This is a genomic window from Mucilaginibacter sp. BGA-UO-ETr-C110 (genome assembly GCF_059567985.1).
On sequence record NZ_JCAQPB010000002.1, the window covers coordinates 1,555,963 to 1,671,305 of the forward strand.

90 protein-coding genes (1 of these 90 running past the window's edge) are annotated in these 115,343 nt (G+C 41.4%); 33 read left to right on the forward strand and 57 right to left on the reverse strand.

Annotated features, from left to right (window positions below; all coding sequences use genetic code 11):
* Window positions 1-166: 166 nt before the first annotated feature.
* The 4 genes from AC57BQ_RS07615 to AC57BQ_RS07630 are packed head-to-tail and all read right to left on the reverse strand — an operon-like array spanning window position 167 to window position 4,492.
* Window positions 167-1,492: a DUF5690 family protein gene (locus tag AC57BQ_RS07615; protein ID WP_496405704.1), complete on the reverse strand. Its 1,326-nt coding sequence runs from the start codon at window positions 1,490-1,492 to the stop codon at window positions 167-169.
* 8 nt (window positions 1,493-1,500) lie between these two features.
* Window positions 1,501-2,097, reverse strand: coding sequence for an HD domain-containing protein (locus AC57BQ_RS07620; RefSeq protein ID WP_496405705.1), 597 nt, complete (start codon window positions 2,095-2,097; stop codon window positions 1,501-1,503).
* A 22-nt stretch (window positions 2,098-2,119) separates the two neighbouring features.
* The gene (tmpA, locus tag AC57BQ_RS07625; protein WP_496405706.1) at window positions 2,120-3,283 is read right to left on the reverse strand and encodes a 2-trimethylaminoethylphosphonate dioxygenase; all 1,164 of its coding nucleotides are present in this window, start codon (window positions 3,281-3,283) and stop codon (window positions 2,120-2,122) included.
* A 54-nt stretch (window positions 3,284-3,337) separates the two neighbouring features.
* Window positions 3,338-4,492, reverse strand: coding sequence for a TauD/TfdA family dioxygenase (locus AC57BQ_RS07630; RefSeq protein WP_496405707.1), 1,155 nt, complete (start codon window positions 4,490-4,492; stop codon window positions 3,338-3,340).
* Between the two features lie 405 nt (window positions 4,493-4,897).
* Between AC57BQ_RS07630 and AC57BQ_RS07635 the strand changes: the two genes are divergently transcribed.
* Both AC57BQ_RS07635 and AC57BQ_RS07640 read left to right on the forward strand, forming a co-directional pair.
* A complete protein-coding gene (locus tag AC57BQ_RS07635) occupies window positions 4,898-7,651 on the forward strand; it encodes an ABC transporter permease (RefSeq protein WP_496405708.1) in 2,754 nt (917 codons plus the stop codon).
* Between the two features lie 34 nt (window positions 7,652-7,685).
* Window positions 7,686-10,049: an ABC transporter permease gene (locus AC57BQ_RS07640; RefSeq protein ID WP_496405709.1), complete on the forward strand. Its 2,364-nt coding sequence runs from the start codon at window positions 7,686-7,688 to the stop codon at window positions 10,047-10,049.
* A gap of 6 nt (window positions 10,050-10,055) precedes the next feature.
* On the opposite strand, the gene AC57BQ_RS07645 is transcribed toward AC57BQ_RS07640, so the two are convergent.
* A complete protein-coding gene (locus AC57BQ_RS07645) occupies window positions 10,056-10,490 on the reverse strand; it encodes a DinB family protein (RefSeq protein ID WP_496405710.1) in 435 nt (144 codons plus the stop codon).
* 84 nt (window positions 10,491-10,574) lie between these two features.
* Between AC57BQ_RS07645 and AC57BQ_RS07650 the strand changes: the two genes are divergently transcribed.
* From AC57BQ_RS07650 to AC57BQ_RS07670, 5 genes are all read left to right on the forward strand, one after another.
* Window positions 10,575-11,813, forward strand: a complete 1,239-nt coding sequence (locus AC57BQ_RS07650; RefSeq protein ID WP_496405711.1) for a nucleoside recognition domain-containing protein — start codon at window positions 10,575-10,577, stop codon at window positions 11,811-11,813.
* A gap of 228 nt (window positions 11,814-12,041) precedes the next feature.
* A complete protein-coding gene (locus AC57BQ_RS07655; protein ID WP_496405712.1) occupies window positions 12,042-16,190 on the forward strand; it encodes a PKD domain-containing protein in 4,149 nt (1,382 codons plus the stop codon).
* A 3-nt stretch (window positions 16,191-16,193) separates the two neighbouring features.
* Window positions 16,194-17,231, forward strand: coding sequence for a PorP/SprF family type IX secretion system membrane protein (locus AC57BQ_RS07660; protein WP_496405713.1), 1,038 nt, complete (start codon window positions 16,194-16,196; stop codon window positions 17,229-17,231).
* 228 nt (window positions 17,232-17,459) lie between these two features.
* Window positions 17,460-18,092 (forward strand): RNA polymerase sigma factor, encoded by a 633-nt coding sequence (locus AC57BQ_RS07665; RefSeq protein WP_090470797.1) that lies wholly within the window; start codon window positions 17,460-17,462, stop codon window positions 18,090-18,092.
* Entirely contained in the window at window positions 18,089-19,438 is a 1,350-nt protein-coding gene (locus AC57BQ_RS07670; RefSeq protein ID WP_496405714.1) for a hypothetical protein, read from the forward strand. Before AC57BQ_RS07665 ends, AC57BQ_RS07670 begins: the two co-directional genes overlap by 4 nt.
* 85 nt (window positions 19,439-19,523) lie before the next feature.
* On the opposite strand, the gene AC57BQ_RS07675 is transcribed toward AC57BQ_RS07670, so the two are convergent.
* The gene (locus AC57BQ_RS07675) at window positions 19,524-20,192 is read right to left on the reverse strand and encodes an NAD-dependent epimerase/dehydratase family protein (RefSeq protein WP_496405715.1); all 669 of its coding nucleotides are present in this window, start codon (window positions 20,190-20,192) and stop codon (window positions 19,524-19,526) included.
* A 1-nt stretch (window position 20,193) separates the two neighbouring features.
* The gene (locus tag AC57BQ_RS07680) at window positions 20,194-20,763 is read right to left on the reverse strand and encodes a TetR/AcrR family transcriptional regulator (RefSeq protein WP_496405716.1); all 570 of its coding nucleotides are present in this window, start codon (window positions 20,761-20,763) and stop codon (window positions 20,194-20,196) included.
* Between the two features lie 238 nt (window positions 20,764-21,001).
* On the opposite strand from AC57BQ_RS07680, the gene AC57BQ_RS07685 reads away from it, so the two are divergent.
* From AC57BQ_RS07685 to AC57BQ_RS07720, 8 genes are all read left to right on the forward strand, one after another.
* A complete protein-coding gene (locus AC57BQ_RS07685) occupies window positions 21,002-21,826 on the forward strand; it encodes a glycosyltransferase family 2 protein (protein WP_496405717.1) in 825 nt (274 codons plus the stop codon).
* 15 nt (window positions 21,827-21,841) lie between these two features.
* Window positions 21,842-23,287, forward strand: coding sequence for an oligosaccharide flippase family protein (locus tag AC57BQ_RS07690; protein WP_496405718.1), 1,446 nt, complete (start codon window positions 21,842-21,844; stop codon window positions 23,285-23,287).
* A 147-nt stretch (window positions 23,288-23,434) separates the two neighbouring features.
* Complete coding sequence (locus AC57BQ_RS07695; protein WP_496405719.1) at window positions 23,435-25,108, forward strand: hypothetical protein; 1,674 nt, start codon at window positions 23,435-23,437, stop codon at window positions 25,106-25,108.
* Entirely contained in the window at window positions 25,098-26,066 is a 969-nt protein-coding gene (locus tag AC57BQ_RS07700) for a glycosyltransferase family 2 protein (protein ID WP_496405720.1), read from the forward strand. Before AC57BQ_RS07695 ends, AC57BQ_RS07700 begins: the two co-directional genes overlap by 11 nt.
* Window positions 26,063-27,136 carry a glycosyltransferase family 4 protein gene (locus AC57BQ_RS07705; RefSeq protein ID WP_496405721.1) on the forward strand — a complete coding sequence of 358 codons (1,074 nt, stop codon included), beginning with the start codon at window positions 26,063-26,065 and terminating at the stop codon, window positions 27,134-27,136. The genes AC57BQ_RS07700 and AC57BQ_RS07705 overlap by 4 nt, the downstream gene beginning before the upstream one ends.
* Window positions 27,137-27,138: 2 nt before the next feature.
* Entirely contained in the window at window positions 27,139-28,269 is a 1,131-nt protein-coding gene (locus AC57BQ_RS07710) for a DUF1972 domain-containing protein (protein WP_496405722.1), read from the forward strand.
* Window positions 28,244-29,563 (forward strand): O-antigen ligase family protein, encoded by a 1,320-nt coding sequence (locus AC57BQ_RS07715; protein WP_496405723.1) that lies wholly within the window; start codon window positions 28,244-28,246, stop codon window positions 29,561-29,563. Before AC57BQ_RS07710 ends, AC57BQ_RS07715 begins: the two co-directional genes overlap by 26 nt.
* Window positions 29,564-29,589: 26 nt before the next feature.
* Window positions 29,590-30,510 carry a nucleotidyltransferase domain-containing protein gene (locus tag AC57BQ_RS07720; protein ID WP_496405724.1) on the forward strand — a complete coding sequence of 307 codons (921 nt, stop codon included), beginning with the start codon at window positions 29,590-29,592 and terminating at the stop codon, window positions 30,508-30,510.
* 58 nt (window positions 30,511-30,568) lie between these two features.
* On the opposite strand, the gene AC57BQ_RS07725 is transcribed toward AC57BQ_RS07720, so the two are convergent.
* From AC57BQ_RS07725 to AC57BQ_RS07755, 7 genes are all read right to left on the reverse strand, one after another.
* Entirely contained in the window at window positions 30,569-31,546 is a 978-nt protein-coding gene (locus AC57BQ_RS07725) for a hypothetical protein (protein ID WP_496405725.1), read from the reverse strand.
* Window positions 31,547-31,675: 129 nt separating this feature from the next.
* Window positions 31,676-32,257, reverse strand: coding sequence for an REP-associated tyrosine transposase (locus AC57BQ_RS07730; RefSeq protein ID WP_496405726.1), 582 nt, complete (start codon window positions 32,255-32,257; stop codon window positions 31,676-31,678).
* A 117-nt stretch (window positions 32,258-32,374) separates the two neighbouring features.
* Window positions 32,375-33,196, reverse strand: coding sequence for a class I SAM-dependent methyltransferase (locus AC57BQ_RS07735; RefSeq protein WP_496405727.1), 822 nt, complete (start codon window positions 33,194-33,196; stop codon window positions 32,375-32,377).
* Entirely contained in the window at window positions 33,193-34,662 is a 1,470-nt protein-coding gene (locus AC57BQ_RS07740; protein ID WP_496405728.1) for a B12-binding domain-containing radical SAM protein, read from the reverse strand. The genes AC57BQ_RS07735 and AC57BQ_RS07740 overlap by 4 nt, the downstream gene beginning before the upstream one ends.
* 3 nt (window positions 34,663-34,665) lie before the next feature.
* The gene (locus AC57BQ_RS07745; RefSeq protein ID WP_496405729.1) at window positions 34,666-35,715 is read right to left on the reverse strand and encodes a radical SAM protein; all 1,050 of its coding nucleotides are present in this window, start codon (window positions 35,713-35,715) and stop codon (window positions 34,666-34,668) included.
* A 2-nt stretch (window positions 35,716-35,717) separates the two neighbouring features.
* Window positions 35,718-36,467 carry a class I SAM-dependent methyltransferase gene (locus AC57BQ_RS07750; protein WP_496405730.1) on the reverse strand — a complete coding sequence of 250 codons (750 nt, stop codon included), beginning with the start codon at window positions 36,465-36,467 and terminating at the stop codon, window positions 35,718-35,720.
* A gap of 12 nt (window positions 36,468-36,479) precedes the next feature.
* Entirely contained in the window at window positions 36,480-37,982 is a 1,503-nt protein-coding gene (locus AC57BQ_RS07755) for a B12-binding domain-containing radical SAM protein (protein WP_496405731.1), read from the reverse strand.
* A 240-nt stretch (window positions 37,983-38,222) separates the two neighbouring features.
* Between AC57BQ_RS07755 and AC57BQ_RS07760 the strand changes: the two genes are divergently transcribed.
* The 3 genes from AC57BQ_RS07760 to AC57BQ_RS07770 are packed head-to-tail and all read left to right on the forward strand — an operon-like array spanning window position 38,223 to window position 41,257.
* The gene (locus AC57BQ_RS07760; protein WP_496405732.1) at window positions 38,223-38,963 is read left to right on the forward strand and encodes a class I SAM-dependent methyltransferase; all 741 of its coding nucleotides are present in this window, start codon (window positions 38,223-38,225) and stop codon (window positions 38,961-38,963) included.
* Window positions 38,963-40,135, forward strand: a complete 1,173-nt coding sequence (locus tag AC57BQ_RS07765) for an amidohydrolase family protein (RefSeq protein WP_496405733.1) — start codon at window positions 38,963-38,965, stop codon at window positions 40,133-40,135. Before AC57BQ_RS07760 ends, AC57BQ_RS07765 begins: the two co-directional genes overlap by 1 nt.
* Before the next feature lie 3 nt (window positions 40,136-40,138).
* Window positions 40,139-41,257, forward strand: coding sequence for a glycosyltransferase family 4 protein (locus AC57BQ_RS07770; RefSeq protein WP_496405734.1), 1,119 nt, complete (start codon window positions 40,139-40,141; stop codon window positions 41,255-41,257).
* 180 nt (window positions 41,258-41,437) lie between these two features.
* Here the strand turns inward: AC57BQ_RS07770 and AC57BQ_RS07775 are convergent, their stop codons facing one another.
* From AC57BQ_RS07775 to AC57BQ_RS07785, 3 genes are all read right to left on the reverse strand, one after another.
* The gene (locus AC57BQ_RS07775) at window positions 41,438-42,493 is read right to left on the reverse strand and encodes a glycosyltransferase family 1 protein (protein ID WP_496405735.1); all 1,056 of its coding nucleotides are present in this window, start codon (window positions 42,491-42,493) and stop codon (window positions 41,438-41,440) included.
* Window positions 42,490-44,199 carry an ATP-binding cassette domain-containing protein gene (locus AC57BQ_RS07780; RefSeq protein ID WP_496405736.1) on the reverse strand — a complete coding sequence of 570 codons (1,710 nt, stop codon included), beginning with the start codon at window positions 44,197-44,199 and terminating at the stop codon, window positions 42,490-42,492. The genes AC57BQ_RS07775 and AC57BQ_RS07780 overlap by 4 nt, the downstream gene beginning before the upstream one ends.
* A gap of 214 nt (window positions 44,200-44,413) precedes the next feature.
* Complete coding sequence (locus AC57BQ_RS07785) at window positions 44,414-44,947, reverse strand: OmpA family protein (protein ID WP_496405737.1); 534 nt, start codon at window positions 44,945-44,947, stop codon at window positions 44,414-44,416.
* A gap of 320 nt (window positions 44,948-45,267) precedes the next feature.
* On the opposite strand from AC57BQ_RS07785, the gene AC57BQ_RS07790 reads away from it, so the two are divergent.
* The 3 genes from AC57BQ_RS07790 (at window position 45,268) to AC57BQ_RS07800 (ending at window position 49,299) form a co-directional block, all read left to right on the forward strand.
* Window positions 45,268-46,281 (forward strand): fatty acid desaturase, encoded by a 1,014-nt coding sequence (locus AC57BQ_RS07790; protein ID WP_496405738.1) that lies wholly within the window; start codon window positions 45,268-45,270, stop codon window positions 46,279-46,281.
* A 384-nt stretch (window positions 46,282-46,665) separates the two neighbouring features.
* Window positions 46,666-48,066 carry a pyridoxal phosphate-dependent decarboxylase family protein gene (locus tag AC57BQ_RS07795; protein ID WP_496405739.1) on the forward strand — a complete coding sequence of 467 codons (1,401 nt, stop codon included), beginning with the start codon at window positions 46,666-46,668 and terminating at the stop codon, window positions 48,064-48,066.
* 255 nt (window positions 48,067-48,321) lie between these two features.
* On the forward strand, window positions 48,322-49,299 hold the full coding sequence (locus AC57BQ_RS07800; RefSeq protein WP_496405740.1) for a GlxA family transcriptional regulator: 978 nt from the start codon (window positions 48,322-48,324) through the stop codon (window positions 49,297-49,299).
* Between the two features lie 21 nt (window positions 49,300-49,320).
* Here AC57BQ_RS07800 and AC57BQ_RS07805 read toward each other — a convergent pair whose 3' ends face one another.
* The 29 genes from AC57BQ_RS07805 to AC57BQ_RS07945 all read right to left on the reverse strand — a co-directional run bounded on the left by AC57BQ_RS07805 (window position 49,321) and on the right by AC57BQ_RS07945 (window position 95,638).
* Window positions 49,321-49,803, reverse strand: a complete 483-nt coding sequence (locus tag AC57BQ_RS07805; protein WP_496405741.1) for a hypothetical protein — start codon at window positions 49,801-49,803, stop codon at window positions 49,321-49,323.
* Window positions 49,804-49,820: 17 nt separating this feature from the next.
* Window positions 49,821-50,783, reverse strand: a complete 963-nt coding sequence (locus tag AC57BQ_RS07810) for a heme-binding domain-containing protein (RefSeq protein ID WP_496405742.1) — start codon at window positions 50,781-50,783, stop codon at window positions 49,821-49,823.
* A 156-nt stretch (window positions 50,784-50,939) separates the two neighbouring features.
* Window positions 50,940-52,082: a hypothetical protein gene (locus tag AC57BQ_RS07815; protein ID WP_496405743.1), complete on the reverse strand. Its 1,143-nt coding sequence runs from the start codon at window positions 52,080-52,082 to the stop codon at window positions 50,940-50,942.
* Window positions 52,083-52,112: 30 nt separating this feature from the next.
* On the reverse strand, window positions 52,113-52,925 hold the full coding sequence (locus tag AC57BQ_RS07820; RefSeq protein ID WP_496405744.1) for an SH3 domain-containing protein: 813 nt from the start codon (window positions 52,923-52,925) through the stop codon (window positions 52,113-52,115).
* Window positions 52,926-52,951: 26 nt separating this feature from the next.
* The gene (locus AC57BQ_RS07825) at window positions 52,952-54,346 is read right to left on the reverse strand and encodes an ATP-binding protein (RefSeq protein WP_496405745.1); all 1,395 of its coding nucleotides are present in this window, start codon (window positions 54,344-54,346) and stop codon (window positions 52,952-52,954) included.
* Window positions 54,336-59,330: an eCIS core domain-containing protein gene (locus AC57BQ_RS07830; protein ID WP_496405746.1), complete on the reverse strand. Its 4,995-nt coding sequence runs from the start codon at window positions 59,328-59,330 to the stop codon at window positions 54,336-54,338. The genes AC57BQ_RS07825 and AC57BQ_RS07830 overlap by 11 nt, the downstream gene beginning before the upstream one ends.
* A 15-nt stretch (window positions 59,331-59,345) precedes the next feature.
* Window positions 59,346-61,205, reverse strand: coding sequence for an eCIS core domain-containing protein (locus tag AC57BQ_RS07835; RefSeq protein WP_496405747.1), 1,860 nt, complete (start codon window positions 61,203-61,205; stop codon window positions 59,346-59,348).
* 25 nt (window positions 61,206-61,230) lie between these two features.
* Window positions 61,231-62,391, reverse strand: coding sequence for an eCIS core domain-containing protein (locus AC57BQ_RS07840; RefSeq protein WP_496405748.1), 1,161 nt, complete (start codon window positions 62,389-62,391; stop codon window positions 61,231-61,233).
* On the reverse strand, window positions 62,366-63,808 hold the full coding sequence (locus AC57BQ_RS07845) for an eCIS core domain-containing protein (protein ID WP_496405749.1): 1,443 nt from the start codon (window positions 63,806-63,808) through the stop codon (window positions 62,366-62,368). Before AC57BQ_RS07845 ends, AC57BQ_RS07840 begins: the two co-directional genes overlap by 26 nt.
* 9 nt (window positions 63,809-63,817) lie before the next feature.
* Window positions 63,818-65,758, reverse strand: coding sequence for a contractile injection system tape measure protein (locus AC57BQ_RS07850; protein WP_496405750.1), 1,941 nt, complete (start codon window positions 65,756-65,758; stop codon window positions 63,818-63,820).
* A gap of 26 nt (window positions 65,759-65,784) precedes the next feature.
* A complete protein-coding gene (locus AC57BQ_RS07855) occupies window positions 65,785-69,180 on the reverse strand; it encodes a hypothetical protein (RefSeq protein WP_496405751.1) in 3,396 nt (1,131 codons plus the stop codon).
* Window positions 69,181-69,183: 3 nt separating this feature from the next.
* The gene (locus tag AC57BQ_RS07860) at window positions 69,184-72,246 is read right to left on the reverse strand and encodes a baseplate wedge protein (RefSeq protein ID WP_496405752.1); all 3,063 of its coding nucleotides are present in this window, start codon (window positions 72,244-72,246) and stop codon (window positions 69,184-69,186) included.
* Entirely contained in the window at window positions 72,239-76,105 is a 3,867-nt protein-coding gene (locus tag AC57BQ_RS07865; RefSeq protein WP_496405753.1) for a baseplate J/gp47 family protein, read from the reverse strand. Before AC57BQ_RS07865 ends, AC57BQ_RS07860 begins: the two co-directional genes overlap by 8 nt.
* Window positions 76,105-76,512, reverse strand: coding sequence for a GPW/gp25 family protein (locus AC57BQ_RS07870; protein ID WP_496405754.1), 408 nt, complete (start codon window positions 76,510-76,512; stop codon window positions 76,105-76,107). The genes AC57BQ_RS07865 and AC57BQ_RS07870 overlap by 1 nt, the downstream gene beginning before the upstream one ends.
* A gap of 1 nt (window position 76,513) precedes the next feature.
* A complete protein-coding gene (locus AC57BQ_RS07875) occupies window positions 76,514-76,804 on the reverse strand; it encodes a PAAR domain-containing protein (protein WP_496405755.1) in 291 nt (96 codons plus the stop codon).
* Window positions 76,805-76,818: 14 nt separating this feature from the next.
* Window positions 76,819-78,615: a type VI secretion system tip protein VgrG gene (gene vgrG / locus AC57BQ_RS07880; protein ID WP_496405756.1), complete on the reverse strand. Its 1,797-nt coding sequence runs from the start codon at window positions 78,613-78,615 to the stop codon at window positions 76,819-76,821.
* Window positions 78,616-78,618: 3 nt separating this feature from the next.
* Entirely contained in the window at window positions 78,619-79,314 is a 696-nt protein-coding gene (locus AC57BQ_RS07885; RefSeq protein WP_419698349.1) for a CIS tube protein, read from the reverse strand.
* A gap of 23 nt (window positions 79,315-79,337) precedes the next feature.
* The gene (locus AC57BQ_RS07890) at window positions 79,338-79,508 is read right to left on the reverse strand and encodes a DUF5908 family protein (RefSeq protein WP_496405757.1); all 171 of its coding nucleotides are present in this window, start codon (window positions 79,506-79,508) and stop codon (window positions 79,338-79,340) included.
* Window positions 79,509-79,544: 36 nt separating this feature from the next.
* The gene (locus tag AC57BQ_RS07895) at window positions 79,545-80,069 is read right to left on the reverse strand and encodes a phage tail protein (RefSeq protein WP_090470883.1); all 525 of its coding nucleotides are present in this window, start codon (window positions 80,067-80,069) and stop codon (window positions 79,545-79,547) included.
* A gap of 2 nt (window positions 80,070-80,071) precedes the next feature.
* Complete coding sequence (locus AC57BQ_RS07900; RefSeq protein ID WP_076373029.1) at window positions 80,072-80,503, reverse strand: phage tail protein; 432 nt, start codon at window positions 80,501-80,503, stop codon at window positions 80,072-80,074.
* A gap of 55 nt (window positions 80,504-80,558) precedes the next feature.
* On the reverse strand, window positions 80,559-82,577 hold the full coding sequence (locus AC57BQ_RS07905; protein WP_496405758.1) for a phage tail sheath family protein: 2,019 nt from the start codon (window positions 82,575-82,577) through the stop codon (window positions 80,559-80,561).
* A gap of 15 nt (window positions 82,578-82,592) precedes the next feature.
* Complete coding sequence (locus AC57BQ_RS07910; protein WP_496405759.1) at window positions 82,593-83,765, reverse strand: hypothetical protein; 1,173 nt, start codon at window positions 83,763-83,765, stop codon at window positions 82,593-82,595.
* Complete coding sequence (locus tag AC57BQ_RS07915) at window positions 83,762-84,358, reverse strand: Pvc16 family protein (RefSeq protein WP_496405760.1); 597 nt, start codon at window positions 84,356-84,358, stop codon at window positions 83,762-83,764. Before AC57BQ_RS07915 ends, AC57BQ_RS07910 begins: the two co-directional genes overlap by 4 nt.
* 441 nt (window positions 84,359-84,799) lie before the next feature.
* Complete coding sequence (locus AC57BQ_RS07920) at window positions 84,800-86,326, reverse strand: RagB/SusD family nutrient uptake outer membrane protein (RefSeq protein ID WP_496405761.1); 1,527 nt, start codon at window positions 86,324-86,326, stop codon at window positions 84,800-84,802.
* A 23-nt stretch (window positions 86,327-86,349) separates the two neighbouring features.
* On the reverse strand, window positions 86,350-89,742 hold the full coding sequence (locus AC57BQ_RS07925) for a SusC/RagA family TonB-linked outer membrane protein (protein ID WP_496405762.1): 3,393 nt from the start codon (window positions 89,740-89,742) through the stop codon (window positions 86,350-86,352).
* 364 nt (window positions 89,743-90,106) lie between these two features.
* Window positions 90,107-90,985 (reverse strand): hypothetical protein, encoded by an 879-nt coding sequence (locus tag AC57BQ_RS07930; protein WP_496405763.1) that lies wholly within the window; start codon window positions 90,983-90,985, stop codon window positions 90,107-90,109.
* Window positions 90,986-91,035: 50 nt separating this feature from the next.
* A complete protein-coding gene (locus AC57BQ_RS07935) occupies window positions 91,036-92,280 on the reverse strand; it encodes a YdcF family protein (RefSeq protein WP_496405764.1) in 1,245 nt (414 codons plus the stop codon).
* A gap of 53 nt (window positions 92,281-92,333) precedes the next feature.
* Entirely contained in the window at window positions 92,334-94,784 is a 2,451-nt protein-coding gene (locus AC57BQ_RS07940) for an alkaline phosphatase family protein (RefSeq protein ID WP_496405765.1), read from the reverse strand.
* 17 nt (window positions 94,785-94,801) lie between these two features.
* Window positions 94,802-95,638 carry a hypothetical protein gene (locus AC57BQ_RS07945; RefSeq protein ID WP_496405766.1) on the reverse strand — a complete coding sequence of 279 codons (837 nt, stop codon included), beginning with the start codon at window positions 95,636-95,638 and terminating at the stop codon, window positions 94,802-94,804.
* Between the two features lie 461 nt (window positions 95,639-96,099).
* On the opposite strand from AC57BQ_RS07945, the gene AC57BQ_RS07950 reads away from it, so the two are divergent.
* From AC57BQ_RS07950 to AC57BQ_RS07970, 5 genes are all read left to right on the forward strand, one after another.
* Window positions 96,100-97,152 carry a winged helix DNA-binding domain-containing protein gene (locus AC57BQ_RS07950; RefSeq protein ID WP_496405767.1) on the forward strand — a complete coding sequence of 351 codons (1,053 nt, stop codon included), beginning with the start codon at window positions 96,100-96,102 and terminating at the stop codon, window positions 97,150-97,152.
* Window positions 97,153-97,269: 117 nt separating this feature from the next.
* Window positions 97,270-97,824, forward strand: coding sequence for a carboxymuconolactone decarboxylase family protein (locus AC57BQ_RS07955; RefSeq protein ID WP_496405768.1), 555 nt, complete (start codon window positions 97,270-97,272; stop codon window positions 97,822-97,824).
* Window positions 97,825-97,907: 83 nt separating this feature from the next.
* A complete protein-coding gene (locus AC57BQ_RS07960; RefSeq protein ID WP_496405769.1) occupies window positions 97,908-98,531 on the forward strand; it encodes a pyridoxamine 5'-phosphate oxidase family protein in 624 nt (207 codons plus the stop codon).
* Complete coding sequence (locus AC57BQ_RS07965; RefSeq protein ID WP_496405770.1) at window positions 98,528-99,412, forward strand: helix-turn-helix domain-containing protein; 885 nt, start codon at window positions 98,528-98,530, stop codon at window positions 99,410-99,412. Before AC57BQ_RS07960 ends, AC57BQ_RS07965 begins: the two co-directional genes overlap by 4 nt.
* A gap of 50 nt (window positions 99,413-99,462) precedes the next feature.
* Entirely contained in the window at window positions 99,463-100,239 is a 777-nt protein-coding gene (locus tag AC57BQ_RS07970) for a DNA-formamidopyrimidine glycosylase family protein (RefSeq protein ID WP_496405771.1), read from the forward strand.
* A gap of 119 nt (window positions 100,240-100,358) precedes the next feature.
* Here AC57BQ_RS07970 and AC57BQ_RS07975 read toward each other — a convergent pair whose 3' ends face one another.
* The 4 genes from AC57BQ_RS07975 to fbaA form a co-directional block, all read right to left on the reverse strand.
* Window positions 100,359-100,955, reverse strand: a complete 597-nt coding sequence (locus AC57BQ_RS07975) for a hypothetical protein (RefSeq protein WP_496405772.1) — start codon at window positions 100,953-100,955, stop codon at window positions 100,359-100,361.
* Between the two features lie 72 nt (window positions 100,956-101,027).
* A complete protein-coding gene (locus AC57BQ_RS07980; protein WP_496405773.1) occupies window positions 101,028-101,459 on the reverse strand; it encodes a GNAT family N-acetyltransferase in 432 nt (143 codons plus the stop codon).
* Complete coding sequence (locus tag AC57BQ_RS07985) at window positions 101,419-101,931, reverse strand: low affinity iron permease family protein (RefSeq protein WP_090470919.1); 513 nt, start codon at window positions 101,929-101,931, stop codon at window positions 101,419-101,421. Before AC57BQ_RS07985 ends, AC57BQ_RS07980 begins: the two co-directional genes overlap by 41 nt.
* Window positions 101,932-102,022: 91 nt before the next feature.
* On the reverse strand, window positions 102,023-103,102 hold the full coding sequence (gene fbaA, locus AC57BQ_RS07990) for a class II fructose-bisphosphate aldolase (protein ID WP_090470921.1): 1,080 nt from the start codon (window positions 103,100-103,102) through the stop codon (window positions 102,023-102,025).
* Between the two features lie 220 nt (window positions 103,103-103,322).
* Here fbaA and accD point away from each other — a divergent pair, with 220 nt between their 5' ends.
* Window positions 103,323-104,168, forward strand: a complete 846-nt coding sequence (gene accD / locus AC57BQ_RS07995) for an acetyl-CoA carboxylase, carboxyltransferase subunit beta (RefSeq protein WP_090470923.1) — start codon at window positions 103,323-103,325, stop codon at window positions 104,166-104,168.
* Window positions 104,169-104,243: 75 nt separating this feature from the next.
* Here accD and AC57BQ_RS08000 read toward each other — a convergent pair whose 3' ends face one another.
* From AC57BQ_RS08000 to glmM, 4 genes are all read right to left on the reverse strand, one after another.
* On the reverse strand, window positions 104,244-104,468 hold the full coding sequence (locus AC57BQ_RS08000) for a hypothetical protein (RefSeq protein WP_496405774.1): 225 nt from the start codon (window positions 104,466-104,468) through the stop codon (window positions 104,244-104,246).
* A gap of 39 nt (window positions 104,469-104,507) precedes the next feature.
* A complete protein-coding gene (locus tag AC57BQ_RS08005; protein WP_496405775.1) occupies window positions 104,508-104,996 on the reverse strand; it encodes a hypothetical protein in 489 nt (162 codons plus the stop codon).
* A gap of 432 nt (window positions 104,997-105,428) precedes the next feature.
* The gene (locus AC57BQ_RS08010; RefSeq protein WP_090470930.1) at window positions 105,429-106,565 is read right to left on the reverse strand and encodes a cysteine desulfurase family protein; all 1,137 of its coding nucleotides are present in this window, start codon (window positions 106,563-106,565) and stop codon (window positions 105,429-105,431) included.
* A gap of 99 nt (window positions 106,566-106,664) precedes the next feature.
* Complete coding sequence (gene glmM / locus AC57BQ_RS08015) at window positions 106,665-108,047, reverse strand: phosphoglucosamine mutase (RefSeq protein WP_496405776.1); 1,383 nt, start codon at window positions 108,045-108,047, stop codon at window positions 106,665-106,667.
* A gap of 306 nt (window positions 108,048-108,353) precedes the next feature.
* On the opposite strand from glmM, the gene AC57BQ_RS08020 reads away from it, so the two are divergent.
* Window positions 108,354-108,917: a phosphatase PAP2 family protein gene (locus AC57BQ_RS08020; protein WP_496405777.1), complete on the forward strand. Its 564-nt coding sequence runs from the start codon at window positions 108,354-108,356 to the stop codon at window positions 108,915-108,917.
* The gene (locus AC57BQ_RS08025) at window positions 108,917-109,633 is read left to right on the forward strand and encodes a ZIP family metal transporter (RefSeq protein WP_496405778.1); all 717 of its coding nucleotides are present in this window, start codon (window positions 108,917-108,919) and stop codon (window positions 109,631-109,633) included. Before AC57BQ_RS08020 ends, AC57BQ_RS08025 begins: the two co-directional genes overlap by 1 nt.
* Window positions 109,634-109,778: 145 nt before the next feature.
* Here the strand turns inward: AC57BQ_RS08025 and AC57BQ_RS08030 are convergent, their stop codons facing one another.
* Both AC57BQ_RS08030 and AC57BQ_RS08035 read right to left on the reverse strand, forming a co-directional pair.
* Complete coding sequence (locus tag AC57BQ_RS08030) at window positions 109,779-110,855, reverse strand: M20 family metallo-hydrolase (RefSeq protein WP_496405779.1); 1,077 nt, start codon at window positions 110,853-110,855, stop codon at window positions 109,779-109,781.
* Window positions 110,856-110,992: 137 nt separating this feature from the next.
* Window positions 110,993-112,324 (reverse strand): MFS transporter, encoded by a 1,332-nt coding sequence (locus AC57BQ_RS08035; protein WP_496405780.1) that lies wholly within the window; start codon window positions 112,322-112,324, stop codon window positions 110,993-110,995.
* Window positions 112,325-112,461: 137 nt separating this feature from the next.
* Between AC57BQ_RS08035 and AC57BQ_RS08040 the strand changes: the two genes are divergently transcribed.
* Window positions 112,462-113,748, forward strand: coding sequence for a DUF2851 family protein (locus tag AC57BQ_RS08040; protein ID WP_496405781.1), 1,287 nt, complete (start codon window positions 112,462-112,464; stop codon window positions 113,746-113,748).
* Between the two features lies 1 nt (window position 113,749).
* Window positions 113,750-113,971 carry a PspC domain-containing protein gene (locus tag AC57BQ_RS08045; RefSeq protein ID WP_076373079.1) on the forward strand — a complete coding sequence of 74 codons (222 nt, stop codon included), beginning with the start codon at window positions 113,750-113,752 and terminating at the stop codon, window positions 113,969-113,971.
* A 134-nt stretch (window positions 113,972-114,105) separates the two neighbouring features.
* On the opposite strand, the gene AC57BQ_RS08050 is transcribed toward AC57BQ_RS08045, so the two are convergent.
* A complete protein-coding gene (locus AC57BQ_RS08050; RefSeq protein ID WP_496405782.1) occupies window positions 114,106-114,465 on the reverse strand; it encodes a DUF1493 family protein in 360 nt (119 codons plus the stop codon).
* Between the two features lie 156 nt (window positions 114,466-114,621).
* Here AC57BQ_RS08050 and AC57BQ_RS08055 point away from each other — a divergent pair, with 156 nt between their 5' ends.
* Together AC57BQ_RS08055 and AC57BQ_RS08060 are read left to right on the forward strand one after the other, a co-directional pair.
* The gene (locus tag AC57BQ_RS08055) at window positions 114,622-115,311 is read left to right on the forward strand and encodes an HAD family hydrolase (protein WP_496405783.1); all 690 of its coding nucleotides are present in this window, start codon (window positions 114,622-114,624) and stop codon (window positions 115,309-115,311) included.
* Window positions 115,308-115,343, forward strand: the 5' portion of a protein-coding gene (locus AC57BQ_RS08060) for a CatA-like O-acetyltransferase (protein WP_496405784.1). It continues 594 nt past the right edge of the window; 36 of the gene's 630 nt are visible here — the first part of the coding sequence; it begins with the start codon at window positions 115,308-115,310; the stop codon falls past the right edge of the window. Before AC57BQ_RS08055 ends, AC57BQ_RS08060 begins: the two co-directional genes overlap by 4 nt.

Sequence of the window (115,343 nt, forward strand, 5' to 3'; positions counted from 1 at the left end):
TTTGAGCCTTATTTTCTCTTAACTAAACAGCCCGATTTTCCTTTTGATCAGAAAAACCGGGCTGCTTTATGAATATTAAAGATACGAAAAATTTGTCTGAATAGGAATTTACATGGTGGTTTTTATCAGCAATTTCCACATCAATAAAACCGCACACCTATGATGATCAAATAGCAGGTTGGTTTAGCGTAACCGGGACATTCGACTCCTCTAATTCATTCGCCATTTTTTTTCGATAGAAATAAAGATAGGATAAAATCGCCCCGGCTATGCCAATGATACCTACTACACCTGCCCCTTGCACAAAGAAATTGCCCCATGATAATTGAGTATGCCCAAATTGTTTGAATAGCAAAATACAAACGCTGCCCAGGTATCCTGTAGAATCGGCCAGATAGATCATAAAACCTACATTACTTTTGTATTTAAACGTGGCGATCAACCGCTCAAAGAAAATAATCGAATAAGGTACATAGGCCAGATAAAGTCCCAATGTTACCATATACATAAAGAACATGCCATGAATGGCCCCTCCGATAAATGCCCATGAACCTATACCTATAAGCATAAACCCAAAGCCTATACTCAAGTGCGCGAGCTTAAATGCTTTAAAATTTTGTTTAACCAGCATAATGAGCGACATCAGTATTAATACAATAATAGAAACCGGGATATCGATCTGACTGTAGATGCCCGGGTTATTTTTGAAGCCAAAGTCTGACCAGATCTCCACTTCAAAATTATCCCTGAAATCACGCATTACAGTGAGCAAAACATAAATAGAGATATTAAAGACAAGACCAGGCAAAAAATACTGTACAAAAGCTTTCCGTTCTTTGGCTGTCATGGGCAGGCGCTTGGTTCTTTGTTTAATATCTTCTGCCGTAGGCGGAGGCACCTGCTCCAACAGGTAAACAAAAAATAAAAGAGGTAATACAAATAAAGCTCCTACCAAAAAAGGCATCCATTTTTCGGATACATGCCCATGTGCCATCATAAAACGGCCAATGGTTTTAATAACCCCTGATGAGAAAATGAAACTGGTGCATAAAACAGCGCCAATAAACTCCGCGCTTTTTCTTCCTTCTATATAGGTAAAAATCAGCCCCCAGATAAGCCCTAAAGGTATTCCGTTAATAAACAGGCAAATGATATTATAAGGAGCCGGAATGATGGCAAAACCAAACATCGAGAGCCAGGATATCAGTAATAAAACAATAATAGCCCTGGCCCTACCCTTTGGCTGTATTTCGGCAATGAATTTGATGCCGATGAATTTGCTCAGGGCATAACCGGTAACCTGTGCTATAACAAGCCACACTTTAAAATCGATTCCCAATAATGGCGATTCCAGGTAAGTACCTGCTGTGAAACCCTTGCGAAATGCATAAGTACATACATAAATGCAAAATGAAGCCATGGCGCATAATACCGCAGTATAGGCCTGCGGCAGCTGCATGAGCTTATTTTTAATTGGGCTTGTTTTTTGCATGGTGTATCTTATTGACTGGTAGATCTTGTTGTTTCTGCTTGCAGTTTCAGCAAATACTGGTAGGTCATATCCTTCATTTGCTGAATGTCAGCAGCAAGCACAGGTTTATCCGCATCTTTTCCCAGGTCGTCCCATTTGCGTATTTTAACATATATGGGTGCTAGGGGATCCTTTTCAAATTCGGCAGCTTCTTCGGGTGTCATTTTACCACCCTGAAATTCGAGTGTTTTTTTGCTTGCTTCTGATAGCTCATGATAATAAGCAGGCTCGACATAAACGAGGTATTTTTTGGCGATCACATGGCTTGATACCAGGCGGGCCATGCTTTGCGGAAAACCCATATCCATCAGGCATTTACCGCCCAGATCATCGTGGCTCTGCGTTCCATATATTCCCATTTTTTCTTCATCTTCAAAAAAATGACCTATATCATGAAAGAATGCTGCCAATACAATCTCGTCAACTTCACCGGCTGACTGTGCCAATTGGGCGCATTGCATCATGTGCATCAGCATGCTTACCCGTTCGCCATATTCCTGTGCGCCATGAGCTTCGTACAAGCTAAATATATGTTCTACTGTATCTTGTATCTGTTGTTGTTCCATTGCAAATCTGTTTATCTGATTTTTAAACCAATTGGGTTATCGCTTTGCGTTTCAATACACGGAGTTTACTTAGTAAACCATCCCTGTCGGCATAGGTACCTTGTAAAAAACGTTCACCTGCAGATCCGTCATAGGCGCTGCGCCCATGCATTACCCGCTCGTTATCTACAATAAAAAGATCGGTGGCTTCCATCTTGAACTGAACAAAATAGCGTTCGTTATCAATCATCTTAGCCAGGTGCTGGTATGCAGCATAAAATGCAGGCATGTTATCTTCATCCACCTCAAATGCCTGCACAGAGCGGTTATTGAACCTGATAGCATTTACCTCGCCAAAAACATCAAGACCAATGATGGTATCCGTTCTTTCAATCCACTCATGCTCATTTTCAAACCGGAAAGTTACCGGTGTGGTAGACAGTAAATGAAACATCTGGGGCGAATGCAATTTCAGATCGGCAATGATCTTAAAGCCATCAACCACCACAGAATTACCGCCAACCGCGCTTGATTGCAGGCAATGCAACAGTTGCAGCGTTGGCGTAGGGTTGCGATATGGATTATCTGTATGGGCACTTAATCCTAGCGATGTAAATGCCAGGTTACTTGGGTTAACCCTGGTTTTAACATCAAACAATTTCCCATAGTTGGTTTCGCGTACGTAGCCAAACAATTCCACCACTTTACATACCATTCCTAATTCAGCAGGCACATTGCGTAAAACAGCAAAACCATACCTGCTCACATTTTCCAACCACGCACATAAAGCTTCATCACTAATCAATATTGCTGCATAATCTCCGACAGGAATATTATCATTTAAGGTATCATTCCATAATTCAACAGGTTCGCGCGCTATACGCTGTTCGCGGCGTTCGGCAATGGCAGCTTTCGACAAGCGGTGGTCAAATAACCACTGTGCGCTGAATAAACTGGTATGCTCTTCTGTTTCCCAATTGATCTGCACTTCTGTATCATTATTTAGTTCACTGTTTTTTGGACATATAGCCGGATTGATGGCTGATGTTTCAATCAGTTTTTGCCCACTGCTATGAATGGTTGACGGCGACGGGCAGTTGTCCCTGAGGTACAGATAGGGATATTTGGATACCTCTCCGTTTTTCCAGTAAACTATCAGTGTATCTGTAGTTTCAACTATTTTTTTGATTCGTGCTGGTATGCTCATGTTGTTTTAATTTATTATTGGGGTATTAAAATTTAATGTCAGTTATTGTATTGATCAATCCGGCATTTGTTTTTTCTTGAGCATGCGCAGCTTACTCAAAAGCCCATCCCTATCCGCATAAGTACCCTGAAGGTGTCTTTTCCCTTCTTTGCTGTCAAAGCTGGTACGACCATGCAGGATGCGTTCATTATCTGTTATAAAAAGTTGCCCGGGAAGCATCTTAAATTTCACCTGGAAAGCCGGATCATCAAGCATGCGTGCAAATGTTTGGTATGCTTTATAAAACAGCGGAATGAGTTGGTTTTCTATCTCAAAAGGTTGAATTGCCCTGTTATTAAACTTTAAAGAGCATATCTCTTTTTGCGCATCGAGGCCAATAATGGTAGCCTTTCGTTCAATCCAATGATCTTTATCCCTGAAGCGAAAATTTACCGGTACGGTGCTCAATAATTCAAAAAGATAGGGATATTCTATCCGGAACATTGTAGCTACCTTGAATCCATCTACTACAATGGTATCGCCACCCTGTACCTGGTTCTGTAAGCAATGTGCCAAATGCAGCGTAGGTACCGGATCGCGATAAGGGTTATCGGTGCTTGGGCTCAATGCCAATGAGGTATAGGTGAGATTATTAGGATGAAGCACCGTTTTTTCATTATAAACACGGCCATAATTGGTTTCGCGTACATAGCCAAACAAACGGGCAATCTCTATCACAGCACCACTGTGAATGGGTACATTATTTAAAACCGCAAACCCATACCGGCGCACATACTCCAGCCAAACTGTAAGGGAGGTATCATCTTCAATGATCTGCTGATAATCGGCCTGGGGCACCCCGATGCCGAGGGTACTATCCCATAATTCAATAGGTTCAAAAAGCCGGTTCTTCATTTCCCGCTTTTCAATTTCCTGTTTCGAAAGACAATGATCCCGTAACCATTTGGCCCCGAATTCGCTTTGATGGCCGTCCTGTTCCCATATAATATTTATCGTATCGTTCTGTACAAGTTCAATATGCGCAGGTCTGATATTGGTATCAAGTTGTGCAGTTTCGGTTATCTTTTGACCATTTTCATGAATGTTGCGCGGCGACGGGCAGTTATCTCTTAAATAGATATAATAAAAGATACTGGCATGCCCATCTTTCCATGCAACAGTAAGCCAATTTTTACCCGCTGAATAATTAACGATACTATACTTCTCCATAACAAGCTCATCAACAACATTTACGGGGTCAAAACTGAGCAAACAGTATTACCAAATATTTAACGCCACGTTAAGTATTAGGGCTATTTGTTAATAAAAAGTAATGTACTCCGGGCAAAAATGGAAAGTCCACGCCCGGAAAATAATGGAAAAAGAAGTTAAAAAAGATGATTATTTAATTTACAGATAACGTTAAAATTATATTAGAATGATAAGGTAATTTTTTAATTACTTGTAATGCTTTTATTAACACAGCAATTCCACACCAATAAAACCGCACACCTATCGTAACGTTTCCGAACAGTATTTATAAATAAAAATTCGCAAAATATTTATTATCAATAAGTTAATCGTTTGGCACGAAATTTAAATGTGATGGCAACAGTTACCGTATCGTTTAAAAAGATGAAACTTAAGGATCGGATCTTGGAACTGGCGGTTAAAAACTTAGCCAGGAATGCCACTATTGAAGAATTACAGGAACTGGATGATTTCCTGAACAAAAACCCTGATGCATTTGAGGTATTACGGCTGTTATTGGCAGATTGGACGTTTCACGAACAGGCATACAAAGAGGATACCGATCGCAACTTTGCAAAATTAATGGCGCGGATCAAATCCGTTGAGTCCCATCAAATTTCGCAGACTGTTGCATCAAACTATAAATGGCAACCTGAAAGAAAGTTAATTACTTCCCTTGAAAATGGAATGATCATGATAAAAAACTATTTGAGGAGTACGTTTCGGAATATCAAAAGAAACCCCTTTATTTCATTCATCAACATATTTGGTTTAACCATTGGTTTAACCTGCTGCCTGCTTATTTTAAGCTATATTATTAACGAGCGTAGTTATGATAAATTTAATACCCATGCGAAAGATATTCGCCGGGTAACGCGCATTTTTTATTCCAGTAAAAATGTGGAGAGCTTGCATTTAAGCGCGATTGCGCCGCCATTCGGACCTTTGCTCCAAAGTGCATTTCCTGATATTAAAAAAGTAACACGGGTTTTACTTATCCATACTACGGCCTTTCACTATAAAGACAAGCTGTTTAACGAAGAGAACAGCGTTTTTGCCGATGAAAATTTCTTCAATTTTTTCACTGTACCTGTAGTTAAAGGCGACCATAGTAACGCGCTGAAAGAGCCTTACAACATTATGCTGAGCGAAGCCATGGCCAAAAAGTATTTCGGCGATTCCGATCCGATCGGGAAAGGCATATTGCTGGATAACGTTTATCTGGGTAAGATTAAACACGACTTTAAAGTTACTGGTATATTTAAAGCTTTTCCGGCCAACTCGCACATGCACCCCGACATACTGATGTCGTTCAGTACCTTAAAAGATCCGGCAATTTTTGGCGCGAACAGCTTAACGAACGATTTTGGCGGTAATGCCTTTTTCACCTACCTGCTTTTCCCGAAGGACTATAATACCGACAGGATTGAAAGCCAATTGCCTGATTTCCTGGATAAATACGTACACCTTGGCGGTATGGCCGGCAACGCTAAAACACACGATGGTACTAAGCTTACGTTTCAAAAGCTCACCGATATACACCTGCGCTCACATCTGGATGATGAGTTTGAACAAAATGGCGATATCAAAAGGGTATATATATTTTCGGCTATAGCCCTGTTTATTTTGCTGATAGCCTGCATCAACTACATGAATCTATCTACCGCGCGATCGGTATTGCGGGCAAAGGAAATTGGTATCCGCAAGGTTATCGGGGCACAGCGAAAGGAGATCATTAGCCAATTTTTAAGCGAATCGGTAATGATCACCTGGCTCGCGCTTGCACTGGCTATAACGGCAACGGCATTTCTGCTGCCCATGATAAATCATTTGGCAAACACCAATCTCGCGTTTAACAGCCTGCTGCAATGGCAAATTTTGGCGCCTGTTTTGCTCCTGCCATTTATAATAGGTCTCATCAGCGGTATTTACCCGGCCATTTTTATGTCGTCGTTTTTACCGGTGAAGGTTTTGAAAGGTATTATAAAAACCGGCTCAGGTGGAGTGTCATTCCGCAAGGTGCTGGTTGTTTTGCAATTTTCTATTTCGATTATCCTGATCGTGGCCACTACCGTGGTATACCGCCAATTGCAATACATTCAAAAAGCCGATTTAGGTTTCAATAAGGATGCCGTTTTAACCATGGGGTATGTTGGACAGCTAAATCCTCAATATGATGCATTTAAGGCAGATCTGCTTAAAAACGCAGCTATAAAAGAGGTTGGCCGCTCATCGCGTATTCCATCGGGCCGCCTGCTCGACTTCCAGGACGGGTCGGTTTTGGTAGATGGCGTCATGAAACCCATTAAAGGCGACCTGAAATGCATCAGCACCGATTACAGCTTTATACCCACTTATGGCATGAAAATGGCTGCGGGACGCAATTTCTCGAAAGCGTTTTCAACCGATACCAATAACTTTATTGTAAACGAGGCGGCGGTACGGTCGCTGGGCTGGAAAACACCGCAAAATGCTATCGGTAAGGATATTAAGTATGGAGATGTCAGCGGCAAAGTTATCGGCATCGTTAAGGATTTTCACTTTGAGTCATTGCACCAGGCCATTACCCCGCTGATATTTCGATTGCCATCGAACAACGGTTACAATATCATGTCGGTAAAGGTAAATAGTCGCGATGTCCAAACCGCAGTGAGCTCGCTGCAAACCACCTGGCATAAATATCTGCCCGAAACACCTTTTGATTTTACCTTTCTGGATGATAAATTCCGTCAACTATACAACAGCGAACAACAGCAAGGCAGCTTGTTTACTATATTCTCGTGTATCGCTATATTTATCGCTTGTTTAGGGCTATTCGGCTTATCGGCGTTTACCATTACCCAGCGGGTTAAGGAAATTGGCGTAAGAAAGGTACTGGGAGCAAGTGTGCAGCAAATTGTACTTACGTTATCAAAGGATTTCCTGCTGTTGGTTTTGATATCAGCTGTAATAGCCATTCCGGTAGCCGGATGGTCGATGCATGAATGGCTGGCTGATTTTGCTTTCCATACCGATATGAGCTGGTGGATATTTGCAGCAGCCGGTATTATAGCGCTGATCATAGCGTTTGTAACTATCAGTTTTCAATCTGTTAAAGCAGCGCTGGCTAATCCCATAAAAAGTTTAAGAACCGAATGATCATATTAAGTATGATCTTAAAACAACCATAATCATGTTACAAACCTATTTTAAACTTGCTTACCGGAATATCATAAAGGACAAAGCCTATTCCCTTATTAATATAACCGGTTTGGCCATAGGCCTGGCATCAAGTATCCTGATTTTGCTTTGGGTGCAAAATGAATTAAGTTACGACAAGTTCCATAAAAATGCCAACCAGATCTATCGTCTCGCCTGTGATCTGGGCGATTCAAAAACGGTAGGAACTCCGGCAGGTGCGCCCGCCGGTTTGAAAGCAGAAATACCGGTTGTTAAAAATACAGTTCGTATAAAACCAGGCATTACCACTTTGCTGGAAACAGGTAACAAGAGATTTCAGGAAGAGCGTGTGTTTTATGCCGACGCGAGTTTTATGGATGTATTTTCTTTTCCCCTGGTGAAGGGCGACCGTGCCACGGCCTTAAAACAGATAGATGGCGCTTTAATAACGCAGGAAATGGCTGCAAAATACTTCGGAAAGGAAGACCCTATTGGCAAGACAATACGAAAAGATAATAAAGAAAACATTGTTGTAACAGGCGTTTTGGCCAATATCCCCCCTAACTCCGACCTGCAATTTGATTTCATCCTGCCAATGGCATCCTTAGCCAGAACCGATGATGATTTGAAAAATAGCGTATGGAATAACTTCAATTTTTATGATTACGTTCAATTAGATAAAAGTTTTGATCCTTCTGCTGCCAATTTATCAAGGCTGGAAAAGCAAATTGATCAAATCTTTCGCAAACATGATTCGATGAAGGCCGCATTCCAATTGCAGCCTTTAACCAAGATCCACATGGCACCCGAAAGAGGGGGAGACTCGCCGGGGCATGGAAACGCGCAATATGTAAACATCTTTTTTATTATCGCCATTTTGATATTGGTAGTAGCCTGTATCAATTTTATGAACCTGGCTACCGCACGTTCGGCCCGCAGGGCCAAAGAAATTGGCTTACGAAAGGTGGCTGGCGCTGTACGTGGGCAGTTGATCATCCAGTTTTTAAGCGAATCTGTATTTATTTCTTTCCTGTCCTTATTGCTTGCGTTCGGGATCGTTGTTTTATTCCTGCCGGCATTCAATGAGCTGGCTAACAGAAAATTGGTCATTGATGTATCTGATGCCAGGCTTTGGTTAAGTCTTTTCGGCATAGCCTTGTTAACCGGGCTCATCTCCGGCAGCTACCCTGCCCTATTCCTTTCCGGCTTTAATCCGGTTAAAGTGCTCAAGGGTAATGTAAAATCAATGGGGGGCAATTTATTGTTCCGTAACGCTTTGGTCGTAATTCAATTCATGGTTTCCATTGTATTGCTGGTAGGTACAGTAGTGATTTACAATCAGCTTAAATTTATAAGAGACAGGAACCCCGGATTTGACAAAGCCAATCTCCTATATGTACCGATGACCGGGGATATGTGGCACAAGCAGCAGGCTTTAAAAGACGAGTTAAAAGGAAATCCGCTTACCAGCGATTTTTCCATTATTAGTGACCTGCCTACCAACCTGGGAGCCTGGACTGTTAGTGTTGACTGGGCCGGCAAAGATCCCCACTCGCAATTGTCTTTCCCGGTAACGGCTGTTGATGAGGATTTTACCCATACATTCAGGATGAGGTTAGTAGCAGGACGGAGTTTTTCGAGAGCATTTAAAGCCGATTCAAATAATTATATGGTTAACGAAAAAATGCTGAGCGTTATGGGTTTAAACGCCAGTACGGCAATAGGTAAATCATTAACGCTTTGGGGTAATAAGGGTACCATAATTGGTGTAGTGAAAGACTTTAATTTTAAGCCGGTTCAGCAGGCCATAGAGCCATTGGTTATGCCCTTTAATAAATTAGGTGGTTTTGTAATGGTAAGAACATTACCTGGTAAAACCAAAGCCACCATACAGGCCCTATCAACCATAAGCCAGGAACTCAACCCCGCCTACCCTTTCAAATTTGATTTTCTTGATCAGGACCTGGCTAACCTTTATAAAGGCGAACAGCAGATGGGCAACATTTTTAATCTTTTTGCAGCGCTCGGTATTTTTATATCTTGCCTGGGTTTATACGGCTTATCTGCCTTTATGGCCGAGCAGCGTACTAAAGAAATTGGCGTTCGGAAAGTGTTAGGCGCATCTGTGTTTAACCTGGTCTATTTATTATCCTCAGGGATCACCAGGCTGATCGTTATAGCTATAGTTATAGCCATACCACTTTCCTGGTACGCGGTGAATAGCTGGCTGGCTGGTTTTGCCTATCATATTCACGTTGGTTGGCTTGTATTCTTCATCGCATCAGTATCGGCCCTTGGCATTGCCTGGTTAACGGTGAGCTATGAATCGATAAAAGCTGCCGTTGTTAACCCTATCAAGAGTTTGAGGACAGAATAGATCGCATTAACCAATCTGTTTTAAGTGATGTTTTAGGTGTTCCAGGTAATCATTGGCCAGCCAGGCCACTGTTTGCAGGTTGGGTTCCAGTTTGCTGTTGTCGCAACGGGCGCCCACCCTATCCAAAGGATAGTTTTTTAGTACACTGATGATCTGTTTATTGAGTAAAGTCCAAAGATCGATCAGATCATTGATGTCAGCATCCTGGTAACGCTGTACGGTTACCCAGGCGTCTTGCTCATAGGTAAGCCTGAAGTTTTCTTCATAAGTGCAGCGTATAAACCGTTGCAGATTGATATGCGCGCTATCGATCAGGTGGCCCAGGATCTCTTTTTTTGACCATTTGCCGGGTGCCGGGCGGGTTTCCCAGTCAATTGCTTGTGATCTGATATCCTGAAACTCATTAATAATATCGGTTAATTGTTGTGCAACGTTGTTCATTTTGGCTTATTCAAATAGTATTTAAAGATTGTTATTTCATATTAAATAACAAAACCATTAACTTCAAAGCCTTAAACATTACTGATGGTTCTTAATTATATCTGGATAGCCTTTTTCTTGATCGCCTTTGTGGTTGCCTTTATCAAACTGATCTTTTTTGGTGATGCAGACGCGTTTAAGCTATTGGTCGACGGTATATTCAGTTCATCCAAATCGTCGGTAATGGACATCGCTTTACCTTTGGTTGGCGCTATGGCTTTTTGGCTGGGTATATTGAATATCGGCGAAAAGGCGGGCGCTATTAACTTCCTTTCGCGGATTGTAGGGCCTTTCTTTAGCCGGCTTTTCCCTGAGGTACCCCGTGATCATCCGGCAACCGGACAAATGCTGATGAATTTTTCGGCTAATTTATTAGGACTTGATAATGCCGCTACCCCTCTGGGCTTAAAAGCCATGGGCAGCTTGCAGGAGTTAAACCCGGATAAGGAGTCGGCCTCAAACGCCCAGATCATGTTCCTGGTGTTGCATACTTCGGGCTTACAATTATTACCTGTTACTATTATAGCACAGCGTGCCATACTAAATGCTGCCAATCCTACTGATGTATTTATCCCCTGTATCATTGCCACTTATGTAGCCACCGTGGTAGGTTTGCTTGTGGTGGCCGTTAAACAAAAAATAAACCTGTTGGATAGAGTAATTATTACCTGGCTTGGGGGCTTAACCGCTTTTATAACCCTGTTGGTTTGGTGTTTTACTCATTATTTAACCAAAGGACAGATTAGTGCGGTATCCAATATTGGCAGTAACTTTTTGCTGTTTACTATACCTGTACTGTTTATTCTGGGTGGTTTGATTAAAAAGGTGAATGTGTTTGATGCTTTTATTGATGGTGCTAAGGTTGGGTTTGAAACCTCTGTAAAAATAATACCTTACCTGGTGGCCATGCTGGTAGGTATCAGCGTTTTTAGAAGCTGCGGCGCTTTGGATTATATGAACGATGGTTTACGCTGGGTATGTACACAATTTAACTTCAATACCCGTTTTGTGGATGCTATGCCTGTAGCTTACATGAAACCCCTGAGCGGATCTGGTTCAAAAGCCATGATGATCAACACGATGCAAACCTTTGGCGTGGATAGCTTTGCCGGGCGACTGGGCTGCATATTTAATGGTTCGGCAGATACCACTTTTTATATCGTAGCCCTATACTTTGGCTCGGTGGGTATTAAAAAATCACGTTATGCTATCCCGGCAGGTTTAATAGCTGATTTTGCCGGTATCATTGCCGCTATCCTGGTGGCCTACTTATTTTTTGGTTAATCATTTTATCTTTAGCGAATTTCGTAACTTTCTGATAAGTTAATTTCAATTATAGTCTTCTATTTTTTTGTAACCAGCAGGAAAAATATTCCGTATAAGAGTGCTGATTTGGCATCATGTGATAACCTACTCATGATCGCTTTAATGGTTCACAACTGTTTTGCCCCCAAATTCACCTTATCGGCCGGTGAGTTAAGAAGCATTTGATCATCATGAAACCAATTTTTAATGAGCATAAGTTACGCTAAAAAATTATTTTTTTTAGTCATTTTCATTCTACCTGTACTATCCGCCCGGGCGCAAACCATCAATGTTGGTAATGTTGATGTGGGACCCTATGGCCAAGGCTCAACCATCAGTATGCCTATAAAGTTGAGCAATGGCTCCGGTTGCTTTGCCATGAACAATGTATTTGATCTTTACCTGTCAGATGCTAACGGCAATTTTGGGGCACAAAAAAAGATAGGCACCATCAGCGGTTTTTATGCCACATTTGTGAACGGCATTATCCCCGCGGGAACACCCGCCGGAACCGGGTATAAATTACAAGTGGTATCAACAGTACCGGTTATAACTAGTGGGACCTCCTCGGCCTTTACTATTAATAATTCTGCCGGAGTTGTTGCCGCGGTCAGTTCCCAGATCATTAATCCGCAATATCCCGAAGTATTCGGAACGTGTAACGGTACACCAAACACTACCACAAAGTATACTTTTTTAAATCAGTCCACATCCGGGGCATCGGTTACGGCTACTTTTTTTAATGATCTGGCACAAGTGGCCGAAGGAGGCACAGTTCCCATTTCGCCAAGCGCCATTCTCAATGCCAATGCCGCAAACTATACTGTAACAGTTAAAGCGGTAAATGGCGGTATTGTAGGTACAAAATCCTATTTGCTGATGAATAACGTGGCCAATAGCGGGCTGGGCGCTACAGGTATCACTTCCGTATGCCTTTCAAATGGTAGCGGCGACTTAACTTTTAATGCCGATATCACATCACCGCAAACCGGTTTGCAGAATAATTATCCTGGGCATATCTATAAAGTAAACTGGGGCGATGGGTCCAGCAGTACATTTACACTTTGTGAGATCATGGCGCAAAGCGGTAAAATTGTACATACTTACAGTGCATCATCGTGTGGTAGTATTGTTGCTAATATCAAGAATGTTTTTAAGGTCGATCTTCAACTTTCAGGCGTTTATTGTGGTGATATTGGTACCCCTGCAACCAAATATGCCCAGGTACTTGCACCACCTGTAAATAAAATTTCCAATGTTGATGTAGGGTGTGCAAATACACCTATTACCTTTGCCAATACCTCTTACCCGGGTCAATCAGCCAGCACTACCAACACTTCTGCAAGTTGCGTTAACACTGATGCCAAATATTCCTGGTATGTGGATGGTGACCTGAAGGTACAGAATTACGGAGCTACTCAACCTTTTATTTACACTTTTACCACAACAGGCATACACAATGTAAAACTTGTTCTGCAAAACACGGCCGGTATTTGTGGGGCATCGGATGTTATCAATCCTATTTGTATTCAGAATCCTCCAAAACCCATATTTAATTTCCCTGTGAAAGCCGGTTGCGGGCCTTTAACTTTAATACCCGATAATACTTCGGTAATTGATGCTAATTGCGATAATACAAATTCATACCAGTGGATAACCGCCGGGCCGGGTACGGTTACTTATGCGGATAATACGACTGCTAATAGCCAGCAACCTCATATGATTTTTACCAAAGCCGGTGTTTATCGTGTTAACCTCATCATCAATACCAAAAGCTGCGGCCCGGTTTTGGGTACCGAACAAAGCATAACGGTTGATGATGTGCCAACAGCCCAATTGTCGGCAGATGCATCGGTATGTGGTATTAACCAAACCCTTAAATTCAATACAGACGCCGGTATTACGCACACAGTTTTGGGTGGCATAGGCGAGCTTAAACCTGATTCATATACCTGGACAATAAGCGGCGGCACATATGATTTTACCGGTGGTACAAGTGTAAATTCCCAATATCCGCAGATATTATTTCATGATGCGGCGACTTATACCATTAATGTGGCCGTAAAAAATGGTTGCGGTCCTCCGGCAACGGCTACGCAGCATCTTACTTTCCAGGTATCGCCTACCATTAGCGCCAGTGGTCCTGCTACGGTTTGTGCGGGTTCAGATATCAATCTTACAGGCACGGTACCAAGCGGCACGGTAACCGGTCAAGTATGGTCTGGTGGCACGGGGTCTTTTAGTGCCTCTACTTCTCTGGTTACGACTTATACCCCATCCGCTGCTGATATAGCAGCGGGCAAAGTAACCTTCTTGCTAACCGGTACAACTTCGTTAACCCCACCTTGCGATAAGGTTGTAAGTACGGTTACAGTTATCATTCAACCGCAAACAGTGATCACCAGCGTTCCTGTGGTTAATAATCAGTGTTCCGGAACTGCTCTTAGTTATCACATAACCTCTACACCCAGCAGTACCTACAGCTGGACTGTCGACCCCACTAAAACATCCCCATCAATTACGGGCTACACCAATGGAAGTGGTTCTGTTATCAATGATGTACTCACCAATAGCGACCCTTTAAACTCGGCTACTGTTACCTATATTATACAGGCTACCGGCGGTAACTGTAACGGCGATCCCTTTACTTTAACCGTTAATGTTTTACCTGCGCACATTACAGCTAGTTTTACAAGCAGTGTAACAGATGGCTGCGGACAGCTCCCCGTTCAATTTACCAATACCTCTGTACCACTCAGCAGTAGCTTTACCTGGGATTTTGGCGATGGTAATACTTCAACTGAAGTTAGCCCGTCACATACATTTGCGCCCGGTACCGATGGTAAGGATAAAACTTATACAGTGACTTTACAATTGGTTAGCTCATGCGGTAATGTAACCGCCACGCCTATGCAGATCACGGTGCACCCGGCAGCACCGGTAGCGCTTATCCTTCCAAGTCCGTTAAGTGGTTGTTCGCCGTTTGATGTGACTGTGCAAAACGCGTCGCCGGGTAATAATAAAACCTATACTTATCACTTATATGACCCAACTACACAACAGGATGTTCTACCATCGATAACGCTTACAGATAAAACTCCGGCTGTTTTCCATGTAGTTTCTACATTAGCCAAATTGTACAAATTGTATATGGTAGCCGAAGATCTTTGCGGTAATACCACAAAAAGTATAGAATGGCCCATTTCGGTATCGCCACCCGATTTTGTGGCAAAAACCTTTGTGACGGATAATAATAACAAAGGTTGTATGCCTTTTGCTACCAGCTTTGTAAATGCCTCTACAGGTGGCGATTTGTTTACCTATAATATATATGCTCCCAATGGTGATGTTACACATATAACTGCGGGCGGTCTGGGCAGTACACTCGATTATACCTTTAACCAGGCTGGTGTTTACAATGTTTCTATAACAGCGGCTAATGGCTGTTCGTCTATCGAATCGGATAAAGTAACAGTTACGGTAGATCCGTTACCATTGCCTGCTTTCTCTGCCGATGTTACCACGGGTTGTAAAACGCTGACAGTAAACTTTACGAACAGCACCCAAGCGCCGGATGCCAATTCCAGCGCGAGTTCATATCAGTACGACTGGGATTTTGGCGATGGCAGTCCTCACGTGTTTGAGCAAAATCCGGGCCCGCACACCTACCAGTTTAGTAACACGCCATTTACTGTTACATTGTTGGTTACCAATCCGGTAACCAGCTGTACGGCCACTGCTGTTAAAAATAGTTATATCACCGTAAATCCTCCGCCTTTTACCGCGTTTGGAGTGAAGCCGGATACCGTTATCAGCATACCTAATTACCGGTTTACCTTTGTGGATCAAACCACCAACGCACCTACACAATGGCACTGGGATTTTGGCGATGGGCAAACTTCCAACAATCAAAATCCAGCGCATACCTATATTGACACAGGCACCTATAAAGTAACCCTCACCGCTTATCGTGGAAGTTGCGACAGCGTAATTTCGCATAAGGTTCATATTACAGGGATACCTGGTCAGCTCTATCTGCCAAATGCTTTTATGCCAACCAGTGGTTCAACCGAGCTTCAAAAATTTATAGCCAAAGGCTCCGGCATCAAAAAATGGCGCCTGCAGGTATACAATAATTACGGTCAGTTGATGTGGGAAACCGATAAACTCGAAGACCCGAAAGGTACACCGGTAAATGGTGATGGCTGGGATGGCACATTCAGAGGAGCACCGGTACAGCAGGGTGTTTATATATGGCAGGCTTCGGCAACATTTATAAACGGAACAGAATGGAAAGGTATGAGCTATAATCACTCCTTACCTAAACGCACAGGTACCATCAATTTAATACGATAGCAGATGCGCAACCAATTAAAAAAAGGCATTTTATTTTTTGTAGCCCTGCTAACAGGTATGGTAACTTTTGCTCAGGATCATATGTATTCGCAGTTCTTTAATTCGCCGGTATACTTAAATCCGGCGTTGAATGGCCAGTTTCCCGGCGATCTGCGCATGAACCTCATTTACCGTAATCAATTTACATCGGTACCGGGTGGCTTTAATTACATCACCGCATCTATTGATTATAATATCCCCCGGTTTGGCGGTGGTGTAGGCTTACTATTTACCCGTGGCAGCGAAGGAGCTGCGGGGCTTGTAAAAAATAATATAGCAGGTGTTTATTCCTACAGTGTGGGTTCTGAAGATTTTGTATTGTCATTTGGTTTACAAGCGGGCATTACCAATCGTTCGGTTAATTATGGTAAACTGGTATTCAGCGATCAGATCGACCCGCAATTTGGTTATGTACCTGGTACCCCTACGGCCGCGGAGCCACCGCTTTTTGATAACCGCTATTATTTTGATGCCGGTGTGGGTATCAACCTGGTCGTTAGCGATTTTAATATTGGCGGGGCATTACAACATATTAACCGGCCTAACGAGTCGTTTACCGGCATCCCGGCCAAATTACCCATGCGGGGCACAGCACACGCCAGTTACCGGCTCGACCTGAACCCTTATGCTAACCTGGACGAAGACGAAAAATCATTCCTGATCCCATCGGTTATCTTATATAAGCAAGCCAGCGCGCAATCCATCAATGCCGGGATGCAATTTAAAAGGAGAAGCATTAACGCGGGTCTGTGGTACCGCACCGGTGGATCGGCGGGGCCAAGTGCGGTAGTACTCTCGCTGATATTTGACTTGTTCACCCATCGTGATGGTGGCGAAAAGTTACGCCTGGGGATAAGTCATGATGCTCCTTTTGGCGGTTTAAATTACAGTAATACCAGCGGTTCATCAGAAGGAAGCATTGGATATGAAACTACGCTCCCATCCCGTTCCGATGCTTACCGTAAATTTGAGGGATCACGGCGTTGTTATGATTTTTATTAAACAGGCATTCATTTTAATCATTAGCTCATTTTGGTATAATTAAGATAACTCTATATTGGGTTTTAGTATATTTACCCCTGAATTCTTCCCTGGGTTTAGTGGTTTTTAACTGATCATGTATTTTTTTCAAAAAAATTAATTGTACAGGCAACCTTTTAATACCGGGCTACGTGATGACTGTAAAACTGATAAATAATAGTACAATTTAACCCCATTTGAACCCCTTATATGGGAGAAGCGGAACTACAACAACTTATTGCGGGCTGTTTGCAGCAAAGCCGAAAGGATCAGAAAATGCTTTACAAGGCATTTTATGGCTTTGCTATGAGCATATGTTTGCGATATGCCGGTAACCGCTATGAAGCTGCGGAGATCATGAATCAGGGTTTTTTAAAAGTATTCACTAATTTGCATAAATATGATACGGGTCGTCCGTTCATTGCCTGGGTTGGCCGTATTATGATGAATACTTCGGTTGATTATTACAGGAGTAACCTGAAACTGTCGCTTAATGATGACCTTGATGCTGCTGAAGATATAGGTCATGATGAACTACCCGATCAGAAATTGAATTATGACGATCTGCTGAGCATGATACAGCAGCTGCCAAATGCTTACCGTACCGTATTTAACTTGTTTGCTATTGAAGGTTTCTCGCACGAAGAAATAGCAACCCAGTTGGGTATCAGCACAGGTACTTCAAAATCAAACTTATTTAAAGCGAGAGAAAAACTAAAAATTATGGTACTCAACTCCGGCCGTTTGCCGGACAATGGTTCTGAGGATATCCGGCACAAAATTATTGCCATAGGTGCGATCAGCGTTGGAATATCACACTTGATTGAATTAATAATGCGATGAAAGGGAAAAACGAAAATAAATTAGATCAGCTATTCAAAGACGGGTTATCCGGCTCTGAAGATCATTTTGCTTTTCGTGAGGAGGATTGGGCTTCTATGGAGCGCCTGCTGGATAATAAACCCAGCAAAAAGGTGGTCATCAGGAGGATAATTTATTACTCAGCGGCTATAGCAGCTCTTTTACTGCTGGCTGTGGGATTATTCTTCTTTAACAGGAGCGATAAAGCAAAGAATGAGTTGGCAGTTAAGCCAAAGACTAAAACAGATGCACCTGCACCTGTAAGGAAAGATATTGACCAAAAAAATACTGACCAAAACAACCAAGCTATAAAAGACAAGGATTCAGTTAAGAATGTTAACCCGGGTACTGAAAACCTGGCTAAGAATGGGGTAAATAGCAATAAAGATAAAACAGGATCAACCTTGGGTATTACTCCAGGTAAGCGTAATCAGCAAAACAATATACCTGTTGATCAAAGTCCTGTAAATCCGAATGTGCCGGGCAATAAAACTACAAAAGACAGTGCTGATAAGAACAAAACTGCCCCTCCGGTAGATAATAATAACAATAATGCAGTCGATCCGTCGAAGATAGCTTCTAAGACCGATCAAACTCAAAATAACCTGGCTGTCAATCCAACTAATACCAAGCAACCGGATACGGCAGGTAATGTAACAGCCCCGTCTGTACAACAAACTAAAAAAGATAAGCCATCCCTTAAACCGATATTAAGGACCGGGCCACGCTTTACCCTGGCCATACTGGCCGCACCAGATTTCAACGCGGTTAATTCATTTAGCCGTAACCAGGTAGGTACAAACTTTGGTGTGCAATTGGGTATTCATCTGTCTAAAAAGTTCAGTATATCAACCGGTGCATCGTATGCTGTTAAACCATATCAGGCCAGTGGCAGTCAGTATAACTCTGCTAATTGGCAAGGTGTGCCAGCTGCTAATCTTCCAAATTATATAACGGCCAATTGCAAGGTTTTAGATATACCATTGAACCTGAATTATCAATTCTATACTCAGGGGAAAAACAAGTTTGCGGTAGGCAGCGGTTTATCATCCTATATTATGTTGCGTGAAAACTATCACTTTGAATTTGCCGATGGCAGTGGGAAACCATCATATGATATCCAGGTTGATGGCCGCAACCAGCACTGGTTAGGCGTACTGAACTTAAATGCTACTTATGAGCGTAGGATCAATTCTAAATTCAGTACCATTATACAGCCTTATATGAAGCTTCCTATTACCGGTATCGGCGTGGGGCGTGTTGACCTCAGATCAACAGGTGTGGCGGTTGGTGTAAGCTGGAATATTAATCCATTCAAACCTAAATAAAGAAGAGTTAAAGAAATAAAAAAGCCCCATGGTTTTAGAAACCGCGGGGCTTTTTAGTATAGGCATTTTTTAATATTAAAAAATTTTACTGGTTTTTAGTCAGTAAAATGATGTCTTTTCCTTCTATAACCTGCTTACTATAACCATCTTCGGTAATGTTGATCATGGCATGGGATAATTCCTGTAACGTAACAAAACCGGCGGGATACAAGGCCCTGCCGATGGGGAATAGCCAGTTGATATATTTATAAAAATTGTGTGTGTTTAACAAACCCTTTATCGGCTTAATAAAAGCCGGGCGAAAGGCAAATACCTGCTTAAAGGGGAGTTTCATCAAATCATTCTCTGTTTTTCCTTTAACGGCAGCCCAACCTTTGCCCTTTTCATTGCTATCTGTTCCGGCTCCGGAGATATAGCAGAAGACCATATGCGTATTGAGCTTACTTAGGGTTTCAGCTACATGCATGGTTAGCGTGTAAGTTAATCTGAAGAACTCCTCCGCCTTTATCCCTACAGACGATACACCTAAACAAAAATAACAGGCATTATAACCCGATAATTCGTTTTCAATGGCCGAGAGATCAAAAAAGTTGCTGTGTATCACCTCCTTAAGCTTGGGATGTGTAATGCCCATGCTTTTCCTGTTGATCACAAGTACAGCTTCTACATCAGGATGCTGTAAACATTCATGCATCACCCCCTCGCCTACCATGCCGGTGGCGCCGGTTATAATAGCCCTTATTTTTGTTTTCATATTATGCTGGGTTGACTAACATTAACCAGGTGAGGTCAAATGCTTCGTTAATGATCTGTTCTTGTTTGTCTGCACACAGGTCACATTTCACCAGGAACTCATACATCCCGTTGATCTGGCTCCAGGCAAGCGTAGCGATCAGCTCGGTGGGCAAATTTTTAAATATTCCGGCCTGTACGGCACCCTCTAAAAGTTGCGTATGTTGGCGGGAATGTTTGGCTATATCCTCGGCCGGAACCAAGGCCAGGTGCGGCGAAAAATGGAATTGTTGAAGAAAAAAGAACTCTTCCGGACGTGCAACTGCCCATTTTAATGAGTACACAAACATATTCCTGAACTTGTCTTTAAAGATTTCGCCCTGGTTGATCTTTTCAAACAGGTACTCGTTCAGCTCCTCTTTTGTTTGGTTGTACAGGGCTACTACCAGCTCGTCTTTGGTTTTAAAATAATGAAAAAGCGTACCGTTGGATACACCTGCCTCGACTGCTATTTTACTGGTAGGCGTGCCATGAAAACCGTATTGTACAAACAATTTTAAGGCTGCTGAAAGAATTGATGCTGACTTATCCATATATAAACTGACTAATCACTCTACAAATGTATTCAAAATTGAGCTCCTGCAAACTATTTCTTTGGTTAACAGGGCTTAGATCATAAAATATTAAAATAAAACGACAATTCTTTATACGCCGGGCAACCCTTTGCTTCAAAGCTACGATATATTAATAGACGCCTATGTTAGAACCTGCGGGCATATCCAGGTTCTGCTGATGGTGTTGTAAAAGCTTGATAAATTTTAATTATCTGCCATGGTACCTGTTTCAGTTGTGATCATTACTAAAAACGAAGCCGAAATGATAGGCCGCAGCATCACGATGCTCAGGCAGCTAACCGATGATATTATTGTGGTTGATAACGATAGTACCGATCATACCATTGATATTTCAATAGAGAATGGTTGCCGGGTTTATCAGAAAAGTTGGGACGGTTACGGAGCCAATAAAAACAAGGGTATTGCGCTTGCCCGCTATAACTGGATACTAAGTATCGACGCTGATGAGATCCCTGATACAGCCTTGCTTACATCCATCAATAAGCTAAAACTTGACGATAGTAATACCGTTTATGATATACCTTTTAAGGCCTACTACGGTAATAAAGCCATCAACTTTGGCAATTGGGGCCGAGATCATCATATCAGGTTATTTAACCGTACCCGGGTAAAATGGTCAGAACCACCCGTGCACGAAACATTGATCCTACCGCAAAATATGCATGTTAAAAAATTGAGCGGTCATTTGCATCATTATTCGGTTAAAAACGCGCAGGAGCATGAAGCCAAAACCATTCATTACGCTCAGCTGAGCGCTTTAAAATATCTGCAAAGTGGTAAAAAAGCCAGCCTGGTAAAATTATACTTGGCTCCCTTGTTCCATTTTGTAAAAGCTTATGTATTTTTATTAGGTTTTTTAGATGGAAAAGAAGGCTGGAACATAGCCCGGATGGCCTTTAAAAACACCTGGTTAAAATATTATTATCTGGATAAAGCCATACAGAATCCCGTACAAAAGAAAAACCTATATGAAGCACCTGTTATGGCATATGAATTTAAAGCTAATGCCCATACCGAATAAAGCAGGGCGCCGCCCATGAAAAAAAGGCTGATTCAAAATCTTTCGGCCAATACACTGCAATTGGTAATCAATCAATTGTTCGGGGTGTTAATGTTCTATGTGCTCTCCGTAAATCTGGATAAGGATAGTTTTGGGCTCATTAATCTCGCGCTTACGGTAGTATTTACCGCATTCAATATTCTTTCTTTTGGCATCGACCAAACGGTGGTTAAAAAGGTAGCTAATGGTGATGATACCCGTGGCGTACTGTCCATTTATATATTCCATGTGGTTTTTACCGGGATCTTATTTTACGGAATCCTGTTACTGGGCAAACTGTTTTTTACAGGCGATGCCTTACTTTATCGCCTTATTTTATTTATTGGTGCCGGTAAACTGATGATCTTCTTTTCCACCCCACTGAAACAGGTATCAGGGGGAATGGAGCGGTTTAAGCTGCTGGCTTATATGCTGGTGGTGTCAAATGTAGTAAGGGGTTGTGCGCTGGTAGTGCTGGCTGTAACCCATTTATTAAGCATTACCAATACCATGTGGGTGTTTGTAGCCGGTGATACGCTGGAATTGTTATTCACTATCTTCCTGTTCAAAAAATACATCAATATTTCTATCACGCCGCGCTGGAATAAAGCAGACTACGGTTTGTTAGTCAGGCAATCGTTACCTCAGGTGGGTGTAGTATTGATCACCTCGGCCCTGGCCCGGTTCGACTGGCTGTTTATCGGCTTTATGGTATCAGCTATAAAACTGGCCGAGTATAGTTTTGCCTACAAAGTATTTGAGATCTCTACCTTACCCCTGCTGGCCATAGCCCCATTATTAATACCCAGGTTTACCCAATTGTTTAAAAATGAAAGCTATGATGGAGGTAACCTCAAACTGCTCATCCGGGCAGAGATGGTCATCGCTACATTTACTGGTTTACTGTTAAACATGTGCTGGAATCCGGTTATTGATCACATCACCAGGGGGAAATATGGAGCCGTAAATAGCCATACCATTTTCATCTTGTCATTATGCCTGCCGTTCATATACCTGATGAATTTTTTCTGGACGATAAATTTTGTACAAAACCGGTTAAAAATGATCCTGCAGGTTTTCCTGATAACGTTTGGTGTAAATGTGGCCGGCGATCTGCTGCTTATCCCCTTTTTTAAAAACGAGGGCGCGGCTATTGCTTTTTTAGCATCCTGCGTTGTACAGGCTATTTTGTTTAGTTCAAAAAATAAAATAACGGCACTGCATAACAGCTTGCTTATTTTATTAACCTGCACCACTTGCGCACTCACCAGTGGCTTAATAGCCAAATTACTGTTTCAAAACTTCTGGATTGCCCTAACAGCTTCGGCAGTCTTTTACTTTCTAACCTTAATATTAACACGGCAAATCCAAACCGTCGACTATAAAGATATCCGCAAAATGCTGGTAAACACAGAGAGCCAAGAGCCAAGAATCAAGAGTTAAGATAAAAACACCTGTTAAATCAAGCGCAAAGTCAATTTAAGGTATCATCTTTCTTGATTCTTGACTTTTGTCTCTTGGTTCTTTTTTAAAATAACTCAGGCAACCAATCCCATTTTCAGGTCGTAATGATTATAAAGAAACCGGAGAATGTTGACCAAAGCAGTGGCTTTTTATACGGATAAAATAAAGGATAAGGTGGATTGGAGACTACTCACCTTTTTGCTGTTGTTTTTAAATGTAAAGCTGGCCGTAAAAATTCCGGTTATTATTCTGTTTAGCTTATGGCAGTTCAATTTCAAATTCGGTTTTCGGTTTAAGGATTCCCGCCTGCCGCTTTTTTATCCGCTGATTATTGTCATTGCTTTAGTTAACTGGATTATCTATAAAGATTATGTCAACGGGAATTACAACATCATGTTATTTGTCGGTATTGGTTTTTGGCTCCTGTGCATATTGGCCATACACCAGGTTAAATTGGCTGTTGATAGCAATCCGCCCGAAATAGTACACCAAACCATATCGGTTTTCTTTATTGTAAATACCCTGATATCAGTATTGACACTTGTTGTTATCATTTTAAAAACACATGCTATCAATCCCTATACCTACCAGGGAGAATATCAGAAATACTTCATTAATACCGGCGATTATATCAAGGGGATAACCTTTGATACTTCCATTACCAATGCCACACTGAACGCCTTTGGTGTAATTTACTTTTTGATCAGAAAAAACGCGGTAATGCTTTTGGTTTGCATGGCTACGTTGTTGCTTACGGGCAGTAATTTTATTAATCTGGCCTTATTACCCATATTGCTGTTGCTGTTTGCTTTTAAAACCAATCGCTATCAAAAAAGCCTTGTTGTAGTTTGTCTGGTCTTTTTGATTGTTTTTATGGCGAAAATATCGCCGCAGAATGACAAATATGCTGCTCAAACGCTGGTATATGTATTTCATAAAAATAAACCTGTAAATACCGTTGAACCACCCGTAAATACGACAACAAACCTACGTATTACAGACAGGCCCGATAACACGCTGACGCCTGAGGAACATAAACAAAAGATAGCTACTTTATATCTGGATAGCATTGGTAAAATACTGGATTCGATAAGGGTGGGCAAACGCTCCAAATATGCAAAAAACGTTTACCTGGCCAATGGCGGTCGTGTAGCTGTTACCGAACCTGATATTAACGACGATTACCACCAAAGCAAAAAGGAAACACCGGTTGAGCAATTACAACTGCTGGATTTTATAAAGGCACACAAGGCCGTTTTGCCTATATCCGGAAATGATAATTATACTCCCGGATTACCCGGCAAGACTATAGGTTTTTTGCAAACTACCGCCCTGTTTCGCGGGCATTTGAGCAAGACTTTAACCGGAGTTGGCATGGGCAATTTTTCATCAAAGATCGCTTTCCGTGCGGCAGGATTGGGTTTTGCAGGTGGTTATCCTTCGCGTAACATTTATATCAATCATGATTTTTTGGTCAATCACCTTGATCTGTACCTGAATTTCTTTAGCAGACGATCAGGTCTTCATTCCTTAACCAATAGCCCGTTCTCGGTTTATGATCAATTGCTTGCCGAGTACGGTGTAATCGGCCTTGTTTTGTTTATAATATTTTATGTGGGCTTTTTTGCCAAACATTATCAAAAGCTTACTTATGGCTTGCCCATTTTGTTTTTAATGCTGGCCGTGCTGTTTACCGATTACTGGTTTGAACAACTATCGGTAATAGTATTTTTTGAGCTGCTCTTATTGCTCAATATCAAAGAAAATCAAACCGTTAAGCCCCCTGGTTATGAATTTTGACACACCCAAAATAACGGTTTTAATGCCTGCCTATAACGCGGGTAAATACATCGCGGATGCTATCGGGTCAGTCTTGGAGCAATCGTTTACCGATTTTGAGCTCCTGATCATTAATGATGGATCGACAGATGATACCGCCGATGTGATCAATTCGTTTACCGATCCCCGGATAGTGATGATATACCAGGACAATAAAGGGGTATCCCTGGCCTTGAATACCGGGTTAAAATATGCCCGCGCCCCTTACATAGCCCGGTTTGACGCCGATGATGTTTGTCATCCCGAGCGCTTGCTGCTACAATATGATTTTATGATAAATAATCCCGAATACAGTATTATAGGCTCCGCAGCCGACTACATGGATATGGAGGGTACTTATCTTTTTACCTCCACCCCGCCGGCTATCAATAATGAAGATATTCAGCAGCTGGCATCTTCTGTTTGCCCGTTTATACACTCCACCGTATGCTATAAAAAAGAGGTGATCGTAAAGGCAGGTGGTTATAATGAATATGCCTATACCTATGAGGATCATTTTTTATGGGTAAACATTCTTAAAGGTCAAAAGGCATATAATTTTTCGCAACCATTAATAAAACTGAGGTTAAACCCCGAATCCATCACTATTGACGAAAAGTGGCGCCCACGAAGGTTTCTCGAAATAAAATATGCCACACTTAAAAGCAGGGTCATCACATCTGATGAGGGCAGCCAACTAACCGAAATGGGCGAAAAACAATACTCGCACCAGGTTAAACATGGCTCTTATTACGCTTTATGCGCCAAAAAATTACTGGTCAATAATTACCATCCGCAAAAGGCTCGCTTGCATGTAGCCAAGGCTATCAGCATATCACCCTTACGGTTGGATAATTACCTATTATACACTGTTAGCTACCTGCCAGAAAAACTGGTGACGTGGTTACATAAAATGACTTCCGGGAGGCAGGCACAATGATCAAAGTAGCATTTATAACCCGGTCAACAATATACACCGTACCCGGCGGCGACACGATTCAGGCTGTACAAACGGCCCGTCACTTAACAGAAATGGGCATTACCGCCGATATCAGGCTGGCTAATGAAAGTATCCATTACAATCATTACGACCTGTTGCATTTTTTTAACCTTACCCGCCCGGCTGATATCCTGTACCATAGCCAAAAGGCCGGTAAGCCTTATGTGGTATCCACCATATTGTGCAATTATGGTGAGTACGATAAATATCACCGTAAAGGCGCAGGCAGGCTGCTGCGTTACCTGTCGACCGATACCATTGAATACATTAAATCCATAGCCCGTTACCTGCTGGGGCGCGATAGCCTGGCAAGTTTGTCTTATACCTGGCTTGGTCAGCGTAAAAGCATCAAGAATATACTGAGCCGGGCCGCCATGATCCTGCCCAATTCGGAATCCGAATACCGCCGGGTTATCCAATCGTACGAACGCAAAGTAAAACACCTGGTAGTACCTAACGGTGCCGATCAGAACATGTTTCAGTATGACCCGGAGATCAAAAAAGATGAAAAACTGGTGATATGCGCCGCCCGCATAGAGGGGATCAAAAACCAGCTGAACCTGATACGCGCCTTGAACAATACCTCCTACCGTTTACTGCTCATCGGTACACATGCCCCCAATCAGTTGGCCTATTATCAGGAATGCCGTGAAATAGCCGCGGAAAACGTTGGTTTTATTGATCATATTCCGCAACAGGAACTGGTAAAATATTACCGGCGTGCAAAAGTCCATATTCTTCCCAGTTGGTTTGAAACCACCGGCTTGAGCTCGATAGAAGCCGCGCTCATGGGCTGCAATATTGTAACCAGCGACAAAGGCGATGTGCGCGAGTATTTTGCCGACGACGCTTTTTATTGCGATCCGTCGTCACCTGAAAGTATCCTGGCTGCTGTTGAAAAAGCGAGCAGCACCCCTTATAACGAAACTTTAAGGCACCGCATATTAAAACAATACACCTGGAAACAGGCCGCTTCACAAACATTAAAAGCATATCAATCAGTATTATAGCCATGAAATTACGTATAGCCATATTAGGTACCCGGGGCATCCCCAATTATTACGGCGGATTTGAGCATATATCTGAATATGTTTCGGCCGGTTTGGTAAAACGCGGGCATTCGGTAACCGTTTACAATTCGCACAACCATCCGTATACCCAGGATAGCTGGAACGGCGTAGAGATAAAACACTGTTACGACCCGGAATACCTGATAGGTACCGCCGGACAGTTTATTTATGATATGAACTGCCTGCTGGATGCCCGCAAAAATAAGTTTGATGTAGTACTGATCATGGGTTATACCAGCAGCTCGGTTTGGGGTAAACTGTATCCCAAAAACAGCACCATCATTACCAACATGGATGGCATGGAGTGGAAAAGGTCAAAATACTCCAAACCGGTACAGCAGTTTTTAAAATATGCCGAAAAACTGGCCGTAAAATACAGTCATTATTATGTAGCCGACTCCAGGGTGATCAAATCATACCTGGCAGATAAATATAATATCAACAGCGAATACATTCCTTATGGTGCCGATGTTTACTCAGATCTGGAACGAGAACAGTATGACTTTAGTGAAGCCTTAAAAGAGGATTACTTTTTGCTGATGGCGCGCATGGAGCCCGAAAATAATATTGAAACCATTTTAGATGGCTTTAATAAAAGCAATTCAGATAAGAAATTTAAAGTTTTGGGTGATACCGGCAACCGCTTTGGTAAATATATTACCAATAAATTTAATAACGACGAGCGTATAGAATTTAAAGGAGCCATTTTTGATACCCCCAAAGTACGGTCGTTACAAAATAACTCTTACTTGTATTTTCACGGGCATAGTGTTGGTGGTACCAATCCGTCGTTATTGGAAGCTATGGCCAGCGAAGCTCTTATTGCCGCGCACAACAACCCATTCAACAAGTCGGTGCTGAATACCGACGCTTTTTATTTTTCAAATGCCGGCGAAGTACAGGAACTGGTAGAAACTGTGCAGCGGAAAGATCCGGAAAAAAGTATGGTGATGAATAACCTGTATAAGATCCAATACCAGTTTAACTGGGAAAGGGTGATTGACCAATACGAGGAATTTATTGTTGAAAGCTATAAACACGCCAATCATGAAGCAATTATTGCTCATCAATGATACCGCTGCCAATAAGATCAGCTATTACCATGTGCTGTTGCTCATGGCAAGTTTACCGTTCGATCTTTTTTACAGCCATATCATCCTGATCAGCTTTACGTTACATACCCTTATTCACCTGGATAAGGGCCGTTTACGATCATTGCGTTCGTTTAAACTGCTGGTACTGCCTTCTGTTTTGTTTGTTACCATCATTGCTACCCTTTATACCACCAATCTGCAAGCGGCCTTTACCGAATGGACGCTACGGATACCACTTTTGCTGTTCCCGGTTGTGTTTTTATTGAATGGCCTTGATCTGAAAAAGTACCGGGAAAAGCTTTTGCTGGCGTTTTCGCTGGTTTGTACATTGACTATTTTTTACCTGTTCGCGGTAGTTTTGATAACCATCAGGTTTTACCATATGCCATTGCGTGCCATTTTTAGCGAGGGTTTTACCAATCATAATTTCGCGGGGCCGATAAATATTCATGCTACTTTTTTTTCATTCCAGCTGGTTATAGCATTGGTTTATTTATTATCCATTTTAATAAAAGGGATACCATCCCGATTATTAAAAGCAGGATGCATCATCAGCTGCCTTATCCTGGTAGGTGGCATGGTTCAGCTAAGTTCCAAATCCATATTGGTTATCCTTTTTATGGTTGGGAATGTGGTACTCCCCTGGTATTTACTAAAGGGCAAACAAAGGCGGCTGTATATGCTCACCGGATTGGTAGTCACCGTAATAGGTATCACAGGTATTTTGAGCATATCAACATTCAGGGATCGCTATGTAACTCTTCTGAAACAAGATATTTCAACAGATAAAACCATCCCCCGGAATTCAGATTCGCGCCTGGAACGTTGGCGGGTTGCCGCAGCCCGGATAAAAGATAAACCATTAATGGGCTACGGATCAGGTTCTGAGATCAGTTTGCTGAAAGACGATTTTTATGATGCAAAACTGTACAGCTCTTTCCTCAAAGGATTAAATTCTCATAACCAGTATCTCAGTTTCCTGTTGAAATCAGGTATCTGGGGATTGACTATTTATTTGCTGACACTGGTTTACGGCTTTAAAATAGCCTTCAAAAGAAAAGATGTTTTATTCATCAGCTTCATGCTGGTCATAGCTGTTGTGTCGGTTACCGAAAATATACTGGATGTGGATAAAGGCGTGATGTTTTATAGCTTTTTCTTCTCCTTTTTTATGCTCTCGGCTCCTGATAACGAAACAATTATTAAAGAGCAGCAAAAAACTGATGATTATTTAATTTCGCTGGCAACCAACGTATTGGCTGTTACGTCATAATAGTATACTACTAAATACACAGCACCGTGGCAGAGATCAAAAAAAACATATTAGCAACACTGGCTTACTTCGATGTGTTCAACTATCCGCTTACGCGGGAAGAGATAGGTTTGTTTCTGCCTGTTAAATGTGACCCAATAGCATTTGATATGGCCATGACCTGTCTTGTGGGTTGTCGGCTAATTTACCGATTCGACAGGTTCTATACCTTAAAGAATGATCCATACCTCATTAAAAGAAGAAATGATGGGAACCAGAAAGCAGCCGAAATGATAAAAACGGCACGCAAAGTGGGTAATATTCTCATCAGGTTCCCCTATGTGCGCGGTATTGCCATTTCGGGCTCGCTGTCTAAAAATTTTGCTGATGCCGAGTCAGATATCGATCTGTTTATTGTTACCGCCCCCAACCGGATGTGGGTGGCCCGCACGCTGATGCACCTTCTAAAAAAATTGACCTTCCTGGTTAACCGGGAGCATTACTTCTGTATGAATTATTATATAGATGAGCAGCAACTGGAAATTGCCGAAAAGAATATATACACAGCCACAGAGGTTGTTACCCTGATCCCGATACAGGGTGATACTACCTTTGCCGATTTTTTTGCCGCTAATGCTTGGACGCGTAATTACCTGCCCAATCACATTATGCGGGTATCAACAGCTAAACCCCTAAGCAAACGGCCGCTAAAAAGCCTCGTAGAGTGGTTATTGAACAATCGTCTGGGCGAATTGCTGGATAATAAATTAATGAGGATAACGGCCAGCCGCTGGGAGCAGAAAACCCGTGAAAAAAGACTAAACGATCATGGTATGTTGCTGGCCATGGCAACTGGTAAGCACTATGCCAAACCCGATCCAAAGAATTTCCAAATTAACCTGATCAGTCGTTACGAAACACGAATAGCGCAATTGCTGGTCGAAAATCAGCATAGCGTAGCGAATTAATAAATAATGGACATGAAAAGGCCTACTTGCGCTTGTTTGCAACGAGTTCAGGTGAACACTACATCCTGATTTTATTTTTTCTGAGCATAGCCAGTGCATCGGCTTTGCCTTCTACATAAATCCTAATAAGACTTGTATGAGTCATGTTCAAAGTTTTACCAGGAATTGCCTGTAGGTAATGTTTAAGGTAATTATTCAATACTGCCTTGGATAAACGTATATAGTCATCCTCATATCCCTGGTCTGTAAAGCCGGTCAACGGTTTGCCATAATGCATTTGTCCTTTATCATCAACATATACGCTAAATGAGTAGAAAAAATTTGCGTATGCTTTGTTGATCGTAACACTATAAGCAGGATCAAAATAATCCTCAGAGGTGTCAAAGTTATTCAGGATATCCCCCTCCGCCTTCCACTTTTTTACTTTTATTGCAGGGCTTCTACTAACTAAAACTGCAGGCTGTCGGGCGGCAAAGGCTTTTTTAAAGTCGCTGTTAGCCTCATTTACTAATGACTTGATAAACAGGCTATCCCTATGACTTGATTGCCGGAGTGTTGCAATATCAGTATGCAATACATTTTGAATATAATTATTAGCGTAAAAGGTCATGTAAACCCCTGCACCGGTAATATCTACTGAATCGGCTTCCGATTTCAAGACCTCCAGTACCAGGCTATCCTTACTCATCTTTTTTAATTTTAACCATGTTCCGATCGTATTAAAAACAGAATCATAGCCACGGGTAAGTGGAAAGTTAAAAAAGGCTTTTCTGTCATAACTATAAATACTAACTGAATCATCAGAAACAAATTTTAGTTTCCACTGAGGTTCTAACTGAAAACCGTATTGGTTAAAGGAAAGGCCATTTTTTTGTCGGCGGCTGATCTCCGCATAGCTGATGCCATCTACGGATTTAAAAGATATGAGGTCCTTTTCGCCGTTGTGTTTAATCACCGGTGCAGGTTTGCAGCTGGCGTATATAATCGTAACGATCAATAAACATATCAAGCCCAAATTTGCAGGTTTCCTTTTCATAGTTAGTTATTTATACTAAGATAATTAATATTATCCTTTGCTGTATAACGTTACTATAAATACTTGACCAGGTAAAAACTAAGATCTACTTGCGCTCGTTTGCAACGAGTGCTTAATGTGGGTTAGCGTTTATAACGCGAAACCAAAATCTAACAACACCACTTCCATTAATCCATCTTCACCCGCGTAATTTGCAGCCGAACTATACTGATAATGTTCAGGTATAATAACAATATCAGCCCGTACAGGATTATTATGAATATAATCCAACTTTTGTGAAAGTATGCTGGAGTTGTCACAGGCTATTCCATGATAACCATCTTGCCATACTTTGTAATCCTGAACACGACTGCTATATTTTGTATGGTATTGAAACCGATAAAGTATCCAATCCCTACGACTTTCAGATTCGTTTTGTATTAGCTTAACTATTTCCTTACTGGTGTGTTTTTTAAAATCACGAATGATGTCTGGTAAAGTAGCAGGGTGTTTGGCAGAAATAAGCAGATGCAAATGATTTGTCATCAAACAATAACCATAAATTTCCAAGCCCTTTTGTTGCTGACAATAAATTAAAGATTTGATTATAAGCTGCTTATATGCGGGTCTGGTGAAAACATCAACCCAATCGACAATGGTGAAAGTAACGAAATAAACTTCTTCGGGATTTCTGACACGGTATTGATGCGACATATGGAATAAGGTTTCCACTAAAATAAGGAATATTTTTTAGTCGCGATGCAATCGCTTAACCACATTAAGCACTCGTTGCAAACGAGCGCAAGTAAATTTTTTATAGGAGTTAATACTTCTGAATACCTGCCCCTTTTATTTCTTTTCCAGCGAGATAATAAAATAATCGCCCATGTATTTCCAGGGCCATTGGCTTTTTAATTTATCTTCCTTGTTTTTTAGGAATTGATAAGCTTTGGGATGCTTCTCGGCAAAGCCTTCGATATATGATGGTGGCACAATAGTGCAAAGACCCTCTACATTCAATACTTTATATGATTGCTGTAAGGTTTTGATAATGAACGATGAATTGTAATACCAGCACTTGAAATGCGTACCCTCGATATGCGCGGTACGCCCCTTGCTACTAAAAAACCTGCGGAAAGCTGTTTTGAATTTTCCCTTAAAAACCAACAGTGTTTCCCACAGGCAAAATCCGGGAATAACCACAAGGGTTACCTTGCCGCCGGGTTTTAAAAGCTTGTCAAAGGATAAAAGCACTTTATCCAGTTCGCCGGTACAATTGAGGCCACCGAAGTTGGAGAATATGTGATCAAAAGGACCCTGGTTCTGTAATTGATCCAATTGGGTAAAAGAACAAATTTCCTGACTGATCCGGTCTCGGTAAGCCTCTGTTTTTTGACGCAATACCTGCTGCATTCCGGTTGATATATCAGTAGCGTGTACCCTGTGACCATTTTGGGCAAAGAATAAGGCATCTTCGCCGGTGCCACTGTTAAGCTCCAGTAGACTGCTGTTGGGTGCCAGGTATTCTAAAACATGCTGCCGTACCCTTGCCCTTTTATAGTTAACAATGGTATTACTAGAGTAGATCTCATCAAAAATTACCGACTGGCGGCTAAAAGCGGTCGAGGCATCGGTTTCGTTATGATTTGCTATGATGATCCCGCTTGTCATGATGCTTTTTCCAGTTGATTTAATTTAAACCGCTCAATCATCATAGCCGGTGCATGGTATAAAACCGACGCGGCTTTCCGTAGGCGTTTTGCGCTTGGCTTAAAAGGATTACTGAGCAGCTGTATCAGGTTATGCTTGGCGAGGTGCGCGTGATAGTTTTGGTGCACATATTTATGCAGCTGTTTGTAATAAGCCGGGTTGAAGGTATTACTGAACATCAGCGCCATCTCGTCGGAATCTGTCCAGTTGGTTTTTTGCTGCAGATCGGCTTTTACTTTTTCATAAAATAATGTCCCGGGCAGTGGGTACGAAACCGAGATACCAATTTCATGTGGTAAAAGACGATTGATCATACGGATGGTTTGCATGATATCGGCTTTGGTTTCACCCGGATAGCCAAATTGTATAAAAAAGGATGGTTTTATACCATGCTTCTTCATCATCTGCGTAGCGGTGTATATCTGTTGTATGGTTGTGCCCTTATCCATAGCATCCAGTATTTTTTGCGAACCACTCTCGGCGCCGATCCAAACATTATCGCAGCCCGAAGCGGCTAAGGCCTCAACGGTTTCATCTTCCAGCAACAAATCGGCTCTTGATTGCAGCTTGTACCTGAACTGAAGGCCCTCCTGCTTTACCAGTTTGGCAAATTCAACCACCCAACCAGGTTTTAGACCAAAAATATCGTCACAAAACCAGATGTGATCCATGTTGAACATTTGCTTCATCAGCTTCAATTCTGTGATCACATTTTCGGGGCTGCGCGAATTATAACGATTACCGTAAATAGGCTTAGCACACCAGTTACATTTAAAAGGACAACCGCGGGTGGTGCCTACATTGAGCGAGAAATAGCCTTTATGCTGCAGCCAGCATTCGCGGTATGGAGCAATATCAACCAGGTCCCAGGCGGGTAAGGGTAAACTATCCAGATCTTTAAGCACCGGCCTGCCAGGCGTTTTAACCAGGGCCTTATCCTGGAGATAAGCAAGGCCGTGTATATGCGAAAAATCTTCTCCGTTTTTTATGGCTGTAACCAGTTCCAATAAAGTATGTTCTGCCTCGCCAATGATCACAAAGTCAGCGCCTTCCTGTAAATATTCTTTGAAACGGTCGGTTGAGTCGGAGCTGGAAACAATTACTGTACAACCCCGCTCTTTGGCCAGTTTGCACATGGCAAAAGCGGCCTCGCGCATATTGGTGAGGCACATTTTGGTGAGGTAATTAAAGCCGTCATCATAGATCACAAAAAAGCCGGGACGGGTTTTGTCCAGCAGGTTTGCAATCTCCAGGGGGGAATGGCTGAACATGGTATCAAAAAGTGATACGTTATAATTATTTTGCCGCATTAATGAGGCGGCATATAAGGTGCCCAATGGTGGATATGGCTGTCCCTGGGCCCATTGTTTGGGATCAAAACGCAAAAAATAAGAATGCGTAAAAAGTATATGATTTAACTGTTCCATAGGTTAAGCTACACTGGTTAAGGGCGACAGATTAAGCGAGCAAACGCATTTTACACAGGTTGGATGACCCGAAGTATCCAATGCCCTGCGGAAAGCGATGGCTTCGTCGCTGTTTAAAATCTGGTTGAGCGGGGTATCCCTGATATTACCCATCGATTCCATAAAGAAACAGGGCCGCACAGTACCATCAGCTTCAACAACTGTTGATACCCAGGGCGCGTTGCATTTTTTATAAGGGAAGGCGTTTAAGCCATAAAAAGCGGCATAATAATGATAAATGTCCCTGATCTTCTCCCTGCTTTCGGCAATAAAACCATTATTGAATTCGGCGTTATATTCGGTCATCAGGTAATTGATCACCTCGTTTAATTCGGGTAGCTCGCGCTCGGCTATCAGTATTTCATCCTGTTTGGGTTCTTCCCAGGCTTGCTGGCGGTTAAAAGCGTGACTGCTTACATCGGCAGGTAAAAAACTCACCTGGTCGAGCCCCATTTTTTTTGATTCGGCAATAATGGCCGGCCAGTTACGGTAGTTAAGCCGGTGTATCACCGTACGACCGGTAATACGGTAAGCCGGGTTTAGTTTTTTGATATGCTCCACCCCTTCCTTAAGCTTACGGAAGGCATTGGGGATGTTCCGGATGGCGTCATGCAAAGCTTCGTCACCATCCAAAGAAACAATCAGATCGTCCACCCAGGTTAACAGCTGTTCGGCATTACTCTTTATGGATAAACCGGTAGTTAGCAGCGTTACTTTGATACCGGCATTTTTAAGAATGCGGCATAGTACAAAAAAATTAGTGTTCAATAATGCTTCGCCACCTGACATGAGCACCTGTTTGGTGCCCAGTTGCTTAAGGGATACCAATAAACCGCTGATATCCGCCTCGGTTAATTGCTTCAGGTTTTTATTATCTTTCCAGATATCACACATCACACAACGGCAATTACAGGCGCTGTGCGGCATTAATATCACAATGGGTAATGCTGATATCCGGTGTGTTTGCAGCGTGCGGTAGCGCTTAAAAGTATGATATAACGACTGACCTGCCATAACTAGGGTTTTAACATTATCCAATAAAAAACATCTCTTTTGATCAACCTGTTCCAGAAGCCCGTCGGATTGAATAACACTTTATGTTTGAAATCCTGAATTTTACCGATATGGTGATGAAAATAATGATCGGCCATAGCGGCGAAACCCATCTTCTCATAATAATTCCGGCATCTTAATGCCGATATTTCGATATCCTTTTGATGGTAAAAGGGTGTATCGAGCACATGTACTTTTCCATGGTCGCTCAGCAGCGCAAATGCGTTGGCCATAACGGCTCGTACAGATGGGAAATACGATAAGGACGCGGCGAATATGATCACATCAAATTTTAATTTCCCTGTGAAGGTGTTCTCATTAAAACCTTGATGAATAAATTTCAGGTTCGTTTTTTTAAATACGCGGTTAGCCTGTTCAATTTCAATGCGGTTAGCATCAATGCCGGTAACGCGGGCGTTAGGTATATCAGCCAGTTTTGCTGCAAGCCATCCGTTACCGCAGCCAACTTCCAGTACATTGAGCGGCCGGTTCATTTCTTCCAGGTGATTGATTAACCGCTGAGCGGAACGCTGCCTCACCTTCCATTCCCGGTAATATGGATGCCCTGCGTTAATAAGTGGCAATTGGGCTACCTCTATATCAGTATAGGTTCTGCCCTCCTTTTCGCGTATGGCAATATACATCTCCTCCAGTAAAGCTTCATCAGCAATTGGAGTAGTGTTGGGGGCTATATTTGTTACCGTTTCTTTCAAAGTTTAAAACAATTAAAAACCCTGGATCTCCGGCTGGCGGTATTTCCAATATCTTTGAAGCAGCTTTATTTCGTACGGGTACTTGTATAAACTGGCTTTGTAACGCAGGCTTGATATAAGCTTAATTGATTTTCGTTTCAAATCATTCAGCCTGATATCGGTAACCGTAGGAAAAACCCCATTCAGTACGGTTTCAAAATTCCTGATCTTGTCGATCATTTCTGGTTTTAGCCATGGCGTAAGCGGATTTTTCCGCAGGTCAAAATTTTCCCATGCCGGGCTCATCCAGTCTTCCAGTGTTTGCGGATATGCAAAACCCTGTTCCAGCACCTGTTTATATAACTCGGAGCCTTCGGTAGGTACCGGTGTGTAGGTATACAGTACAATTTCGGTGCGCGGGTTAACCGCTTTAACCTTTTTTATAAAATTGATCTCAAAATCAATCTGGGCCTGTACCTTTTCGGGTGTTGGTGCCGGTGTGCCTAATACAAAAGAATATTCGGGGATGATATCAAATTGCTTTAAACGCTCCGCGAAATGTACGATCTGTTCGCCGGTTTGTGTGCCGCCTTTGTCTAATTGCTCCAGAATATCGTTGTTACCACTTTCGGCGCCAAAAAATATGATCTTGCAGCCGGCTTTACGTATCTGCGCAAGCGACGCATCGCTGAATTTATCCATGGTATCAATACGGGCCATACCCCACCACGACATGTTCTCGGGTTCTATCAGTTTGGCAAATTCAACAGTGCGCTTTTCGGATACAAAGAAGTTGTTGTCATGGAACTCAATGGCGTCGGCGCCCCATTTGTCTTTGAGGAATTTAATATCCGTATAAACTGTTTTGGCCGATTTAGCCTTCCAGCGGGCTTCGTAAATAGGTACCACCGCGCAGAATGAACAGGTAAAGGGGCAGCCAATACTGGAGTGATAAGCTACTGTACGCTTACCCAGGTACGTTTTACCCAGGTATCTGTTACCGATGGAATAAAAAGTATCCAACTTATCGTAGGGTAATGGCGGCAGCGAATCCTGATCTATCAGATCTTCTTTGATAGTTTTGGTGATCTTGCCATCGGCTTTATAGATAAGGTTTTTGATAAACTCGTAGGGTTTATGATTCTCCAATGCCTCAATCAGTTGCGGAAAAGCGTGATCGCCGGGGCCGTTGATAATAAAGTCAACAAAACCCGAAGTTAATACCGCTTTTGGCTGGCTAGACGGGAAATATCCACCCCAGATCATCGTGGTATATGGATATTTCGCCTTAATGGTTTTTGACAACGGAATAGCCTCCCTGAGCTGTGGCCCAGGCATTACCGTAAAACCGAGATACCCGAACTCACCGGTTTGTAAATAACTTTCTATTTTTTTTAGTGGGTCTGTTTCGCAATTTCCATCAACGATGACCCATTCATATTTGCCTTCGATAGAGGCCGCGATGTTTAAAATGGAATTAGGGATACGGTGCTTAGCTATAGCACTTTTGGGATTGTACAGCAATACCTTATTCATACCTATTATTTTATATTAATTTTATACCGCACGGATACATTAACTAAAACTGCGTGTTCATTTTTATGATAAACGATGGGGTTTTACCCCCATCGCTCACACAACCCTAAATCATAAAAAATGTAAACCGTTCATTATACAATACGCTGCGTATTGTATGGGGGTTGCCTGCGGCAGCAATAAAAAAAGTACGGGCAACCTTAGGCCATTTTACATCGTATTATAATAAAGATCAATACCATGCTGGCAACCATAAAAAACTACTTACAAAACAAAAGATCATTATCGGCAGTAACCGAAAAAAGCGTGGTGGAGGCCTATGATATATGGGCCGAAAACTATGACAGCCAGCCCGATAACCTGATGCTGCATCTTGATGGCAAACTGTTTTCGCAGCTTATAAGTAATGTTGATATCAAAAATAAACAAGTAGCCGATATTGGCTGTGGTACCGGCAGGCACTGGCCGTTGATATTTGGTAAACAACCCGCCAGTTTAACCGGTTTCGACGTATCCGGCGGGATGCTTAAAAAGCTGAATGAAAAATATCCGCAGGCTCATACCTCCTTCATTACAGATAACTTGTTCTCCAACATCCCCGACGAGTCTTTTGATGTGATCATATCTACTCTTACGGTGGCACATATTGAAGATATTGATGAAGCTATGCAGGCTTGGAGCCGGTTATTAAAAAGCGGCGGCGAGATCATCATTACCGATTTTCATCCCCATACACTGGCATTTGGCGGTAAACGGACATTTAAGCATAACAACTCGGTGATGGCCGTGCGCAATTACGTACACCCCATTTATACCATTAAAGACGCTTTATCCCGGAATAATTTTGAGCTGCTTATACAGGAAGAGATCAAGGTAGATGAAACCATGAAACCTTTTTATGCCAAACAAAATGCCCTGCATGTATATGAAAAGTACAAAGATTTCCCGGTGATCTACGGTATTCATTTAAAAAAGGGATAATGATACTCCAGGGGCTGCGGTTGGCTGATGGCGAACTGAATGTAAACGTCGGGATCAACAAAGGTAAAATTGGGGAGGTAACATCCGTACCAATTGCCGGGAATACTGCCGACTTACAGTTAAGTTTTGATGATGCCCTTATCTTTCCGGGATTGATCAATTCTCATGATCATCTGGACTTTAACCTTTTCCCGCAATTGGGTAACCGTACCTATAAAAATTATACCGAATGGGGCGCTTATATCCATCAACAATATAAACCCGAAATAACCAAAATATTGCAGGTGCCCTTGTCTTTGCGCATCCGTTGGGGTATGTATAAAAATTTACTTTGCGGGGTTACCACCGTTGTTAATCATGGCGAACAATTAATCATTGATGATGCCCCCATCACGGTTTACGAAGAAACCCATGATCTGCATTCGGTTGGTTTTGAAAAGCTATGGAAACTGAAACTGAACAATCCGCTAAAGAAGCATTTACCTGTAGCGATACATATTGGCGAAGGAACCGATGAGGCTGCTTCAACAGAAATTGACAGCCTTATCCGCTGGAATAAATGGCGCCGGTCTTTAATTGGGATACATGCTGTGGCCATGACCACCAAACAGGCCTCGAGTTTTAAAGGTATTGTCTGGTGCCCGGAGTCGAACTATTATTTGCTCAATAAAACTGCTCCTGTTCATCAGTTAAAACAACATACCATCATTTTATTTGGTACCGACTCAACCCTGACTGGCAACTGGAATATCTGGGATCACATCGCGATGGCCCGTAAAACAGGTTTGCTAACCGATGATGAATTATACCACTCTTTAAACAGTAACGCCGCAAAAGTATGGAAGATGAATACCGGCGAGATCAGGAAAGGAAAAGATGCCGACCTGATGATAGCCCGCAGAAAAGACGGGGCGGCCGGGCTTGCTCATTTTTACGACCTTAGTCCTGCCGATCTGCTCCTGGTTATGCATCAGGGTAATATTCGCCTGTTTGACCAGGAATTAATGCCGCAATTGGCCTCTGAGTTAAAGGGACGTGGTTTTAGTCTCATCAGGATAAATAAAGTGTATAAATATGTGGAGGGCAACCTGGGAGAACTGATGGAACAGATCCACGCATACCTGCCCGAATTTAGTTTCCCGATAGAATTTATTGATCATCAAATCTTATAAAAGGTGATAAAGCTGGTTGATCTTACTTATTACGCACATCTCAACTATACTCATGCCGGCCAGGTGTCGGAGAACCATTCTCCTGCCCTGGCTTTTGCACCCTACCTCATTGATAAAATCGATTTTAGTTTTGTTAAGCACGCTTCTTTTGAAGAGCACACAGAGATAGATGGCGTCCCCTATCATTTTTTTAAAGGTCGCAACCGCTTTTGGTCAATCACGCTAAAAACGCATCGTTATATCAAAAAACTGAAGCCAGATATCGTATTGGTACAGGGACTCGTATTTCCACTGCAGGTCATCTTCCTGCGATTGTTTTGTGGCTCCGGTTTTAAGATCATGATCCAACATCATGGTGAATTGCCCTTTAGTGGGATCAAAGGCTGGCTGCAAAAATTAGCTTGTGGTTTTGCCGATGCTTTTATTTTTACAGCGGCGGGTAATGCCGGGATCTGGAAAAAGAGAAACATCATTAAGCCCGATGCCAACATATTTGAACTGCTGGAAGCATCTACTCATTTCATACAACAAGACAAACAAATAAGCAAGGAACGCATCCAAATGAAAGGTGAAAACAACTTTTTGTGGGTGGGCAGGTTAAACGCTAATAAAGACCCCATTACCGTTTTATTAGCCTTTATACAATACCTGCAAATAAAACCTGAGGCCAAATTGTACATGATTTATCAAAGCGAGGATATGATCAATGATGTGATGGCCTTGTTTGCTTCCAGTAAGCTGCTTTCAAACGCGGTGGTATTGGTGGGCAGGGTTGCTAACCACGAATTACCGTACTGGTATAGTGCCGCTGATTTTTATATCTCTGGCAGTCATAAAGAAGGCAGTGGTTACGCCTTGCTGGAGGCAATGGCTTGTGGCTGTATTCCGCTGATCACCAATATCCCTCCTTATCAAAAATTAACAGGCAATAGTCAATGCGGCTTTTTATATCCACCCGGTGATGCAAATGCGCTGGCCAGGTTGCTTTACACTGTAAATAACATAGATCAAAAAAAGCTTTCTGATAATACTTTGCATTACTTTCAGCAAAATCTCACTTTTAAAAACATAGCTGATGATCTGGTGGATATTTGCGGGCAGGTAATGACTAGATCTGCCTGACATTCAATAACAAAGTCATGTCATTTCGAACGAGGTACGAGGAGAAACTATCTCTTGAACGAAGTGAAAAATCTTCTGCAACTTGCATGACCGATAAACCTTATACACCTTGCATAATACATGAGCTTAGCGTAAGAGATTTCTCCTCGTACCTCGTTCGAAATGACATCTGTGAAATTTTTAACAACCAAATAAGGCGGCAACCCGGGTGGCTATGGTTTCTACCGGATAAGCCAGCACGGGTTCGTGCAGCAAATTGGGGTCATGGAGCAGGCTTTTGATTATGCCGGGTATATTTTCGGCATTCCCAGGCACATGATGCTGTGGCGGGCGAGAATCCATCCCCTTAACCAAACTCACCACATGGCAGCCTGCATACAAGCCTTCACTTAAAACTGTACTGTAACCCTCGTATGACGAAGTATGCAACAGTATTTTTGAATGCTGCATCAATGCCAGAACTTCAGGGTGCGATAGCTCTCCTTTGAGTTCAATATGATTCCCTAGTTTTAACCTGCTGATCTGTTTTTGAAGATTCTCCATTTCGGGCCCCTTGCCGCAGATCACCGCTTTTAGCTGTGGGAATTGACTTGTCAGACTTTTAACCACTTGGATAAACAAATTGTACTGCTTAAGCGGAATAAGCGAGCCCACCCCAATAATGTCGATATCCCGGGTAGCAGGCTGTTCAGCAAAAAGCGCGGTATCAATACCCGTAGGGATGGTATGTTCGGGTTGTATCTGATAATTTATCCTGAACTCTTTGGCCAAAAAATCAGATATCGCTATTAACTCCCCGGCCTGGGGCTTTACCTGTTTTACGTAATGGTTACCCGCTTTGGCATCCTGGCCAAGCAGCCAGGTATAATGCGGCAAATTGTATTTTTTTGAAAAACGTTTACCCATATAAGCGGCTTCGCCCATCCAAAAGCTCAATAAGCCCATCAGTTCATACCGGCTATGCAATTGTTTGAGCGTTTGCCATACACGCCGCCAGGTAATTAACCTGTATAATTGTCCTTTACCTTTGCCTGCCAATGCTATAACTTCAACCCCATTCCAATGATACCGTGAAGCCTTAAACGGATATTGAAAACTCACCACTACGATGTGCAAGCCGGGTTTATTTTGCTTTAGCCCTTTTACAAAAATCTGCATGGGCGGTATACAGGTAGTATCGTTTTCATCAGCCGGGAAACCGGGACTCAATATCACTATGGTTTTTTGTTTGATCATTCCAGTGTTATCAGTTTGTTGCAATAGGCAAGACTTGTGGTATTATGGGTGATAAAAAAGATGATCTTGCCCAAAGCGGCCAATCGTTGCAGTTGTATTAAAATAGCTTCCTCGGCTTGTTGATCCATTTCGCCAAAAGGCTCATCTAATATCAGTACATCAAAATCATGGTAAAGCGCCCGGGCAAGCAGGATGCGCTGGCGTTGGCCACCACTCAGGTTTTTACCGTTTTCCCGGATCGTCCGGTACAATCCTTCGGCATTGCCATTCAATAATGGGTTAAGTCCGCAAACGGCGATGGCCTCAGCCAGTTTTTCCGGATCGCTTTCCTCATCGCTCAGCGTAATATTTTTAAGGATGGTATCATGAATAAAGTAGCCCTGTTGTTTTACATAAGCTATCCTGCTCCAGTACTGTTTTAAGGCGATAGTATCTGTCGCCTGGTTATTGATCAGGATATCACCGGCATCCGGTACCAGAAATCCTAATAACAGGTTGATGAGCGTTGTTTTACCCCTGCCTGATACAGCTGATATACCCGCCAGATCGCCCTTATCTGTGCTAAAACTGATGTTTTTTAAGATGTCCTGATCTTTATACCGGAAGCTGATATTATCGAAATTGATGGAAGTGATTGGAGCCTCACCCCGGCCCTCTCCAAAGGATAGGGGGCTAAAAGAACTGTCATGTGAAGTCCTCTCCTTTGGAGAGGATTTAGGTGAGGCTTTCAGCAGATCATTCAGCGTAAATTCATAAGTTTTTATTTGCCCGGTACTGTTCAGTATTTTAATAATACCGGGGATGATCTTGTAGGCGGCAGCCATAAAAACGCCGATGGTCAGCAGGTCAATTACCGGTTTATCGGTCCAGTATCTGTTGATCAGCACCAGTATAAAGAAACCCAGTACCGCGAAGATCTCTACCAATCGCGATGGCAAAGCCTGTAAAGTTTGTTGTCCGGCCAGGTTATCATTCAGCTGTTGCTGATAGCTATGATAACGATTGGTGAAAAAGTCGCTTTTGTTATAAATGTTGCTCTCTACAAACCCGGCCAGCGATTCCTGTAAGTGCTGGATGGTTTTTTCGCTGGCCTGTTTGGTGCTTACCCTGATCTGTTTCGACCGTTTCCGGATAAAGTAAGCCAGTAAAACTACCGGGGGCAATAGCAACAGCAGCAATAATAAAAACAGTGTGGGCTGATAAATGAGTATAGCGCAAACCGTAAATAAAATGAGGATACCCTGCGAAATAACCTGCTGCACATTAGTGAGGATGTAATGACTAAATTCAATAGGCTGCTGACTGATCTGCCGGATATGGATGGAGGAATCGACATTAACAAAGTTCAGGTAATCAGACTTCAGATAATGGATGATGTTCTTTTTAGACAAGCGTGAAGCCACACCATAAAAAAAATGATGCTGAAAACGCATGATCAGGTAGCCTATCCAGTTTTTAAGGCTGAAAAGAACAAGGAATACACTGATGAGCAATATGGAATTTTTATTGAACCAATTTGCCGGTAAAAAAGCAAAGCCGTTATTAATGGTTTTGGTGGAAGTGTAAAAACCAATCACCAGCAAAAGCCCTCCCAGAAAAGCAATATCAAGCGCGCTGATCAACAGATCGAGCAGGATGAGTTTGCCCAATTGTTTTTTCTCCTGCGGGTTCAGCAGCGTTAAAATACCTTTAATAATATGCTTCATTTTGTCAAGAATCAAGAATTAAGAGTCAGGAATCAGGACAGAAAAATGTAACAATCAAAGTAAGTGTTCTACTCTGCTGCGCTTTCTAATCTTGATTCTTGACTCTAATATCTTGACTCTATTCATTACGGGTTAAAAAGCTTAATGGTTGCCCCTATAAAGCATAAAAGCCCGGTAATTTATATTACCGGGCTTTTTATTTGGTTGAATTAGCTTAGTTATTAAGCTTGATCTCTACACGGCGGTTCAATACCCTGCCGTCTTCTGTGCTGTTATCTGCAATTGGTTTGGTTTCGCCATAACCTTTTACGCTTAGGTTGTCGCCATTAATACCGCTGTTTACCAGATATAATTTTACCGAATTAGCGCGTTCAACAGATAATTCCATGTTATGATCAGGAGTACCCTCGGCAGATGCGTTTCCGTTCAATACAAATTTTACGGTTTGATCTTTCTTCATCTCGGCTGCAGCCTGATCAAGTGTTTGGTAAGATGAAGTTCTTAGCACAGCTGAGTTAAACTCAAACTGGATATTGCTAAAGTTATAGTTTGGTTTTGCCGGTGGTGGCGGCGGAGTTTCTTTTGGTGCAGGTTTTGGAGCCGGTGCAGGTTGCGGTTTTGGCGCGTAAGTTTGTTCGTTTTCAACCGGTATAGGTTTTTGAACCAGTTTTTTTGATTTACATGAAATTACCGTGATGGCGGCTAATGCAAAGATTAAAGTAAATAAGGGTGTTTTTAAAGCTTTCATAGCTAAGTTTTGTTTTTTTGTAAACATAAAAAATATTCGTGATTTCAAGCTCAATTGAGTATAAACACACGACGTGAAAATAAAGAGGGTTTTCAGGAATTTTATTTCATATACACCTACCCTCCGTAGGTTTTGTACGGTAACTAAACGCAGATTTCAAAAAGTAAGTATTTCATAAATGTAAAGCCGGCGACTAAAACGGATAGTTGATAGTGTTTTATGGTATTGCTAATTAGGTATTTGTACGCACTGTTTTCAGTAGAAATACGGTGTGCAATTTTAGCTATTAATGTTAAATTAGTGTTACCTAAATATTTATCATGAAAAGTAACACTCCTTTTGAAAACATCCAGACGCCGGATATCCACTATCTACGCAGAGTTGAGGTACTAAAAAAGCATCCCGAAGTAAAAAAATTAATGGGCTATGATCCCTGGGCCGCGGTGCTTACCTTATTTATTGTGGCTGGTCAGCTAACCTTTGCCTGGGCTGTAAGTGTTTGGTTCCCTCATTTCGGTCCCTATTGGTGGCAAATTATTTTGTTATCATATGTTGTAGGTGGTACCATGAATCATTGGGCAGCTATGGCTGTTCATGAAATGGCCCATAACCTCATGCTTAAAACCCCTGCGCAAAATAAGGCCCTGGCAATTATTGCCAATATACCGGTCCTGGTACCAGGGGCTATCGCTTTCAGAAGGCACCACATGAAACATCACTCGCATTTAGGTATCGAGCAGGTAGATAATGATTTCCCGAGCCATTGGGAAGTTAAGATGGTTGGTAAATCGGGTATTAAAAAATTTGTATGGTTGTTTTTTTACATATTCTTTCTCTTTTTGGTACGAGGTTTTGATACCAAACCAACGCGCTGGGAATGGGCAAACATTATTACACTGATCATCACAGATGTATTGATATTTGTTTTCCTGGGTAAGATCGCCATTATTTATCTGTTGCTTTCAACGCTGTGGGGCTTTAGTCTGCACCCCTCTGCAGGGCATTTTATTCATGAGCATTTTGTATTTAAAGAAGGCCAGGAAACTAATTCCTATTACGGATGGCTTAACTTAGTTTGTTTTAATGTAGGTTATCATAACGAACATCATGACATCATGAATATCCCCGGCCGGTTTTTACCCCGCTATTATAAAATCACCAAAGAGTTTTATGAGCATTTGGATTCTACCCGGTCATGGACACGGATGTTTTATGACTTTATTACCCAATCGCGCTTAGGTGCCGATAAACGTTATGTGCGTACAGAGCAAATACGCCAGGAAGGACTAAAAATGGCTGAGGCTTTAAGGAAAAATAAGGAGCTGGTATCTTAACCAGGACATTTAAATTAATGGCGAAATTTTCGTATTTTTGTATATACAGCGGCCCGGTTTTCTGATCAAAAAGGAAAACCGGGCTGTTTAGTTAAAGGAAAATACAGCCAAAAAATAACCATTTTGTATTTATTGAATTGATTATCAATAAATTAATACTTTTTAAACCTTTCAAAACCGTGTTAAAATTTGTTAAAAAGTGTTAAAATCGATGGTTTTGAATGAGTTTTGAGCAGTTTTTGAATGATTTTCTGCCCATTTTTAGTTAAAAAAGTGTTAAAATAAAACTTTAAAAAGTTTTTGTACGGCCCGTGTCAAATTTTATGACCGACGTTTTATCCTGATCAAATATGTATTTATTTGTGGTATCGAATTGATAAACCTATGTACAGCACATTACAAAACGACCTGGATAACCTGGATTATTTACTATCCCTAACCAAAGATAAAGCCGCCGCTTACCTGAATGAAATAAATGACAGACCTGTAAGTATTAACAATGTACAGGTAACTATCCCCATCAATCTCCCTGAAAACGGAATTGGCCTGGAGGATACCCTGAAGGCCTTTTATGAGCAGCATCAGGATAAAATAGTGGCATCATCCGGGCCGCGGTACTGGGGATTTGTAACTGGTGGCACCACCCCTGCCGCCATTGCCGGCGACTGGTTAAGTGCTGTATTTGATCAAAATCCCCAAAGCTTAAATGGCGCCGGGGATGTGTCTGCTAATATCGAGCTGCAAACCATTAACTGGCTAATCCAATTATTTGGTTTACCATCCTATTTTAAAGGCGGCTTTGTAACGGGCGCTACCATGTCAAATTTTACCTGTCTGGCTGTGGCACGGCAATGGGCAGGCAAGCAAAAAGATATTGATATTGCGCGTGAGGGCATCAAAACAGAGATCAGGGTATTAACGACTACGCCACATTCATCGGCCATTAAATCATTGGCTATGTTGGGTTTGGGCAGCGGCAATATCATCACCATAAAAACCGCCGAGGGTAACCGGGAAGCTATGGATACAGCTGATCTGGAAATTAAATTGCAGGAGAATAAAGATTTCCCGGTAATAGTGATCAGCAGTGGCGGTACGGTTAATACCGTTGATTTTGATGATATGCAGGCCATCGCCAACTTGCAAAAACAGTATACCTTTTATTGGCATATTGATGCGGCCTTTGGTGCTTTTGCAGCTTGTTCCGAAAAGTATAGTCATCTATTAAATGGCTGGCAATTGGCAGATAGCATTACGGTAGACTGCCATAAATGGCTCAATGTTCCGTACGATAGTGCCATATACCTGGTTCAGGAAAAACACTCGGCATTACAGCTGCAAACTTTTCAGAACAGCAATGCCCCCTATCTGGGCGATCCGGCTACCGACTTTAGTTTCCTAAACTTCGGCCCGGAAAACTCCAGGCGTTTAAGGGCATTACCAGCTTGGTTTGCCCTGCAAGCCTATGGCCGTAACGGATTCGGATGGATAGTGGAAAACAATATTACCCTGGCCAATCAGTTTGCGCAATTGCTGGAGCAAAAAACCATATTTAAACTAACCGCGCCGGTAAGGTTAAATGTAGTGTGTTTCAGCATTGCACATAAAGAAAACAGGGGCAGCAAATTAGCCTTGGTATTGGAAAAACTTAAAGTATCTGGTAAGTTGCTTATCACTCCAACATCTTACAAAGGAGCGCCTTGCCTGCGGGCCGCGTTTGTTAACTGGCGGACTACAGAGGCCGATATTTTGATCGCTATTGATGAATTGATCAAGGCTTCCTGATCGGGGAATATGCAGCTGATTTAAAATCTTCAAGTTGATTTGTTCGTTTAATTTATTCGCAAAAGTAACAGAAAATTAGATTGTTATGTATTTTAGTTAAAGGGTTAGTACCTATTGATCTGCTTACGTTTATAAGTAGATAGGTGATTTTTGCTTATTACATCTGAAAAAAATTAACGTTATATTGCAATACTCCATGAGTTGAGTATACGTCAATTTTGGGAAGTAAAACTGCTTTATAAACCTATTTACTATATGAAACACATATCGATACTGGTTCCTAAACGGGCCATACTCGGGAGCCTGGAAGGGTCGCGCCAGTTGCTTACGCAAGTGAACCAGTTTTTTTTGGCCGCAGGAAAAGATCCTATTTTTAAAGTTGAACTTGTTGGCCTTACTATGGAAACTCCTGTTAGCGGTGGCTTATTTACTGTTAACGCCAACAAGGTGATTGGTGAAGTACAAAAAACCGACCTGATCATTATTCCGGCTATTGACGGGAATATCAGCGAAGAAGTGGAGAATAATAAAGAGTTTTTACCCTGGTTAACCCAGCAATATAATAATGGCGCCGAGATCGCCAGCTTATGTATGGGAGCCTTTTTACTGGCTTCAACAGGTTTATTGGCCGGCAAAAAATGCGCTACGCATTGGATGTTTGCTAATGAATTCAGGAAGATGTTCCCGGATGTTAACCTGGTTACTGAAAAGATCATTACCGACCAGCAGGGTATTTATTCGAGCGGCGGGGCTTTCTCCTATTTAAACCTGATCTTATATCTCATCGAAAAGTATGCAGGTCGTGATATCGCTATTTTAAGCGCCAAGGTATTCGCCATTGAAATGGAGCGGAATAGCCAATCTTCCTTCATCATATTCCAGGGACAAAAAGATCATGCTGATGATCCGATCAGAAAGGCACAGGAGTTTATTGAAAAGAACTATCAAGACAAGATCACGGTAGAGCAGCTGGCATCCATGTTCGCTCTGGGCCGCAGGAACCTGGAACGCCGGTTTAAAAAAGCCACTGCCAATACCGTGGCCGAATATATACAACGAGTTAAGATCGAAGCGGCCAAAGTAAGCCTGGAAACCTCGCGCGAGAATGTGAATGAAGTAATGTATAATGTAGGCTATACCGATACAAAGGCCTTCCGTACCACATTTAAGCGCATTACAGGCCTCTCGCCTATTGATTACCGTAATAAATATCAACGGGAATACGCAACGTAGCAGAGATCTTAATTTTAGCTATCAGGGCATTACTGAAGGTTTTTGAGAAAAGATATAGCTGATACGTTCTTGCTGATGTGCTGTGTCGGTATTTGCTACTAATTCTTTGCCTGTAAATCGCTGATAATTAGTAATGGTATTCCCCGTATTGGAACCAATGGTTTTAACTACTTCAACAGATAAAAAATCACCCGGGATCCTGGCACCAAACCAACGGTCGTCATCCTGTTGTTTCCAGGTAACCAGCGTAAGATTTTCTCCCGGAGGATAGTTTGTTGAGCCCGAAATAGCCGTTTTTAATGCCAGGTCATTCCCGTAAAGAGTAGACATGGTTTGTTCCTTTTTGTTGATAGATGAGGTGATCACTTTTAAACCGGCTTTGCTAAAGTTAAACGAAGCGGGTATAGCGGCTTTCTTATTCAAAAGTTCTTCGGCTGGTTTGCGGTTGTTACAGGCTGATAATATAAAAACAGCGGCTGCGAATAATATATAGGTAATTTTCATGATTGGTTCCTGATCAGTTAGTGTTCAATTGGTGAGGTAAAAACAAAATCGGTATTGCTTAATGGCTTGTGACAGCTTACGCACTCATTGGTGAACATGGCCGTTTTGCCATATGGCACAAGCTTATCAGTTTTAAACCGCGCCCAGCCCCAGCCGGCGGTGGCAGCGTACTTTTTATCATCCTTGATCATGTATTCCACCTGTTTAAAGGCACCGGTATGTACATTGCCATCTTTATCAGTTACCTGATCCCAGGCAACTTTGGCAAATGTTGTTCCGTTGGGCCACGGGTTGATGTGATGTTCACGGATGGCTTTAATAGCTATCGGGTTACCAAATATCACCCGCATGGTACCATTATCAAAGCGTTCGGTACTGCTGATGGTTTCCCAGTTTTTATAATCAGGGATATAGGTAATCCCGTTTAAAGCTGTGGGTAATTTAACCGCGGCGGCTGTTGCTTTTTGCCAATGCGCGTACTGTTTATTGGCCGCGTTTATTTTGGCAGTATCTCCGGGTATTTGCTTCGGCGACATGGACGAGACATACTTTTTTAATATTTCCAGGTCGCTTTTGGAAACAGTGGCCGAAGGGTGAACCAGCTCATAATCCCTGATGGGCATAGCGCCGGCAGCTATCTGGTTAATAGCTTCCCAAAGCACCGCTTTTTGATCGGCCGGTGCCTGGTTTTTCCAGTTAGAAAAATTTAGGTGTTTACGACCGTTATTTACGTGGTTGGCTACTTTCCAGGAAACAGGTGATACCTGATCATACCACCGGAGGTTTGTTTCGTTTGAATGACAGTCATAACATGCCCGTACCAGTATACTTTTTACGTCTGCCGGAGCTTCTATCTCTGCTTTTACAGGTGGATTTGTAATTTGTGGGCGGATGAATTGTATGGACAAAAAGCCGATCAGTAAAATGGCTATTATAATAACGAATTTTCTTTTAAATAAACTGGAAGGTGGGGCATTCATAGTTCGATGATTATAATGTAAAGTTGCTTAATAATAAGTACTTATACACCTACATTAACGCTGAATTAGACAAACGTAAAGGTGAACCGGACATTTTAATAGTCGAATTATACAATCCGCTTATCAGATCTTAAAAAAAAGCGCAGATGGCTATTTTTAACCAGCCTCCGCTGCCTTATCCATATCCAATTGAAAGGTCTTTTCGGTATCACTTACTTCAATATCCTTAATAGCTTCCAGATTAATAATGGTATCATTATTTTTAAAAGGCATAGTGGCATGCAGGGTGTACTTACCAAGAGGCACTTGTGTTGCCGTAAATTCCGAACTCTGATCGTCAGCGGGTTTTCCAAGGGTAATGATATCGCCGGTTTCGGGCTTTAGCGTAACAATTGCTGAGTTAAAACCCTCATCAATAATATCGGCGGCCTCTGGTGTAGATAACAGAGCCTGGGCCAGGTGCAGGTCGATTGTTATGTCTGCTGTTTTTACCCCTGTTTCGTTACCGTTTGTTGTGGAATTAATGTTGCTTGAACTTAAGGGTAATACCAGATCTTTTAGTCCGTCAATAAACTTCATAACCCGGCCAGAAAAGAACCCCGAAATGAATGAAAATAATAAAAGCCCCTTGCCTATGCTAATATCTGTCATTTTGTTGTTGCTGCCACCCAGTAAGTTATATCCAAGCACCAAAACAAGGGCACATACCGGGGCGTAAAACATTTTTGATACCTGTCCGGATATTTCAGCTGGGTCAAATGGCCCTGTATCTGCGTCGCCTGCAACTTTTAATGCCTCACGGTTAGCAATGCTCACGTAATAAATTAAGCTCACCAAAACGCCTATAAGCGCCCAAAACAGCACTTCGGCATAAGTACCTGTTCCAACAAACCAGAAAAAGTCATTTACAATAATTTCCGTATCGGTAAGATATGCTTTCGTGTCCTTATTGCTCAGATTGATCAATAAGCCATCCATGCGTTTTAAGCGGGATTCATCTATGCGTCCGTCATATTCATTTTTCAGAAAATTAAAAACGGCCTGATCCCGTTCTTCACGTTTCGCGACCGCTGCTTTATTGACCGCAGGATCTTTTGATGCTGATTGCGTCGAATCCGGATATGCAGCAAGCACGTTATCTATATTTAAGAGTTGCACGCTGTCCAGTTTTTTATGATCGGTACCTTTGTAGCAAAAATGAAGCGCGGTATAAATCATCGCTACAAAAACAAGTAACATGCAAAGAGTCAGTAACCAACCGGCACCGCTCCATGTTTTTGCTTTAAAAAATGACAACATGATCTTTTTATATTTATGGTTAAAAACTATTTAAGACAAGTAGCTGCTGAATACCCACTCATCTGCCGTATTACTTATTTTACTCCATTGACTGGTTGTGGTATAAACAGATACCCGTGTGCCTTGTGTAATGGTGCGCAGCACCGGGAATGAGGTACCCGGCCCCGAGCGTACGTTTAATGCACTCGTGTTTACGATCAGAGATGTAATTTGAGGTGTACCAGTCCCGTTGAGCTGCTTTATTTTGTTATCAATCAGGGGGAAGAAGTTAGTTTCGGCCGATGTAATGGTATTGGTGCCGAAAAACGCCGTGCCCGGACATGTTTTCTGCTGATTGCCCACCTGGTTGTTATTAACCACACTTTCCGGAAATCTTTTACCTGTACGATCAAACCAATGGTGGTAAACCACTTGTTCTTTCACCGGTTTCAGATCAAACTGCATACAAAGTATAGCGTTTAAAAACACAATGGTATCCCTATGCGGCAGTGTCATCTGGTCATGCCCTGTATCAAAGTTACCTAAGTTTTCAATACAAATAGCACCGGAGTTTGCTCCCAAAATACCCGCGGGGGTAATATTTATAGGCCGACATAGGCCAATGTTGCCCGAAGGGAAAGTAGTTAGGTTTTGCGCGATATCGCTCCATCCGTTATTATGGATATGATAGCTTCTCATGGACTCCAACCAGTACATTTCTCCCTGGCTTGGGCTTAACGAGCTATAATTGGGTTCCAAGGTATGATGGTTCTGGATCATTTTGATACTTCTGGAAAAAACGGTGTTTACCAGATATTGCTGAAACTCCTGCGGTGTGTAAATATGAAATTGTGCTAAGGCCATTTTTCCTCCTGGTTATCTGTTTTTAATTAACTCATGGTACGTTCTTCTTTGCGATATTCTTTTCTTATCGCTTCTATCAGATCAACGTTACGTATATATTGATCATCCCTGGAAATAGATTGCAGCGCAGCGTAATGGATGATATTGAGTATGGCTGCCCCGTTTAGTTCATATTTATCGGCAAGATCCCATAATTGGATGGATGGCTCCGGTTTGCATGATGCCGGAAATGCCTTCTCCCATAGCTTTAACCGTTCCTGGGCATTTGGCGCCGAAAAATGTATAATGGTATGAAAACGCCTTAAAAAGGCATCGTCCATATTACTTTTTAAATTAGATGCCAATATCAGTAAACCCGGAAAATCTTCAATACGCTGTAGTAAATAGCTCACTTCCTGGTTTGCATACCTGTCATGCGAGTTTTGTACGTTGGTACGTTTACCAAACAAGGCATCCGCTTCGTCAAAAAATAGTATCCAGTTTTTGTTTTCGGCTTTCTGGAATACTTTTTCCAGGTTTTTTTCTGTTTCGCCTATATATTTACTCACTACCTGCGACAGATCGATACGATATACTTCCTTATCAAAGTGTTTACCCAATAAAGTTGCCGTTAATGTTTTACCCGTTCCGGAAGGGCCGTGGAACAGAGCTCTGTAACCTGGTTTTATTTTTCGTTTCAACACTTCATCCTGCATCAGCGTTTCGTTATGTTTTACCCATATCAGGATCTCGTTAAGCTGGTTCTGGGTATAATTGTTCAGTACCAGATCATCCCAGGTCATGGCTGTGGTGATATTTTTGGCCGGAAAATCAGGACTGAATTTTGGTGTTGTTTCATTACCTGTTATTATCCTGGTTAGCCATTCCTGATCGAGTATAATACGACCACTCATTAAAGGTTCACCTTCTTTTACAGATTCCATAGAAAGTATTCCTTGTTTAACCAGCATACCGTTGATAAGTAAACCCTGTACGGAAATACGTTTTTCAATATCATTGCCTGCCAGGATAAACAGCATTGTTTCGCCTGTAGGTAATAACCCTCTGTGGTTGCTGCCTCTTACACCACCAAATTCCGGAAAATCACCACCTGATGGAATGATCTCTTTAATAATGTTATCATAAAAACCAGGTATTAATTGCGGAGCCATCGTGATCAATAAAACAATGGTTTCTATAACCGATAGGTTTTGAGTTTTTAAAAATTGCGCATAATACGAATTGTCCCATTCATACTCATCATTCCATTCTGTTTGCCACAGGGGGGGATCATTCAATACATCAGGTTTTTGCAGATAATGGGTAATACTTGTGTTCACCAATAAGTTCAACTGCTGAAAATGGGTGTTTAACATGGTATAATATACTTTGAATAAACCATTATGGTTATTATTCAGCTGGTTGTTTATTTCAAAATCCATTGTGGTGTGTGGGCGCTGTGATCGGGGCAGGCATTTTGGCCGGAGGAATTAATGCTTGCAGATCTGTTAATATTTTTTGGGTAGCGGGATCAGAGCTGGTTGTAAATTTAATTGAATCCGCATCTATTACCGGTGCATCACGAGTACCTGTAACTTCTATTTTATAGTTGAAAGCTTTTGTTTTTTTACCATCGGGGGTGAGAACAAAACCATCATATTCAATGCTCTTTAAACGATTGGTTAAAGGAATAGCTTCTGTATTGGTATTAATAACCAACTCTTGTCCAGCCGGTAACAGATTACGCAAAGAGCGGATATATTGTTCGATACCGTTATTTTGCAAAGTTTGATTAACAAAACGGGGCGCATAATGAAGTGCATAGGGACTTTCCCAACCAAAACCCTGGCCAAATGAATGTGCCCGCTCATAATTGCCCATACTGGATAGCCCTGTTTTATTTCCGCTATACTTCTGCCTTTCAAGTCCTTGCCTGCCTGGTGAGTCACTGATGCTTGCCTCATGATCTATTGAACCATCGGGGTTGCGCCATACCCTTTCTCCGTTTGGAAGCTCAAGTACTATTTTATCGTTGATGCCAGGTAAGTCAACATCATCACTATAATTTACTTCCCTTACTTTATACGATTTTGGTGCAGAAGATGTTTTACTAACCGTTTCAAGCACACGTAAATGCTGTTCGAACGCGGCAAGTTCGTCCATTTTGGGTTTGGGGACATTATTGCCAAATTTGCCAATCTCTGTCATCAGGTCCTGGAGACCTTTCTTTAGAGACGGGCGTTCATCCAGTACCTGTTTAAACTGCACCTGTAAAAGCGGACAAGTTGCACCTGCGGCCACAGGCGAGCAACGACCTACAGTACCATCTTTATAAACCTCCACCTCGTGTTGTCCGTCTGGCGATTCGCCATGCCCTTTCATTTTTACTTTACGGTTCTGCTCATAATCATCCGGTACGTGTTTTTCAGTTTCACCTTTTGCCGGCGCCGCAGGCTTTTCTTTAGGAACTGTATTGGCCTGCTCATTAGGCTCTTCTTTCGGTTTTGGCGCGTTGGGATCAACAGCTTCGACTTTAGTTTTGGCAGCTGCTTCATTTAATTCAGGTATAGTCCATCGACCTTCTGCATCCATCAAGCCGTCACGTTGTAATGCTTTGCGATACTTTTGTTCATTGGCAGCGCTGCTGATCATTTCATTTAAAGCCTCTTCGCTTGGTGCCGTTTTAGCTTTCAACTCATTGCGTACAGCCACCGCTATCATTACATTGGCCAATACCGCGTTTAAAATGATTTGTTTTTCTAATGCATCCTTCTGTTCTGGCGGTAAATTGGCTTCACTTATTTCATGCAGATCTTTAACGGTTTTATAATTAATGGCAAAAAAGTTAGTAACCAATTCCGCTTTTTGTACTACAGCCATTCCTTTTTCAAGCTTTAAAAAAGTATTTGCCGCTTCAAGACCTTCAACCGTTTTTAATCCAAGCGAAGCCATCTTTGCTGCCTTGGCTGATGCATTAACCGCGATAAGCAAAGGGCCAAGCATATTGAGTATATCCATTGCCAGGTCTACATCCGGTTCCAGTTTGTGATTTACACCACGATCATAAATATGATAACCAGCCACGCCTGCCCCTATAACAGCACTGCCAACGCCTAATGCAACTACCAGCATTCCGCCCGTAGCTACTGTGCCAATAACCAGCGCGGCAATACCTGCCACAGCAGCTACGGCTTCTAATATGCCTAATATGGTTTGTTTTATCCCCGGCTTGCTATTTACGCTTCCACTGGCATTGATAACCGGTACACGATACTCTACAGAGCCCTTACCATATTGAACATCTTTACCAAAATCAACAAATGCATCTTGTATGGCCTCCTTAAGTGCCTCTGCCTTATTGGGGTTTTTACTGCTTCCGTTATATTTGGCCTGTGTTTTATGGGTGGTTACATCAATCAATACAATTTTGGTTTCCGCATCGGTACTGTCTTTCGTTTCCGCCACCATTGTGATTAACTGATATTCCTGCCCGGTTTCCTGTGATATCAGCGTAACTACGGGTGTATAGGTAGGTTTGGTATGATCATAATCATCACTGAATGATTGCAGATTCTTTTGAACATCATTAAGTCCTTTGGCCTGAGATGAAAGATTTGCAACAAGTTCATCAATTTTTACTTCAAATGCTTTTGACGGTTCATTCATTGATACCATCAACCATATATCCAGCATTTTTTTTCCATCAGCCTTATCTTTAGCTATGGTTAATGAGAATGGGGAGGTTTCGCTTTTACTCTTAATGTACAGATCTTTAAGTTTTTTAGCTAAACGAATGGTATCATCTGTGCTTGTAATATCTTCTGTTACCCTATCGGGCAGGGACATTGCCTGGCGCCTGTTTAATTCTGTCAGCTTATTTTGAAGCCGTGTTTTTTCTTCATCTGTTGTTGCCTTTGCAAGTTGCTGTGTAGTATCCTCAATTTCATTGAATGGCTTATTAACGGACTCTTTACCAAGTTTATGCCCATCCTCAACCATGATTGGAAAAAACGCTTCACTTGGGCGGATGACCGTATCCTCCGACGGTTCAACCTGTGCTCGGCAATAAACAATATAATCACCTTCTTCTTTTGGAAAGGTAAAATCAGCTTCGGGAAAATAACTTAATCGTGATCCGTAAAAAACACCGGCCGATTTTAGATCTTCAATCTGCTGGCGTGTCATATCGGCTTTTGCATCAACTTTTGCTTGCGGAACCTCTAATGCATCCATTTGCAGATTATACTGCTCTAATTTTTCCGTATCAATAAGCGGTTTTGTTTTAAGCTGACCTGACTCTTTGAAATATGTTGATAAACTATCACGCCTGTCTTTCCAGTCTGATGACAATTCCGCGCGCTCCTCGGCCGACAATTGATCATTTACCTTATAAATATCCCAGTAATAGTATACGGTACGCATATGTAAGGTCATGAGATGCAGCGTATCCGTACCTTCCATTTTTTCCAGTTGCACATTCATTTTAAATGCGTGATGCGCGCCTGTAACGGTTTTGCCATCGGGCCTGACATCTTTTGCTATGATGTTTGAAGGATATGCCTTTTTTACATGATCAAAACTTTTGGTTTCGCGGCCTTCTGTCTTAATGCTCCCTCCCTGCAATGCTTTTGTTGCCGCTTTGATCACTTTTAATATATCCTCGGCCTTCATTTCTTTTTGCAAGGCATCTGGCAGCACACCTGATTTCATTTGCGTCTCAGCAGCGCCTCCAGTACCCACCGAATTAACAAACAGATCAATACGTAAGTAAACGTTGGCTTCATCTCCTTCATTAGTGGTAAGAGATATTTTATCGGGCAGATCATAAAGATTGGTATGTGCTTTACGTTCATCAGCCATTAGTTTTTCGATCTTTAGCTTCAGTTCATAGGCCCATAACATAGAAGCGGCTAAGGGAGTGGCATCTTTTGAGGGCTTTACATCGGTTACCGTTTTTAATTTTTCGATACGGATAAGCTGGCGGATATTGGTTAATAAATCTGCCGGTTTATCACTTTCGTTAACATCGGTATAAACCTTATTAATAGCTTTATCGGCGGCATCTTTTTGAGCGGCATATCCCCGCCATTTTGATTTACTTTTTGAATAATAGAAATAAAAAGAAGCCGGAATATCTTCTGATGTGGGCTCAGCATTGCGTGTTGAGGTAATTACATCGGCCATACTTTTTTCAAAAGCATCTGCCCATTTTGGTTTAGGTGGAATTTCCTCCGGATCATCACCGCCTTTCGCGCCTTTACTTTCTGCTCCCCCACCGTAAGGCATTACGATTAGGCCCGCTACCCGGTCATTATCAAACAATTTATAAAAACTATCCTTGTCACTTTCTGTACGAAACCAGTTTGGAACCGTGAACATTTGATCCACTTTAGCCATAGTTTTTTTCTGGTCTTCGTTAACAGGTACGTCTTTGCCCATAAAAACGTACTTTTTCTGACCACTGTCATATGCTATGGGATAAAATCTTTCGTCGTTACCCCAGTAGAAATAAGTGGACATCAATACGATGTCGCTCTTTATAATGAATGATTTTAACTGTATTGGGGTGGCACCATCTATTTTATAAACCATCAACACATTTCCCTGTACAATTAGCGCCCGGCTAAAATTATCAGCTACCTGTTTTAAGAATTTGACATCTTCTTTAATATTCCCTTTTGTATTATAAATATCTATTATTGTCGGCTCCCCGTCGGTTACTGTGGGTTCTCTCTGGACAAGTTTTCGATCAACTCCCCCACTTTGCTGCACCACATGTGTAAGTTCATGCGCTAATAAGCGTTTTCCGGTATCAGTTTCTGGCTGATATTGCCCTGCGCCAAATGCAATATGGTTTTGATGTGTATACGCCAATGCGTTGATATCTTTTGACGATTGGTGAGCTTGTGAATCATTATGGATCTGTACATCGCCAAAATTATAACCAAAGCGGCCTTCCATAAAACTACGTGTTCCATCATCCATCTTTTGCCCCGGTGATTGTATGGTTTGTTCCACATTGGCGGTAACAACTGGCGAATTATCACCCGATTCTTTTCTGCTGATTTTATTTTGTTCTTCTTCCTCGCAGTGTGCACATTTTCGTTGGATGGGTATATCTGCAATTGGTTGCTTTGGCTCCGGAGCGGTTTCTTCTTTTGCTTCGTCTTCCTCCAAATGAGGCTCTTCTTTTGCTTCACAAGCAGAACATTTTGGTTGAACTACGTGCATAGGCGCCGGTTTTAAGAAAACCGAACTATCTGACAGTATATCTTTACGCATAACACGGTCAGCCATCGCATCAGCTTCCTGTTCGTAAACATCATCGGGTTGGTTTACCGTGAGTTTGGGCTGAAAGAATAGTGGTTTAGAAGCCGTAGAATTTTCGGACTTACTAACCGGATTGATGTGTTGATGCGAATTCACTGTTAAATTATTTAATTATTTATAGCTCCCAGCTTTGAACCAGTCAAATAAAATTTTTGAGTGTGTTTCTAAATCTGTCGGTTTTTTAACAAAAAAGGAATATGCTTCGGAATAAAATTCTTCTGGTTTAGCCGGCCAGTTCTCTGCAGCATACGCTGTAAGGGCCGGTGATATGTTGTTTTTTACCACCAGATCATAAAATGCTTTAACAGATAAACTCATACTTTTATTAAAGGCCATTACTAATGCGGCGTTATAAAAACTATCCTGTGCCGCTTCAAGCGCTGTTGTTGCGCTAACAACCTTATTTTTAGGATTCGCTTTGTTAAGATCGTCACGTTTTGTATTCCTATCACTAATGGCAGCATCCGCAATAGCTTTTGCACTATCTGCTACTGCTGTTTCAACATTTACAACAGCATTATCATTATAGAATTTTTTTATAGCGTTTTCGCAATTTGTTAATGATGTTCTGTAATCAACGCTCGCTGCATCTTTTGAATTAATTACTGGTTTGGCAGCTTTCAATGCAGCTTCCATAACTGGCAGTTTGGCCGCTGCATCTTTTTTAAGATCATCTACATTCGCAAGCTTGGCATCCGCAGCTGCTTGTTTTGTTGCTACAATAGTGTTTTGTGCTTCCGCAGCGCTTTGTTTAGTATTAAAGTCGGCATTTTGGGGATCACTCACCGCTTTTAATCTATCTACTTCTGCCTTTTTCGCCGTAAAATCATCTTTAGCGGCTTCAACTGCGACTTTATCAGGACTGCCATTTATCTTATTAAATTCCTTTAGGGCTTTTTCTTGCTCTTTAATTGCCGCATTAGTGGCGTCATTTGCGGTCTTTAATACACCACGCGCATCATTTGCTTCAGTGTTCAGCTTATTGAATTTTAAGCCCTCGGTATCCAGGCTGTTTGTCGCAACCCGATGAGGCATTGCCGCAACAGCATGTCCAACTTCATGGGTAATAAGACGAATAGATTCATCGGCTGTGTTTGTACCAAATGCAAGATCGCTTAGCTCTATTTTTTGTTCATCAGTTACACTTGTATCGTTATAGCCCTGCTCCTTGCTATATTCACCAGCTGTTGTGCCACCGAGTGTATTGACCCTGACAATTTTAGCTCCTTTAATGGCAGCTTTATCATCTGCTGGCAAACCAGCGAGGGCTTGATCAACCAGATCAAGTTCTACATCCGAAAAAGTGGATGAATCATCCAGCACGGCAGTAATGCCGTATGTTTTTATTTTTGCAATAAGTTCGGGTTTAGTAAGAGGCTTTCTTTGAATTTGCTGACCGTTTTGTGTTTGTTGTACTACATGGGTTAGTTCATGAGCCATTAACTTTTTGCCGCTGTCGCTCTCGGGCGAATACTGTCCGCTGTTAAATACAATATTGTTGCCCGTAGTATAAGCTAATGCGTTGATTGAGTCTGCAGACTTTGCTGCGATCGAATCAGTATGGATACGCACATTTGAAAAATCCTGACCGAAACGGGGCTCAAAAAAGTTCCGGCTGCTATCAGGCAGGGCCTGCCCCGATGAACCTAATGATCCTATATAATTATTCAGGTGATTGCCTCCCTGTGCTTCTGAACCCGAACGTTCTTTACGATGCACGTTTTGTTCCTCGTCGCAATGCTCACATTTGCGTTGTATGTTGTCGGCAGGTTTAAAAAAAGAGGTTTCATTTTGAGCCGGATCGGCCATGCGCATCACCTGGTTGGCCATTGCATCCGCTTCCTGCTCGTAAACATCGTTTGGCTGATTTACGGATAGCTTAGGTTGAAAAAACGAGGACTTATCATCCCTTTTTTTAAAGGAATTAACTTCGGCGGGATATTGAACTTTACTTTCGTTTTCTTTACTCATCACACTTATTTATATCAATATTTATTTAAAAAAGCCTTGCTAAACAGCTATAAGAATCTGGATTGTCTAACAACAATTTCATGGTTGGTGGACTACCACTACCACAGTTTGGTGGATTTCCACCAAGCCCCCACGCATGGACACTACCCCCCATTGCCCGGTGATAATTTTCATGAACTATCAGTGCCCCCACATCTGTTGCACTCCAACTTGAATTTATAATGTCAAAGCACAGCATAATGTCATTAGTTGAAAAAAAGCCATTTATATCGGTTTCAGCCCTAACTGCATGATTACATTTTCCAATACTTGAATTTGCGTTTGCACCATCATTACAGTGGTACATGTAGTTTTCATTGAGTTTGGTATTTATTTTCTTAAAGTTAGCTTCAATTTCACTTCTATGAGCCAACCCGTCTGTGCCAAAATATTGAGGGATCAATGCCGTTAGCCTGGGATCATTTGCGGTAAAGGCAGCTAATACATTTGTAAGCATCTGTACTGCCGCGGAATGCCCCGGCCAAATAAACGGTTTAAGGTGCAGCTCGTCTTTGCAAAAACTATCGTGACCGTATCTCCTAACCACACCCTCTCCCTGTTGTACCACATGCGTTAATTCATGGGCCATGAGTTTTTTACCGCTATCACTTTCCGGCGAGAACTGCCCATTGTTAAATACAATATTATTGCCCGTAGTATAGGCCAGGGCATTGATGGATTGTGCAGATTTTGCCGCTACAGAATCGGTATGGATACGAACATTTGAAAAATCGCGTCCAAAACGAGGTTCAAAAAACTGGCGGCTACTTTCAGGTAGCGCCTGACCTGAGGAACCTAATGATCCAACGTAGCTATCCAGTTCGTGACTACCTTGTGCTTCGGCGCCTGAGCTCTCTTTACGATGCACTTTTTCTTCTTCCTCACAATGCTGGCACTTACGTTGGATGTTATCACCAACCGGTTTAAAAAAAGCATTTTCATTATGATCTGGTATAGCCATGCGCATAACCCGATCAGCCATCGTATCCGCCTCCTGCTCGTAAACGTCGTGGGGTTGGTTTACGGTTAGCTTTGGCTGAAAAAAAACATGATTTGAACAGGTTTTTTTTTTGCCCGGTGTGTCTGTTGTTTTAGTTACATATCGATCCACAGTATTGTTTTTAAGGGCAGCTGCCGGATAAAGCATTAGTTACGGTTGTCCGTTGCGATGGGCTATTCATAACACTTAACAACGGGGTGATTTTTGCTCGTATGTTTGATAAATCAGTACTTGTGGTGCCAACACAGCATATTCTGACCATTGCGGCAACGTCGCGATCGGTGATCCAGGTTTCATTAAGCAATACCCTCATCCATCTTACTTTTTCTTCCCACGAAGTACGCTCTAACATTTTTGGCTCCAACATTTCTGCGTTTGATAATATTTCTATTTCTGTAGACCCAACGCCTTTATTAGCTGTTTCCATATTTTCATTCAGGGTATTAGGATTATCTATCGCGGGTATGTCGGTATAAAACACAGTGATTGGTGCGCTTGCTGAACTTGGTAAATGATGCCCTGCGGCCGTAACTACCTCTGACGCGAATGTGGTACATGTATAACTACCGGTTCCTTTTATATATCCGTAGAAATGACCCGTCTTACAAATATTTTGTGTATAAGCAAGCCCGGCAGCATATTCTGCAGCTGTTAGTGCCATGGTTTCGGTACGGTCGGTGCAGGCATCATGGGAAGTATCCGGATGATTTACACAACCAAGTACGGCGGGGTTTTTCTCTGTTGGTATGGTCGATCTTGGATAAAATCCGTAAGTGTATTGTGTACCATTGCTTTCATAGAACCTCACAAAAGTGTGACCAAAATTTCGACTAATAAGCGCTTTTTTCCAGCCGCTTTCTTCAATGTCGATATTGACATCCATAGCCCACCAGGTGCTTGCAGCCGGGGGGCCAGTTACTGTGATGTCAGGATTGCTGCATTGATCAGTCGCGCAACAACTTCTTGCAGCCGAGCAATTAGCGGTTCTCCTGACAACATTACTGTCACTTTGCTGGATCACGTGCGTAAGTTCGTGTGCCATTAATCGCCTGCCGCTGTCGCTTTCCGGCGCAAACTGCCCACTATCAAAAACAATATTATTACCCGTTGTGTAAGCCAGCGCATTGATGGATTGAGCCGACTTTGCAGCTACTGTATCTGTATGAATGCGCACATTTGAAAAATCGCGTCCAAAACGAGGTTCAAAAAACTGTCGGCTGCTGTCGGGCATAGCCTGGCCTGATGAACCTAATGAACCTACGTAATTATCCAGTTGGTAACTACCTTGCACTTCGCCACCGGAGGTTTCCTTACGATGTATTTTCTCTTCCTCTTCGCAATGCTGGCACTTACGCTGCACAACCGCCCGGGCAGGCTTAAAAAATGTGGACTCGCCTGTGGTCATACGCATGACCTTATCGGCCATGGAGTCTGCCTCCTGTTCATACCTGTCACCAGGCTCATTCACCTGTAATTTAGGCTGTACCACATGTCCCGGAAAAAAAGGCTTACTATTTTGTGCCCCTCCAGTATTTTCAGATTGTGATTGCTTGGTTGCTAACATAACTTTATTTTAATACCAATCTACATTTAATATTTCTTGCATCCAGGGCAGGCGTATGGTTGAATACCCCCATGGCAATTTCCCTAACAATACGTCAATAGTTCTTTGTTCAATCGTTAATAACCATCCATTCTCTTTTTTGGTTAGTTTTCCATCCCGTTCAAAAAAAGCGTCACGCAAACCCTTAATCGATGTGTTTTTTAATGGAGACCAATGATCTATAATGGCTTCCAGTAATCTTTTTGATTCTGCCTTTTCTTTTTTTGTTAAAATAATGGCCGAAGGCAGCGTTTCCGAAATAGGATAGCCACATAGAATTTTAGAAAGCGTTAAATCAAATTCGGCAGCCTTAGTCTTCCCTGTCGCCAGGTAATGAAGTAAGAGTACCGCTCGTTGATGAGTGGTATCATCTATGAACTTTCCTTCAGCTAATAATCCCAGATCATTAAAATAAGGGGATAAAAAATAATGAAGTATTACAATTCCACTGTTTTTTATGTATAGCGTCTCGGCCTCTATAATGCCTGTATGTTTTTTATTTTTTGGCAAAAGCTGCTCTATAGCATCTGTTGTCTTATTTTTATTCAATCCTTCTTCCGATATCTTTCTCTGCTGTTTTAATGACGGGTCATCTTGATTATCAGCATGGTGAGTTTTACTATTTTCTCGTTCTTCTTCAATCTTTTCCTCCTCGATATCCTTCTTCCTTATCTTGATATCCTTCTTCTTTATATTGCGGTTGATTTTTTCTGTGTTGATATCATTTGGCATATTCGCAGCATCACGGTTACCATCTGTTTCAGCCTTATGGGTTTCTTTACCTTTGTCATTACTTATGGGATCTGCATTTTTAGTCCTGTTTGTTTCACTATTATCTTTAGGCTTGTTTGTTATTATCTCTTCCCCCTCAGTTTGAGTACTGTCTATTTCGGTATTATCTTTCAGTTTACCTGTGATTATTTCTTCCCTCTTATGGTGAGCATTGTTTACCTCGGTTTCTCTGTGCTTATTCGTAACCACAGGATCATCTACATCCTGTCTAAAATCCTCCAGGGATATTAAAAGCGACTTAAGATCCTGAAATGCTTGCTTTACAACATTTGTTTTAAGCGACTTCTTTATTCTATTCTCCAATAATGTAGTTATATCATGGCTTGATATATTGAAGTGGTTTGTTAACAGACTTAATGATTGTAATATCAGTTCGCTATCTTTTGTGCTTGATAAAGATGTACCTGGTAAAGCAATTTTGTTTTCTAAAGCGTGGGTGCTTAGTAAAGCGTGGAAAATGTACTTCCATATTTCGTTGCGAACCGGTAAACCGCTCTTTAGGCAATTAGTTATAAAAATTTCCAGATCGCTATAAATAATGTTCCAGGATTCATCTGTTGCAGGGTTTATAATTGCCATCAGTTGTGCCAGGAAGGCATTATCATATTGCAAAATCAGTCTTTGTAATATGACCGGTTCATCTATATAATTATCGCGAAGCCAGTTAAAGAAATATGGATCTTTTTTCTCTGATAAAGCAGTTAAGATCTCATTGCTCCAGTCAGCCATGTTTTCAACAGGGCTATACCATGGTAAATAACCATTCTCCAGAAAATAGATGAAGGCTTTTATTAATGATTGCTCAGGCCTTAATACTTCTTCAGTATTTTCATCAGCCAACTTGCTTTTTTTAGATGACAAGCTTTTCCTGAGCTCTTCAATAAAGTGCGTTTTAAATTCCTGTTCAAAATTAAGTACTTCAATTTTACCTAAATCAAGATGCAATGAATCGATGCGTATTATATCGGTAGTTGGAAATAATTCATCAAAAACAGCTTCCATACTGGCTGATAATTCATTGCGCAGCAAGTCGCTTACACGATTTTGAAAAGCGTGTGCCTCCTCTTGTTTGGGAAGGTTTAAAGTGACTTGCTGCTTATGAACAATGTGTGATGCCATGGTAATGTTACATATGAATCAGCTTATTATTTCTTCTTCCTGGTAAAAAGTTTTTCTATTGCCCCTGTTTTTTTAAGCGAAGCCTGTGGACCGTCGTCGGAAGTTGTAATGATGAAGCCAGTTGAGGTAATCTCCAATTGCATTGATGTAGTTGATGAATGACATGTGCCGTTTGATATGGTTAATGAAACGGTGACAATTGAGGCTTTGACATTTACTACACTATTATCACCTGATATACGAATAACACCATCGGCAGTCATTGCACCCTTCGACACATTATCTCCAAAGACTTCCCAATCATAGGTAAATCTGCTGTCCCTGATAGCAGGAGTAAATGTTGCAGATACAATACCTGACCTGGCGGCAGCTACGGCTGCAGTCTTAACACCACTACCAGACCAATCGTTTATAAAGCTGAAAACACTACTACCCGGTACAGAAAGAACTGTAATATTGAACGGTGCAGAACTTACATTATTTACTGTATAAATTAACCGGTATGTTCCGGCTTTGGCTATTGCCGGCGTGAAGGTTTGTTTGACGCTATCAAGACCGGGTACCGCATTAAAAGTACCGCCGGGTATTGATACTGCAATTTGCGCAGGATTGGTATCATTATCACAGAAAGTAGTACCACTCATCGAAATAACCGGTGCCGGAGGTGGCGGCGGTGTTATTTCTGCAGTAGTGCGTTCTATCGGTGAACCTATATAAGGAACATAGAAATCTGCAATAATAATTTTGTTAATAATATCATAATTTGGCTCCTCCTCAGACACTCCTCTGCCTGCCAGGATATCAATCAACCTCAGTTTTTCAGTATCAGATACCCCTTTACTGTCGGCGACCATTTTCTTGACAAGATTTAAGGTGTTTTCATCAAGATCCGGGGATACGGGGATCTGTTGACCTTCGGCCGGAGCGGCTTCCATACTTGCTGACCGGGCTTTCACTGATGCCGCATCACCAGCTTTAGAAAGCGGGGCGCTAATGTTTTTATTAAAAGTGGGAATATAATTTTTATAAACTAATACCAATGTACCACCTTTGGGCACACCTGCTTTATGTTCAAGCCCGGGGTTGTTTTTATAGTAGTTTAAAAATGTATGTTTATCGGCGTAGCGGGAATATCTCTGGTTAACTTCATTACTTAATGAATCTAATAGTTCGTCAAGAACAGCATTTAATACCGTTTCAAAATCTACAATTAAAAGATTTACTCCATAATCTTCAATTAACGATATTATAGAGCCATCCCGGGAGACCTGAGTTTTTGCCACAGGGCCTTTTAGGGTAGCGATAACTTTGTTGATGGAATCAAGATAATTATTAAACGCATCATATTGTTCGTTTAAGTCGATATCAATAACGGATGGGGTATTAAGCAAATACACCATCACTGTTTCAATAGCATCAATAAAATAAAAAAAAATGAAATAAAGCTCGTCTACACTACCAGATTGAGGGCCTGTTACCGGATTAGTGAAAACTCCGGTATCACTTAATGCATTAAGGTAAGCGCTTGCTATTGTGTTGGGTTGTACCACGCAATGGTTGCGTATAAAAGTACCTTTGGGGTAGACATAAGTGGTGTTTGATGATCGTATCGGTTCAATACCTCGAATAGTGTTTGTTTTAACCTCTGAGAACCTTTTAATTGGACTATCTGTTAATTTACCAGGTATATTAGTTCCCGTAGTTTTAGCAACATAGGGTAAGTTTGCAACAAAAACAAATGGCCTCAATATCTTACTTGTGGCTTCTGTTGTTATCAGGTTGTAATCAGTTTCCAGATCCCGAATTTCAGCATCAGGCAAAGTCACATTTGAAAAATCAAACTGCTTATCTGCAATGGCTACCACATCAAATGGCAGATTATAGGTTAAACGCTGAATAAGAATATTTGATAAAACATCCTGATAGTTTTGGCCAATATGGCCCTCAACCCTGAAAAAATTATACTTTTCAATATCATACAAAAGTGGTTGTGCTACTTCGGTACTTGTATTATATAAACCCGAATTATAACCAAGGTTTAGCGTGGCTTTCCCGCTGTTGGTTTTGGCATAGTTCCATGATTTATATAATTCGGCACCACTTTCATTTACCGTATAATAGTACGGGATAGCACGTTCGGAAAGCGGGAAATGCATATATTGGCTTGGGGTGATCTTTACCGCAAATTTATCTGACTGAGTAGTGTCAGGAATAGTAAAATCTTTAATCATCAATACCATTCGGCTAAATAACAGGAGCACCTCGGCCGATTCAACACCCATTTTTGAGAACAATGGAGAATAAATAAAGTAGTTACGATAGCTATCTTTTAGATAGTCATTCGTAGCCAATGATGCATCACCTAAAACCAGATGCAATGGAAATAAGTTTTCATCCGGGCAGCAGGTAGTGATGATATGGGATACTTTAGCAGAAAATTCCTCATAAGCCTTGATCAGATCATCAATGAAATCATAAAAGTATTCAATAGCCAGCGGGTTTTGTTTTAATAACTGGTCAAGATAATTTTTAAGTACGGCCAGCATATCAGAAAAAGGGTTTGACGTAATATTTAAAACTGACCCGTATTGCTGATAGCAGGAATTATAGGCATCTGTTAGCTGGCTTAAAGTAGTATCATCAACTAAACTAACAAAGGCATTCAGTATGTCATCTGCAGTTTCAAGATCTGTATAAGGTACGTTAAATCTTTTTAGCTGTACCTTGGAGTTTAAGCTCAGTTGAAAGGCTTTAGACGGAATATTTAACCTGGGGGATATAGGGGATATTTTATTTATATTACCTATCCTATCAATATTGCTTACTTTATTAGCGTTATTATTGTACAGGTCATTTTTTGCAACAAGTAAAGGCCTTACCTGTAAAACCATCTTTTCGCCCTTGTTATTGCAATCCTGTGTGTCGCAGTTTTTAAGATCCGTTTCCTTGACCTCCAAAAACAAAGCAACCACATAGTCACTTAAAAAGGTAGCCGCTGCTGATGAAAGGGTTTTCGCATTGAGTTGTTGTGCGCTTTCCAATGCATTAAACTGATCATCCGTAAGTAATAGCCAAACAGTTTTACCGGTACAGAAAGGTTTATAGAAAGGCAGACCTCCTTCCTTGTCATAAACAAAAGGCAGGTCATCAGGAACCTCAACAGGTGTATACGGCATATAATAGGTATACTGGTTGGTGTCCTGGGTAATTAAATACCCCTGCGAAGTTACTCCGCAACCTTTGTTAATTTCAATAACACCCGGATTGAGCACTATATCCAGTCCGCAAACAATACCAATACCTATCAGTTTGTTGCGTGTCCAGCGGTTTTGCTGATCAAGGTAGTTAAAAGTTTCATTGAGGTGATCGTTAGTAAGTACCTGATCTGGTTCAAACACGATGTATTCTATTGGATTTGCCATATATCAATTTTTTAAAGATCCTAAAATGGTTTTGCCCAGCATTACCGGGTTGGTATCCTTGCTTTCCGCACAATCGTGCAAAGTGGCTACCGGGTATTCACTATGTAAATTAAACAGCAGTTGTATCAGCGTATCATTGGTTTGCTGCAGATCATCTATTTTGGTATTATCAGATGAATAATTCGCTAAAGCTGTTATCCACGCCTTATAAGCATTTTCAAAATCATAAATCGACTGGTCATTTATCCAGCAGATTTTTACCATGGTATGCGCGGGGGTTTCTTGCCGTATGATATCTTCAAAATAATTTCGGAAAGCTAAATTTCGGAAGTGCAGTGGCCAGTAAGGCAGCACGACAGACATTTTGAAGGAGTAAGGGTCCTGCTCACCGCAAAAATCACAATTCTGATCCAGGCATACCGGTGCGAATTTTTTAAATTGGTCACTCCGTGGTCTTAAAAGCAAATGCTCAATCAGATGAAGCCCGTCGGCGTTACATTCCTTATTAAACTCCGTTACAAACAGAGCCAATGCAGCATTTGCATTTGCCAGGGATGTAAAATCATTACTTATAGCAAGGTTATTATCTTCATTATCGATAACATAAATATTCCAGTTGCTGTCAGTTTGTTTAATATCATAGTGTTCATCAGTTAAAACAAGATCCATAAATGCGGGTAAGGCATTATTCAATTCCTCCTGCGTATCGTAAATTGCCACTGAGGTTAAGGTTCCACCGTTTTGATTGCTGAATGAAAACTGGTATTTAGCTGGTGTATCATTAGTAGTGATAATAGTAACGTTACCTATACAATACAAAAACCTGCGATAAAAATTCTTGATACCACCCAGGTGGCATAGTTTTTTCTCTAAACCCGATACATTATCGGTATCCCACAATTTAGTGGTGTCTATAGAAAAGTCTGGTTGAGGAGGAAAGTAGTTTTGTGGGAAATAGTTAAACGCTCTTCCCCTTTGATAACTTATAACCGGATAATCCTTCAAAAAGGAGATCTTGCTATCGATTATATCCGCAGGTGTTAAATTAGATTCTTTTTGAGTTGCATAATCAAGTGAATAGTTCAATAAAACATAATCATTGAATGATTCACCAAAACGACTCATCAGGTGATCAAGGAAACGGCTACGACGGTCGGTGAAAACTTCATTTAATTCATACAAGTTTTGCCAATCGTTTGCTGGGACTGTGGTTGAGTTCTGATTTTGCATCACCCGTTGTTCAATAGTATGGGCTGCTCCATCCTGTTTATAAACCGGTTTAATATTTTTGATATCACCCAGGAACTGTGCATAATAAGTTTGCACGATATTCTCTGTGGAAAACAATTCTTTTGCGCCGTTTAGCTGTGAAAAGAAATCAGCTAGTAACTGATCAAATAGTAATAAATAGGCTTGTAACTGTTTGGCTTGTCCTTTTCTTTCATCGCTTACATTTGTTGAAAGTCCAGCCGAGCCAATGCCATAGGTTTGTGGTAAAAGATATTCAACAGAAGTGTAATTATCCAATGGGTAATAGTTGCCGGAAGGGACAGCCAAATCATCAGTATGACCGGAAAGTTTATTCCGGGCTTTTACTGCGCGCAGCCATTTAAGTGTATCGCGTACCTCGGTAAGAGATGGTAAATATGGAAATTGGTTTTTATAAAAGAGGAGTTTTGATTTCGTTTCAGAAAACACAGGTTTATGACCTGTTGTAATAGGCATACACCAGTTTTTTCCGCTTAAACCAGGAACAGGTTTATCATCAGCTCCATATTTTGTCATCATAAAATTCCGGGCTCCCAATACGCCGTCAATATCCATGATCAGGCTGATGATATCTGATGCATATATTTCCCCACGCAACTGGGTTTGCTCCAGTTCATCAGTATCAATAAATCCATGCTGCAGTACGGGGCCCTCAAATATGGCATCTGTAGTATAGCGCTTGTCCTGCAATTCACTTAACAGGTAAAAGTTCACCGAAGGATTAAGATATTCCTCAATAGCATAAAATACCTGGGCCTGTATCTGTTCCATATCTGCAGATGGCGAAACTTCTATGTCGCAGCAAATGGCTATTTCTTCATCTTTTATAGTGGTAACACTAACAAAATCTTCACATAGATTTCTGTTTTCATTTAAGGTTCGGATGGCCGATTGAACGATACGTTTTGCCTGTTGAATTTTTAACAGGTATAGATTAAGTACCTGCGCAGTAAAATCAGCACTAAAAAAGGCTTGAATATCACTCATTTGTACAGGCTGGCCCGAAGGTTGAAGATCAATATCAACTATACCTGCAATTACTGCTGAAAAGTTTGAACTTCCAATGGTGTAATTAAAATCAATTTGAATAATAATACTACTACCGGTTGTAAAACTGGCAGTAGCACCGGAAACGGTTTTTGGATCAATGGTTAATAATTTGGCTACGCCCGGATCATCCCATATGGGAAAAACGATGGTAAGCCCAACATCACCTCCTTTAAATTTGCCGCTTGCAGGATTTAAAATCTGTAACTCACCATTGTTCATATCGCCAAACTGCTGATCTGAATCAAGGTCCAGTAATATTTTATATAAACCTGATAAATAAACCGGGTGCGGTGTTTCCTGGTACGATAATGAATCCGCTTTACAATCTGCATAAAGGGCTATTTCACCGGCCGGAATGTTTTGATCGTTATGGATATAGTAGTCGTCATACAAAAACCAGGCATTATGTACCCCTACTATATCTATCAGTAATTTGCGATAATCATTAACCGTAAGTGGCGATTGAGTTAGTATGTTCTTGGCGGTATATAAAGTTTGTGTAGATGCTATTTTGCCATCTTCGTCTGTAAGCAGATCTTCCATAGGCATCCCTGTTCTGTAGCCTAACTCGGTTATAGCATAACAAAGGGCCTCCAAAATCGTAATACCTGGGTCATGCTCATTATAATCTGTCCAGATTTTACCACTAAGCTTTTCAATATAACCCAGGCCGGCCTCTCTGAGAAAAACATAATTTTGATCGACGGTTAAACCTGGATCTTTACTGATTACTTTTTGCTTATCCATTGCAATCACAGTTAGCTGGTGAATTAATTAAATGTTTTACTTTGGTTTCTTCATTATAGTATGATACTAAAATTGATCTGGAAGTGCTTGCTATCGCTTCATCTATATCGTATTGCGCCTGTATTACTACCTGACCTTCACGAAGTATAATGTGGTTCATTTTAAAACAGGTAACAAAGTCTACATAGGGCCTTTCTTCAATAAAATTGAGCACCACAGATTTTTCAATACTATTACCAAATTGAATGGCCTGTGGGTTGCCAAATGCCCAGGGGGTTAAAAATTGCTCAATCTCATTGTTCAACTGATTGGAGAAATAAACAGGATCGATATTTTCGCGGAACGTAACGCTAAATTCAAACTGTACTTCTTCAAATGATGGGTTGCTGAGGTGTAGTTTTACGAATGGCGATGTCAGTGTTTTAATGTACTTCTCAATTTCGGTCAACAAACCTATACTGGTATATGGTCGAAGCGGATTGGCGTTATTTAGATGCGTCAGATCAGGGATGGTTATTATCGTTACATGTCCCGCCAGCGTCTCACTATATTTTTGCTGATTGGTGTTCACATCGGGGAGAAACCCGGTATGATCAATACATTTTACCTTGAAAACCTGCGGGAAATACTGCAATATCAAACGTTCATAATCCCATGTGGTAATGGCCCGGTTTTTATGACGCAGGCGTTCACTAACACGTTGATAAAACTGATCATCCGTTTCCTGCACACGGCCTCCAAATGAGGTATACGGTTGTTGTGTTTTCTTTAACGCAGCGTCGGCAATTGCGGGCTTACTAATGATATTTGGAGGTAATATCTTAGTAAATACTATGTTATTGGTAATATCCTGAACAAACTGGGCTTTCGCTGAATTTACGTCGACAGCAATTAAATTACAGATCGCATCTGTATCGTGTTGCACGCCGGCTTTTATCCAGATCAATCCGTTGTCTGCACGGCTATTAATAAGAGTAGCATTTGCAGGGATATTAAATATTACCAAACCTGAGCTGGTTAGATTATTGGTTTGATCTGTAACTGATTGTTTGTTAAATGGTAACCAATTGTTATTACTTAAATAATACCAATTAACCTGGGTCATGTTTTTTAGCGGATTGGCGCTGCCATCAGATACCTGAAACAGGATAGAGAATGTTTCGTCGGGTTTGGCATTATTCAGCCCTATCCATAATTCGCCCCCGTCATCTGTGGTTATTCCGTCTTCTATATTAAAAACCGGTAATAATGTAAGTGTATCTGTGGTAGTTGCCGGGTGCATTTCACGGAAACCGAAGGGCTCCAGATGATAAAAGAAATTGCTGCGGTTAGTAAAATCTGTGTTACTGAAAACAATACTATCTTCTGCGGTATATTTTACATTTATTGATTTTAAAACCGGATGATTAGGTACAGGAACCGCACTTGTATCAACAGTATAACCCACAATTTTATTTGTGTTTGTAGTATCATAAACTACTTTAACTGATGGATGAGGTATGTTTTTTTGAAACGTATTCAAACTATAATCATCACCAATCATTTCCAGTTTTAGATAACCGTCAATAGAAGTTATGCTATAGTCTTCATTGTTTGTGAAATCCTCAGGTGATTGTACTACACGTTCTAAACCGGTAATGTCAATCTCTTTCGGTTTTGTTACGTCCAAACGATCTATTGGGGCGGCTATGACCATATTAGGAACGCCACTTTTGATAGTATTACCCCGGTCAAGTGATAAGCCACTGTTAATTATATTCTTAACATTAAAAGGCTGATCATTTTGTGTCAAACTGCTCATGTTCATGGAAAGAGCGTTGTTAACTTCAAATGCTAAACCTTTATTTACTACAGAAGTAATATCAGCTGTTAAAGAGTTGCGTGCGTTGAGATCATTAAATGTTTGTGGGTTACGTACCCCTTGTTGCAGATCGGTGATAACAATACTGGATGCATATAAACTCGTTCCACTTGCAACGGATAACCAACTGCCTTTAGCTAAAGAGGATATATTTACTGTTGTTTTAGATAACGGTGCCTCCTGCCAGTCAAAATCTATGGTTAATTTGGTTAGTTGTTTCTGAAAAATCTCCTTACTGCCAATGATAAATGAGGCTCCGTTTTCAGGGAAATCACCAAATGGTTTAAATGGTTTTGCCGGGTTTACTTTGCCATCATCGTTTTGTAGTATTAAATTTTTAACAGCATCAACACCTACCGATATGGTTACCCCATTTATGCGTGGGATCTTTATTTTCTGATATGATGTATAACCGTTAAGTAATACCTGAACCATAGGTAGCGTAATATCAAAGTTTCCTCCATGTATTTTTGACGAATAGGAAACTATGGCGGGTGCATCACCCTCTAAAACCACCGTTAATGAGAATGTGGTATTATTAATGACCGAAACTGTGTAAACAGGTGCAGTATACCAGCTTTTTTTACCGGTTAATTGTATGCTGAATATTGCGGAAAGGTCTGCAGTTGCAATACCAGCTAAACTATCACAAGTAAAGGTTAATGTTATAGTTCGTTTGCCCTCATTTAAGTATAATACGTTTGATGCCACAGCAAAACCTATGGAGGCTTGTTGAATATTCTTAGGGTTACCAAATGGGAACCAGGAATTATCCGCGGTTAGCAATTTACCACCCTGCCCATCTTCTGAATTGGCAATAGGTGAAGCATACAGCGTTACCGGTGTGTTATCCTTGTTTAAATAAATAGACTTTAGTGCCTGAACTCCAGCTGTCTGGACTACAAGATCATCTGTGAGCGAATAGAATAAGTCTTTATTATTGGTATCTTTCCCGGCCTTAAATGAAGTGCCTTTAGGTAATAAGTGTTGATCTATATTTTTTTGCAGCTCAAAAACCAGGTGTACAAAATCGGCTTCGGCCACATTATTACTTAGCTGTAGAACCTGCTTGTAGTAAAAGTCGAGATGCTTTTTAGTATACTGATTTAAATGTTGCTGGGCAAAGCCAAATAGTTTTATGAAAGCCAGATAAAGGGCATAATGAGGTGCATGCGTTGGGTAATTATCCATTGCTTCGGATAGGTAAGCCGGCGTGCGGCTTACTATATTAATAATGCCCGAAATAAATGACTGCAAAGCCCCCGTAAATAAATTATGTGTAAGGATATGGTCAATATCTTCGTGTATGGCGCCTGTTAATGTGATCGGGAATGCGGTAACCGGGGGATCAACTGTAAAAATACTTTCCAACCGTTTCTGTGAAGAAATAACAAAAACCCTCTTCAACGGATCAAAAGTGAAATTTTGTGAGTATACAATATCGTCGACAGGAGTTAGCGCATCTGTGTAAGTTGAAGTTGGATCTATAAGTGAACCAGTCACAAAACTTTCATAATATTGAAACAGTATGCTTAGTGGTGCCGCCACTTTGGAAACGATGGAAACAGATAAAAAAGTTTTATAGCTCAGATCATCTGCCAAATGTTTATAGGCATCATCAAGCGCTGCGGTGATTGAAAAAACAAAATCAAAAAGAATTTTAAAGTTATTCTTTGCATCGGCATCAGTAGGAGCATTGACTATGGTGTCATTTAAATATTTAATGAATGATGCATAATCATTTATTCTCCATTCGGCAATTGCTGCAATTACTACGGCAATATCTTTACCCATGAGTTGTTGCCAGTCGCCATTGATCGTATTGGTATTATCGTAATAGTTTAACCAGGCGCTGTATTTTTTTGTAAGCAAGATGAGATCTGCATCTGTCCGCTCATCTACAAGTGCACATTTAGCCAAAAGAGCATCCAACGCACGCTGCGCCTGGCTGGTGCCGTTATAGGATAAGAGTTTGGTATCGAAACAATTATTTGCCATTAGTGTATTTCTGTTCCTTCGTTTTTATAGTAAGGATATACAAAATTGAACCTTGAATTTGTGGTGCGAACAGTGTAATTAAGCATGATCAGGATCACTCCTTCTGTTTCGCGGCTGTCATCAACCTGTATCGAGCTCAGATCAATCCGGGGTTCATAATAAAGTATGGCCGTTTTGATCATCTCGCGGATATAGGTTTTAAATGTGGTAGTCATGGGCTCAAAGAGCATTTCGTCCAGATTACAGCCATAATCAGGTACCATCACCCGTTCACCCTTTCTTGTTGCCAGTAATATCTGTAAACTGAGTTGTATGTCAGTCTCATCACTGGTCATGATTACCGAGTTTGCAGTGGTATCAAATGTTGGTGGAAAACTCCACCCTGTTCCTAAAAATGAATCTGACATGTTAACCTCCTATAATTACTGTTGGACATCCTATTATGATTGAACCGCCATGCGCCGTTGGATCGCCCATGCGTGCTGCTGGTTTACCTCCTATTAATACTGTTGCAGATCCCATTGCTATTACATCCGGCGGACCTGCACACGTACACATATCACCCACGCATGCGGCCGGTAGGCCACCTATTAATACGGTAGGGCTTCCCGGGGGCAACACAGGCCCTCCCACATGCGGAACCGGCCCTGTAAACATGGGGCAAACGTGCATATCTGAAACTCTTGCTGCGAGTGGCATAATTCTTTTCTTATTTAGTTAATCATTACTACACCGCCTTTTATGGTGGCCGTGCCTGAACCTTCTACCTTTACAGATGGGGCCGATATGGCGGCACTGCCGCTATCGGCTTTTATTGAAGCTCCACCCGCACTCATCTCAAAGCTGGAAGATGGTTTTATAGAAACATTGGTAGCTTCAATGGATAGATCACCGGTTGCCTTTATTTTGATATCTGCTCCGCTTTCCAGGCTTATGGCCGATGAGTCCATGGTTACCTTATTGTTATTCTCGTCCTCCATTTGTATGTAGCCTTCTTTTTCGCTGATGGTTACCTTTTTACCCGCCGGTGTTTCAATTTTTAACGACTTTTCGTCGTCGTTAAAGATCATTTTCATTCCACTGCGAGAGGTATACCCCTTTTCATCGTTTTTATTAGCGGCTTTCAATGGAGCAGGTTTGGTACTACTGTTCAGCATACCTAGTACTACCGGGTGCCTGGGGTCATTATTTAAAAAACCAACCACTACCTCATCCCCAATTTCGGGGCGGAAGAAAGTGCCCCGGTTATTACCGGCATCCATACAAGCTATACGAGTCCATACACCATCTTCGGCCGGATCAATAATGGGTAGCCTTACGCGGATCCGGTCCTGCGTATCAGGGTCATTTTCCAGATCGGTTACGATCCCTATCTGTAAGCCTTGTATGGCTGGTAGCATATCAACAGCCGGCGCAGAATTTACATCTGGTTGGCGTGTAAATAGCTCATTAGATAAACCAAATTGCACGTCGGTTGTCCAGCTACCATTTACTATTTCATGGCGCACTCCTGATACAAATACTTTTCCGTTAAAGCGGTCACCTACGCCACCAATATTGATCAGGTCGCCTGGGTTTAACTGACCACCATAGCCACGAAAACGAACCCTGCCCCTACAGCGTGACATACGTGCTTTTTGAAGACGCCCATCTGCCAAACTTTGTAATTCATCAGTTGTAAGGTCTTCACCTGAGTACAGGTCATATTCTGATACACCCAACACTGCCCCCAGATCGCTACCTGAAATATTGCCATTTTCTTCAAACCCGGGTTCAGCAGCGCTTGCAGTAGTTATTTCCTGAGTAGTATAATCCCAGGTTTTAGCTGTGAGGCTTTGATATTGATTACGCGCATCCAGATCAGCATCAAACTCCAGTATGGTTGCCCCAAATAAAGCGTCGAGTACTGTTGCCGAACTGAAATCAGGTTTCTTTACGGTTATTTTGCCGTTATCAACCGTACAAAGCTTTCCGTTAGTTTCCATACGCGATACCATAAAATCCCAGTCGGTACAGTCATACTGAACAAGGGCTTTTAGCGTAGTGCTGGTGTCCTCTATGTCGGTATCTAAGCCGTAGTTACCGATGATCTCCGTAATGGCGTCGCTGTCTTTAGTATCATAAAAATATTTGTTCTTGCGGGCCACGGTCATTTTTACTGCCTTGTCACGGCAGTCCAGTATTAACATGGGTGAGCCATTCCCCCTTATTTTTAAACTATGTCTTAAAATAATGCCGCTAAAAAGTGTCGCTTCGTCTGCATGATAACCGGCAGCTATCTCAATTTCAGCACCAGGAATCAGTGTTGGCTCATTACTTATTGCAAAATCCTGTGCCGAAGCGTCGCCATCATATATCAACAGCTTAGCCACCGGGATACGGTTTATTTCTTTACTAAAATTCATGGAAGCCACCTGATAAGATGCACCCAATACGGTTCCGTTTACCTTTATAGTGAAGGTAACCAGATCTGTATCTTGTGTTCCTGGTAATGTTTGGCTTAGTGACATGGTTTATTTTGCAATTGGTGGAAAAATAATTTTAGTTCCTGCGGTTAATTTTTTAAAATCGGTTAGGCCGTTGTATTGTGCTACCTGGTAGTAATATTTACTATCCCCATACTCCTTGTAGCACATTAAGGGGAGCGTATCACCCTTAATTACCGTTCGGATATGTGTTAGGTCAGGCGATTGGCGGTTTTCAATGGCCGCCAGTTTGGTTTCATCAATTACTCCCTGGAAGGTACAATCAGCTTCTGCCCGCAAAGGTGTGCCGTCGGGGTTGAACAGTTTAAAAGTCAACGTCATGCGGGTCATCTGGCAATTGTAAAGTAATGGCCCCCATTGTAACTGAACATAGCGCGGTTGATGGGTTGTACCATCGTAATCGTAAACCACGCTTTTAAACTTTTCAAAGTCCTGAACCACATCAGGTTTATCTGCCGGCAATCCCGGTACAGCTAAACCTGATAACAAGCCCCCACCTCCCCTTTTTATCACACCGGTACCATCAAACAAGAATTTGAAAGTGAGGGACTGTGCAGATCTTTTACTAAAAGAAGTAATACTTTCACTGGAGCCTTGGGCGCTTTTTTGATTCACCTCGGTTCCGTAAGTAAGCGCATATGATTCCGGATTGATCAATACATCGTAATCCAATCCGTCGGCTTTTGTGCTAAAACTGATGTCGGTATAGGCAACCAACTTCATCTTTTTTAATTCACCCAGGCTCATTAGCGGTCAGTTTTTTCTTTTAAAATTTCCAATACCTGTTCAACACACTTGGCAATAATATCCTCACCACCTGTAGCAGTAGCGGGTGCTGTTGACGATGTATTACCGCTCGCACTGCCACCCTCGGTTATGGTTGTGGTAATTTGCAATTCTCGTATTTCTACTGGCATTGGTTTATTATTAAACTGTTTGTAAAAACATGTTGATTACCCTACGGAAATACTCGCACTTGCACTGGCTCCACCAAACAGATCGGCCACGGCACCTACTGCTGCACCAACTGCTGCTGATAGATTTAGCGTTTTGTAGTACTCATAGCGAAGGGTCATTGATTCAATAACTATCGAGTTGGTTTCCGCGTTAAAAGACGAAAGACTGTATTTGATCGGTATAGCATTAGCTATGTACCATGACGATACCGGTAAATGATCTGCGTTTAAAAGCGATATCAACATATTAGTAGGCTGATAATTGAAATTCTCTATCGAATCAAGACACCAGGCTGTTACTCCTGATACCAGTGTCATCCCCCGTTTTAAAACGAGATCAGAATACGTATTACGCCCGGGCAACCGGTGAACAAAACGGTTCTCGCCACCCTCTTTGTAAGTATCCAGACCCACATCAACAGTTAAGCCTGTAACATCCTGAAAACGGAAATCATTTGGCACCTGCGGAAATATTTCAAATACTACCAGGAAATGGAAGCCGGTAAAAGGATAATCAAACATGGCTATTCGTTTTGCATGGTTAAGCCTTCATGTGCCAGTTCAAGTGTTTCGATAGCAACCTCATTACCATCGGCCTTTAAGTCGGTAGATGTAACTTTGGTTGGCCAGGCGTTTTTAACTTTCCATACCACTACAGGTGCTAATGTTTCGTCAAGCAGACTGATGGTGATGTCGCGGCGCTCAACTGTATTCATGTTGATAGAGTTGTGCCAGTTATAAAACTCATTGTCTGATTTAAACACACCACGTTTAAGGGTGATGTTGCTGAATTTGCGCTGTCCGGGCATCTTTATTTTATGATACTCAGGGCTTGCGCCGTCGCGATATTCAATTATATCGTTTGTTATATCAAGTCCGCTTACGTCAGTGAAGCCGATGCGTGTGCCGCCCCAGTCAACACTAAAATGGAATTTCGGAAGTGGGTAATTAGCCATAATATTTAAGTTTTAGATTGATTGATTGATAATTAATTTTTAATAAACTCTACTGTTAAGCTTGTTGCTGTATCTGTGAGAAACGCAAGATGATAAACTCAGCTGGGCGTACTGGAGCCATGCCTATTTCAATGATCATTTTTCCATTAAGGATGTCATCAAAAGTCATGGTTTGTCCCAGACCAACTTTTACATAAAATGCTTGCTCAGGTTTGGGCCCGGCCAAAGCGCCCAGACGCCATAGATTAGTGAGATAGTTTTCGATCATAGCGCGTACACGTACCCAGGTGTTGCCATCATTGGGTTCAAATACAAATTGCATGGCTGCTTTTTTAACTGATTCTTCAACCATGATATAAAAGCGGCGTACAGATATGTATCTGAAATCATTACTGTTACCATCCAGTGTACGGGCTCCCCAAACCAGGATACCTTTGCCTGTAAACGCACGCACAGCGTTAACTGATTTGCCAGAATCGGTATCAATGTTCAGGTCTTCCTGTGTATTATCATCGATATTCACCAATGGCTCTACTATAGTATTGACACTTACATTTGCCGGAGCTTTCCAAACGCCTCTTGTACCATCAACTGATGCATAAATACCTGCCAGGGCTCCGCTTGGTGGTACCACAATGCCTTGATTTTTAATGGCTACAGTAATGTTGTTGTATATTGAACTGGAGTCATTCAATTGAATTTCCAGATTTTGCAAACGCAGGTTCACCTCATTGATGAATGCCATCACAGAATTCACAACTGCTGAATACAGGTTGTTAACTCTTGATCTGATGTATTTTACAGCAGCAGCGGCATCGACAGGTGCAGGTGTGCCGTATATGGTTGGATCAGCTACTACGGTTGCGGCATTTGGAAATAACGGTGTCGTTGAGAAATTAGCAGGGAGCGCTGCACCAACAGCTCCACCCGGAAAACTTTCATCCAAAAGAAGAAGTTCACGGATCAGCTGATCCATCGGTGAAATATCAGCTGCGGTGGCTCCTGCCCGTGTATAGGTGGTGTGAATATCCTTGGTTGTACGGCCACCGTAAATGTGACTTGGATCAGCATCGGTTAAGGTGCTGTTTAATGCCACAAAACCTAATATGATATCCTTAATATAAGATAGTCGCAGCGTCATTTCTGGCTTGTCACTGGTTGCAGGTATTACGCCATAAGCATCAGTTATTGCACCGGTGTAAGGAGTCACATTGAACGGAGCGCCAAAGGCAGGTGTATTAACAAAAGTGTTGATGTGTGTATTCAGATCGGTTACGGCCCTGTCAATTTGTGTTACAAAAACATTATTTGTTATCACATTTTTTGTAAGCACGTTGGTACCGGCAGGTTTTTGCAGCTGAATATTTCGATAAGAAAAAGAGTATGATAAACTTGAACGCAGCCACGGATAATAAGCGGCGCCATAATTCAGATTAGCTGAACCTATTCCATTTCTGAAAACGGTTATAACATCTGAGTTATCGTAAGTCCTCTCCTTGTCGCCATTAAGTACATCCAGGATCGTAAATCTGTCCTGTAAATCGGCACAGGCTTTCAATGATGTTGTGGCCAGGTTGTTAAAGTCGCTGGCGCCAAATAAAATGGCATCAGGAACAACTATCAGCGTTGGTTCATCCTCTTTACGTAAAACTTCAAAAGCTCTGATCTTGCCAGCGTCAATAAAGTCGGTAATCAGAACAGAACCATCATTTTTGTATTTACCTACAGAAATGATGTAGCAGTTAACACCGCCATTACTGTAAAACATTCTTACAGCGTTATACAACTGATATCTTGGCGATATATTCACCGTATCTACGCTATTGTCTGGCTTAAGCGCTACATTAGCGGTTAGATTCGGAAAATCGGCACCAAAATACTGTACGTACTGAACAAGTGAGGAAATACGTACAGCCTGGTTAACTACACTCTTCCCATTTCTTGTTGCATCTTGCGAGTATCCGATAAATACCGGAACCGCGGTGGCCACCTGAGCAATAGATGGCGGAAAGGATGGAATTTCATTCACATAAACCCCTGGAGTTTTAATTGTGCTTTCGTTTATTTGTGACATATTTATCGGTTTTTATTAAAAGTTTAAAAAGATCTCTGAACATGGATAAGTATCGGTACCCTTTGTAATTGTGACGAGCCTCTGAGGATCTGCACAAGCAATTGGAGAATAATCATGATTATTTAATGTTAGTTTTAAATTGAGTGCCTTATTGCTTAATGGAATTGGTGTAAGTGAAGTAATGATACTTGCGGGATTAGCAAAGTGATATAAATTTGCTGTGTCATTAATATTTCCCTGCTGCTTGCTTGCCAGAATATATTTCCAAATAGTTGCACGGCTTAAGAAGTAAATACTATAATGAGGAGCAGGATTAAGAAGAGCTCCATTTGCATCAAGCAAACTACATGAAACAGGTGCTGCATCATGGAAAATATCAATTACCGCAAAGGTTTTACTATCGTTAAGTTCATCATTAATATAGATCCATTGCTGGGTTCCGTTAATCGTCAACGAATATTTACCTGGTTGCAAAAAACTGAGATCAAGTGTGAATGATGATGCCGGGTTTGCAAAAGCTATTGTTTTTGAAAATACGGATTGAGTGTAAGCAGTTGTAATGCTATTATACCCCAATACAGATATGTTGACCGATGGTTGTGCAGAACCCAATTGATACGCTGATATAGATGGCATCCATTTCAAAGCATCTGTTTCAGACAAATACTGATTTTTATCTATCGCCATCCAATGGTTGGTATCTGTAAGATTGAAACTATTTCCGGGTTTACTGCTGCCAATAGACCGGTATATTGTACCTGTACCATTTGAAGCCAGATCACCCGGAGCATAAGTACTGGCTGCATCATAAGCCGCTATTTTGCCCGACAGAAAAGTTTTTCCGTTACTGACGTTATTATTTCTATTAGTGAAATAGTAAATTTTACCAGGTGCAGCCGACGATAAATTGGTATAGTTAAAAAATACGGGATTATTAAGTTGCATGAAAAAAGTAAACTGCGTGCCTGTTTCAATTGCAGTAAATGGTTTGGGTGGGCTTACTTTGCCAGTACTGTTTACCCCGGTAATTAATTGGTTAAAATACTGCCGTGCAATTATTTGATGACCACTTAAAGTTCTTGCCGTTTGGTTTGAGGGTGAAATACTAAAGTCCGGACATAGTTGATCTTTATAGTAACTATGCAATAGTTCAATCGTGAACAGGCTTCCAAAATTGATATCTATCATAACGTTTGCAGCGTTTTGTCGTTAACAATAATTTCGTGTAACAATGGAGCATTCCCCTGAGTAAATTCTTCACTTATACTAATCATCCGCATTTTATACATTACAGATGGCAGGTATTTTGAACCCAGTATGCCCCATAAATTATTCATGTCCTGAAATGACAGCGTATTGAGATCCAGGATCAGTTTTTCGACACCAGCCGGTAAATCAGGTGAACTAAGCGGTGTAAATACATTTTGATATTGAAAAAACTGGATGATAAAAGAAAGTCGTTTTAACGACTCTGTATAAGATGACAGGTTAACTGCAAACAGTACATAGAGGTTGAGGTATATTTTAGGATTTCTATAGGTTGTTTCACTCCCCTGCCGAACATAATTTTCAGGTGATTTACTGATCCTGTCCTCTTCAATATTTACTAAGGTTATGAATGCATTTGCAGGACTGTTCGCTCCGTTAGACCCAGAGGTCTCACTATCATTCCAGGCAATATTGGCTACCTGGATAAAGGAGTTACTGTTGGATGGATCCAACTTTAACCGCAGGTATTGATCCAATCGCGTGTTCAAGAATGTTAAAACCTGATCTATCATCGTGAAATAAAGTTTATTCTGGTTAAAAATTCTGCTTTATAAAAGGGATGTATAAAACAGCGGTATAATAATTTCAGGGAGAATTATTATGATGTAAAAGTATAGGCTTAATTAATAATTAATACGCGTACTTTTACGAAAAATACTTTAAATACTTGCGTATTTTTACGTGACTTCATTGTGTCTTTATGACAAGTATTTGTTTCTGTAATTGAGGAAGTTAACTAATGTTAATAACCGGATTTGATATGATTCTTATTGTATTATTAAAATATCATATTAGTTATGAATTTATTTTCTTCTTGAGTAGAGGAAAGCTTGCCGGCATTGAAGGAATGGCTGGAAAAAAAGGACTTAGTTTGTATTATAAAAATGATTGATAACAAAAAAGGAGAACCTAAGGTTCTCCTTTTTTGTTATTGTATAAACAGATGCGTACCATTAATATCCCGGGTTTTGGTACATTTTAACCGGATTTAACTTGGTTTCGTTAAATGGTATTGGGAAATACCTGTCTTTAGTTGTGAAATTTGAAAGCAGTGCCGAACCAAAGTCAGCCTGTTTTTTGCTGTGGAAGTATGCTACCAGTTCATCAGTAGTAAAGCTTCTTAACAAGTCAAATAAACGGTGGTGCTCAAAAGCAAGCTCCACGCGGCGCTCATGTAATATAGCCAGTTTAAGTGTTGGATATTTAGCGTTATAGGTTGGGTCTTGTGAAGAAACCTCATAGGTAGGCATAGCAGCCCTGGCACGTACCATATCCAAATACTGAATAGCGGCTGTATTGTTACCAAGGTACATGTTTACTTCGGCAAGCATTAATATCACATCAGCGTAACGCATCAGAATCCAATCGTTACCTCCGTAACCGTTTTTACCTGCAGTGGTACTTACATCCCTGAATTTGGTTACAAACCAATCCTTAACAGTTTGGTCATTTGCAAATTTGATTGAGAATGTACCACGGAGGTCATTGGCTTCATAGTCATTCACCAGATCATGGGTAACATTATTGCCTACACCGCTTGATGTTTTCAGCGAATTAATAGTTTCGCCTTTAGCCTGGCTATTGGCTGCTATACTTGAACTATAAGTAGGGTCGCCCTGTATGTTCACTATTTGCCAGATAAGCTCGGGGCAAGTGCTTTTTTTGGTTACATCAAAAACATCGGTATAAGGGATATCTTTTAAATTACCAAAAGTTTTAGCGTTATACGCAGCTGTGAGACTTGCTAATGCATTGTTCAGATTTGTTGTTTTATTAGCGGCATCCTGTGTAGTAGCCATAGTTAAATAAACCTGGCCCGACAACGTATTTACTGCGGCAAGCGATATACGACCAATTGTACCTGTAGCCTGGGTGGCTGGCAATGGGCTGCCTTGGGCATCTTTTAAATCGGCAACTATTTGTGCATAAACTGCTGCCTGCGGGTTACGGGCTGTACTCGCTGTAACATCATCTGGGTTTGTAAACTGCTTGGTAACCAGCGGTACATCTCCCCATTCCCTAACCATGTGAAAATATATTAAGGCACGTATAAATTCAGCCTCGGCTTTATATTGTTGTTTGGTTTCGGGCTTTGCAAAAGTTACCTTATCAATATTTGATAATACAATATTGCAATTGGATATAACGGAGTACATCGCACTCCAATGTGTATTTAAATAGCTATTGGTAGGTATTAATGAAAAGTTATTGAATCCAAAAGGTTCGCCTGCATTTGATTGATTGTCGTTTGTCCCGGTGTCATCAGAACGCTGATCGGTCCACAGATCACTACCTTCGCCTATGGTATTACCACTCCTTAATTGCGCGTAACAACCGTTAACCGCTAATAATACATCATTTTCGGTTTTAAAAGATACAGCAAAGGCATCCGGGTTGCTTTGTTCTAAAAAGTCTTTTTTGCATGAACCCAGCGCAAATAACGCAACCAGGCAAAATAACTTTATATTTATATTCTTCATTTGCTTCAGAATTAGTTTTTTAATTAAAAAGTAGCTTTAACGCCTAAGTTATATGAACGCACCAACGGGTAAACACCATAATCAATACCTGGGGTAAGGTTTGTATTTGATGAACCGCTATACGTATAATTATAATTAACTTCAGGGTTATAGCCTTTATATTTAGTAATGGTAAAGCCATTGTTAACCGCGCCATATATTCTCAGCGAGCCTAAGCCCAGGTTGCGGCTTATATAATCTGATTTAAGTGTATAACCCAATGTCATATTGGTATTTCTTAAAAAAGAGCCGCTCTGTAAATAAAAGGTTGATAGCCTGGTGCTGTTACTTTGCGTACTACCACGAGATGCACGATAAACACTCCCCGCACCCGGATCGGCAGCATTGCGGTAACGATCGGCAACGTCTGCGTATTGGTTACCTGAACCTTCCATATTGTACAGGTAGTAATCTTGTCCGTCAACTATCTGGTTACCATAAGAACCGGCAAATGATGAGCTGAAATAGAAGTTTTTGAACGTTGCATTTATAGCGAAACCATAAGTAAACTTGGCATATGGAGTGCCAATAATGCCTGCATCTTTGGAGTTGATTACGCCATCGCCGTTAACATCCTTAAAATAAAGATCGCCTGCCTGTATCGGTGTACTTGAAAATGTAGAAATAGGCGGACCTTTAATTTTATAACCAGCCGGATAAGACTGTGTAGCCGGATTATAGTTGGCTTTATCTGCAGCGATATTAGCAAGATCGCCTTGACTAACTATCCCGGCAACTTTATAGCCGTAGAACATACCCACAGGTTGCCCTGTCTGTGTAATGTTGGTTAAATATGAACGCTCGGCGCCCGCGCTGATAATGGTATTGCTACTACCAAGATTCAATACTTTGTTGCGATTGATGGATATGTTACCACTTAAATTTAAGCTTAAATCTTTTTTGGCGATAACCTTACCGTCAACCTGGAAATCAAAACCCTTATTGCTTATTTTGGAGTCGGGTCCTAAATTTGTAGTAATAAAGTTGCTTCCTGAAATAGCAGATATTGGCGCATTAAATAACAAGTTATAAGAATGACTGAGATAATAATTGACGATAATGAAAAGGCGGCCTTTTAGTAAGCCTAAATCAGCGCCAAAGTTATATTGTGAGGTTGATTCCCAGGTTAAACCCTGATCAGCAATGTTACCGGCGGTAAGCGCTGGTGATGTAGCCCCGGTACCAAATACCGCGTTTGATGGCGGGTTAAATACCTGCTGTGCAGTATAATTACCAATATTGTTGTTGCCACTTAAGCCCCAGCTGGCGCGTAACTTAACGGTTGACTGGTCTCCAAGCCATCCATGATAAAAGGGCTCGTCAGACAAGTTCCAGCCTGCAGATACTGATGGGAAATTCGCATACCTGCTTTGAGTACCGAAACGGGAAGATCCATCTGTACGGAATGAAGCCGACAAGAAATATTTACTGTCATAATTATAATTTATCCTGCCCAGGTATGATAATAATGTATAGGTATCATCTCCTGTTGCCTGAACCCCTTCGGGCGGGCTAGATTTGATGATCGTTATTTGAGCAGGGTTGGCGCCAGTTATGTTTGGTATATTATCGTTCTGAAAACCTATACCTTGTACAGTAAGTACGTTGTTGGTGGTTTTCTGGGCTGTATAACCTACTAATCCGTCAAAATGACTTTTACCTAACTGTTTGGTATAATTCAGGGTAAACTCACCTAACTGGTCGCGATAATCAATTGTTTGGCGTATAGCTTTTGCTGCCTGTATGGATTGAGATGAACCTGGTGGGTTTGCACCATTACTAATATTGGTAGGTAAATAATAGTTATAGTTTTCGGCATAGGTTTGCATACCCAGGTTGGCATTAAACGAAAGGCCATCCAGAATGTTATAACTGGCATGCGCGTTATAAGTTGCCCGGTCACCTACGCGGTTTATTTTTATTAATGTTGCTGTTGCTATCGGGTTTTCGATTGACTGAAAAGCATAAGCTGTTGATTGTGCAGCAGCTACGTTTGTGGCAATGCTGCCATCAGGGTTGTAAGCCGGAAAGAACGGCATATATATCAATGCGCCAAATGCGGGGCTATGATCCCAGCGGCCGTCCTGGGTTTCCTGATTGGTAGTTTGAGTAAATGCTATGTTTGCTCCTACTTTTAGCCTTTTACCTATCTGGCCATCAATATTGGCACGCAAGTTGATTTTTTTCTGTCCTGTACCTAACATAATCCCGGGATCGTCCTGGTAGCCGGTACTGAAGTAATATCTTGTACCATTTGAATTACCCGAGAATGAGAGACTATGGCTTTGTGTTACCGGGTGGCGATACAATTCATCTTGCCAGTCGGTATTAACTGTTTGATGAATAAGTGATTGTGTTTGAAAGTTGTATAAATAAGGCGGAATACTTACAGAACCCGCGTTACCCACATTGGCAATACGTGTTGCATTCGGATCAGAATACATAGCATCGTTCCAGGTATGGCCGGTAGTTATCCAAAGGTCATGGTACGAGTTGTTACGACCGTCTATCACCAGTTGCCCAAACTGATCCGCATTTAAAAGATCAACCTTCTTTGCTAAGCCGTTAACACCAACCTGTACATCATATTCAAACTTGCCTTTGCTATTTTCTTTAGAACCATGCTTGGTTGTAATAAGTACTACACCACCTGCTGCCCTTGAACCATAAATAGCAGCCGATGCAGCATCTTTCAATACATCAATTGATTCGATATCATCGGGGTTGATAAATAAATCGTTACCAGCCGCGTATCCATCAATTACATAGAGCGGATCTGAACTTGCGAGGAATGAACCAACACCGCGTACATTGATTTTAGTGGTTGAGTAAGGTGAACCGCTAACCTGCGATACCTGTACACCGGCAACTTTACCCACCAGGGCCTGACCCACGGTTGGAGCAGTTAAGTTCAGCTCTTCTGATTTAACGCTGGCAATAGCGCCGGTAAAATCACTTTTACGTACAGTTTGGTAACCAATAGCTACAACTTCGTTCAGGATGTTTGTTGATGGTAATAACTTAACGGTTATTTCTGTATGATCACCAACAACGATCTCTTGATTGGTATAGCCTACAAATGAAAAAATCAGTGTGGTTCCTGGCTCAGCGGTAATAGAAAACTTACCGTTAATATCTGTAGCAGTTCCTTTGTGTGATTTTTTTTCATAAACACTTACACCGGGTAAGGGTAAGCCCTTTTCATCAACTACTGTACCTGATATTTTTACAGGCGATTCCATAACCCTGTTATGTAATATTCTTTCTTTGCTGTAGTTTGCATATACGGGTTGTAAAAATGCAAACACTATGAGTAAAACAGCGTTTATCTTTATAAGATTTCCTTTTAAAAGATTGGGTGTAATCTTTTTATACATATATTTAAATATTGATTGTTAATGGTAACTCCTGAAAGCATTGCAACCGCTTTTCCAGTTATTTGACAATTAATTCCGGACTGGTAGAATATGAGGGTATTCTCCGGTTCATCTTAGCCGGTTTCATTTTTTATAGAACAGTTTTTACATAGGCAATTTCTTGAATATTATTAATAAAACGATTTACTAAGTAATAATATTTATTATTTCATAATGAAATAATAATAAAATTGAAAATATGATAAGAGAAAGCCAAATCTAACGCTATAACCTTAAGTCAATGAGGTCTGTAGGTTAAGTTTATATTAACTATACAAAGTTTATCAACATTGTAAAAAAACGGCAAAGTTGAATAGACAGGAATCTACCAGGATGTATTGGTAAAGGTTACATTGTTTTTTCGGGAAGAGGATACGGCTATGCCCTTATCAGCATCTCCTAAAAATGAAAAACCTTCTAATTCATCTTGTTTTCCATCAATATTTATTTCCCTGATCACTTGTTGTGTACCGGTTTCAATTGATTTTTTAAGATCTATGTAAGTAAAGCGCCACATCCTACCCTCTTTTTGGTTTTGAATGAGGACAAGTATATTGTTTGAGGCTATCCAATGTAAATTTTGAACCCAGGCTGTGCAGGTGAACTTTTTATACAATACTCCTTTATCGCTTGTTTTAGAAGCCGTTCTTAGTGTTTCCGGATCATACAGCCTGACTTCGTTACTATTATTGCCATAATCGGCAGTAGCTACATACCATTTACTGTTGTATTTTACATATTCGGGTCTTGTACCTTGAATACAGGCATCATCATCAATTGTATTGATCAGGTTACCATCAAGGGTGCCGGTTTTCAGTAAGCCTTTCCAATCGATACAATAAATTACAGCTTTCCATTTTGTACCTTCCTTATTTAATCGGACAGAATTACCCATAAAAGTTGGCCCGGTTCCGTTATAGGCTACGCCGGTTGGATGGTTTATAACATCCTGTCCGTTTGTGGTTAGCTTATATTCTTTGTTAATATAGGTAAGGCTGTCCCCTATTAATTTAAATTCCCGTATCATTCCAACTTCACGGTCGCCATATAAAAATATCCTGCCGCTTTGATAAGAAATGCCTTGACAAGCACCTAATGAATCGATAGTTAAGGTACGGGTAACAGCCATGTCAACCGTTTTATTTAAAAAAGCGAAGAGCCCTAAACATAGTATAGCCGTAGAAGCAAAAAGTAATTTCTTCATGATGATCTTTTGATGTGTTTGAAACATAACGCGTCTGATAAACCGATCTGCTATGGATCAAGGGGTTCATCATTATCAATACGCAGGGATTCAATTGTTGGATAAAATTCCTGTTCGGTATCTGACAGGCGTTTACCCAGTTTGTAAGGCACATATCCCAGCTCTTTTTCACATCTGCTGGCCATATTGGCTATAAAATAGCTTTGTGATTTATCTGTTGAGGTGATACATGGTTTGCTGAATGGCATCCCGTAACGGAATATAATACGGGCACAATTACGCATATTGGTAGTAGTGTGCCGTGCATGCGGGTCAACAAATATGGCGTTTTCAGGTACATGCAGTTTTTCTACCATGTATTTCTTCATTTCATCAGATTCACAATATTTTGTTTTATATGGATGAACTTTGCCTCCTGATGTCATGATAAAAGGCGCTAATCCTTCAAAATACCTTAATGCGGCTATGCGGCAACGCAGCATCCCCTCGGCGCTTAAAACTACTCCGGCAATGTCTGGGCCAGCTCCGGGTATCAGGATCATGGTGTATTTATATTTAGCCCAATTGATAGTTTTTATCCGGTTATAAGCGTTTTTATTGATCCCTGAGATCATTGGCTCGTCATTGGCCGCATCGTCCCTTTCGTTTATTTCAAGACAATGTAAGGCGTAATTCATGGAAGGGGCAAAAAAAAGTTTTTCCTTTTTGCTTTCATCCCATATCGTCGCTGAAGCATCATAAACCAGGTTTAGATATCCCCTGCTTTTTACGTTGAAGCTGATAGAGTCAATGGCCGGATAGTTAGGTTTGCGGCCCTCAGCATAAACCTCAATAGCGTAGTTGACCGCTTTAGCATCCTGTTCCCATGCACTAATCAATATTTGAACAGGTGATGAACTATTAAATTGCTGATAAGTACCTGAAGGTATTAAATGTTGTTTTACCAAATTGTCTAAGGCATTACCTGTTTTATACAGAGTTGTAAGTCTGTCGCTAACTGCTTTGATCTCATCCGGACTAAATTTCAGGGTTTGAGTTAAACATAATGGATCTTTACAAGTTGTTAGAGACGATTTAATATTATCTAACCTGGTTTGCGTCAGTTTAGTCAGTTCCGGATCGTCACTTAACAGCTGTTTTGCCGCGGCATTATTTTGAAATAAAGTAAGCAGGTAGTAGTTTTTGGTTTGTATAAAATTGCTGCCTACCAGTTTGTAATTTTGATCAGCTGACTGGCCGTAAGTATAAAAAACGGTAAAGCTTAATAATAGGAATAAGTATTTCTTAAAACTCATGAGAAGAAATGTTGATGTTATTAATAAATGGTGGTTAATGTCAATTGATTAAATCAATCATCATCGTCTTTCTTTTTCTGCTCCAATAACACAAAAGCACTTCTTTTAGGTGCCGGCATTGTTGAATGTTCGCCTTTTACGGATTTCCAAACCACCTCGTTCAGATCAAGATCGGGCACGGCGTCTTCTTTTGCGAAGTTGAAGGATTCAGACCGCCGACTACTTTCGTTATTGGCAATATTTCGCCTTTCCAGATCAACCTCTGCCGGTTTTAGTTGATAAGGCGTTACATCAGCCTTACTGGTAAAACATTCATATAAGGGCATTGCTCCGGCATCATACTGACTCATTGGCGGTAAACCCAATATAAGCTCCATGGTTCGCAGAAAGCCCGAAGTTGAATACATCGTATGTACAACCGCGTTACGTTTTACATAAGGGCCTACTACGAATGCTGGTGACCTGTGGGCGTCGATATGATCAGGGCCGTTTTGAGCATCATCTTCCAGTATAAATACAACAGATTCTTTCCAGATAGAGCTTTGTGACAGATGTTCGATAAAACGGCCTATTGCCAGATCATTATCGGCAACAGCAGCAACGGGCGATATCTTACCTTTCTTTTGTCCGCTGGTATGGTCATTTGAAATACGGATGGTATTAAACTGAGGCACCGCGTTAATGGTAAGCAATGAATCAAAGTCATGTTGCCATGCATCAACCCTAACCTGGTCTTTTATATCCAGGTTAAAGCCGGGTGATTGCGGACAAATGTGCCCTTGCAGTGTTTTAATATTTGCCTTGCCATCATCACTGAATTCGCCATAACTACGATAAGTAATACCGGCTCGTTTGCAATAATCCCATATAAAGCCATCGCGCGGATAAGTAGCCGGCCGGCCACCTTCAAAGCTGGTGCTGCCACCGCGGCTGCCGTAGCTCGTTGGCCAGGTTTTTTCAATTACATCAGTAGCGTATGCAGCCATGCTCCAGTTATGCCCATCGGCACTAACTTCAGCATCAACATAAAAATTATCAAGCAAGACAAACTCGCTGGCTAAAGCGTGATGGTTAGGGGTTACGTGTTTCCCAAATAAGGTTAAAGAGGTGTCCCCGTTGCCGCCAGGCATATCTCCCAAAACCTGGTCATAAGTGCGATTTTCCTTAATGATATAAAAGATATGTTTTATGGGTGATTTTTCGCCCAGTTTACGGGGGATAGGGTTTCCTGTTTCACCATCAGCAGTTATGGTTCTTTTGTTTGTAAATGGCGTGTTGGCATAAACCTGGTGGGTATATTGTTTCAACTGCTCTGGTTTTGGCGCATCAATAAAAGATAATGAGCCTTTAAATAAACCTGCAATATATTGTAAGCGGTTGTTGGCGGTACTTCCTGTTTGGTAACCACTATTATCTACTTTTGAAATGGGTTGTGGACCTTGCGGATTAGCCATAGAACTTAGCCCCTTTCCGTTAGTCACCAATATTTTATTGCCCAATGTTTTTACATTGGTAGGATACCAGCCTACCGGGATAAAACCCTGGCTTTTACTATAACCGGGTTTGGATACGTCAAAAACAGCCAGGCAATTGTTATCGGCATTAGCAATGTATAATGTTTTTTCATTAGCACTTAATGCCAACCCATTGGTGGTGGAGCCGGTAAGCTTTGTTGGATATAATGTGGTAGCAACCGTTTCAATTACCTTATTACTAATGGTATTGATGATGGAAACCGTATTGTCATTAGCGTTTGCCACAAACAGGTAGTTGCCTTTTTTATTCAAAAGCAATTCATTAGGATGGTCGCCGGTTGGTATTTTGTTCTCAATTACTTGCGATACTGTATTTACCACCGCGACAGCCCGCCCGCCCCAAAGCGAAACGTATAGTTTTGTTTCATCTGGAGATAACACGCAACTGTAGGCTATAGCTGGCAGTTGAACTTTATGAAGGATCTGTTTTGCCTGCGGATCAATTATATACAGAGTGCTGTCTTCTTTAGTTACTGTGTATAATTTGGTATTGTTCTTATTTACAGCGATACCTGTAGGGCATATTTTACCTTTAGGCCAGGGCATACCCAACTTTATTGTATCTGCCTGGTTTAATTTATTGTCCTTTAAATGAAAATCCAGTATCCAGTTATCATTACCCCCAGACGCGTAAAGGTGTTTTTCGTCGCGGCTAAAGGCTAATCCGTACCATGATTTACCCAGTACCCGTTCGTCCAATAATTTTTCAGTTTTGGGATCTATAAGCTGTAAGGATTGTGTGCTCTGCCCGTTATTGGTTACTGCCAGTAATTTGCCGGATATACTTAGCTGCATATTTAAAGGCAGATCACCCAAGGTTAAAGATCGCCCGGCCGGACTTAATTTCCAACCATTGGGAAGTAATACCTGCCCTGTCTTTTTTACCTGACCAGGTATCTGCGCCATTGCTGATACATTAACCAATAAGCTTAAGGCTATAACATAACCTATGTTTTTAATTGAACCCATAATAGTTTGAGTAAATATTAATGTAAATTAAATGAGACCTGGGCTCTGATGGTGTATCCGTTTTGTGATAGTGTGGATAGGTCCCTTATCGCTTCTGATGGTACAACATTGCTACGAGTTGCATAAATAATTGGGCCGCCACAAATAGAAAACCCAAACCTTGAACCCGAAGGAACGTAATTGATTGACGGCCCAACTAATAGCTTAGCCCCTCCTTCTGCCTCATCTGCTTCCCAAAAACCTTCCAGATCTTCACCCACAGCCTCTACACCACCGAAAAAGTTGCCGGCAATACGATGATGAAAACCGAAACTGGTTACCAGATCAATGCCGTCCCGTGATTTATCAAAAGCTTTTTCAAAGCGCAGGTTCCCTGCAAATCGCCATGATGCAGCATCAAACGAAGCTGTAACACGGCTGAATATAGATTTAACATTTGTCCAGTCGCGACTACCACCTAAGCTAAGACCGATGCGTGGGCCAAATGGTTGTTTACCGCCAATAAAATCATGCATTAATTCTGCTTGTTGCGCACTGGTTGTGCCACCGTCACGTGCAAACCCTACAGCGGCATTAGCATATAATGTAAACCGGTTGCCCAGGTAACCCTTGACAGCTAATTGTTGATCAACCCCATCGTAACCAAATGGTGTTAGTGTACGTTCTCCATAGCTTCCGGAATAATTTAAACTCCAATATGGAGAACTTCCGGTTAACGTATTAACAGAAAACAGGAATGGTTGCGGAGCTGCAGTTATAAAATTCCCCGTAGGATTTATGGAATGATCATTTTGCGCCTTTCCAGCCAGGCTTAATGTCAATAAAAGCAGAATAAGGTAAAGCTCTCTTTTCATGGTGTGAAATAACCCCCTTTATATTAACCCATAATTAAATCAAAGTAAACATAGTGTTTAGCGGGCTTTTGACTATGACTTTGTTACAAATACTACCATAGAGAAAGTAATATGTTTTATTCCCTGGCTTTTTTTAAATATAATTAAAAATCCAATTGCTAACCCTATCGCCCGATATTGAATATTGCATAAACCCCTATTTAATGACATGGAATACTTTGTTTTATGGTTGTCATGTAAACCCACTTTATTATGGTAAAATACTTGTAATAATCTGATTTTCAATTTTATAAATAAATGTTAACCATAAAAAATGTAAACCATGTAAACCCACTTTTATAACAAAATGGCCCGCCTGTTTAGTGATTATGACATCTGCAATAAATTATGGTATCTTTTTCTACTGACAAACTGCTGTCATTCCTGATCATTAATTTTAACTTTATATATCAAGAATCACTATGAAGGATAACTATCTGGCTGTTCAGCGAATTTATAATCAGCATATTTATAAACCAAAGTTTAGTAAGCCTGAAGATGTTGTTAAACAAATGGTAGCTATGCAAGCCCAGGATTACGCAGGAGCTAAATGGGCGGTAGCTTTGCGGATGCCTGACACCAGCGAAGATGTAATAGAGCAAGCTATAACAGATGGCAAAATATTGCGTACGCATTTGCTGCGCCCCACCTGGCATTTTGTTTCGCCACAGGATATCCGCTGGTTATTAACGCTTACCGCGCCGCGTATTCACGCTATAAATGTGCCGTTTTACAGGAAATTTGGGTTTACCGATACTTCATTTAATAAAACCAATGAGCTGTTAGCCAAAGCCCTTCAGGGTAACAAGCAGTTGAGTCGTCCCGAAGTTTTAGACCTGCTTAAACAGGCAGGTATTGCGACCGATGATATCAGGTTTACCATAATACTGATGCGTGCCGAACTTGACCAGGTAATTTGCAGCGGAGCCAGGGTTGGCAAACAATTTACTTATGCCCTACTTGACGACCGGGCGCCCCTAACGCCAGTATTAACCCATGAAGAAGCGCTAACCAAACTGGCCCTCGGTTATTTCAACAGCCGGGGACCTGCTACCCTGCACGATTTTGCAAACTGGTCGGGTTTAACGGTAACTGATGCTGGTATAGGGCTTGAGCATGTCAAATCGCAATTGATTAGCGACGTGATTGATGGCCGCACTTATTGGATGCCGGATAATATAACAGATATACTATCGCCAAAAACAAAAGCCTATTTATTGCCGGCATTTGATGAATTTGCCATCGCCTATAAAGATCGCGACGCTTTGGTTAATCCAAAATATCTTAAACAGGCACGACACGTAATTTTTGACCCTGCGATAGTGGTCGACAATCAGGTGGTGGGTACCTGGAAACGAACCATCAAAACCAAATCCGTTGATATCAATTTAAACCTGTTTGGCCCATTAAATAAAACACAAGAAAAAGCTGTCGAAATAGCTAGTTCCAAATACAGAAAATTCCTTTTTTCATAAATAGAGGGTGTTACCTGGGAAAATTGTCCATGTACTAACGATATTCATCCATGTTACAGCGAAGCGCTTGTATGCAACTTTGTATTGTCAATAACGACAAACTAAAAAGACAAAACAATGGCACGTTTAACAGCAATAAATCCTGACGAAGCAACAGGCAAAACAAAAGAATTATTTAATGCAATACAAAGTAAATTAGGTGTTGTTCCTAATATGATGCGTACAATGGGTAACTCCCCTGCCTTATTAGAAGGTTACCTTAATTTAAGTGGTGCTTTGGCGCACGGGGCACTCGGCGCAAAAAACGGCGAACTACTGGCATTGGCTATATCAGAAAAAAACAGTTGTGATTATTGTGTATCTGCTCATAGTTACATCGGCGAAAAATTGGTACATATTGATGCCAATACCCTGGTAAATGCACGTCTTGGCAAATCTGCTGATATAAAGACCGAAGCAGCCCTGAATTTCGCTAATACCCTGGTCGCTAAAAATGGCCTGGTGAATGACAGCGATGTGGATACTGTAAAAGCCGCTGGTTTTACCGATGGTGAAATAGGCGAAATTGTTGGTCACGTTGCCCTGAATATATTAACCAACTATTTTAACAATACTGCCGATACCGTAATTGATTTCCCGGTTGCAAAAGCACTACAGGATATTGAAGCTTAATGATCATATTCAGTTAACAGTAAAAGTCAACAGCAAATGCTTTGGCTTTTGCTGTATTATTTAACTTTACTAAAACTAATGTTATGAATTATCCAAAAATGGCTTTTACCGATGCCGTAAAAGATTTTCAGGAGCGTTATGGTAGCCGTGCCAGTTATGGCCGGATGGAAGAACATCGTTACACTGATGGATTAACGGAAAGCGAAGAAGAATTTATCGCCCGGCAGGATAATTTTTATATGTCGACCATAAGTGAAAATGGTTATCCTTACATTCAGTTTCGTGGTGGGCCAAAAGGCTTTTTGAAAGTGGTTGATTCGGAAACGCTTGGCTTTATTGATTTTGGCGGTAACAAACAATATATTTCAACAGGCAATTTAGTCACCAATAACAAAGTAGCGTTATTCCTTCTTGACCAGGCAGCCAGGACAAGGTTGAAAATATTTGCCGAAGCCAGTGTACTCCCGATTGAAGATAACTTATATCTGTATGACAAACTTAATCTTGAAGATTATAAATTTAAAGCCGAAAGAATAATATTATTTAAAGTGAAAGCGTACGATTGGAACTGTCCGCAACATATAACGCCAAGATATACCCTGGAAGAGATTCAGGATGAATTCATGGCTCAGCACGAGTATATCAATAAGTTAAGAAAAGAAAATGCCGATTTGAAAGCACAATTAGCTACTACCAATAACAAATGAGCAATACGCAAAATACATTTACACTGATTGATGAACCGAAAGGGAACCTCGCCTTCAAATTATTTTGGTTTGATGATAATAGTCACTTTGATCATTTGCAGCGTCATAACTATTTCTCACTTATTTGGATTAAAGAAGGGTCAGGCATATTAAAATCAGATTTTTCTGAATACAGCTTTGAAGCCGGCCGGATGCTGGCCTTTTCGATCTACCAGCCATTCATGCTATTGGCACAAGAGCCTATCAAGGGTGTAGCCATACAGTTTCACCCAGATTTTTTTTGTATCCTTAAGCATCATAAAGAAGTATCATGCAGCGGTATTTTGTTTGATAATATATACAAGCCGCCTTATGTAATGGTTGATGCTGTAAACGAATCGCTCTTAAATTTACTGTTGGAGCAAATGAAAGTGGAAATGCTGAATAAAGCGCTGGCACAGTATGAAATACTGATATCATACCTCAAAATTTTCCTGATAACAGCATCCCGTTTAAAAACAGAACAACAGGAAATTTTACACGACCCCGATAAAGACGCCAGGGAACCTTATATATTACAGGATCTTAAGGATGCTATTGAAACTCATTTTAAAACCAAACATAGCGCCAGCCACTATGCCGATATGCTGAATATATCAGCCAAGGCTCTGGCCCGTATTACCAAAACGCACTTTAATAAAACCATCAGTAACCTGATTGCCGAGCGCATTATTATTGAAGCCAAACGTGAGTTGTATTTAACTAACAGACCTATAAAGGAAATAGCATACGAATTGGGTTATGAGGATGAATATTATTTCAGCCGTTTTTTTAAAACAAATGCTGATGTATCGCCGCAATTATACCGGGATACTGTTGGTTATGGTCGTGCAAGCGCTTAAACTAAAACTTATCCTGCTATATTTGGTTTCCATATTAAATACCTGTTATCATGCCTGAATTACCCGATCTGCAAGCCTTTAGCCATAACCTGGACAAAAAATTAGCCGGAAAAACGGTAAAACAAATTGCGGTTATCAATGCCAAAAAATTGAATGTGAGCCATCAGAAACTGCAGGATACGCTGGAGGGGCAAAAATTGGATAAGATATATCGCGAAGGCAAAGAGCTTTACCTTAGATTTTCCAAAGGTGATGTACTTGGCCTGCACCTGATGCTGCATGGCAAGCTATTCTTATTTGAGGGTAAAAACGAGAATAAATATCCCATCATTGAATTGCATTTTACTGACGGTAGTGGATTGGTGTTAACAGATTTCCAGGGGATAGCCAATCCTACTTTAAACCCGGAGGAAAAAGAATCCCCCGATGCTTTATCAAAAGATGGTGGCGTTGAATATTTGACCGCTCGCCTGCAAAAGACAAAAACCAATATCAAAACTGTACTGCTTGATCAAAAGATCATTCGGGGTATTGGTAATGCTTACGCCGACGAGATCTTGTGGCATGCAGGTATATCACCAATGTCCATAAGCAATAAAATTCCGGAAGACAAAATAAAGGAGTTGGTTAAATCTATTCACGATGTGCTTACAGAAGCTGAAAAAGCAATTCTTAAATCAAACCCGGATATCATTAACGGCGAAGTAAGGGACTTTATGCACATCCACAATTCAAAAAAGACCCATAGCCCCAAAGGCGAAAAGATCATCATAAAGGAAGGTACCAGGAAAACCTATTATACCGAAGAGCAGGAGTTGTATAGTTAGGTATCAAATAATACGTCATTGTGAGGTACGAAGCAATCTCTATACTTTACAGAGTGGCCCTACTTATTGGGGATTGCTTCGTACCTCGCAATGACGCGTGTTTTAATGTTTATTTCCTTCTACTTCAACTTCTTCACCTGCACATTAAAATCGGCACCAACAATAGGTATTTTTTTCCATTCGGTATCCTGGTTCTTTTTATAATAAGTACCTCCGTTGAGTAATCCGCATGAAAAGCCGAGGGATTTTCCGGTCATAGTATTTAAAAACTCAACAGAAACAAGGATATCGCCTTTAACATCAACTTTATAGGGTGCAAGATCAACACTGATCAACTGATTATTGATCAATGGCCCACCAGGATCTTTTTCCCTTACAATTGTTCCCTTTATTTCTTCTTTAACCAGGTTGTCACCCTCTGGCAATTTATCGCCCATCGCATACACGTTTACTTTAAAGGGAATAGTATCCTTGCCCAGGTTGTCGACATGAAAGCTCAATTTCAGTAATTCAACCAGTTTGTGGCCGGCATTCATCCTGATCCCTACCTGTGCGCCTTGTACTATACCAAAGCTATTATTGGTTGTTCCAGACCGGGCTTTATGGCCAATGGTTTTGGTTTTGTCCTGGGCCAGGCTATTGAAAGCGACAAAACAAATAAAACAGATAAATAGTAATTTAAATACTTTGGATAGCGGCAGGCAGTGATTGATCATAAAACAGTTTACAAAATGATGTTAATAAAAGCAAGACGAAACCAAATATGAATTGGTTGCAAGGTTGGGCTTTTATTTCCTGATCATTTTATAATGCCAGATGCCGGCTTCTTCAAACTCCGGACCTATTTTTTCAAAATTAAACCGCTCATATAATGATACGGCTTGTGTTTGCGCGTGCATGTAAACGTACGTGGCATCAGCCGGCAGATCGTCCAAAACTGTTTGCACCAGGGCCTGCCCTATTCCATGACCCCGGAATTTTTTTAATACAGCAAAGCGCTCCAGTTTATAACCTTTATCTGTTTTTCGCCAACGACAGGCACCGGCAGGTACTCCATCAACGGTTGCCAGGAAGTGGGTCGATTCGTCTTCAAACTCCCATTCTAATTCGGGAGGGCAGTTTTGTTCAACTACAAAAACTTCGCGCCTTACGGCAAAAACTTTATCAAGATCGGCTTGCTCAGTTACTTTTCTTACTTCTAAGCTTGAGTTTGTGGGCATTATAATGTGGTTTGGTTTTAAGTATAGTTAGTTTGGCATTGTGGTTCTCTTCGGCTGCATCGATAGAGTGTGTGCATGTAAGATCGTCTTCCTTTTCCGCAAGTATCGATAGTTGCACATAAAATTTATGCAGCTGATCAAGCTCTTTCTCATTCATATCCTCGATATCCACCATCCGGTTACTGGCACCCTGGTGCGAGGCCAGCAGCTCATTCAATTTTAAATGGATGGCTTTTGAATCCTTGTTTTGCGATTTCTGGATCAGGAAAACCATCAGGAAAGTAACAATGGTTGTACCCGTATTGATAATAAGCTGCCAGGTATCAGAATAATGAAATATCGGCCCGGTGATGCCCCACACAATGATGATGCTGATAGCCGTTAAAAAAGCTCCGGAACTGCCCGTAGCAATGGTTGCCCAATTAGCAAAACGTTCAAATAAATTCTTCTTTTTTTTAGCGATCTCTGCCATATATTTTTATTTATTGGGTTGGGGAAACGCTTATAACAACAAAGCGCCATTACAACAAATGTAACAGCGCTTTGTTAGTTTTTGATGAATATTATAACTTGCTGTTCACATCAACACAGTTAAGATCTTCAAAAGCCGCAGCTAACCTTTTAACAAAGGTTTCTTCGCCTTTACGCAACCAAACGCGCGGATCATAATATTTTTTGTTTGGAGAATCTTCACCTTCCGGATTACCAATCTGGTGTTGCAAGTAAGCTTCTTTTGATTTGTAATAATCTTTAATGCCTTCCCAGTAAGCCCATTGCATATCGGTATCAATGTTCATTTTGATAGCGCCATATGAAATAGCTTCGCGGATCTCTTCCTGGCTTGAACCAGAACCACCGTGGAATACAAAGTTGATCGGTTTTGCATCGGTTAAACCAAATTTTTGTTTTACATACTCTTGTGAATTATGTAAGATCACTGGCTGTAATTTCACATTACCTGGTTTGTAAACACCATGTACGTTACCAAAAGCTGCAGCCACTGTAAAACGAGGGCTAACCTTTGACAGGTGCTCGTAAGAGTAAGAAACTTCTTCTGGTTGGGTATATAAACGTGAGCTGTCAACATCAGAGTTGTCAACGCCATCTTCTTCACCACCGGTTACACCTAACTCAATTTCCAGTGTCATACCTAATTTAGCCATACGGGCCAGGTATTTTGCCGAAATTTCAATGTTTTCTTCAATAGGCTCTTCAGAAAGGTCAAGCATATGTGATGAGAAAAGTGGTTTACCTGTTTCGGCAAAGAATTTTTCACCATGATCAAGCAAGCCGTCAATCCATGGTAAAAACTTCATGGCTGCGTGATCGGTATGTAAAATTACGGCCACACCATAGTGCTCAGCCAATAAGTGCACATGCTTTGCAGCCGATACCGCACCTAATATGCATGCCTGAAGTTTTGAATTATCTAATGATTTACCAGCATAAAACTGTGCGCCACCATTTGACAGTTGAATAATTACCGGGGAGTTTACCAGCTTGGCTGTTTCCATAACCGCGTTAATGGTATTAGTACCTATAACGTTTACCGCAGGTAAAGCAAACTGATGCTTTTTAGCAACTTCAAATAGTTCCTGCACCTGATCGCCGTGCAGAACACCTTTATAATTTTTTAAATTCATGAGCTTTTATTTGGGCCTCGAAGTTATAAAATTTCTTGGTTTTAGGTATAAGTATCTGATTATTTGTTACGATTTAACCATTTAGTTACTCACATACTGTAATTTATACACTTTGTTGGATAAAAATAATTTTAACAAATAAAACTGAACATGGATTACTTACTACTTGTTATAATATTTTTCGTTTCTTTGTAGTCAATTGAAAGAGCTCGACATAGATATGGCATGGTTTAAACGAGAGTTGAAAGGGATAATTACGACTACTGAGGAAAAGAAAGAAACCCCCGATGGGATCTGGAATAAATGCCCGAATTGTAAGAAACCCCTGCATTATTCTGAGCAGGTTGAAAATCAATATGTTTGCCACTATTGTGGCTACCACCTGCGTATAGGTTCAAAAGAATATTTTGCAGTACTATTTGATAATAACGAATTTACTGAGTTATTCCCCGATTTGACATCAGGCGATCCCTTGCATTTTGAGGATACTAAAAAATATACTGACCGATTGACCGAAACCCAATTTAAAACCGGTTTAAAGGATGCTATACGTGCTGGAGCAGGCAAAATTGACGGACAGGATCTGGTTATAGCTTGTATGGATTTTAATTTCATCGGCGGTTCCATGGGATCAGTAGTTGGCGAGAAGATTGCCCGCTCAATTGATTACTGTATCGCTAATAAAGTTCCATTCCTGATGATATCCAAATCGGGTGGTGCAAGGATGATGGAAGCAGCCTTTTCATTAATGCAGATGGCTAAAACATCAGCTAAACTGGCTTTATTGTCACAGGCTAAAATTCCTTATATTTCTTTATTGACTGATCCTACTACTGGTGGTGTTACGGCATCGTATGCTATGCTGGGCGATATCAATATCGCTGAACCAGGCGCGTTGATAGGTTTTGCAGGCCCAAGGGTAATTAAAGAAACCATTAAAAAAGATCTGCCGAAAGGTTTCCAGACCGCGGAATTTGTTCAGGAGCACGGTTTCCTTGACTTTATTGTTGACCGCCGGGAAATGAAAGAAAAACTTGCCTCATTCCTCAAAATGATGGCTAATTAAAATATTGTTTTTTAAGCAAACAGAAAGGCTATCCATTTTGGATGGCCTTTTCTGTTTGTAAAGGAAATAAATAAGTTATTTGGTAGTTGCACCTGCATTTGCGCCTCCACCTTCCACATGTTGGTCGGGAAGGTCGGCGAAACTGCCATCACTGTGAAATACCTTGAAATTACCTCTATGAGGCCCATATTTTTCAATGTATCTTTCATTTTGAACGGCGCCTGAATAAGTGTTCAGGTAATTCGGTGCTGTTCCTTTGTTATTACCTTGATTGGTGCCAGGTTTTAAATAGCTGTTCATCTTCTCATCCTCCTATTCTATAAATAATCAAAGTACTTATTATATACTCTCGGTACCAGGTTCATGGCCGATCATTCTGCCGGTTGTACGTCCTTGTGGACGGCTTTCAAAATCGGTTTTGGCCAGGCCCTGTGATGGAAATTCTTTTTTATTTGGTGGCGTTACGTCGTTTTTCTCACTGTATGAGGTATCAGCGCCACGGGTAGGCTGGTCAACTTCCTGCTGGCTGTGGTAGCCGGAGCCTTCTTTTTTGGTTTGGCCCTCATCAGGTAGCTCGTTATCATCCTCTTCTCCAGGCACTTCAGCAGGACGATCATATTCTTCGTCCTCATCATTTAGGTCCTCTTGATTAAACGTGGGTTTCAGATCATTAGTATAAGCGCCTTCATCCTCTTTTAATTCGTCGTCATCCAATTCGTTGCTATTAAAGGCGTCTTCATTTTGACGAGAGGGAGAGTTATGGGTATTGTCGAAATCATTACGATTATTATCCCGGGAATCCCAGGCTTCTTCATTATTAGTTATCATAGGTTTTCAATTTGGTGGTAATTGATAAACCAACCGGGAGTTGATATTGTTTTTTTAAATTATCAAAGTAGGATAATTTATTTCCGTAAAGGAAAAAGTTAAATTAAAAATTTTACGGCCTCCCAAAAACTTTTTAAACCTCTAATTTTAACACTTTTCGGTGCAAAAACAGGCTAAAAACGGGTCGAAAATCATTCAAAACCATCGATTTTAACACTTTTTAACAAATTTTAACACGGTTTTGAGCAGTTTTTGAAACTTTAAAAAGTATTAATTGATTGATTGTCAAATAACTACTTGCAAAATGGTCGGTTTTTGGCTTGGTTTTACCCTTAACTAAACAGCCCGGTTACCTATGGAAGGGTAACCGGGCTGCGAGTTATATAAATATACTAAAATTATGGGAGATCTTAGTAAGATAGTTTCAGGAAATTAAGCGTTCACGGGGCAAAGTTCACGAACTTTGGCTACAACGTAATCAACTTCTTCTTTGGTGCTGTATTTGGAGAACGAGAACCTTACCGACGGTTTTGATGAGCTGGCTCCAATAGCGGTAAGCACATGCGAACCAATGTCGGTACCTGAGCTGCAGGCGCTGCCACCTGATGCCGAAATTCCCGCGATATCCAGGTTAAATAACAGCATATCCCCCATTTCCATTTCCGGGAAAGCCACGTTCAATACGGTGTACAAACTTTTCTCCGGATCTGTTTCGCCATTAAAGCTAATGCCTGGGATCTGGTCAGTCAGTTTGCCCATCATATAGGTTTTCAGGTCTTGTATATGGTTGCGGTGCTGCTCCATTTCGGCATAGGCCAGCTCAAGCGCTTTGGCCAGGCCTACTATACCGTAAATGTTTTCGGTACCACCACGCATATTACGCTCCTGTGCGCCGCCATAAATAAACGGTTTTATTTTAATACGATGGTTCACGTGTAAAAAGCCCACACCTTTTGGCCCGTGCAGTTTATGCCCGGCACATACCAAAAAATGCGCTTTTAACTTACTCAGGTCGTGTTGATAATGACCCATGGTTTGTACGGTATCGCAATGATAAATGGCGTTATATACCTCACAAAGATCACCGATACGGATCATATCAGACAGGGTGCCAATTTCGTTATTGGCATGCATGATAGATACAAAACTGCGCTCATTATTTTTCAATAATGTTTCCAGGTGATCATAATCAACATTACCCTTGCTATCTACATCAACAAAGCTCAGTTTAATTATGCCCGATTTCTCCATCGCCTCCAGCGTATGCAGCACCGCGTGATGCTCTATATGACTGGTAATAGCGTGGGTAATGTTATGATCAACAATACCGCAGCGAATGGCTGTATTATCGGCCTCGGTACCGCTTGAGGTAAAAAATATCTCGGCAGGTGAAGTGTGCAGCAAACCGGCTATGGTTTTGCGTGCCCGCTCGATCAGTGTGCGTGCTTCGCGACCGTGGGCATGAATAGATGAAGGGTTACCATAATGGTTCTCCATCACTTTGTACATTTCTTTTAAAACTTCCGGATCAAGCGGTGTGGTGGCCGCGTTATCAAAGTAAACACGCATCTCTCGTACAATTATTGATTTATTGAATTAGTGAATTAATGATTTTTGAATGAGTCTTTACTCCTTGTTCCAAAAATCCTTACTCCAGTAATGCAATAATTAGTTTAATATTTCTTTTATGTCGGCAATTATTTTGTTTGCCAGGCCGTTTGCTACCGTCTCCGAATTACCTTCAGAGTATATCCTGATGATGGGTTCGGTATTTGACCGGCGCAAATGTACCCATTCTTTGTCAAATTCTATCTTCAGGCCATCAATGGTACTATGCGGCTGTTTGCTGTATTTTTGTTCAACCTTAGTTAAAAGGGCATCTATATCCATTTCAGGCGTCAGGGTTATTTTGTTTTTAGAAATAAAATAACCGGGATATGACATACGAAGCTGAGAAATAGATTTACCATACTTAGCCAGATGGGTTAAAAACAAAGCGATACCCACTAAAGCGTCGCGGCCGTAATGCAGCTCTGGATATATTACTCCGCCATTGCCTTCGCCGCCAATAACAGCATTTACCTCTTTCATTTTGTTAACCACATTCACCTCGCCTACCGCTGCGGCGTGGTATTCGCCGCCTTCTTTTTCGGTAACATCGCGCAGCGCACGTGTTGATGACAGGTTTGATACGGTATTGCCTTTATTATTTTGCAGTACATAGTCGGCTACGGCTACCAGGGTATATTCTTCGCCAAACATATTGCCATCTTCGCAAACAAAGCAAAGGCGGTCAACATCCGGATCAACAGCTATACCTAAATGAGCCCTTTTAGCGGTTACTTCTTTGGATAAGGCCACCAGGTTTTCTGGCAGTGGCTCCGGGTTATGCGGAAAATTACCATCGGGTTCGCAATATAGTTCATGAACGGTGTCCACACCCAGTGCTTTAAGCAAGGCGGGTACGTAAATACCACCGGTAGAGTTCACACAGTCGATCACTACATTAAAATTGGCTTTTTTAATAGCGGCTACATCAACCAGCGGTAATGCCAGTATGAGGTCGATATGTTTTTGCATCCAGCTATCGTCCTGGGTAACTTTACCCAGGTCGTTCACGTCGGCATAATTAAAATCGCTGTTCTCAGCTATTTCCAGCACCTCTTTGCCATCAGCATCGCTTATAAATTCGCCTTTAGCGTTCAATAATTTAAGGGCGTTCCACTGTTTAGGATTATGGCTCGCGGTAAGGATAATCCCCCCCGCCGCCTGCTCGCCGGTAACGGCAACTTCAACCGTAGGTGTTGTAGACAAGCCCAGGTCGATCACATCGATACCAAGGCCCTGCAACGTACCAATAACCAGGTTGTTGACCATAGCGCCGGACAAGCGTGCGTCGCGACCGACAATGATTTTTTTGATGCCTGACTTTTTTACAGCCCATGCACCATAAGCCGAAGTGAATTTAACAATATCCAATGGTGTTAAACCGTCGCCAACAGCACCGCCTATGGTGCCGCGGATCCCTGAAATAGATTTTATGAGTGTCAAAATTATTTGGTTTTGAGAGGCAAAAGTATAAATATTTAAATGATAAGCGGTGTATAAACGGGTACAATTTGCGGGCTGAACCTGATTTACAAGCCACTTTTTTCACGCAAACGTTTGTGATAATCTGTTTTAAAAATGCAGCTACAAATGCAACAAAGCTACATTATGTACTTTGATTGTAAATTATCCGTTTATTTACCAGCATTAACCGTACCGCATCAATGTTGTTTTAAAGTAATTGATAACTTTGCCAACTAATTGCGGCTTCACCATATCGCGGCTTTTATCCATTACATACAAACGGCAATGCCTGAACATCTATTACAACTCGACCGGCATTTATTCTATTTTATAAATCACGATCTGTCGAACCCGTTTTTTGACTGGATCATGCCTTTGCTGCGCAATCCTAAATTCTGGATCCCGTTGTACCTGTTTATTATTGGCTTTTGTATCTATCGTTATAAAAAAACTGGCGCTATCATTATTTTATTGCTGGCTATCACAGCCGGTTTTGCCGATTTTACCAGTGCCAGTATCATTAAGTATAATGTAAAACGCCTGCGCCCCTGCCGCGACCCTATTGTTTCGCAAACCGATATTAGTCGTGTACCCTGCGGAACGGGTTACAGTTTCCCCTCTACCCATGCTACCGATCATTTTGCTATGGCCTTTTTCCTGAGCCTGGTATTTTTCAGAAAATGGCGTTGGATATGGCTCTGGGCTATACTGTGGGCCAGTATTATCAGTTTTGCACAGGTATATGTGGGCGTGCACTTCCCTATTGATATTACCTGTGGCGCTATTTATGGCGCATTGGTAGGTAGCTTATTCGCTTTACTGTTTAAAAAATTACAACCTGCTTTTTAATGGCTGTCTGGAAAATTTGTTTGTTATTCTTTTGTGCCTTCTTTGGCGGCACCTCTGTGTTTTTCTTTAAGGGCGATAACCACAAAACGCTTAAATTGGTATTATCATTCAGCGGGGCTTACCTGTTTGGTATTACGGTGCTGCATTTAATACCTGATGCTTACCATGGTAATGATAACTGGGTGGGTGTTTTTATACTGGCCGGTTTCCTCTTTCAGATCATATTGGAACAATTTTCTGATGGTATTGAACACGGTCACATGCATAAACCCAAGCATGACATGGCTATTTTCCCGGTGGGGATCATGATCAGTCTTTGTTTGCACGCTTTTTTGGAGGGTATGCCGCTGGCCCAGGGCAACCAGGATCAGTTGGTGTATGGTATCGCGCTACATCACATACCTGCCGCTTTTGCGTTGGGCACTGTTTTGTTAACCAATAAGCAGAGTAAACAGAATACTATTTTATTCGTGGCTTTGTTTGCGGTGATGGCGCCTGCGGGATATTTTTTCAGCACAGCGCTCAGCAATGGCAATATTGGCAATTTACAACACTACTTTAATCGTATTATGGGTGTGGTGATCGGTATATTTTTGCATATCTCCACCACCATCCTGTTCGAATCAAGCGCCGACCATCGCTTTAACCTGCGCAAAATGATAGCGGTGTTATTGGGTGTTGCTATTGCGCTAGGAGCATTTTTGGGAGAGATGTAGGCCTGTCTTTTCGTTAAGCGTCATTGCGAGGAGGAACGACGTGGCAATCCTCTATCTACAGAGCGTCTCTGCTCATTGGGGATTGCTTCGTGCCTCGCAATGACGGACTGGTATTATGCGTATATGGCGAATCATCCGCACATCGTTAATTAATGCTCTGCAGCATTTGAATATACAGATCGATACCTTCTCTGATCTCGTCTACATAAACAAACTCATCGGCTGTATGTGAACGCGCTGAATCGCCGGGGCCAACTTTGATAGATGGGATATCCAGCAGCGACTGATCTGACGTGGTTGGTGAGCCGTACGTAATACGACCTAAAGCAATACCTGCCTGAACGATCGGGTGTTCTTTGGGTATAGATGATGGTTTTAAGCGGATAGAACGTGGATTAACATCACAGTTGACATGCTGACGGATGATTTCCAATACTTCCTCATTGCGGTAAGCATCCGTCACCCTTACATCAACTGTAAAGGTACAGCTGGCGGGCACCACGTTATGCTGCGAGCCGGCATTGATAATGGTAACCGACATTTTTATAGGCCCAAATACTTCCGATTCTTTTGGGAATGTGAAACTGCGGAACCATTCAATATCCGTTAAAGCTTTATAAATGGCATTATCGCCTTCTTCACGGGCGGCATGACCAGCGCGACCGTGCGCTACGCAATCCAGCACCATTAAGCCACGTTCGGCAATGGCCAGCTGCATCAGGGTAGGCTCGCCTACTATGCCAAAATCCAGTTTGCCTAATTCAGGTATAATAAGCTCCAGGCCGTTTACACCAGAGATCTCTTCTTCGGCAGTAGTAGCCAGGCAAAAGTTATATTTTAGATTTTCCTGATCGTGAAAATAAAGAAACACCGCTATCAGCGATACCAGGCAGCCTCCGGCATCATTACTGCCCAGGCCATAAAGCTTGCCGTCTTCAATTTTAGCGTCGTATGGGTCGCGGGTATAGCCCGAGTTGGGCTTTACGGTATCATGGTGCGAGTTGAGCAAAATAGTAGGTTTGGCGGCATCAAAATGCTTGTTCCAGGCCCAGATGTTATTCATTTTGCGATGCGTTTGCACACCGCGTTGCTCTAAAAATTCGTTGATCAGATCGGCTGTGCGGTCTTCCTCTTTACTAAAGGATTGTATGGATATCAGTTGTTGCAGTAAAGACACTGCCTGTTGAAATAGATTATTGTTATCGGCCATATATGTAGGCATATCCTATGATGGTAAGCGGGCAAAATTAATATTTTTTAGCCAGTATCAAGTAGTTAGTATCAAGTATCAAGACACCTTTATTTGTGTTAAAAGGTTTTCAAAATCTTGATACTTGATACTAACTGCTTGATACTAAATTATTCATCTTCTATTTTAGAATGTTTGCGGGTATCATTCATGGTGGTGTATAAAATCAGTGACAGTGCGATGCAGACGGTAACATACCAGTAAAACCACTGTTGATGATGCTCGTTCTTGAACAGCAGGGCTATATACTCGGCTGTGCCGCCAAATAAGGATACGGCTATGGCGTACGGAAAACCTACTCCCAGGGCACGTACATTAGCCGGGAAAAGCTCGGCCTTCACTACTGCATTGATGGAAGTATAACCGCTAACGATGATCAGGGCAGCCAATATCAGCGCGAAAGCCACCCAAACATCTTTGGTTTCGCTCAAAAGGGTCATGATGGGTATGGTACAGAGCGTGCCTAATACCCCAAAGCCTATGAGTAAAGGTTTACGGCCTATCTTGTCAGACAACAGACCAAACACGGGCTGCAGCAGCATAAACACCGCCAGCGTAAGGGTTGATACCATGGTAGCGCTGCTTTTGCTGAAACCCGATGTATTCACCAGGAACTTTTGCATGTAAGTGGTAAAGGTATAGAAAGCGAGCGTGCCCCCTGCTGTTAAACCAATCACCGTAAATACCGCCTTGGGATGTTTAGCCAAAGCCTTTAAAGTGCCTTGTGCGGATTTTGACTTACCGCTTTCATTGGTAAATGAGGCTGATTCCTGTAGGCTGCGTCTCAAATACATAGTGATCACCGCCAAAAACGCGCCTATACCAAATGGGATGCGCCAGCCCCAGTCGTGCAGTTGTTGTTCGCTTAAAAAAACGCGTTGCAGTAAAACCAGCACACCTAAGGCCATCAATTGGCCCATAATCAACGTTACATACTGAAAGCTGGAGTAAAATCCCCGATGTTTTTTGCCTGCCATTTCGCTCAGGTAAGTAGCGCTGGTACCGTATTCGCCGCCTACGCTTATGCCTTGTATAATACGGGCAAGTACCAATAATAAGGGAGCAGCCACACCAATAGAGCGGAAACCCGGTGTTATAGTGATGATCAACGAGCCTACGCTCATCAATAATACTGATGAGGTTAACGCTTTTTTGCGACCATATTTATCGGCAAAAGTTCCCATGAGCCAGCCGCCTATGGGCCGCATCAAAAAGCCGATAGCAAAAATTCCGGCCGTATTTAAAAGCTGTACGGTTTGGTTATCTGAAGGGAAAAACGCGTCGGAAAAATAGAGTGAGAAAGCGGTATATACATACCAGTCGTACCATTCCACCAGGTTACCTAAGGAGCCCCCTACGATGGATTTGATACGCCCGGTTGTTGTTTTGGGGATGGGTTTGGTTTCATTTATCGATAAATTTTCCTTGGCTTCTTCTTTCATAGGTTGTGGTAAGTGTATCTGATTATAAATGTAAGAGAATTTGACCGATCTTATCCAAAATCGTAGTAATCCTTTAATCCCGTAACAAAATCCAAAAAATCATATCCAATCAACAGTCAAAATAATTACCTTGTTTGATGCTTTTTACCGAAGACTTTTTGCACTATGTATGGAAATTCAGGCTGTTTGACCGTATCGATCTGAAAACGGATGATGGTGAGGAGTTGGAGATTCTTTCGGCCGGCATGGCCAATACCGATTCAGGTCCCGATTTTCATAATGCCCGTGTGCGGATAGGCGAAACGGTTTGGGCCGGAAATGTGGAGGTGCATTTGTCCTCTTCCGACTGGCAAAAGCATGGTCATACTACCGATAATGCCTATGATAATGTGATACTGCATGTGGTTTACCGCAATGATGTCCCGCTTATTTTAGCCAACGGCCGTAAAGTACCCACCCTGCAACTCCAAAACCGCGTGCCCGACGAGCTGTACAACCGTTATCATCAAATGGTATTCGGCGATCAACGGATCATCCCCTGCGAAAAAAGCATAGCCGGCATTGACGGGCTCATCATGAGTAACTGGCTTACCCGTGTGTTGGTAGAACGGCTGGAGAAACGTTCCATAGCGGTAACGGATTCCTTAAATTTAAATCATAACGATTGGGAAGAGACTTTTTATCAGTTCCTGGCTGCCAATTTTGGTTTTAAAACCAATGCTCTACCTTTTGAATTGCTGGCCAAATCATTACCGCAGCTCACGCTGGCCAAGCATAAAAACAACCCCATGCAGATTGAAGCCCTGATATTTGGGCAGGCAGGGTTCCTGGAGACGGAGCTAAAAGATGAGTATCCATTGAAGCTAAAAAAGGAGTACGGTTTTCTGCGGAAAAAGTATAACCTGCAACCTATCGAAAATCATTTGTGGAAGTTCATGCGCTTGCGGCCGCAAAATTTCCCGACTATTCGATTGGCGCAGTTCGCGGCGCTGATTGTGCAGTCAAATCACCTGTTCTCTAAGATACTTGAGATAAAAGATATCAACGCGTTGCGGGCCTTGTTTACCGATATTAAAGTAAATGATTATTGGGAAGATCATTACCGGTTTGATGTAGTTTCAAAACCAATATCAAAAACTCTGGGTGCGGCCTCTATCGATATATTATTGATAAACACTTTGGCTTTGTTTTTGTTCAGCTATGGAAAACAGCACCAGCAGCAGTATTATATTAGCCGAAGTTTAAAGTTGTTGGAAAATTTACCGGCAGAACAGAACAATATTACAGAAGATTTTATTACCTTAGGGCTGAAAATTAACAATGCTTTTGAGTCGCAGGCGCTGCTGGAGTTGAAAAATAATTATTGTAATTATAAGAAATGCCTGCAATGTGGCGTTGGTAACAAAATATTAAAACTTGCCTGACATGATACAGAGAATCCTTACTTTTTTTGAACGATACTCCTTTGGTGTATGCACCTATCTTGGCGAAAAGTTTAACGTTTCTATCTCAAAGATTCGTTTGTTTTTTATTTACTCTTCTTTTTTAGCTGTGGGATTCCCGTTGATATTTTATTTCTTTGCAGGTATTGTACTGGACATTCGCAATTTTGTAAAACGTCGTCATACCGGGGTTACGGATCTGTGACCGTTGATTTTTTTGATTTCGTTGATACCGCTGATTTTTTTCTGAACCCTGATCTATAGGATTAAGGGATTCTCATGATTATGATTAATGCCATGATCTTAAAATCCGAAATCGAAAATCCGAATTCCGAAATTTTACACTAGTCTTCCTGTTTTTACGGCATCCTGTAGGTTACGTACCATAAATTTAGGTTTATAGCAGTATTGTGCCAACTGTTTGGCCCAGGTGCTGTTATAGCCAAACATGAGCTTAATCATGCGTACCCGGGTTGAGCCCTTGGGATAGCCATATTTGTACCAGGTAAATTTAGATTGGTCAACCTTAAACTGATCGGCAAAATCGGCCAGGAACAGATCTATTTCGATATCAAAAATATCCAGATCCAGATCAATGCTTGTATCCAGGTTCAGGCTGCCCGGATCAACATGATTCAGCTTATAGCGGTTGCAATAATCAACAATAAATTCTTTTAAGGGTGGCAGTAGTTCTTCCATTTTAATCGAATATAGTTTTGACCATGTGATGTATAGGACGTTGTTTTTAAAATTAGGTTGCATCTGTGGAGACATTATTTTCAAAAAAAGGTTACCATAAATCCGCAGGAAATAAAAGCCGTATGATTATTATTGCAGTCTTGTTAATAAAAGCAAATGAAACTAAAGGTTATAGCTTTTGACGCCGATGATACCCTTTGGGTAAACGAGCCCTATTTTTTAAAGACGGAAGAGAAATTTTGCAGTTTGCTGGAGAATTTTTTACCTCAGCATACCATATCAAGCGAGCTTTTTAAAATCGAGATAGCGAATTTGGCCTTGTATGGTTACGGTATAAAGGGATATATCCTGAGCATGATAGAGGCCGCGCTAAAAATATCCGACAAAAAGATAGGCCTGGATGCTATTGAGCTGATTATGCAATACGGCAAGGAAATGCTCAATGAACCTATTGAACTATTAGATGGTGTGGAAGATGTACTGGCAACTCTAAAAAAGCAATACAGATTGGTAGTGGCCACCAAAGGCGACCTACTTGACCAGGAACGCAAGCTCAAAAAATCGGGACTATCGCATTATTTTCACCATATCGAGATCATGTCCGATAAACAGGATGATGATTATATCAAATTGATTAAACACCTGGATATTAAGCCATCGGAGTTTATGATGGTGGGCAATTCCTTAAAATCTGATGTGATGCCGGTGCTTAATATTGGCGGTCATGCCATTCATGTGCCTTTTCATACTACCTGGGCTCATGAGCATGTAGAGACAAATTTAACCCACGAAAATTTTAAACAGGCTGATACACTTCGGGAAATTCTGCCATATATACTCGCATGAAGCATAAACTAAATATTGATACCTGGGCTCGC

Excerpts from the sequence above, each read along its gene's own strand:
- tmpA (WP_496405706.1), bottom strand. The coding sequence starts at position 3,283 with ATGAGCATACCAGCACGAATCAAAAAAATAGTTGAAACTACAGATACA.
- AC57BQ_RS07640 (WP_496405709.1), top strand. The coding sequence starts at position 7,686 with ATGTTACAAACCTATTTTAAACTTGCTTACCGGAATATCATAAAGGAC.
- AC57BQ_RS07760 (WP_496405732.1), top strand. The coding sequence starts at position 38,223 with ATGCTGGCAACCATAAAAAACTACTTACAAAACAAAAGATCATTATCG.
- AC57BQ_RS08055 (WP_496405783.1), top strand. The coding sequence starts at position 114,622 with ATGAAACTAAAGGTTATAGCTTTTGACGCCGATGATACCCTTTGGGTA.
- AC57BQ_RS07690 (WP_496405718.1), top strand. The coding sequence starts at position 21,842 with ATGAAAAAAAGGCTGATTCAAAATCTTTCGGCCAATACACTGCAATTG.
- AC57BQ_RS07700 (WP_496405720.1), top strand. The coding sequence starts at position 25,098 with ATGAATTTTGACACACCCAAAATAACGGTTTTAATGCCTGCCTATAAC.
- accD (WP_090470923.1), top strand. The coding sequence starts at position 103,323 with ATGGCATGGTTTAAACGAGAGTTGAAAGGGATAATTACGACTACTGAG.
- AC57BQ_RS07725 (WP_496405725.1), bottom strand. The coding sequence starts at position 31,546 with ATGAAAAGGAAACCTGCAAATTTGGGCTTGATATGTTTATTGATCGTT.
- AC57BQ_RS07965 (WP_496405770.1), top strand. The coding sequence starts at position 98,528 with ATGAGCAATACGCAAAATACATTTACACTGATTGATGAACCGAAAGGG.
- AC57BQ_RS08050 (WP_496405782.1), bottom strand. The coding sequence starts at position 114,465 with ATGGAAGAACTACTGCCACCCTTAAAAGAATTTATTGTTGATTATTGC.
- AC57BQ_RS07655 (WP_496405712.1), top strand. The coding sequence starts at position 12,042 with ATGAGCATAAGTTACGCTAAAAAATTATTTTTTTTAGTCATTTTCATT.
- AC57BQ_RS07955 (WP_496405768.1), top strand. The coding sequence starts at position 97,270 with ATGGCACGTTTAACAGCAATAAATCCTGACGAAGCAACAGGCAAAACA.
- AC57BQ_RS07865 (WP_496405753.1), bottom strand. The coding sequence starts at position 76,105 with ATGGCAAATAATTGTTTCGATACCAAACTCTTATCCTATAACGGCACC.
- AC57BQ_RS07815 (WP_496405743.1), bottom strand. The coding sequence starts at position 52,082 with ATGTTGTCATTTTTTAAAGCAAAAACATGGAGCGGTGCCGGTTGGTTA.
- AC57BQ_RS07960 (WP_496405769.1), top strand. The coding sequence starts at position 97,908 with ATGAATTATCCAAAAATGGCTTTTACCGATGCCGTAAAAGATTTTCAG.
- AC57BQ_RS07740 (WP_496405728.1), bottom strand. The coding sequence starts at position 34,662 with ATGGAACAGTTAAATCATATACTTTTTACGCATTCTTATTTTTTGCGT.
- AC57BQ_RS07980 (WP_496405773.1), bottom strand. The coding sequence starts at position 101,459 with ATGCCCACAAACTCAAGCTTAGAAGTAAGAAAAGTAACTGAGCAAGCC.
- AC57BQ_RS07665 (WP_090470797.1), top strand. The coding sequence starts at position 17,460 with ATGGGAGAAGCGGAACTACAACAACTTATTGCGGGCTGTTTGCAGCAA.
- AC57BQ_RS07940 (WP_496405765.1), bottom strand. The coding sequence starts at position 94,784 with ATGGGTTCAATTAAAAACATAGGTTATGTTATAGCCTTAAGCTTATTG.
- AC57BQ_RS07970 (WP_496405771.1), top strand. The coding sequence starts at position 99,463 with ATGCCTGAATTACCCGATCTGCAAGCCTTTAGCCATAACCTGGACAAA.
- AC57BQ_RS07685 (WP_496405717.1), top strand. The coding sequence starts at position 21,002 with ATGGTACCTGTTTCAGTTGTGATCATTACTAAAAACGAAGCCGAAATG.
- AC57BQ_RS07735 (WP_496405727.1), bottom strand. The coding sequence starts at position 33,196 with ATGACAAGCGGGATCATCATAGCAAATCATAACGAAACCGATGCCTCG.
- AC57BQ_RS07930 (WP_496405763.1), bottom strand. The coding sequence starts at position 90,985 with ATGAAGAAATTACTTTTTGCTTCTACGGCTATACTATGTTTAGGGCTC.
- AC57BQ_RS08010 (WP_090470930.1), bottom strand. The coding sequence starts at position 106,565 with ATGCGTGTTTACTTTGATAACGCGGCCACCACACCGCTTGATCCGGAA.
- AC57BQ_RS07765 (WP_496405733.1), top strand. The coding sequence starts at position 38,963 with ATGATACTCCAGGGGCTGCGGTTGGCTGATGGCGAACTGAATGTAAAC.
- AC57BQ_RS07835 (WP_496405747.1), bottom strand. The coding sequence starts at position 61,205 with ATGAGTAAAGAAAACGAAAGTAAAGTTCAATATCCCGCCGAAGTTAAT.
- AC57BQ_RS08040 (WP_496405781.1), top strand. The coding sequence starts at position 112,462 with ATGCTTTTTACCGAAGACTTTTTGCACTATGTATGGAAATTCAGGCTG.
- AC57BQ_RS07900 (WP_076373029.1), bottom strand. The coding sequence starts at position 80,503 with ATGGCTAATTACCCACTTCCGAAATTCCATTTTAGTGTTGACTGGGGC.
- AC57BQ_RS07915 (WP_496405760.1), bottom strand. The coding sequence starts at position 84,358 with ATGATAGATCAGGTTTTAACATTCTTGAACACGCGATTGGATCAATAC.
- AC57BQ_RS07895 (WP_090470883.1), bottom strand. The coding sequence starts at position 80,069 with ATGTTTGATTATCCTTTTACCGGCTTCCATTTCCTGGTAGTATTTGAA.
- AC57BQ_RS07710 (WP_496405722.1), top strand. The coding sequence starts at position 27,139 with ATGAAATTACGTATAGCCATATTAGGTACCCGGGGCATCCCCAATTAT.
- AC57BQ_RS08030 (WP_496405779.1), bottom strand. The coding sequence starts at position 110,855 with ATGCCTACATATATGGCCGATAACAATAATCTATTTCAACAGGCAGTG.
- AC57BQ_RS07675 (WP_496405715.1), bottom strand. The coding sequence starts at position 20,192 with ATGAAAACAAAAATAAGGGCTATTATAACCGGCGCCACCGGCATGGTA.
- AC57BQ_RS07795 (WP_496405739.1), top strand. The coding sequence starts at position 46,666 with ATGTACAGCACATTACAAAACGACCTGGATAACCTGGATTATTTACTA.
- AC57BQ_RS08045 (WP_076373079.1), top strand. The coding sequence starts at position 113,750 with ATGATACAGAGAATCCTTACTTTTTTTGAACGATACTCCTTTGGTGTA.
- AC57BQ_RS07850 (WP_496405750.1), bottom strand. The coding sequence starts at position 65,758 with ATGGCATCACACATTGTTCATAAGCAGCAAGTCACTTTAAACCTTCCC.
- AC57BQ_RS07845 (WP_496405749.1), bottom strand. The coding sequence starts at position 63,808 with ATGTTAGCAACCAAGCAATCACAATCTGAAAATACTGGAGGGGCACAA.
- AC57BQ_RS07745 (WP_496405729.1), bottom strand. The coding sequence starts at position 35,715 with ATGGCAGGTCAGTCGTTATATCATACTTTTAAGCGCTACCGCACGCTG.
- vgrG (WP_496405756.1), bottom strand. The coding sequence starts at position 78,615 with ATGTCACTAAGCCAAACATTACCAGGAACACAAGATACAGATCTGGTT.
- AC57BQ_RS07695 (WP_496405719.1), top strand. The coding sequence starts at position 23,435 with ATGTTGACCAAAGCAGTGGCTTTTTATACGGATAAAATAAAGGATAAG.
- AC57BQ_RS08005 (WP_496405775.1), bottom strand. The coding sequence starts at position 104,996 with ATGATAACTAATAATGAAGAAGCCTGGGATTCCCGGGATAATAATCGT.
- AC57BQ_RS07840 (WP_496405748.1), bottom strand. The coding sequence starts at position 62,391 with ATGCTTTATCCGGCAGCTGCCCTTAAAAACAATACTGTGGATCGATAT.
- AC57BQ_RS07920 (WP_496405761.1), bottom strand. The coding sequence starts at position 86,326 with ATGAAGAATATAAATATAAAGTTATTTTGCCTGGTTGCGTTATTTGCG.
- AC57BQ_RS07925 (WP_496405762.1), bottom strand. The coding sequence starts at position 89,742 with ATGTATAAAAAGATTACACCCAATCTTTTAAAAGGAAATCTTATAAAG.
- AC57BQ_RS07905 (WP_496405758.1), bottom strand. The coding sequence starts at position 82,577 with ATGTCACAAATAAACGAAAGCACAATTAAAACTCCAGGGGTTTATGTG.
- AC57BQ_RS07890 (WP_496405757.1), bottom strand. The coding sequence starts at position 79,508 with ATGCCAGTAGAAATACGAGAATTGCAAATTACCACAACCATAACCGAG.
- AC57BQ_RS07785 (WP_496405737.1), bottom strand. The coding sequence starts at position 44,947 with ATGAAAGCTTTAAAAACACCCTTATTTACTTTAATCTTTGCATTAGCC.
- AC57BQ_RS08020 (WP_496405777.1), top strand. The coding sequence starts at position 108,354 with ATGCCTGAACATCTATTACAACTCGACCGGCATTTATTCTATTTTATA.
- AC57BQ_RS07780 (WP_496405736.1), bottom strand. The coding sequence starts at position 44,199 with ATGAAGCATATTATTAAAGGTATTTTAACGCTGCTGAACCCGCAGGAG.
- AC57BQ_RS08025 (WP_496405778.1), top strand. The coding sequence starts at position 108,917 with ATGGCTGTCTGGAAAATTTGTTTGTTATTCTTTTGTGCCTTCTTTGGC.
- AC57BQ_RS07820 (WP_496405744.1), bottom strand. The coding sequence starts at position 52,925 with ATGGCCTTAGCACAATTTCATATTTACACACCGCAGGAGTTTCAGCAA.
- AC57BQ_RS07705 (WP_496405721.1), top strand. The coding sequence starts at position 26,063 with ATGATCAAAGTAGCATTTATAACCCGGTCAACAATATACACCGTACCC.
- AC57BQ_RS07715 (WP_496405723.1), top strand. The coding sequence starts at position 28,244 with ATGAAGCAATTATTGCTCATCAATGATACCGCTGCCAATAAGATCAGC.
- AC57BQ_RS07810 (WP_496405742.1), bottom strand. The coding sequence starts at position 50,783 with ATGAATGCCCCACCTTCCAGTTTATTTAAAAGAAAATTCGTTATTATA.
- AC57BQ_RS07790 (WP_496405738.1), top strand. The coding sequence starts at position 45,268 with ATGAAAAGTAACACTCCTTTTGAAAACATCCAGACGCCGGATATCCAC.
- AC57BQ_RS07620 (WP_496405705.1), bottom strand. The coding sequence starts at position 2,097 with ATGGAACAACAACAGATACAAGATACAGTAGAACATATATTTAGCTTG.
- AC57BQ_RS07870 (WP_496405754.1), bottom strand. The coding sequence starts at position 76,512 with ATGTCAGATTCATTTTTAGGAACAGGGTGGAGTTTTCCACCAACATTT.
- AC57BQ_RS07910 (WP_496405759.1), bottom strand. The coding sequence starts at position 83,765 with ATGATAGATATCAATTTTGGAAGCCTGTTCACGATTGAACTATTGCAT.
- AC57BQ_RS07885 (WP_419698349.1), bottom strand. The coding sequence starts at position 79,314 with ATGAAGTTGGTTGCCTATACCGACATCAGTTTTAGCACAAAAGCCGAC.
- AC57BQ_RS07945 (WP_496405766.1), bottom strand. The coding sequence starts at position 95,638 with ATGAAAAGAGAGCTTTACCTTATTCTGCTTTTATTGACATTAAGCCTG.
- AC57BQ_RS07935 (WP_496405764.1), bottom strand. The coding sequence starts at position 92,280 with ATGAGTTTTAAGAAATACTTATTCCTATTATTAAGCTTTACCGTTTTT.
- AC57BQ_RS07670 (WP_496405714.1), top strand. The coding sequence starts at position 18,089 with ATGAAAGGGAAAAACGAAAATAAATTAGATCAGCTATTCAAAGACGGG.
- AC57BQ_RS07825 (WP_496405745.1), bottom strand. The coding sequence starts at position 54,346 with ATGGATTTTGAAATAAACAACCAGCTGAATAATAACCATAATGGTTTA.
- fbaA (WP_090470921.1), bottom strand. The coding sequence starts at position 103,102 with ATGAATTTAAAAAATTATAAAGGTGTTCTGCACGGCGATCAGGTGCAG.
- AC57BQ_RS07950 (WP_496405767.1), top strand. The coding sequence starts at position 96,100 with ATGAAGGATAACTATCTGGCTGTTCAGCGAATTTATAATCAGCATATT.
- AC57BQ_RS07635 (WP_496405708.1), top strand. The coding sequence starts at position 4,898 with ATGAAACTTAAGGATCGGATCTTGGAACTGGCGGTTAAAAACTTAGCC.
- AC57BQ_RS07855 (WP_496405751.1), bottom strand. The coding sequence starts at position 69,180 with ATGGCAAATCCAATAGAATACATCGTGTTTGAACCAGATCAGGTACTT.
- AC57BQ_RS08000 (WP_496405774.1), bottom strand. The coding sequence starts at position 104,468 with ATGAACAGCTATTTAAAACCTGGCACCAATCAAGGTAATAACAAAGGA.
- AC57BQ_RS07680 (WP_496405716.1), bottom strand. The coding sequence starts at position 20,763 with ATGGATAAGTCAGCATCAATTCTTTCAGCAGCCTTAAAATTGTTTGTA.
- AC57BQ_RS07650 (WP_496405711.1), top strand. The coding sequence starts at position 10,575 with ATGGTTCTTAATTATATCTGGATAGCCTTTTTCTTGATCGCCTTTGTG.
- AC57BQ_RS07645 (WP_496405710.1), bottom strand. The coding sequence starts at position 10,490 with ATGAACAACGTTGCACAACAATTAACCGATATTATTAATGAGTTTCAG.
- AC57BQ_RS07660 (WP_496405713.1), top strand. The coding sequence starts at position 16,194 with ATGCGCAACCAATTAAAAAAAGGCATTTTATTTTTTGTAGCCCTGCTA.
- AC57BQ_RS07755 (WP_496405731.1), bottom strand. The coding sequence starts at position 37,982 with ATGAATAAGGTATTGCTGTACAATCCCAAAAGTGCTATAGCTAAGCAC.
- AC57BQ_RS07860 (WP_496405752.1), bottom strand. The coding sequence starts at position 72,246 with ATGGATAAGCAAAAAGTAATCAGTAAAGATCCAGGTTTAACCGTCGAT.
- AC57BQ_RS07985 (WP_090470919.1), bottom strand. The coding sequence starts at position 101,931 with ATGGCAGAGATCGCTAAAAAAAAGAAGAATTTATTTGAACGTTTTGCT.
- AC57BQ_RS07800 (WP_496405740.1), top strand. The coding sequence starts at position 48,322 with ATGAAACACATATCGATACTGGTTCCTAAACGGGCCATACTCGGGAGC.
- AC57BQ_RS07775 (WP_496405735.1), bottom strand. The coding sequence starts at position 42,493 with ATGATCAAACAAAAAACCATAGTGATATTGAGTCCCGGTTTCCCGGCT.
- AC57BQ_RS07805 (WP_496405741.1), bottom strand. The coding sequence starts at position 49,803 with ATGAAAATTACCTATATATTATTCGCAGCCGCTGTTTTTATATTATCA.
- AC57BQ_RS07875 (WP_496405755.1), bottom strand. The coding sequence starts at position 76,804 with ATGCCACTCGCAGCAAGAGTTTCAGATATGCACGTTTGCCCCATGTTT.
- AC57BQ_RS07630 (WP_496405707.1), bottom strand. The coding sequence starts at position 4,492 with ATGGAGAAGTATAGTATCGTTAATTATTCAGCGGGTAAAAATTGGCTT.
- AC57BQ_RS07615 (WP_496405704.1), bottom strand. The coding sequence starts at position 1,492 with ATGCAAAAAACAAGCCCAATTAAAAATAAGCTCATGCAGCTGCCGCAG.
- AC57BQ_RS08035 (WP_496405780.1), bottom strand. The coding sequence starts at position 112,324 with ATGAAAGAAGAAGCCAAGGAAAATTTATCGATAAATGAAACCAAACCC.
- AC57BQ_RS07975 (WP_496405772.1), bottom strand. The coding sequence starts at position 100,955 with ATGATCAATCACTGCCTGCCGCTATCCAAAGTATTTAAATTACTATTT.